At 66.1% G+C, this 112,798-nt stretch carries 106 protein-coding genes, 1 tRNA gene and 3 pseudogenes (2 of these 110 running past the window's edge); 60 read left to right on the top strand and 50 right to left on the bottom strand.

Going from position 1 to position 112,798, the window contains the following annotated elements; all coding sequences use genetic code 11:
• The 3 genes from AC1D2F_RS01065 to AC1D2F_RS01055 form a co-directional block, all read right to left on the bottom strand.
• Positions 1-2,614: the 5' portion of a GH32 C-terminal domain-containing protein gene (locus AC1D2F_RS01065; protein ID WP_476966007.1), read on the bottom strand. The gene continues 11 nt to the left of window position 1, outside the view; the window shows 2,614 of its 2,625 coding nt (coding positions 1-2,614); its start codon is at positions 2,612-2,614; the stop codon falls past the left edge of the window.
• 285 nt (positions 2,615-2,899) lie between these two features.
• Positions 2,900-3,193, bottom strand: a complete 294-nt coding sequence (locus AC1D2F_RS01060; RefSeq protein ID WP_229995461.1) for a putative quinol monooxygenase — start codon at positions 3,191-3,193, stop codon at positions 2,900-2,902.
• Positions 3,194-3,249: 56 nt separating this feature from the next.
• Complete coding sequence (locus AC1D2F_RS01055) at positions 3,250-4,248, bottom strand: LacI family DNA-binding transcriptional regulator (RefSeq protein ID WP_229995453.1); 999 nt, start codon at positions 4,246-4,248, stop codon at positions 3,250-3,252.
• 165 nt (positions 4,249-4,413) lie between these two features.
• Here AC1D2F_RS01055 and AC1D2F_RS01050 point away from each other — a divergent pair, with 165 nt between their 5' ends.
• From AC1D2F_RS01050 to AC1D2F_RS01030, 5 genes and pseudogenes are all read left to right on the top strand, one after another.
• Entirely contained in the window at positions 4,414-5,532 is a 1,119-nt protein-coding gene (locus AC1D2F_RS01050; RefSeq protein WP_229995452.1) for a substrate-binding domain-containing protein, read from the top strand.
• 115 nt (positions 5,533-5,647) lie between these two features.
• Positions 5,648-6,694, top strand: a complete 1,047-nt coding sequence (locus AC1D2F_RS01045; RefSeq protein WP_229995451.1) for an ABC transporter permease — start codon at positions 5,648-5,650, stop codon at positions 6,692-6,694.
• Positions 6,691-7,485 carry an ATP-binding cassette domain-containing protein gene (locus tag AC1D2F_RS01040; RefSeq protein WP_079551845.1) on the top strand — a complete coding sequence of 265 codons (795 nt, stop codon included), beginning with the start codon at positions 6,691-6,693 and terminating at the stop codon, positions 7,483-7,485. The genes AC1D2F_RS01045 and AC1D2F_RS01040 overlap by 4 nt, the downstream gene beginning before the upstream one ends.
• 120 nt (positions 7,486-7,605) lie before the next feature.
• Complete coding sequence (locus AC1D2F_RS01035; RefSeq protein WP_229995450.1) at positions 7,606-8,583, top strand: carbohydrate kinase family protein; 978 nt, start codon at positions 7,606-7,608, stop codon at positions 8,581-8,583.
• Between the two features lie 14 nt (positions 8,584-8,597).
• Positions 8,598-8,786: pseudogene (locus AC1D2F_RS01030) on the top strand (IS30 family transposase); the annotation flags it as partial.
• Positions 8,787-8,852: 66 nt separating this feature from the next.
• Here the strand turns inward: AC1D2F_RS01030 and AC1D2F_RS01025 are convergent.
• Both AC1D2F_RS01025 and AC1D2F_RS01020 read right to left on the bottom strand, forming a co-directional pair.
• Complete coding sequence (locus AC1D2F_RS01025) at positions 8,853-9,737, bottom strand: SDR family oxidoreductase (protein ID WP_364746795.1); 885 nt, start codon at positions 9,735-9,737, stop codon at positions 8,853-8,855.
• Complete coding sequence (locus tag AC1D2F_RS01020) at positions 9,730-10,713, bottom strand: helix-turn-helix transcriptional regulator (protein ID WP_364746793.1); 984 nt, start codon at positions 10,711-10,713, stop codon at positions 9,730-9,732. The genes AC1D2F_RS01025 and AC1D2F_RS01020 overlap by 8 nt, the downstream gene beginning before the upstream one ends.
• Positions 10,714-10,886: 173 nt before the next feature.
• Here AC1D2F_RS01020 and AC1D2F_RS01015 point away from each other — a divergent pair, with 173 nt between their 5' ends.
• The 6 genes from AC1D2F_RS01015 to AC1D2F_RS00990 all read left to right on the top strand — a co-directional run bounded on the left by AC1D2F_RS01015 (position 10,887) and on the right by AC1D2F_RS00990 (position 17,637).
• Complete coding sequence (locus tag AC1D2F_RS01015; protein ID WP_364746791.1) at positions 10,887-11,909, top strand: LacI family DNA-binding transcriptional regulator; 1,023 nt, start codon at positions 10,887-10,889, stop codon at positions 11,907-11,909.
• Positions 11,910-12,069: 160 nt separating this feature from the next.
• Positions 12,070-13,365 carry a sugar ABC transporter substrate-binding protein gene (locus AC1D2F_RS01010; RefSeq protein WP_364746789.1) on the top strand — a complete coding sequence of 432 codons (1,296 nt, stop codon included), beginning with the start codon at positions 12,070-12,072 and terminating at the stop codon, positions 13,363-13,365.
• A gap of 77 nt (positions 13,366-13,442) precedes the next feature.
• Positions 13,443-14,402 (top strand): carbohydrate ABC transporter permease, encoded by a 960-nt coding sequence (locus tag AC1D2F_RS01005; RefSeq protein ID WP_364746787.1) that lies wholly within the window; start codon positions 13,443-13,445, stop codon positions 14,400-14,402.
• Between the two features lie 46 nt (positions 14,403-14,448).
• On the top strand, positions 14,449-15,291 hold the full coding sequence (locus AC1D2F_RS01000; protein WP_364747070.1) for a carbohydrate ABC transporter permease: 843 nt from the start codon (positions 14,449-14,451) through the stop codon (positions 15,289-15,291).
• A gap of 36 nt (positions 15,292-15,327) precedes the next feature.
• Positions 15,328-16,875, top strand: a complete 1,548-nt coding sequence (locus AC1D2F_RS00995) for a glycoside hydrolase family 32 protein (protein ID WP_476966006.1) — start codon at positions 15,328-15,330, stop codon at positions 16,873-16,875.
• 105 nt (positions 16,876-16,980) lie between these two features.
• A complete protein-coding gene (locus tag AC1D2F_RS00990; protein WP_364746784.1) occupies positions 16,981-17,637 on the top strand; it encodes a M15 family metallopeptidase in 657 nt (218 codons plus the stop codon).
• 51 nt (positions 17,638-17,688) lie between these two features.
• On the opposite strand, the gene AC1D2F_RS00985 is transcribed toward AC1D2F_RS00990, so the two are convergent.
• From AC1D2F_RS00985 to AC1D2F_RS00975, 3 genes are all read right to left on the bottom strand, one after another.
• Complete coding sequence (locus AC1D2F_RS00985; RefSeq protein WP_476966005.1) at positions 17,689-19,299, bottom strand: glycoside hydrolase family 32 protein; 1,611 nt, start codon at positions 19,297-19,299, stop codon at positions 17,689-17,691.
• A 115-nt stretch (positions 19,300-19,414) separates the two neighbouring features.
• Positions 19,415-21,013: a glycoside hydrolase family 68 protein gene (locus AC1D2F_RS00980; protein WP_229993587.1), complete on the bottom strand. Its 1,599-nt coding sequence runs from the start codon at positions 21,011-21,013 to the stop codon at positions 19,415-19,417.
• A 475-nt stretch (positions 21,014-21,488) separates the two neighbouring features.
• Positions 21,489-22,967, bottom strand: coding sequence for an MFS transporter (locus AC1D2F_RS00975; RefSeq protein ID WP_364746780.1), 1,479 nt, complete (start codon positions 22,965-22,967; stop codon positions 21,489-21,491).
• 84 nt (positions 22,968-23,051) lie between these two features.
• On the opposite strand from AC1D2F_RS00975, the gene AC1D2F_RS00970 reads away from it, so the two are divergent.
• Complete coding sequence (locus AC1D2F_RS00970; protein ID WP_229993585.1) at positions 23,052-23,429, top strand: MarR family winged helix-turn-helix transcriptional regulator; 378 nt, start codon at positions 23,052-23,054, stop codon at positions 23,427-23,429.
• Between the two features lie 125 nt (positions 23,430-23,554).
• Positions 23,555-24,430 carry a PhzF family phenazine biosynthesis protein gene (locus AC1D2F_RS00965; RefSeq protein ID WP_364746778.1) on the top strand — a complete coding sequence of 292 codons (876 nt, stop codon included), beginning with the start codon at positions 23,555-23,557 and terminating at the stop codon, positions 24,428-24,430.
• 5 nt (positions 24,431-24,435) lie between these two features.
• Here AC1D2F_RS00965 and AC1D2F_RS00960 read toward each other — a convergent pair whose 3' ends face one another.
• Positions 24,436-24,588, bottom strand: a complete 153-nt coding sequence (locus AC1D2F_RS00960; RefSeq protein ID WP_364746776.1) for a hypothetical protein — start codon at positions 24,586-24,588, stop codon at positions 24,436-24,438.
• A gap of 484 nt (positions 24,589-25,072) precedes the next feature.
• Complete coding sequence (locus AC1D2F_RS00955; RefSeq protein ID WP_364746774.1) at positions 25,073-25,330, bottom strand: hypothetical protein; 258 nt, start codon at positions 25,328-25,330, stop codon at positions 25,073-25,075.
• Between the two features lie 273 nt (positions 25,331-25,603).
• Between AC1D2F_RS00955 and AC1D2F_RS00950 the strand changes: the two genes are divergently transcribed.
• Positions 25,604-26,335, top strand: coding sequence for a TetR/AcrR family transcriptional regulator C-terminal domain-containing protein (locus tag AC1D2F_RS00950; protein WP_229993581.1), 732 nt, complete (start codon positions 25,604-25,606; stop codon positions 26,333-26,335).
• Here AC1D2F_RS00950 and AC1D2F_RS00945 read toward each other — a convergent pair.
• Entirely contained in the window at positions 26,322-26,798 is a 477-nt protein-coding gene (locus tag AC1D2F_RS00945; protein WP_229993580.1) for a DUF4188 domain-containing protein, read from the bottom strand. The two genes, AC1D2F_RS00950 and AC1D2F_RS00945, sit on opposite strands and share 14 nt — an antisense overlap.
• Positions 26,799-26,869: 71 nt before the next feature.
• Here AC1D2F_RS00945 and AC1D2F_RS00940 point away from each other — a divergent pair, with 71 nt between their 5' ends.
• Positions 26,870-27,508 carry a MerR family transcriptional regulator gene (locus AC1D2F_RS00940; protein WP_229993579.1) on the top strand — a complete coding sequence of 213 codons (639 nt, stop codon included), beginning with the start codon at positions 26,870-26,872 and terminating at the stop codon, positions 27,506-27,508.
• 72 nt (positions 27,509-27,580) lie between these two features.
• Here AC1D2F_RS00940 and AC1D2F_RS00935 read toward each other — a convergent pair whose 3' ends face one another.
• The 3 genes from AC1D2F_RS00935 to AC1D2F_RS00925 form a co-directional block, all read right to left on the bottom strand.
• On the bottom strand, positions 27,581-28,066 hold the full coding sequence (locus AC1D2F_RS00935) for a GNAT family N-acetyltransferase (protein WP_229993594.1): 486 nt from the start codon (positions 28,064-28,066) through the stop codon (positions 27,581-27,583).
• A 35-nt stretch (positions 28,067-28,101) separates the two neighbouring features.
• On the bottom strand, positions 28,102-28,452 hold the full coding sequence (locus AC1D2F_RS00930; protein WP_229993578.1) for an ArsR/SmtB family transcription factor: 351 nt from the start codon (positions 28,450-28,452) through the stop codon (positions 28,102-28,104).
• A 124-nt stretch (positions 28,453-28,576) separates the two neighbouring features.
• Positions 28,577-29,317: an aquaporin gene (locus tag AC1D2F_RS00925; protein ID WP_229993577.1), complete on the bottom strand. Its 741-nt coding sequence runs from the start codon at positions 29,315-29,317 to the stop codon at positions 28,577-28,579.
• Positions 29,318-29,362: 45 nt separating this feature from the next.
• Here AC1D2F_RS00925 and AC1D2F_RS00920 point away from each other — a divergent pair, with 45 nt between their 5' ends.
• The 7 genes from AC1D2F_RS00920 to AC1D2F_RS00890 all read left to right on the top strand — a co-directional run bounded on the left by AC1D2F_RS00920 (position 29,363) and on the right by AC1D2F_RS00890 (position 35,222).
• Positions 29,363-30,037 (top strand): arsenate reductase/protein-tyrosine-phosphatase family protein, encoded by a 675-nt coding sequence (locus AC1D2F_RS00920; protein WP_364746771.1) that lies wholly within the window; start codon positions 29,363-29,365, stop codon positions 30,035-30,037.
• Between the two features lie 163 nt (positions 30,038-30,200).
• On the top strand, positions 30,201-30,623 hold the full coding sequence (locus AC1D2F_RS00915) for an arsenate reductase ArsC (protein WP_229993575.1): 423 nt from the start codon (positions 30,201-30,203) through the stop codon (positions 30,621-30,623).
• Between the two features lie 194 nt (positions 30,624-30,817).
• Positions 30,818-32,191 carry an FAD-dependent oxidoreductase gene (locus AC1D2F_RS00910; RefSeq protein WP_229993574.1) on the top strand — a complete coding sequence of 458 codons (1,374 nt, stop codon included), beginning with the start codon at positions 30,818-30,820 and terminating at the stop codon, positions 32,189-32,191.
• 42 nt (positions 32,192-32,233) lie between these two features.
• Positions 32,234-32,923 (top strand): arsenate reductase ArsC, encoded by a 690-nt coding sequence (locus tag AC1D2F_RS00905; RefSeq protein ID WP_229993573.1) that lies wholly within the window; start codon positions 32,234-32,236, stop codon positions 32,921-32,923.
• Positions 32,920-33,342 carry an arsenate-mycothiol transferase ArsC gene (locus tag AC1D2F_RS00900; RefSeq protein WP_229993572.1) on the top strand — a complete coding sequence of 141 codons (423 nt, stop codon included), beginning with the start codon at positions 32,920-32,922 and terminating at the stop codon, positions 33,340-33,342. The genes AC1D2F_RS00905 and AC1D2F_RS00900 overlap by 4 nt, the downstream gene beginning before the upstream one ends.
• Before the next feature lie 2 nt (positions 33,343-33,344).
• Complete coding sequence (locus AC1D2F_RS00895; protein WP_476966004.1) at positions 33,345-34,562, top strand: MFS transporter; 1,218 nt, start codon at positions 33,345-33,347, stop codon at positions 34,560-34,562.
• A 117-nt stretch (positions 34,563-34,679) separates the two neighbouring features.
• A complete protein-coding gene (locus tag AC1D2F_RS00890) occupies positions 34,680-35,222 on the top strand; it encodes a DinB family protein (protein ID WP_229993570.1) in 543 nt (180 codons plus the stop codon).
• Between the two features lie 108 nt (positions 35,223-35,330).
• Here the strand turns inward: AC1D2F_RS00890 and AC1D2F_RS00885 are convergent.
• A pseudogene (locus tag AC1D2F_RS00885) lies at positions 35,331-36,513 on the bottom strand (MFS transporter).
• 420 nt (positions 36,514-36,933) lie between these two features.
• Here AC1D2F_RS00885 and AC1D2F_RS00880 point away from each other — a divergent pair.
• The 9 genes from AC1D2F_RS00880 (at position 36,934) to AC1D2F_RS00840 (ending at position 44,990) form a co-directional block, all read left to right on the top strand.
• Positions 36,934-37,617 (top strand): GntR family transcriptional regulator, encoded by a 684-nt coding sequence (locus tag AC1D2F_RS00880; protein WP_290369355.1) that lies wholly within the window; start codon positions 36,934-36,936, stop codon positions 37,615-37,617.
• A 135-nt stretch (positions 37,618-37,752) separates the two neighbouring features.
• On the top strand, positions 37,753-39,099 hold the full coding sequence (locus AC1D2F_RS00875) for an enolase C-terminal domain-like protein (RefSeq protein WP_229993568.1): 1,347 nt from the start codon (positions 37,753-37,755) through the stop codon (positions 39,097-39,099).
• The gene (locus AC1D2F_RS00870) at positions 39,096-40,583 is read left to right on the top strand and encodes an aldehyde dehydrogenase (NADP(+)) (RefSeq protein ID WP_476966003.1); all 1,488 of its coding nucleotides are present in this window, start codon (positions 39,096-39,098) and stop codon (positions 40,581-40,583) included. Before AC1D2F_RS00875 ends, AC1D2F_RS00870 begins: the two co-directional genes overlap by 4 nt.
• Positions 40,580-41,779, top strand: coding sequence for a fumarylacetoacetate hydrolase family protein (locus AC1D2F_RS00865; RefSeq protein WP_476966002.1), 1,200 nt, complete (start codon positions 40,580-40,582; stop codon positions 41,777-41,779). The genes AC1D2F_RS00870 and AC1D2F_RS00865 overlap by 4 nt, the downstream gene beginning before the upstream one ends.
• 121 nt (positions 41,780-41,900) lie before the next feature.
• Complete coding sequence (locus AC1D2F_RS00860; protein WP_229993565.1) at positions 41,901-42,278, top strand: ArsR/SmtB family transcription factor; 378 nt, start codon at positions 41,901-41,903, stop codon at positions 42,276-42,278.
• On the top strand, positions 42,275-43,351 hold the full coding sequence (locus AC1D2F_RS00855) for a cation diffusion facilitator family transporter (protein WP_476966001.1): 1,077 nt from the start codon (positions 42,275-42,277) through the stop codon (positions 43,349-43,351). The genes AC1D2F_RS00860 and AC1D2F_RS00855 overlap by 4 nt, the downstream gene beginning before the upstream one ends.
• Positions 43,352-43,696: 345 nt before the next feature.
• Positions 43,697-44,314 (top strand): PadR family transcriptional regulator, encoded by a 618-nt coding sequence (locus AC1D2F_RS00850; RefSeq protein WP_229993563.1) that lies wholly within the window; start codon positions 43,697-43,699, stop codon positions 44,312-44,314.
• 194 nt (positions 44,315-44,508) lie between these two features.
• Positions 44,509-44,661 carry a hypothetical protein gene (locus AC1D2F_RS00845; protein ID WP_229993562.1) on the top strand — a complete coding sequence of 51 codons (153 nt, stop codon included), beginning with the start codon at positions 44,509-44,511 and terminating at the stop codon, positions 44,659-44,661.
• Between the two features lie 152 nt (positions 44,662-44,813).
• Entirely contained in the window at positions 44,814-44,990 is a 177-nt protein-coding gene (locus AC1D2F_RS00840; protein ID WP_229993561.1) for a CsbD family protein, read from the top strand.
• Positions 44,991-45,072: 82 nt separating this feature from the next.
• On the opposite strand, the gene AC1D2F_RS00835 is transcribed toward AC1D2F_RS00840, so the two are convergent.
• A complete protein-coding gene (locus AC1D2F_RS00835; RefSeq protein WP_229993560.1) occupies positions 45,073-46,011 on the bottom strand; it encodes a 5'-3' exonuclease in 939 nt (312 codons plus the stop codon).
• 29 nt (positions 46,012-46,040) lie between these two features.
• Positions 46,041-46,445 (bottom strand): CHAD domain-containing protein, encoded by a 405-nt coding sequence (locus AC1D2F_RS00830; protein WP_476966000.1) that lies wholly within the window; start codon positions 46,443-46,445, stop codon positions 46,041-46,043.
• Positions 46,446-46,450: 5 nt separating this feature from the next.
• Between AC1D2F_RS00830 and AC1D2F_RS00825 the strand changes: the two are divergent.
• The 3 genes and pseudogenes from AC1D2F_RS00825 to AC1D2F_RS00815 form a co-directional block, all read left to right on the top strand.
• Positions 46,451-46,771 (top strand): annotated as a pseudogene (locus tag AC1D2F_RS00825) (isocitrate/isopropylmalate family dehydrogenase); the annotation flags it as partial.
• Positions 46,772-46,884: 113 nt separating this feature from the next.
• Positions 46,885-48,351, top strand: coding sequence for a C4-dicarboxylate transporter DctA (dctA, locus tag AC1D2F_RS00820; RefSeq protein WP_229993556.1), 1,467 nt, complete (start codon positions 46,885-46,887; stop codon positions 48,349-48,351).
• A gap of 1 nt (position 48,352) precedes the next feature.
• Entirely contained in the window at positions 48,353-49,513 is a 1,161-nt protein-coding gene (locus tag AC1D2F_RS00815) for a glycerate kinase (RefSeq protein ID WP_476965999.1), read from the top strand.
• An 82-nt stretch (positions 49,514-49,595) separates the two neighbouring features.
• Here AC1D2F_RS00815 and AC1D2F_RS00810 read toward each other — a convergent pair whose 3' ends face one another.
• From AC1D2F_RS00810 to AC1D2F_RS00795, 4 genes are all read right to left on the bottom strand, one after another.
• Entirely contained in the window at positions 49,596-51,356 is a 1,761-nt protein-coding gene (locus AC1D2F_RS00810) for an acetyl/propionyl/methylcrotonyl-CoA carboxylase subunit alpha (RefSeq protein WP_476965998.1), read from the bottom strand.
• Positions 51,356-53,077, bottom strand: a complete 1,722-nt coding sequence (locus AC1D2F_RS00805; RefSeq protein ID WP_476966097.1) for a 5-oxoprolinase subunit B/C family protein — start codon at positions 53,075-53,077, stop codon at positions 51,356-51,358. Before AC1D2F_RS00805 ends, AC1D2F_RS00810 begins: the two co-directional genes overlap by 1 nt.
• A 64-nt stretch (positions 53,078-53,141) precedes the next feature.
• On the bottom strand, positions 53,142-54,482 hold the full coding sequence (locus AC1D2F_RS00800; protein WP_229993553.1) for an MFS transporter: 1,341 nt from the start codon (positions 54,480-54,482) through the stop codon (positions 53,142-53,144).
• 94 nt (positions 54,483-54,576) lie between these two features.
• Positions 54,577-55,335 (bottom strand): LamB/YcsF family protein, encoded by a 759-nt coding sequence (locus AC1D2F_RS00795; RefSeq protein ID WP_476965997.1) that lies wholly within the window; start codon positions 55,333-55,335, stop codon positions 54,577-54,579.
• Positions 55,336-55,441: 106 nt separating this feature from the next.
• On the opposite strand from AC1D2F_RS00795, the gene AC1D2F_RS00790 reads away from it, so the two are divergent.
• Positions 55,442-56,134 carry a GntR family transcriptional regulator gene (locus AC1D2F_RS00790; protein WP_229993551.1) on the top strand — a complete coding sequence of 231 codons (693 nt, stop codon included), beginning with the start codon at positions 55,442-55,444 and terminating at the stop codon, positions 56,132-56,134.
• A gap of 203 nt (positions 56,135-56,337) precedes the next feature.
• Here the strand turns inward: AC1D2F_RS00790 and mmsB are convergent, their stop codons facing one another.
• From mmsB to AC1D2F_RS00740, 10 genes are all read right to left on the bottom strand, one after another.
• Complete coding sequence (mmsB, locus tag AC1D2F_RS00785) at positions 56,338-57,627, bottom strand: multiple monosaccharide ABC transporter permease (protein ID WP_229993550.1); 1,290 nt, start codon at positions 57,625-57,627, stop codon at positions 56,338-56,340.
• Positions 57,628-57,632: 5 nt separating this feature from the next.
• Positions 57,633-59,162: a multiple monosaccharide ABC transporter ATP-binding protein gene (mmsA, locus tag AC1D2F_RS00780; RefSeq protein ID WP_364746707.1), complete on the bottom strand. Its 1,530-nt coding sequence runs from the start codon at positions 59,160-59,162 to the stop codon at positions 57,633-57,635.
• Between the two features lie 106 nt (positions 59,163-59,268).
• Positions 59,269-60,393 (bottom strand): multiple monosaccharide ABC transporter substrate-binding protein, encoded by a 1,125-nt coding sequence (chvE, locus tag AC1D2F_RS00775; protein WP_364746705.1) that lies wholly within the window; start codon positions 60,391-60,393, stop codon positions 59,269-59,271.
• Between the two features lie 252 nt (positions 60,394-60,645).
• A complete protein-coding gene (locus tag AC1D2F_RS00770; protein ID WP_476965996.1) occupies positions 60,646-61,548 on the bottom strand; it encodes an aldose 1-epimerase family protein in 903 nt (300 codons plus the stop codon).
• Entirely contained in the window at positions 61,545-63,065 is a 1,521-nt protein-coding gene (gene araA, locus AC1D2F_RS00765; RefSeq protein ID WP_229993546.1) for an L-arabinose isomerase, read from the bottom strand. The genes AC1D2F_RS00770 and araA overlap by 4 nt, the downstream gene beginning before the upstream one ends.
• Before the next feature lie 86 nt (positions 63,066-63,151).
• Positions 63,152-63,868 carry an L-ribulose-5-phosphate 4-epimerase gene (locus AC1D2F_RS00760; RefSeq protein ID WP_229993545.1) on the bottom strand — a complete coding sequence of 239 codons (717 nt, stop codon included), beginning with the start codon at positions 63,866-63,868 and terminating at the stop codon, positions 63,152-63,154.
• Positions 63,865-65,595 (bottom strand): ribulokinase, encoded by a 1,731-nt coding sequence (araB, locus tag AC1D2F_RS00755; protein ID WP_229993544.1) that lies wholly within the window; start codon positions 65,593-65,595, stop codon positions 63,865-63,867. Before araB ends, AC1D2F_RS00760 begins: the two co-directional genes overlap by 4 nt.
• A gap of 111 nt (positions 65,596-65,706) precedes the next feature.
• Positions 65,707-66,729, bottom strand: coding sequence for a LacI family DNA-binding transcriptional regulator (locus AC1D2F_RS00750; protein ID WP_229993543.1), 1,023 nt, complete (start codon positions 66,727-66,729; stop codon positions 65,707-65,709).
• Between the two features lie 174 nt (positions 66,730-66,903).
• Positions 66,904-67,959, bottom strand: coding sequence for a LacI family DNA-binding transcriptional regulator (locus AC1D2F_RS00745; protein ID WP_364746696.1), 1,056 nt, complete (start codon positions 67,957-67,959; stop codon positions 66,904-66,906).
• A gap of 1 nt (position 67,960) precedes the next feature.
• Positions 67,961-69,211: a Gfo/Idh/MocA family protein gene (locus AC1D2F_RS00740; RefSeq protein WP_229994249.1), complete on the bottom strand. Its 1,251-nt coding sequence runs from the start codon at positions 69,209-69,211 to the stop codon at positions 67,961-67,963.
• 170 nt (positions 69,212-69,381) lie between these two features.
• On the opposite strand from AC1D2F_RS00740, the gene AC1D2F_RS00735 reads away from it, so the two are divergent.
• From AC1D2F_RS00735 to galK, 6 genes are all read left to right on the top strand, one after another.
• Positions 69,382-70,338, top strand: coding sequence for a carbohydrate ABC transporter permease (locus AC1D2F_RS00735; protein ID WP_229994250.1), 957 nt, complete (start codon positions 69,382-69,384; stop codon positions 70,336-70,338).
• A 12-nt stretch (positions 70,339-70,350) separates the two neighbouring features.
• Positions 70,351-71,283: a carbohydrate ABC transporter permease gene (locus AC1D2F_RS00730; RefSeq protein ID WP_364746693.1), complete on the top strand. Its 933-nt coding sequence runs from the start codon at positions 70,351-70,353 to the stop codon at positions 71,281-71,283.
• Positions 71,284-71,354: 71 nt separating this feature from the next.
• Positions 71,355-72,695: an ABC transporter substrate-binding protein gene (locus tag AC1D2F_RS00725; RefSeq protein ID WP_364746691.1), complete on the top strand. Its 1,341-nt coding sequence runs from the start codon at positions 71,355-71,357 to the stop codon at positions 72,693-72,695.
• A 106-nt stretch (positions 72,696-72,801) separates the two neighbouring features.
• On the top strand, positions 72,802-74,967 hold the full coding sequence (locus AC1D2F_RS00720) for an alpha-galactosidase (protein ID WP_476965995.1): 2,166 nt from the start codon (positions 72,802-72,804) through the stop codon (positions 74,965-74,967).
• A gap of 30 nt (positions 74,968-74,997) precedes the next feature.
• A complete protein-coding gene (gene galT / locus AC1D2F_RS00715; protein WP_476965994.1) occupies positions 74,998-76,137 on the top strand; it encodes a galactose-1-phosphate uridylyltransferase in 1,140 nt (379 codons plus the stop codon).
• Positions 76,134-77,306, top strand: coding sequence for a galactokinase (gene galK / locus AC1D2F_RS00710; protein ID WP_476965993.1), 1,173 nt, complete (start codon positions 76,134-76,136; stop codon positions 77,304-77,306). Before galT ends, galK begins: the two co-directional genes overlap by 4 nt.
• Before the next feature lie 20 nt (positions 77,307-77,326).
• On the opposite strand, the gene AC1D2F_RS00705 is transcribed toward galK, so the two are convergent.
• The 8 genes from AC1D2F_RS00705 to AC1D2F_RS00670 all read right to left on the bottom strand — a co-directional run bounded on the left by AC1D2F_RS00705 (position 77,327) and on the right by AC1D2F_RS00670 (position 83,683).
• A complete protein-coding gene (locus tag AC1D2F_RS00705; protein ID WP_476966096.1) occupies positions 77,327-78,373 on the bottom strand; it encodes a HoxN/HupN/NixA family nickel/cobalt transporter in 1,047 nt (348 codons plus the stop codon).
• Between the two features lie 17 nt (positions 78,374-78,390).
• A complete protein-coding gene (locus tag AC1D2F_RS00700; RefSeq protein ID WP_476965992.1) occupies positions 78,391-79,050 on the bottom strand; it encodes an urease accessory protein UreD in 660 nt (219 codons plus the stop codon).
• A 344-nt stretch (positions 79,051-79,394) separates the two neighbouring features.
• Positions 79,395-80,012: an urease accessory protein UreG gene (gene ureG / locus AC1D2F_RS00695; protein ID WP_476965991.1), complete on the bottom strand. Its 618-nt coding sequence runs from the start codon at positions 80,010-80,012 to the stop codon at positions 79,395-79,397.
• 46 nt (positions 80,013-80,058) lie between these two features.
• Positions 80,059-80,748: an urease accessory protein UreF gene (locus AC1D2F_RS00690; protein WP_476965990.1), complete on the bottom strand. Its 690-nt coding sequence runs from the start codon at positions 80,746-80,748 to the stop codon at positions 80,059-80,061.
• Positions 80,729-81,211, bottom strand: coding sequence for an urease accessory protein UreE (gene ureE / locus AC1D2F_RS00685; protein ID WP_476965989.1), 483 nt, complete (start codon positions 81,209-81,211; stop codon positions 80,729-80,731). The genes AC1D2F_RS00690 and ureE overlap by 20 nt, the downstream gene beginning before the upstream one ends.
• 19 nt (positions 81,212-81,230) lie before the next feature.
• Entirely contained in the window at positions 81,231-83,009 is a 1,779-nt protein-coding gene (gene ureC / locus AC1D2F_RS00680; RefSeq protein ID WP_476965988.1) for an urease subunit alpha, read from the bottom strand.
• Positions 83,006-83,371 carry an urease subunit beta gene (locus AC1D2F_RS00675; protein ID WP_229994260.1) on the bottom strand — a complete coding sequence of 122 codons (366 nt, stop codon included), beginning with the start codon at positions 83,369-83,371 and terminating at the stop codon, positions 83,006-83,008. The genes ureC and AC1D2F_RS00675 overlap by 4 nt, the downstream gene beginning before the upstream one ends.
• 9 nt (positions 83,372-83,380) lie before the next feature.
• Complete coding sequence (locus AC1D2F_RS00670; protein ID WP_229994261.1) at positions 83,381-83,683, bottom strand: urease subunit gamma; 303 nt, start codon at positions 83,681-83,683, stop codon at positions 83,381-83,383.
• Positions 83,684-83,908: 225 nt separating this feature from the next.
• Here AC1D2F_RS00670 and AC1D2F_RS00665 point away from each other — a divergent pair, with 225 nt between their 5' ends.
• From AC1D2F_RS00665 to AC1D2F_RS00640, 6 genes are all read left to right on the top strand, one after another.
• Positions 83,909-84,550 (top strand): GntR family transcriptional regulator, encoded by a 642-nt coding sequence (locus tag AC1D2F_RS00665; RefSeq protein ID WP_476965987.1) that lies wholly within the window; start codon positions 83,909-83,911, stop codon positions 84,548-84,550.
• 132 nt (positions 84,551-84,682) lie between these two features.
• A complete protein-coding gene (locus AC1D2F_RS00660; RefSeq protein WP_476965986.1) occupies positions 84,683-85,555 on the top strand; it encodes a fumarylacetoacetate hydrolase family protein in 873 nt (290 codons plus the stop codon).
• The gene (locus AC1D2F_RS00655; protein WP_476965985.1) at positions 85,552-86,460 is read left to right on the top strand and encodes an alpha/beta fold hydrolase; all 909 of its coding nucleotides are present in this window, start codon (positions 85,552-85,554) and stop codon (positions 86,458-86,460) included. Before AC1D2F_RS00660 ends, AC1D2F_RS00655 begins: the two co-directional genes overlap by 4 nt.
• A 44-nt stretch (positions 86,461-86,504) precedes the next feature.
• On the top strand, positions 86,505-87,776 hold the full coding sequence (locus AC1D2F_RS00650) for a metal-dependent hydrolase family protein (RefSeq protein ID WP_476965984.1): 1,272 nt from the start codon (positions 86,505-86,507) through the stop codon (positions 87,774-87,776).
• Between the two features lie 90 nt (positions 87,777-87,866).
• Entirely contained in the window at positions 87,867-88,358 is a 492-nt protein-coding gene (locus tag AC1D2F_RS00645; protein ID WP_229994266.1) for a DUF1097 domain-containing protein, read from the top strand.
• 159 nt (positions 88,359-88,517) lie between these two features.
• Positions 88,518-89,027 carry a flavin reductase family protein gene (locus tag AC1D2F_RS00640; RefSeq protein WP_476965983.1) on the top strand — a complete coding sequence of 170 codons (510 nt, stop codon included), beginning with the start codon at positions 88,518-88,520 and terminating at the stop codon, positions 89,025-89,027.
• Positions 89,028-89,128: 101 nt separating this feature from the next.
• Here the strand turns inward: AC1D2F_RS00640 and AC1D2F_RS00635 are convergent, their stop codons facing one another.
• Positions 89,129-89,449 (bottom strand): DUF6221 family protein, encoded by a 321-nt coding sequence (locus tag AC1D2F_RS00635; protein ID WP_229994268.1) that lies wholly within the window; start codon positions 89,447-89,449, stop codon positions 89,129-89,131.
• A gap of 97 nt (positions 89,450-89,546) precedes the next feature.
• Between AC1D2F_RS00635 and AC1D2F_RS00630 the strand changes: the two genes are divergently transcribed.
• The gene (locus AC1D2F_RS00630; RefSeq protein ID WP_476965982.1) at positions 89,547-89,882 is read left to right on the top strand and encodes a hypothetical protein; all 336 of its coding nucleotides are present in this window, start codon (positions 89,547-89,549) and stop codon (positions 89,880-89,882) included.
• A 24-nt stretch (positions 89,883-89,906) separates the two neighbouring features.
• Here the strand turns inward: AC1D2F_RS00630 and AC1D2F_RS00625 are convergent, their stop codons facing one another.
• Positions 89,907-90,662: a LysR family substrate-binding domain-containing protein gene (locus tag AC1D2F_RS00625; RefSeq protein ID WP_229994270.1), complete on the bottom strand. Its 756-nt coding sequence runs from the start codon at positions 90,660-90,662 to the stop codon at positions 89,907-89,909.
• Positions 90,663-90,786: 124 nt separating this feature from the next.
• On the opposite strand from AC1D2F_RS00625, the gene AC1D2F_RS00620 reads away from it, so the two are divergent.
• Positions 90,787-91,191, top strand: coding sequence for a DUF5997 family protein (locus AC1D2F_RS00620; protein WP_229994271.1), 405 nt, complete (start codon positions 90,787-90,789; stop codon positions 91,189-91,191).
• 141 nt (positions 91,192-91,332) lie between these two features.
• Complete coding sequence (locus tag AC1D2F_RS00615; RefSeq protein ID WP_229994272.1) at positions 91,333-91,941, top strand: NADPH-dependent FMN reductase; 609 nt, start codon at positions 91,333-91,335, stop codon at positions 91,939-91,941.
• 40 nt (positions 91,942-91,981) lie between these two features.
• Here the strand turns inward: AC1D2F_RS00615 and AC1D2F_RS00610 are convergent, their stop codons facing one another.
• On the bottom strand, positions 91,982-92,359 hold the full coding sequence (locus tag AC1D2F_RS00610) for a VOC family protein (RefSeq protein WP_229994273.1): 378 nt from the start codon (positions 92,357-92,359) through the stop codon (positions 91,982-91,984).
• Positions 92,360-92,545: 186 nt separating this feature from the next.
• On the opposite strand from AC1D2F_RS00610, the gene AC1D2F_RS00605 reads away from it, so the two are divergent.
• Both AC1D2F_RS00605 and AC1D2F_RS00600 read left to right on the top strand, forming a co-directional pair.
• Positions 92,546-93,178, top strand: a complete 633-nt coding sequence (locus tag AC1D2F_RS00605; protein ID WP_229994274.1) for a hypothetical protein — start codon at positions 92,546-92,548, stop codon at positions 93,176-93,178.
• 52 nt (positions 93,179-93,230) lie between these two features.
• Positions 93,231-93,869 carry an NADPH-dependent F420 reductase gene (locus tag AC1D2F_RS00600; protein ID WP_229994275.1) on the top strand — a complete coding sequence of 213 codons (639 nt, stop codon included), beginning with the start codon at positions 93,231-93,233 and terminating at the stop codon, positions 93,867-93,869.
• 58 nt (positions 93,870-93,927) lie between these two features.
• On the opposite strand, the gene AC1D2F_RS00595 is transcribed toward AC1D2F_RS00600, so the two are convergent.
• From AC1D2F_RS00595 to AC1D2F_RS00575, 5 genes are all read right to left on the bottom strand, one after another.
• Positions 93,928-95,073, bottom strand: coding sequence for a hypothetical protein (locus AC1D2F_RS00595; RefSeq protein ID WP_229994276.1), 1,146 nt, complete (start codon positions 95,071-95,073; stop codon positions 93,928-93,930).
• Complete coding sequence (locus AC1D2F_RS00590; RefSeq protein WP_229994277.1) at positions 95,070-97,268, bottom strand: multicopper oxidase family protein; 2,199 nt, start codon at positions 97,266-97,268, stop codon at positions 95,070-95,072. The genes AC1D2F_RS00595 and AC1D2F_RS00590 overlap by 4 nt, the downstream gene beginning before the upstream one ends.
• Positions 97,269-97,614: 346 nt before the next feature.
• Positions 97,615-99,147: an APC family permease gene (locus tag AC1D2F_RS00585; protein WP_229994286.1), complete on the bottom strand. Its 1,533-nt coding sequence runs from the start codon at positions 99,145-99,147 to the stop codon at positions 97,615-97,617.
• 14 nt (positions 99,148-99,161) lie between these two features.
• The gene (locus AC1D2F_RS00580; protein WP_476965981.1) at positions 99,162-100,076 is read right to left on the bottom strand and encodes a universal stress protein; all 915 of its coding nucleotides are present in this window, start codon (positions 100,074-100,076) and stop codon (positions 99,162-99,164) included.
• 43 nt (positions 100,077-100,119) lie between these two features.
• Positions 100,120-101,508 (bottom strand): flavin monoamine oxidase family protein, encoded by a 1,389-nt coding sequence (locus tag AC1D2F_RS00575; RefSeq protein WP_229994279.1) that lies wholly within the window; start codon positions 101,506-101,508, stop codon positions 100,120-100,122.
• Between the two features lie 181 nt (positions 101,509-101,689).
• On the opposite strand from AC1D2F_RS00575, the gene AC1D2F_RS00570 reads away from it, so the two are divergent.
• On the top strand, positions 101,690-102,400 hold the full coding sequence (locus AC1D2F_RS00570) for a TetR/AcrR family transcriptional regulator (RefSeq protein WP_229994280.1): 711 nt from the start codon (positions 101,690-101,692) through the stop codon (positions 102,398-102,400).
• A 267-nt stretch (positions 102,401-102,667) separates the two neighbouring features.
• On the opposite strand, the gene AC1D2F_RS00565 is transcribed toward AC1D2F_RS00570, so the two are convergent.
• Positions 102,668-104,551 (bottom strand): hypothetical protein, encoded by a 1,884-nt coding sequence (locus tag AC1D2F_RS00565; RefSeq protein WP_476965980.1) that lies wholly within the window; start codon positions 104,549-104,551, stop codon positions 102,668-102,670.
• 114 nt (positions 104,552-104,665) lie between these two features.
• Here AC1D2F_RS00565 and AC1D2F_RS00560 point away from each other — a divergent pair, with 114 nt between their 5' ends.
• Positions 104,666-105,154 carry a hypothetical protein gene (locus AC1D2F_RS00560; protein ID WP_476965979.1) on the top strand — a complete coding sequence of 163 codons (489 nt, stop codon included), beginning with the start codon at positions 104,666-104,668 and terminating at the stop codon, positions 105,152-105,154.
• A 308-nt stretch (positions 105,155-105,462) separates the two neighbouring features.
• Here the strand turns inward: AC1D2F_RS00560 and AC1D2F_RS00555 are convergent.
• Positions 105,463-105,545 (bottom strand) — tRNA-Leu (locus AC1D2F_RS00555).
• Between the two features lie 139 nt (positions 105,546-105,684).
• Positions 105,685-105,819: a hypothetical protein gene (locus AC1D2F_RS00550; protein ID WP_290369371.1), complete on the bottom strand. Its 135-nt coding sequence runs from the start codon at positions 105,817-105,819 to the stop codon at positions 105,685-105,687.
• Between the two features lie 110 nt (positions 105,820-105,929).
• Here AC1D2F_RS00550 and AC1D2F_RS00545 point away from each other — a divergent pair, with 110 nt between their 5' ends.
• The 6 genes in view from AC1D2F_RS00545 to AC1D2F_RS00520 are tightly spaced (at most 2 nt apart) and all read left to right on the top strand, a layout consistent with a single transcriptional unit that may run on beyond the window.
• The gene (locus tag AC1D2F_RS00545; protein WP_229994283.1) at positions 105,930-106,679 is read left to right on the top strand and encodes an FhaA domain-containing protein; all 750 of its coding nucleotides are present in this window, start codon (positions 105,930-105,932) and stop codon (positions 106,677-106,679) included.
• On the top strand, positions 106,676-107,158 hold the full coding sequence (locus AC1D2F_RS00540) for an FHA domain-containing protein FhaB/FipA (RefSeq protein ID WP_091560792.1): 483 nt from the start codon (positions 106,676-106,678) through the stop codon (positions 107,156-107,158). Before AC1D2F_RS00545 ends, AC1D2F_RS00540 begins: the two co-directional genes overlap by 4 nt.
• Positions 107,159-107,160: 2 nt before the next feature.
• The gene (locus AC1D2F_RS00535; protein ID WP_229996074.1) at positions 107,161-108,936 is read left to right on the top strand and encodes a PP2C family protein-serine/threonine phosphatase; all 1,776 of its coding nucleotides are present in this window, start codon (positions 107,161-107,163) and stop codon (positions 108,934-108,936) included.
• On the top strand, positions 108,933-110,381 hold the full coding sequence (locus AC1D2F_RS00530) for an FtsW/RodA/SpoVE family cell cycle protein (RefSeq protein ID WP_229996075.1): 1,449 nt from the start codon (positions 108,933-108,935) through the stop codon (positions 110,379-110,381). The genes AC1D2F_RS00535 and AC1D2F_RS00530 overlap by 4 nt, the downstream gene beginning before the upstream one ends.
• Entirely contained in the window at positions 110,378-111,835 is a 1,458-nt protein-coding gene (locus AC1D2F_RS00525) for a peptidoglycan D,D-transpeptidase FtsI family protein (RefSeq protein ID WP_229996076.1), read from the top strand. The genes AC1D2F_RS00530 and AC1D2F_RS00525 overlap by 4 nt, the downstream gene beginning before the upstream one ends.
• A protein-coding gene (locus AC1D2F_RS00520; protein WP_476965978.1) for a protein kinase domain-containing protein crosses the window boundary here: on the top strand, positions 111,832-112,798 show its 5' portion. The gene runs 872 nt beyond the window's last position; the window shows 967 of its 1,839 coding nt (coding positions 1-967); it begins with the start codon at positions 111,832-111,834; its stop codon lies off the right edge, out of view. Before AC1D2F_RS00525 ends, AC1D2F_RS00520 begins: the two co-directional genes overlap by 4 nt.

The raw sequence follows: 112,798 nt of genomic DNA, 5'->3' as shown, positions 1-112,798 counted from the left end.
CCGGGAGGAACATTGCCTTTTCCAGCGGTGTCACGGTGAGTGATTTGAGCTGGGCAATCCCGCCTTCTGCGAAGAGGGCCATCTTGTCGGCTCCGGCGTTGGGGAACACTTGGTCGGTGATGGTCCGCAGACCGTTCTGGGCGAACACTTCCACCGATGAGCGGTCGAGGTAGATCCGCATGGTGATGTTGCCGTCCTTGTCCAGGGTGACGGGGGCGTCCTCGACGGAAGCGAATGCCGGGTGGAACGCGGTGTTGCCGGAGTTGGTGCGGTCAACGAACATCTTTCCGGTCGTGGCGTCGTAGCCGATAACGGTGGAAGTGTTTGCGTCGCCCAGTACGGTGATGCCGGATTTTTTCGCCGTGCCGGGTGCGAAGGTGATGTCCACCCGCTGGACCTGGCCCGATGCGGAAGCCGGGAGCTGGTGTGTCCCGGCGGGAATCGGTCCGCCCTTCTTATCCTGATAGGAGACTCTCCCGCCCAGTTGTTCCACTTGCTTGACAGCGCTTTGGGTGAGGCGGGGGCCGTCAGGAGTCGTGGTCAGGTTGACCTTGCGGGGAAGTGCCATGGCGCTGCGCCAGGGGCTGGTGGGGATGTCGTTGGCGTAGTCCCAGTTGTTCATCCAGCCGAGCATGACCCGCTTGCTATCGGGCATGTTGGCGAAGGACACGGAGGCGTAGTAGTCGCGTCCGTAGTCCAGCCAGTCATAGGTCTCCAGGGCCGACTGTGCCGGTTTCGAGGAGAGCATGAACTCGTCCGCGAGAATGTGGCCCCAACCGAATCGGTTATTGTCGACCACTTTGATATGTGCTTGTTGGCCAACGAATTCTTTGACATTCCATGATGCCCAGTCGAGCTTTTCACTGTCGTTTCCGGTGGCCGTGCGGACAACTTGTCCGTTGACCACGAGGTTTACCGATTCCTCGTCAGACCGGGGAACGGCCGGGCCGTCAGTCAGCATGACGTGGTCAAGGGTCAGGTGTCCCCACCCGCCGGTGGCCTGGTCAACTACACGCAACTGTGCATTCTGTCCCGCGAACTCGGAGACGTCCCAGCCTTTCCAGTTCAGGATTCCGGAATTGTCTCCTGCGAGGGAGCGGACCACCTTGCCGTTGACGAGCAACTGGGCGGCCAGGATCTGTCCGGAGTCCGCGGAGCGGTTGCCGCCGCCGACCAGCATGCTCATGAAATTCTTGGTGATGGGGAATTCCGGTGATGTCAGGGTGCCCTGTCGGTCATCGCCCGGCGTGTTGCCGGTTTCGAAGGTGTTAATCCGTTTGGCCCCGAGGTAGAAGTCCCCGCCGCTGGTGGAGGGCTGGAAGTTGGGGGTGAGGTCGCCGGTCCCGGTCCAGCCGGTGTCGGCCAGCGATGTCCCGGCGGGAACCTCGAAGCCGTCAAACTTGAGCTCTCCTGCGGGCGGGGTGTTGTCCAGTTTGTCGGAGACGCGGGGGTGCTTGCCGCCGCCCACGAGGAAGTTCAGGTAGTCGTCGGTCACGGTGAAGTTAGGTGACTGCATGGACCCGAGCGGCCAGTCGCCGTCGTTGAACGAATTGATCAGGCCACTGCCGTCAAAGCCGGTCACGGGGCTCTGGCCGGGAAGGGCTCCGTTTGCCGGAGTGCTGCCGAATGGGCCGTTCTTCCAGTTTCCTGGCTCGTTGTTGACGGTCCAGCCGTTGTAAGTTCCGTCGTTGAATCCGGCCAGGACCGTGCCGGGAGGGGGCGTGGCCACGGGTTTGGTGGTTTCGGAGGTGAAGGTGGTGCCGTCGAAGTTCCCCACGAAGTACTGGCCGGCGGAGCCGCCGGCCACGCCGCCGGGATTGATGTTGACCACCATGACCCACTTGACGTTCTTCGGGTCGCCGTCCACGGCGAGGGGAAACAGGTCGGGGCACTCCCACTGCCCGCCGGTGGCATTGGCTGGTCCGAATTCACTCAGTGGGGACCAGTCCTTGAGGTTGGCGGACTTGTAGAGGACGACCTTGTGGTCCGTGGCTTCGACCGCGGTCATGAGCCAGTAGCCTCCGCCGCCGGGCGTGTCGTACCAGGACACCTTCGGGTCACGGAAGTTGGCGGAGTTCCGGTTCAGCACAGGATTGCCGGAGTACTTGGTCCAGGTCTGGCCATCATCGAGGCTGTAAGCCAGTGACTGCGCCTGCAGGCCGCGGTGCGGCGAGGCGTCCTTGTAGGCGCTGGTGTAGATGGCCACGAGCGGAGGGTTCTCTTTCGTACCGAAACCGCTCGTGTTGTCCTTGTCGACAACGACACTGCCCGAGAAGACGTCTTCTTGGGCATCGGTGGAGATCGCCAGCGGCTGCTCCTTCCAGTGGACAAGGTCCTTCGACGTGGCGTGGCCCCAGGACATGTTCCCCCAGGTGTTACCGGAGGGGTTGTGCTGGTAGTACATGTGGTAGACGCCCTTGTAGAAGACGAGCCCGTTGGGGTCGTTCATCCAGTTTTTTGCGGGCGTGTAGTGAATGGCCGGCCGGTAAGGTTCGTCCCCGGGGCCTGTCGCGGCCGATGCCGGCAGGGAACCTGCGAGTGCCGCGGCCAGCGTCAGTCCCGCGAGTGTCAGTGCAGAAACGGCGTGCGTCCTGCGGGTGTTCGTGTTCTTCATTCGCTTGATTCGCCCTTCGTTGCGCGCGTCGTCGATAGACAACGTTGTCAGCTCGAAGGACACTAAGTGATGTCCATCAGACAAGTCAACGGTTTTGGCGGCTCAGGCATGAGGCCGGCCGCGCGCGGCTGAGCCGGGCGAAGCGATGGGCGGGCAGCAGAAAATTCCCTCCCAGCGGTAGGGCTGGAAGGGTTATTTCCGGTAGGCGGCTCCGTTCAGCCCTCTCCGTGGGTCCTGGACGCAGCAGCTCCCGCCGACCGCGGATCGGCTGGATTTGGCTGAGGGCTATTCCAGCGGCAGGAGCCAGGTCAGCTCCGAGGCGTCGCCTTCGATGTGGCGGGCCAGTTCCTCGTTGAATCTGGCGCCGTAATCGGCGCCGATGTGTTCCTGGAACGCGGCTTCGTCGCGGTAGACCTCGAAGACAAAGTACTCCCGGGGGTTGTCTTCCCGGGTGCAGGGGAGGAACAGCTCGTTGCCCGGTTCACGACGGACATGCCGGGTCAGTTCGAGCATCATTTCAGCAACGCGGGCTTCGCTGCCGGGCTTGACGGTGAACTCGGCGTAGAGGGTTTTGGTCATCATGATCCCATTCAGGTTTTTGTGTTTGGCAGATTGTTCAGGAAGGTCCCCCGGCGTCAGGCCGGAGGGCGGAGTTCCCCGGAGCCTCTTTGTACCAGCTCAGACGGGACAACATAGGTATGCGGGGGCTGCTGGTCGCCATCGATCCTGGCCAGGAGCCGCTCTGCTGCCAGCTTCCCGATTCGCTCGGGGTGCTGGGCGATAACTGTCACGCCGGGATCCATCAAGTCGGCAAGCGTGAAGTCATCGAACCCTATCAAGGCCACGCGTTTGCTCAGCCCTAGCTCCCTCAGAGCGCGCATGGCACCGAAAGTGATGAGGTTCTGGCTGGAGAAGATCGCCGTCGGTGGTTCCGCAGCAGTGAGAAGCTCCAACGCGGCCAACCTGGCCGATTCCTCATCGTGCAGGTTTTCACGGACGGGAATCGTGGAGGTGGGAATTCCCTGCCGGCCAATCTCCTCAATGAACCCCCGCCGGCGTTCCCGGGCGGTCTGGATGTCCGTGCGGTCACCCAGATAGGCAAGCCTGGTGTGGCCGCGGCTCATCAGGTGAGCAGCCGCCCTCGCGGAGCCTGCGGCGTTGTCGGTCACGACGGCATCTGCTTCCACTCCTACCGGTTCACGGTCGATGAAGACCAAAGGCAGGTCACGGGAATGCTCCGGGATCACATACGCCTGGCTCCTGGCGATGGGCGTGAGGATGAGCCCGTCGACACGCCGCCCAAGAAATGCCGCCACGATGTCCTGCTCCCGCTGGGGGTCATCATCCAGGCTCGCCGCAAAGACCGCGATTCCCCTGGCCCCAAGAGCATCTTCTATTGCCCGGTTGATCTCGCCGCTGAACGGGTTGGAAACACTCGGCAGCAACAGCCCGACCGAGAGCGTCCTTCTGCCCGCGCGGCGCAGGCTGCCGGCCGCCATGTCCAGGTGGTAGTTGAGTTGTCGTGAAGCGCTGAGCACCTTTTCCCGGGTGGCGTCCGACACGCCAGGTTCGTCGTTGATCACCCGGGACACGGTCTTAATTCCGACGCCGGCAAGGGCGGCCACGTGGCGCATTGTCGGACGACTGGCGGAAAGGGCCGGCTGGCTACGATCGGACATCGTTGTCAAATAAATCGCTCCTTCTAAGTTGCATCTATTGACTCTCCGGTGTGATGCTGCTTACATCGTACATGACATCGTTGTCGAGGCCAGTGAGGGCCTCAAACACCAGGAGATTCAATGTTGAGTTCCAAAGCACCCCGTTCAACGGCCACCCGCCTGTTCGCTGCGGGAGCAGTGCTGACCCTGGGAGCGCTCAGTCTTTCAGCCTGTGGTGGAAGTTCCCCGTCCGCCTCATCAACGGGAAGCTCGTCAGGGGACAAGGTCGGCGTCTCGCTGATCGTTAAGACCACGACCAACCCGTTCTTCGTCTCCATGCAGGACGGGGCAAAGAAGGCGGCCGAGGCCGGCGGCGTGGACCTGAAGCTCGCAGCCGGCAAGGCTGACGGCGACGAGGACACCCAGATCCAGGCCATCGAGAACGCCATCTCCAAGGGCGACAAGGGCATCCTGATCACCCCCAACGGTCCGTCCGTAGTGGACGCCCTGAAGAAGGCCAAGGACGCCGGGCTCTTCGTCATCGCCCTGGACACCCCGCCGGACCCGGCCGACGCCGCCGACATCACGTTCGCCACCGACAACTTTGCCGCCGGCGAGCTGATCGGCAAATGGACCGCAGCCCAGCTGGATGGGAAAAAAGCGACCATTGCCCTCGTCGATCTCTTTGACGACAAGGTTGTCTCGGTTGATTACAACAGGGACCAGGGCTTCCTGACCGGCCTCGGTATCGACACCGCGGACAAGAAGAAGAACGGCGACGAAGCCAAGACCGGCAAATACACCGGCGGCAAGGGCGGCGACTACGAGATCGTCGGCAGCCAGGCCTCCCAGGGCGCCGAGGACGGCGGACGCACCGCCATGGAAACCCTCCTCGCCAAGAACCCGAACATCAACGTCGTCTACACCATCAACGAACCTGCCGCGGCGGGTGCTTTCGAGGCCCTGAAGGCCGCCGGCAAGGAAAAGGACGTCCTGGTGGTTTCGGTGGACGGCGGCTGCACCGGCGTGAACAATGTCAAGGCCGGCGTCATCGGCGCCACGGCGCAGCAGTACCCGGTCAAGATGGCCGAACTGGGCGTGAAGGCCATCGTTGACCTCGCCAAGACCGGCCAGAAGCCGGCCAACTCACCGGGGCTGGACTTCTACAACACAGGTGTCGAGCTCGTCACAGACAAGCCGGCCGACGGCGTCAAGAGCATCACCACCACCGAGGCCTCCGACATCTGCTGGGGAAAGTAATCCACCCAGCTTCACTGCGGGGCGGGGAGTCCGGAGCCCGCTACTCGGCCTCCCCGCCCCGCATCTACCGAGCTAGGGCCGCCCTAGCAACCATCACGGAAGATCAGGACCAATCGTGACCCAGCAACAGACCGCCGGCCCGCCCAGCGCCGGGCATGCCGACCTGGCGGAGGAATTCCTTGACCGCCAGACACCGCTCAGCCGGATACGCAATATCCTTCACCGCTACCCCGCCGTCAGCCCCGCTCTCGTACTTCTCATCGCGGTGGTGGTGTTCGGCCTCCTCAATGACAGGTTCCTGCGGGTTGAAAACCTCTCCCTGATAACCCAGCAGGTCTCCGTCGTCGGCACCCTGGCCATCGCCCAGACCCTCATCATCCTCACCGCCGGCATCGACCTCTCCGTCGGTGCCGTCATGATCCTCTCCTCCATGGTCATGGCCCAGCTTGCCGTCAACAACGGACTGCCCGCACCTGTTGCCCTGCTCGCAGGCCTCGTCGTCGGACTCGCCGCCGGAGCACTCAACGGATTCCTGGTCACCCGGTTCCGGCTCCCGCCGTTCATCGTCACCCTCGGCACGCTGAACATCTTCATCGCCCTGACACTGCTCTATTCCAACGGAGCGACAGTGCGCGGCTCGGCCATGCCGCCTCTGCTGACCTGGACCGGCACCACATTCCCGCTCGGCCCTGTGCGGATCTCCACCGGCGTCGTCATGATGCTCCTGCTCTACATCGCTGTTGCCTTCATCCTGGGCAAGACGGCCTGGGGCCGGCACGTCTACGCCGTGGGCGATGACAAGGAAGCCGCCCGCCTGGCCGGCATCCCCGTCAGCCGGGTGCTCATGAGCGTCTACCTCGCTGCCGGCGCTGTCCTGGCCGCCGGCGCCTGGATCCAGATCGGGCGGACCAACGCCGCCAGCCCCAACGCCGGCGTCGACCTGAACCTGGACTCCATCACGGCCGTCGTTATCGGCGGAACCAGCCTCTTCGGCGGCCGCGGCTCCATCTGGGGATCACTCCTCGGGGCCCTGATCGTCGGCGTCTTCCGCAACGGTCTCTCCCTTGCCGGGCTCGACGTTTTGTACCAGACCCTCGCAGTGGGCGTCCTGATCATCCTCGCTGTGTCCATCGACCAGTGGATCCGAAAGGTCAAGTCATGACCATGACAGAATTTACAGCCCCGCACGTCACCACCCGCGAACCCATCCTGCGGGCCCGAAACCTCGTCAAGACCTTCGGCCGCGTCGTGGGCCTGGATGGCGTCAGCCTCGACCTCTACCCCGGCGAAGTCCTCGCGATCATCGGCGACAACGGTGCAGGCAAATCAACCCTGATCAAATGCCTCACCGGCGCCGAAGTCCCGGACACAGGCGAACTCTTCGTCTCAGGACAGCAGGTGCACTTCAAACGCCCCCAGGACGCCCGTGTCCACGGCATCGAAACCGTGTACCAGAACCTCGCCGTCTCACCGGCCCTCGACGTCGCCTCCAACCTATTCCTCGGCCGGGAGGAACGGCGTGCGGGACTCCTCGGGAGCGTGTTCCGGATGCTTGACACCAAAGGTATGCGCCGGAAGGCCAAGGAAGAGCTGACCCGGTTGGGCATCTCCACCCTGCAGGACGTGACAGTGCCGGTGGAGAACCTCTCGGGCGGCCAGCGCCAGGCTGTCGCCGTGGCCCGCGCCGCGGCGTTCGGTTCAAAGGTCGTTGTGCTGGATGAACCGACGGCGGCACTTGGCGTCCGGGAATCGAACCAGGTGCTCCAGCTGGTCCGGGACCTTCGCGACCGCGGCCTGCCGGTCATCTTGATCAGCCACAACATGCCCCACGTCTTTGACGTGGCGGACAGGATCCACATCCAGCGCCTGGGCAAGTGCGCTGCCACCATCACTCCGCAATCACACACCATGACCGACGCAGTGGCGATCATGACCGGCGCAGCCACCGCCTGAGGTCCGGCTAGTACCCTCCCGCTCTACCGGAGCCCCTTCTCCGTCCGCGGACCTCCCCGAGGTCCGCGGACGGATCCATACCGGGAGTTCCCATCATCACCATCCCACGAGAGACAGACCATGGATTACCTCACAACAGCCCGGAACGACGCTCACCAGACGCTCGACGTCATGGTCATAGGCGAAGCGCTGATCGACGTGGTCACCACGTCACACGACAAAGTGGAACACCCCGGCGGCTCACCGGCCAACGTCGCCTACGGACTCGGCCGCCTCGGCGTAACAACAGGTCTGCTCACGGCAATTGCCCCGGACGCGCGGGGGATTTCCATCGAAAACCACCTCAGCAGCGCAGGCGTCATACTTCTGCCCGGATCAAAATCCCTCACCCGGACAGCATCGGCAACAGCAACCCTTGAACCGGACGGCTCCGCCAAGTACGACTTCGACATCATCTGGGACCTTGCCCCAGCAGTCCCCGCCTGCGTCCCCAAAATACTGCACACCGGTTCCATCGCCACTTTCCTCAAACCCGGCGCCGGCGCCGTGAGGTCACTGCTCGAACAGGCACACAGACACTGCATGATCACCTACGATCCCAACATCAGGCCAGCCCTGCTCGGCAGCCATGCAGAAGCGAAGGCCACCTTCGAAGAGCTCGTGCCACTAACCGACGTCGTCAAACTCAGCGACGAAGACGCCCACTGGCTGTACCCGCAAAACAGCCTGGACGAAACCGCAGCCCACATCCTCGGTCTGGGCACCGGGCTTACCGTCATCACCAAAGGCGCCGACGGCTCACAATTCACCACAACCGCCGCTACCATCAACATTCCCGCCGTGAAGTCAAAAGTTGCCGACACCATCGGCGCCGGGGACTCCTACATGTCCGCCCTGATCCTGGGCTTTCTCACCCGAGGAACCGAAGGCTTCGCCCCAGCTGTCCTGGAGCAGCTTGGACACACCGCAGCTGCAGCCGCGGCCATCACCGTGCAGCGCCCGGGAGCAAACCCCCCGACCCTGGAAGAACTCAACATCGCAATCGAAGCCCATCCCCTAGCCCAATACGCCGACTCCCGAAGCACGTCGTCAAAATGACCGGTTGCCATATGCGTGGAATCAACCCGAATCAGATCGGCCAGTTCCGCACGGGTCAGTACTTCCCCAAAGGAACCGACTTGTCCGTCTACGGCCCCGAAGACCTTGAACACGTGGCCCAGGAACTCAACGCCCGACCACGCAAAACGCTCGGCTGGGATACCCCGGCCGAGCGCGTGCGTGATCTACTAATGACCGCCTAGCCACCAGCAGTGTTGCAACGACCGCTAGAAACCGCCGACCTTCCGCCGTCGTCCGTTTGCGTTTTATCAGGCGGCGTCGTGGGCGAGGTTGCTGGAGAGCTCGCGGTGGGCGCCGGCCTGGTCCTGGAGCGCCTTGGCCCGGGTCTCGAATACGCCGACGGCGTCTGCGCCGGCGGCAAAGCGCAGCGGCGGCTCGTCCAGTTCGGCGAGCTGGATCAGGGCGTCGGCGAGCTTGGCGGGATCCCCGCCCTGCTGTCCGTCCATGCTTTGCCAGGCGGCGACGGTCTGGCGGGTGCGCTCGGCGTAGTCGTTGATGGTGGATTCGGCGTAGCTCGTGGATTCCGGGGTGAGCAGTTCGGTGCGGAAGAACCCCGGCTCCACGATCATGGTGCGGATCCCGAATGGGGCGACTTCGGGGGCCAGGGACTCGGCCCAGCCCTCGACGCCGAACTTCGATGCGGCGTAGGCGGTAAGGAATTCCCCGCCGGCGATGCCGGCTGTTGAGGAGATTGTGACCACCAGCCCCGAGCGCTGGGCCCTCAGGACCGGCAGGGCCGCGCGGGTGACGTTCATGGGGCCGAACATGGTGGTTTCGATCTGCGCCCGGAAGTCCTCCGGGGTGATTTCCTCGAAGAAGCCTGCGTAGAAGTTGCCGGCGTTGTTGACGAGCACGTCGATCCGGCCGAACCGGTCGACGGCGGCCTGCACGGCCGCTTCCGCCGCGGCGGGGTCGGTGACGTCGAGCTGCACGGCCATCAGGTTCTCGCTCTGGCCCACGGCCTGGGCGACCTTTTCCGGGTCGCGTCCGGTGGCGACCACCGCGTGCCCGGCGGCCAGGGCTGCCTTCGCGATGTCGGTGCCCATGCCGCGGCCGGCGCCGGTGATGAACCAGACTTTCTTCCCGGGCATGTTTTCCTTCTGGCCTGTCATGTTGTCGTTGTGTTCACTCATGTGACGGTTCTGTCTTTCCTGGGTTGTGTGGCCCCGGCTGCGCGTGGGCGCGCATCTCGGGGACGGTCGATCCACCGGCGGGACCGCCGGTGGTGGTTGTTTCGGGAGGCGTTGCCGCCCAGCTGGCGAGGAACGCCAGCGCGTTTTCGGACCCGGAGCCGGGCTCCGCGGTGAAGGTGAACAGGGTCTGTCCCTCATCTCCGGGAAGGGCCAGCGTCTCGAACTGCAGGGCCAGGTCCCCCGCGACGGGGTGGTGGAAGCGCTTGGTCCCTGTGGTGTGGATCCGCACGTCGTGTCCGGCCCATAGTGCGGCGAACAGCCCGCTGCGTGTGGTCAGCTCCCCGACCAGCTCGTTCAGTGCCCGATCGTGCGGGTTCCTGCCCGCTTCCAGGCGCAGCATCGCCACCGTGGTGGCGGCGATCGCGTGCCAATCGGGGTAGAGGTCACCTGCGTGCGGATCGAGGAAGAGGTAGCGTGCCTGGTTCGGCAGCCGCCCCGGCGTGGCCGGCCCCGACTGTACGGCAGAGTTGAACACCTCCGCGTACAGCGCACGGCCCAGCAAGTTGGCGGCCAGCACGTCCGAACGCCCGTTCTGCACCAGGGCGACCACTCCGGTCATGCCGTCCAGGAGTCGCAACACCCCGGGGCGGACCCGCTGCTGCGTGGGCCGGAGCGGCGCCCGGCGCGACGGTGTGCTGGCCGTCCGCACCAGATCCATCAGGTGCGCCCGCTCGGCGTCGTCCAGCCGAAGGGCAGAGCCGACCGCCTCGAGCACCGCGTCCGAGACGCCGCGCAGGCTGCCGCGCTCAAGCCGCGTGTAGTAGTCCGTGCTCACCCCGGCGAGCTGCGCCACTTCCTCACGGCGCAGGCCTGGCACGCGGCGCAGCTCCCCGTAGCTGGGGATGCCGGCCTGTTCCGGGCTGATCTTCGCGCGCCGCGAGATCAGGAACTCACGGATTTCCTCTTTTCTTTCCACATCCACCACGCTACGCAGGCCGGGCGGCCGGTGGCAGTGTCTATCAGACACCCCCAATCCGGCCAACGTAGCCGAGGGCGCAAGCGATGTCGCCACCCCTCTGTTGACAAATGCAAAACGTTTTGTGTAGCGTAGCTCACACCAGATACAAAACGTTTTGCAAAGGGAAGTCAATGACGACAAAAGTGGGAATACGCGACGTGGCCAAGGCCGCCGGGGTTTCAGTCACCACGGTGTCGCATGCCCTCAACGACGCCACGAGTTTCCGGGTGAAGGCAGCGACGCAGCAACTCGTCCGGGACGTGGCCAGGGATCTTGGGTACGCCCCGAACAAGATGGCCAGCGGACTGCGCAACCAGCGCTCCCAGATCCTTGGGCTGGTGAGCGACGAAATCACCACCACCCCCTTTGCAGGCGCAATGATCCGCGGGGCGCAGGACGCCGCCTATGACCGCGGCTATGTGGTGATGGTGGTCAATTCCGGCCTGGACAGCGAGCTGGAAAAGCGTGAAATCAACATGCTGCGGCAGCACCAGGTGGACGGGGTGGTTTATGCCCGGATGTACCACCAGAGCGTGCGGGTCCCCGCGGAACTGGAGGGCCTTCCCACCGTGCTGTTGGATTCCGTCACTGACAACAGGTCCATTTCCTCGGTTATCCCCGATGAAGTGGCCGCTGCCGAGACGGCCGTTGAAGCAATCATCCAGGCGGGCCACACCCGGATCGGGATGATCAACAACGTGGACGACATCCCCGCCACGCACGGCCGCAGGGAGGGTTTCCTTAACGCTCTCCGGCGGCACGGCCTGGAGCACGACCCCCGCCACTTCGTGATCGGCCAGCCCGAAACCGCGGGGGGCCGCGAGGCCGCGCTGGGGCTTCTCGGTCAGCCCGACCGGCCCACGGCCCTGTTCTGCTTCAGTGACAGGGTTGCCATGGGCGCCTACCAAGCGGCCACGGCATTGGGGCTGCGCATTCCCCAGGACGTGTCCATTGTGGGGATCGACAATCTCGAAATCATCGCAGACGCCCTGTGGCCGGGGCTCACTACCGTCGCCCTTCCCCACTACGAGATGGGCCGTTGGGCGGTCAACCGAGTCCTGGACGACATTGAAAATCCCGGCGCACCGGCAGCCCAGACGCAACTGGAGTGCCCCCTCATTGAGCGGGGGTCCCTCGGCCCGCCGCCAAGTTAGCTGATTGCCGGCAAGAGGCGCCCTCACCGAACCGTTCCACCGCTCCACTGTTCCACTGCCCGGGGACCGCACGAAAAGGGACGCAGCCGTTGCACCGGCCGCGTCCCGCCGGACCCGGGACAATCCCCCACGCCCAAATTCAGCAGAAAGATTGACCATCATGAACAAGCGATTCACCCGGATCCTCGCCACCAGTGTAGCTGCGGCGGCCCTTGTCGGCTCCCTGGGCGCCTGCGGAAAGGGCAGCGCCTCGGCCCCGTCCGCAGGCTCCAACGAGATCACCATGTGGACCCACAACGCGGGCAACCCCGAAGAACTCACGGCGATTGAAAACATCGTGGACTCGTACAACAAGAGCGCCGGCGCCAAGGCCAAGATCAAGGTCCAGGCGTTCCCGCAGGACTCCTACAACGACTCCGTGGTCTCGGCCGCGGCCTCCGGGAAGCTTCCCTGCATTGTTGACATTGATGGCCCCAATGTTCCCAACTGGGCCTGGGCGAAGTATCTGACACCGCTGCAGCTCGACGCGGATGTGTCCAAGAATCTGCCGAGCACGGTGGCCAAATGGGAGGGCGAGACCTACGCCGTGGGCACCTATGACGTCGCGCTGGCGATGCTTGCACGCGCCTCCGACCTCAAGGCAGCCGGTGTCCGCGTCGCCACTGTCGAGAAGCCGTGGACCAAGGACGAGTTCCAGGACGCGCTGAGCAAACTCAAGGCCCTGGGCAAGTGGGAATACCCGCTGGACATGGGTACCGCCGGAACCGGCGAGTGGCTGCCCTACGCCTACTCGCCGTTCCTGCAGTCCTTCGGTGGGGATCTGATCAACCGCGACGGGTTCCAGTCGGCAGACGGCACCCTCAATGGCGACAAGGCCGTCGAATGGGCCCAGTGGTTCCGCGGCCTTGCCGACCAGGGATTCATGGCCAAGAAGAGCGGCAAGGACTCCACCCAGGACTTCCTCAACAACAAGAGCGGCATTCTCTACACCGGCTCCTGGGCCGCGGACAAGGCACGCGCAGCGGTGGGTAAGGACCTCGTGGTCATGCCGTCAGTGGACCTCGGGAACGGCCCCAAGATCGGCGGCGCCTCCTGGCAGTGGGGTGTGACCAGCGGCTGCACCAACTCCGCGGCAGCCATGGACTACCTCTCCTACTCACTGAAGCCGGAAAACCTGGCCGCGGTGGCGAAGGCAACGGGCACCATCCCGGCCACCGACGAGGCCGCCGCACTGATCCCCGCGTACGCCAAGGGCGGCACAAACCGGATCTTCATGGAACTCTCCCGCAACTACGCGGTGATGCGCCCTGAAACCCCGGCCTATCCCTTCATCGCCACCGAATACGGCAAGGCTGTCCAGGACATCCTCGCCGGCGCCGACCCCAAGACGGCGCTGGACAAGTCGGTCAAGGCCATTGACGCCAACATCAAGTCCAACGGCGGCTACAAGAACTAGCCGGCTGCCCGCGGTACGACGGCGGTGCGCAACCGCCGCCGTCGTACCTCCGGCCCTGACTGTCGACGGAGAAAACCATGACAACAACCCAGCTCCCCTCCCCCGGCCGCGGCCTGGCGGATCCGGCCCCGGCCGCACCGCCCAGCAAACCGCGCCGCCGCCCACGCCGCCTGCGCGAACAGATCAGCGGCTGGGGAATGATCGCCCCGGCCGCGGTCCTCCTGCTCGCCTTCGTCTTCCTCCCGGCGATCATGGGCTTCGGCCTGGCATTTACCAACGCCCGGCTTGTTTCCCCGCGGCCCGTTGAGTTCGTCGGCACGGACAACTTCGCGCGGCTCTTCGCGGATCCCACGTTTTGGCGGTCGCTGCTGAACGTCAGCTATTTCGCCGTCGTGGTGGTGCCGGTCCAGTCGGGCCTCGCCCTGGCGATGGCCCTCCTGATCAACAAGAAGTTCCGCGGCGTAAACTTCTTCCGCACCATCTACTTCCTTCCCGTGGTGACGTCCATGGTGGTGGTGTCCCTGCTGTGGATGTTCATGTACCGCAAGGACGGCCTGATCAATGAGTTGCTGTCGACGGCCAGTTTCGGCCTGATCAACGGCCCGGACTGGCTCAACGATCCCGCCACCGCCATGCCGGCCATCATCGCCCTGTCCATCTGGCAGGCCGCGGGTTTCCACATGATCATCTGGCTCGCAGGTCTGCAGAGCATCTCCGGGGAACTGTACGAGGCCGCCCAACTCGACGGGGCCAGCCGCTGGCACCAGTTCCGCTACGTGACCTGGCCCGGCCTCAAACACACGCGCACCCTGGTCCTGGTGACCATCACCATCCAGGCGCTCGGGCTCTTCGACCAGGTCAGCGTCATGACCCAGGGCGGGCCCCTCGATTCCACCACCACCATCATCTACGAGGCGGTGCGCTCCGGCTTCAAGCAGCAGGAGACCTCCTACGCCTCGGCCATCTCGCTCGTGTTCTTCGTGCTCGTGCTGCTGATCTCCGCAGTGCAGCGCTACCTGACCCGAGAGAAGGACTGACGTGAAACAGACACTCAATTCCAAGGGTCTCGGCAGTGCAACGACCATGGCGGTCCGCCTCCTGTTCGCTGCCGTCGCCGCCTTCCCCATCGTGTTCATGATGGTGTCCTCCCTCAAGCCGGACCAGCAGATCTTCGGCGACATGTCCTCGGTGGCAGCGTTCCTGCCGATCGGCAACATTTCGCTGGACAACTACGCAGCCGTGTTCGACCGGGTCCCGGCCGCCCGCTTCCTGGTCAACTCCATCGGCATCTCCGCGGTCACGGTGGTGCTCGGCATCTTCATCAATAGCCTCTGCGCGTTTGCCTTGTCCCGCATGGAGGTCCGCGGCAAGCGGGTGGTGTTCACCGCGATCCTCGCCACCCTCATCGTGCCCTTCCAGACGCTGGCGCTGCCGCTGGTGTGGTGGGTCAACCAGCTGCCGTACTTTGAGCTCAACGGGTTCAGCCTCGAAATCTCAAAGGGCTGGCTGGACACCTACCAGGTCCAGATCATCCCTTTCATCGCCAACGCGTTCTCCATCTACCTGTTCCACCAGTACTTCGAGTCCATCCCGAAGGAACTGGACGAGGCAGCCCGGATCGACGGCGCCGGCTGGTTCACCATCTACCGCAAGGTGGTCATGCCCCTCGCGGGACCGGCCACCGCCACCGTGGCCATCCTGACCTTCCTGCCCGCCTGGAACTCCTACCTGTGGCCGCTCATGGTGGTCCAGTCCGAGGAGCTCCGCCCGGTGATGATCGGCATCCAGTACTTCTTCCAGCTCAACGTCTCCTGGGGCGAGGTGATGGCTTACGCGTCCCTCATCACCATTCCCGTGGTGGTCCTGTTCGTCGCGTTCCAGCGATCCTTCATCAACAGCATCGCCTCCAGCGGCGTCAAGGGCTGACCAGCCTCCTCACGCGAAAGCCTGCAAAGAACCCTCATGAAAACACTCACCGAACTCGACTGCCAGTACCGGCCACAGTGGCACTACTCAGCGGAGCGCAACTGGCTCAACGACCCCAACGGCCTGGTCTACTCCAACGGCACCTACCACCTCTTCTACCAGCACAACCCGCACGGCGCTGAATGGGGCAACATGTCCTGGGGCCACGCCACATCCACGGACCTGCAGCACTGGGACGAGCAACCCGTGGCCATCTGGTGCGATGACCAGGAGGCCATCTTTTCCGGCTCCGCCGTTCTCGATGTCCATAACACCAGCGGTTTCGGCGTCGGCGGAGTGCCTCCGCTGGTGGCCATCTACACCAGCGCGTATTCGCCCGCGTCGCCGCTCGCCGGACGGCAGGCACAGTCCCTCGCCTACAGCACGGACGAGGGCGCCACCTGGACCAAGTACGCCGGGAACCCAGTGCTTGACCGGGCGTCCCCGGACTTCCGTGACCCCAAGGTCTTTTGGCACGACTGTGACGCCGGCAGCTATTGGGTGATGGTCGCCGTCGAGGCTCTCAACCACGAGGTGGTTCTCTACAAGTCGGCGGACCTGTTGTCCTGGGAGTACCTGAGCACCTTTGGCCCCGCGAACGCCACGGGAGGGGTGTGGGAGTGCCCGGACCTGTTTGAACTGCCGGTGGACGGCGATGCCTCAAACACCCGGTGGGTCATGGTGGTAAACCTGAGCCCCGGCGGCATCGCCGGCGGCTCCGGCGGCCAGTACTTCATCGGAACGTTCGACGGCGTGAGGTTCCGTTCCGAAACCACAGTCACCGAAGGCGTGCAGGCCGACGACCGCCGGATGGCCGACTACGGATGGCTCGACTGGGGGCGGGACTACTACGCGGCCGTGTCCTTCAGCAACGTCCCGGACGGCCGGCGGCTCATGATCGGCTGGATGAACAACTGGCAGTACGCCGCCTCAACACCCTCAGACGGCTGGCGCAGCGCGATGTCACTTGTCCGTGAAGTCAGGCTGGTGTCCCGCGGCGGGCGCCCCGTGCTGGTGCAGGAGGCGGTGGACCCGTTCGACAGCGACTGTGCAGAGCCGTTTGCCATGGATCGGCAGCCGTTGGCGGAAGGGGTGACGTGGCTTCCAGCCGAGGCCTGCGGTGATGTGCTGCGAATCGATGCGGAATTCGAGCCGGGCACTGCCAGCAGGGTAGGTCTCGTGCTCCGGGCCGGCAGCGAAACGGACGGTGCATCCGGCTCCAGGTCCGGGCCCGGGGCCGGGGCCGGGGCGCGCATTGTCCTGGCCTACAACTGCCTCACGGCGGAGCTCAGCCTGGACCGGACCGGATCCGGCAACGTGGGGTTCCACGAGGCATTCCCGTCGGTGGAGCGCGTTGCCGTGCCATTGGAGGACGGCCGGCTACGGCTCCGGGTCTTCCTGGACCGCTGTTCCGTCGAAGTCTTCGCGCAGGACGGCCTGGCGACCATCACTGATCTGGTCTTTCCTGCACACGCCGGCAACGCCGTCGGACTGCTGGCCGAAGGCGACGGCGGCACCCTGGCGAGTCTGGCCGTCCTCCGTTGACCATCTAAAGCGTTCAACCTCGACCACGGCCCCGCACACCGGTAGAGTTCCCGCATCTGTTCCGGACACTTCTTGGGGGCCATCGTGCTTAAAGGAATCAGCAGGATGACAGGTGCTGTGGCGGGGCTGGTGCTTTCGCTCGGCATGATCGCACCATCGGTGACGGCAGTGGCCGCGGTGGGCTACGACTTCGATTCTGCCGCCAGCCTGCAGGTGGCGGTCAACAAGCACCGGCAGCTGAACCCGGCTGCTTATGTGCCGGGGCAGCTGGTCAGGGTCCAGGGCGAACGCTTGCGGACGCAGGCCGCGGACGCCTACAAGCAGTTTGCCAGAGCCGCCAAAGCGGCCGGCGTGAACGTCATGCCGATCAGCGGCTACCGTTCGTTCAGCGAGCAGGCCAGCCTCTACGACAGCTACGTGCGCCAGTACGGACAGGCGACGGCAGATACCCTTGCAGCCCGGCCCGGCTACAGCGAACACCAGACCGGCCTGGCGATGGACATCGGCAATGCCAGCGGAACCTGCGCCCTGCAAGCCTGCTTCGCAACTACCCCGGCAGGCCAGTGGGCTGCTCAGCACGGCTGGGAGCACGGATTCATCATCCGATATCCGGCCGGGGCCGGGGCCACTACCGGCTACACCTACGAGCCATGGCATCTGCGCTATGTGGGACGGGCGATCGCCGAGGATATGCATTGGACCGGGATTAGCACCCTTGAGGAGTACTTCGGTCTGGGCGCGGCCCCGGATTATCTCCCGTAATGGACTCGCTCTTCGCCGTCGTGCGGTGCGCTGTGGGCCGCACGTCACCGGTCAGTGTGTGGAGGCCAACCGCCTGTAGCTGAAGGACTTCAGCGTCAGCGCGCCCCCCGCCGTGGCGGCTTTGATGCTCGGCGTCCCCGCGGAGGGGAAAACGAGTGAGGTCATGGTCTTTTCCCCGCCGTTGATGAAAACCTCCACCGAGCTATAGTCGACGAATATCGATAGCTCCACTTTGCCGTCTCGCGCTGGGCTGACTGCGCGCCGCGATGCCCGATAGTCCGGACTGAGTCCGGCCTTGCCGGTGGCGGCAGCATCAGCCTCGCGGGAGATGAATGCCGATTGGTCGGCAAAGTCATATCCGACAGTCGCGAACGTTTCCCCGTCGCTTCCGAGTTCGATCCTCGCAACGGAACCGTCGTCGTCCGCCGTCCGTTCAAGAGTCACATCGAGCCGGTACGCTCCGCCCTCCGGAGCCGGCAACTGTCCTGCGCCGTCCTGTGTTAGCCGGCGTTCCCCGGTCGTTGCCACCGGGCCCTCAATGGACTGCATGGCGGCGGAGGGGCTCGACACAAGGGTCGGCGTCCCCGCGATTGTCTTCAGCCGGATGTCGCGCACCATGGAGTCGGCGCCGCCGTGCCAGTCCTCGGTGGGCAACTGCCGGGCGTACGCCCAGTTGTTCATCCACCCGATAGCGTGCCTGGAGGACATCCGCTGGCTTTCGGTGAGCCTCGGATCGTCCCACGTCACGGCTGCGTAGAAGTCGGAGCCGGCGTCGAGCCACTGATGCGGCCCGCCGGACGGGGTGAAGCGGGTTCCGTCCCACTCGCCAGTCCAGTAGGCAACGCCAGTGGTGAATCCCTCTTCTTTTCCATTCGCGCTGGCGGCAAGGACCCAGGTCCGTTTGGATGGATCACCGTCGAGATCCAGTTGGAAGAGGTCCGGGCATTCGAGGGCGCCAAGACCGGTGCGTTCGACGCCCGAGGCGTAGCGCCAGTCCTTCAGGTCGGGCGAGGTATACATGCCGATTTTGTCGCCTTCGGCCAGGGCCATCACCCATTGGCCGTGGGCTTCATCGCGGATGATCTTAGGATCCCGCCAGTGCGGTTCGCCGGGGTTATCCATGACCGGATTCTGCCTGTACGCGGTGAAGGAGTATCCGTGGTCGGTGGAATAGAACAGGGATTGCCGCTGGATTCCCTGGTCCTGCTGCGTCATGACAGCGATCACGGCTCCTTTGCCAAAGCCGGCCGAGTTGTCATGGTCCACCACGGCGCTTCCGGTCTCGATATCGCCCAGCCCGTTTTTGTACTTGGCGATCGCCACCCCCTCGTCCTTCCAGTGCACCAGGTCTGTGCTGGTCAGGTGGTACCACTCGGTGCCGTTCTCTTTCGGGTAGCCCGCGTTGTAGAGGTAGTAGTAGTGCCACACGCCGTCCAGCAGGATCGGACGCTGCGGATCATTCATCCAGTTCTTCGCGGGCGTGATGTGATAGCTCGGCCGGAACTCGGATGCCCCCTCAGGCCGATCGAAAGCTGAATGCGCCTGCTCGGCCTGGCTCTGGGCGCCCGGACGGGATCCCGTCGCAGGGACCAGCGCCAGCGCGACAAGAACGGCCGCGGCCGCTGCTGCGAGCACAATCCAGATCGTCCGAAGGTTTTTCATGACTCAACATTCCTGTTTCTGGCGGAAGCCATCCCGCCCCATCTATGGCCTGTATATGCGGAGGACGGAAGCGCCCGGAATTCCGGGCGCTTCCGCCTCATGACTGCCTATTGCACTACTTGTAAAGGCCGGCTCCGCCGACGTTGAGGTTCGTGGGCAGGTACCCGAACGGGCCAAGGCCGTTCTGGCCGAAGGTGCGGTCAACTGCCGAAACTCCGTTGCGGAAGTTGATCTTCACGGTGGGCGAGAGTGAACCGCCGCGGACACCGTTCACGTTGTCGATGAAGGACTGCACCAGACCGCCCGGCTGCACGTAGTGCGAGTAAGCCTGGAACTGGCGGCCGTTCTGGAGGGGATTCGGTCCTTCGGGCGCGTTGGCCGGCATGTTCAGGTCCGTGGGGGAAGCCAGAGCCAGGCCGCTGTTGTTCATCGGCTGGTAGTCGGAACGGACACCGTTGCCCACGAAGCCGTAGACGCCGTCGGGGCCACGCATTCCGTCAGCGTAGGTGAACTGGTGGCTGATGGTGAACAGGTAGTACTTGTTCTTGCCGTCCTCGTTCTGGATGAAGATCTGCGGGCGCTCGGTCTGGTCGTTGACGCAGTTGGCGGACAGGATCGGCGGCAGGAAGTGCCACTTGGTCAGGTCCTTGTTGTCCGCGACGGCCAGGCCGACATTGGCGGTCTGGAACCAGGAACCGGTCGTGGTGTTCACAGTGTTCGTGGATTCGGCATTCGGATCGCCGGGCTGGTAGCCCAGGTCTTCGTCCTTGCACTTGTAGTCGCCGCGCTTGCCGCCGGTGTTGCCTTCGAAGACCATGAAGGTCTTGCCGGGCTGAGCCGGGTCCGCAAACGTGTACGGGTCCCGGAAGGCAAAGCCCGGGTTCTGCGCCTTGTTCTGGTACATGACACCGTCGGGCTCGAGGAGCTTAGTGTGCTCGAAGCCGTCGAAGCTCACGCCGTTCTGGTCCGCGTGGATGTTGCCCAGCGCCTTGGCAATCACGGCATCAGGGGCGATTCCGCCGCCGCCGGCGTTGCGCTCGGCAACGTCGTAGAACGTGGTTGCCGTGTAGAAGACGTTGACGTTGTCGCCCTGCATGAGACGGGTGGAACCGGACCATTCGGTGTTGCCGATGGAGGTGTTGTCCAGGAACAGGTGTCCACCGTAGTTCCACTTATCCTTGGCCGGGTCGGCGTTGGTCTTGCGGAAGAAATAGCCGATCCGTGCGTTCCAGTGCCGCTGGTCGAAGCCGTATCCGGCGTGGCGATCAGCAACGAGTGAGAAGATGACGTCCCAGCCCTTGTAGCTGATCTGGTTTGCGTTCTCGTCGGTCAGGGACCAGGTGTCCCAAACCCACACGTCGTCGTTCATGGCCGGGAAGTTCTCGGGGATTTCCGGCATGGTGACGTTCGGGCTCATGGAGTTCTGGCCCGGGGACACGGCGGTGCTGCTTTGGGCCATGATCTGCTTGGCATCCGCACGCGTCCACTTGGAGGTGAAGGCTGCGGCGGGATCGAACGACTGCTGGGTGTGCTTCGTGGGCAGGGGGAAGCCGGGCGTCGGAGCCGGCATCTGCCCGCCGCTCGGCGGATCCGAGGGCGTGTTTGCCTGCGCTGACGGAACGGAAAGGAAGACGGAGGCCGCCACGGCCGCCGCCAGTGCCGCGGCGACAGAACGCCACCGCAGCTTCCGGGGTGTATTGGGATGCTCGTGCATTTTTGCTCTTCTCGCGGAGTGAGACCATTCGTGGAAGGCGGGCGTGTGCCCTCATTCCCCGAAACTCCGGCAGCCCCGATGACACCGCAGGCGTCATCGAGGACGCCATTGTGTCGAGGGGCGGGACCTCGGTAGGGCCCCGCCTGATGGCCCGGGAGGGTGCTGACTTCCCGGACGTTCATCACCGTAGACAGTGCTGGCGAGGATTCAAAACCACATTTCAGGCACGAAAGAGGGCCAGAACGTGAGGCATGTAAGCGCTTGCACAACATTTGCGCGCGCGTGCCACGACTCAAATTTTGTGTCAAATGTTTCACAAAAAATATGCTTTATTTTCTAAGTTGCCCGCTGTTCACCCGTTTGTTCCTCCGTAGTCGTGCGCCATTGCGCCCAACAGGGCCGTCTCAGGCCCAACGCAAACCAGAGCCCCCGGCCTAGGCCGGGGGCTCTGGTTGGACGTCACGTCCAGGCCGACTCAGTGATCTACTGCCACCCGCTTCCGGCTCCGGGAGGGCGCCGCTGCGATGAGCAAGGCTGCAAGCGCCACGGCCGCGCTCAGGATCAGGCCCGGGCGATACTGTTCCAGCATGGCCGCCGCACCCAGGCCGGCGCCGCCGGCGGACGCATTGCCGTGACCGCTGACCATGGCGGTGGTGACGGCGAGAACCAGTGCAGCCCCCACCTGGGTGCTGGTCTGGATCAGGCCGGCCGCCAGACCCTGCTCAGAGTTCCGGATGCCCGCGGTGGCCTGGACGTTGATTGACGGGAAGGCCAGGGCGAAGCCGACACCCAGCAGCAGAACTGAGGGCAGAATGTCCGTCACGTAGTTGGGCGACGTGCCCACCCGCAGAAACAGCAGATAGCCGAGCGCCAGCGAGGACAAGCCGGTCAGGATCAGCCGCGGTGCGCCAAACTTGTCGATGAGCCGGTCAGCGAAAGGTGCGCTCGAGGCCACCAGCAGGCCCGTGGGAAGAAGCGCCAGGGCCATGCCGAGGGGGCTCCATCCCAGCACGGACTGCAGGTAGAGCGTGAGGATGAACTGGAAGCTCAAATATGAGCCGAACAACCCCACGGCGCTGAGGTTCGCCCGCGCCACCCAACCTTCCCTGAGGATGCTGAACCTGATCAAGGGGTGCCTGACGCGGTTCTCGATCACCGCGAAGGCTGCCAGCACCGCTGCCGAGGCCACGAATCCGGCGATAGTTGCCACAGATCCCCAACCGTTCCCGGGTGCCGCGACGAGTGTGTACACGAGCCCCAGCATGCCGGCGGCGAGTGTGACGGCACCCCAGAGGTCGTGCCCGCTGTCATGATTACTGCCCTCGGCCTTGCTGGCGGCGTTGTCCCGCGGGATGTATTTCAGGCCAAGAATCACGACGGCGACCGCCACCGGTACCGAAACCAGGAAGGTCCAGCGCCAGCTCATCGCAGTCATCAGGCCCCCGACGACCAGACCGAGTGAGAAGCCGCTGGCGCCGAAAGTAGTGAAGATGGACACGGCCCGGTTGCGTTCCCGACCTTCCGCGAAGTTGGTGGTGATGATCGAGAACGCGGCAGGAGCGGTGAACGCGGCAGCTAGGCCCTTGAGGAAGCGGGTGCCGATCAGCAGGGCGGGGTCATCCACCAGGCCGCCGAGCAGGGAAGCTGCGGCGAAGACGCTGAGCGCGATCAAAAAGATGCGCCGCCGCCCGAGCAGATCGGCCATCCGGCCGCCCAGCAGAAGAAGGCTTCCGTAACCGAGCACGTAGGCGGAGACGATCCACTGGAGCGACTCGGTTCCCAGGTGAAGTTCAGTGCCGATTGAAGGCAGTGCCACACCGACCATGGACACGTCCAGCGCATCGAGCGCCAAAACGGTGCACAGGACCAGGAGCAGCATCCACTGCGCACGGCTCCAGCGGACGGGAGCAAGCCGGTCTCCGGCAGGTCTTTGAAGAGTGGAAGTTGAGGTCATGGCACTAATTTATATGACACGTCATTGAATGACAAGGAATATTATGACGTGGACTTTTATTTCGCCATGAACTAGAATTTCGGCATGGCAACACCGCAGGACCGCCAGCTGGTTGAGCAATGGCGCAGCATCCAGACCACGTACTTCCGCACCGCGGCGGCGATCGACCGCGCCCTTGAGTCGCGGTTCAACATCGGCCTGACTGAGTTTGAAATCCTGGATCTCGTGGCCGAAAGCGAAGACGCAGCGTGCCGGATGAAGCAGCTGGGTGAGCGCACCCCCATGACTCAGAGCGCCATGTCCAAGGTGGTGGATCGGCTCGACAAGGCCGGACTCATTTCCCGCCGCTCCTGCCAAGATGACCGGCGCTCACTCTTTCTGGAACTCACCGACGCCGGCCGTGCGCTCCACCGGGAAGCCGCGATCGAACACCGTGCTCTGCTCAAGGAAAACCTCGCCTGAGCCGGCAGAGCCAGGATTTGCCGCGACGCGACCTCGCTTATCACCTCTCCGTGATGCACACCCATAGCCTGCCCGCATGGGTGGATCACCGCTGCCCCGGTGGCTGGACATGCGAGGATCGGGGTATGGAAAACACCCCCGAGGTCCTCCGCTATGCGGCCTTTTCCACGACGCCAAACGGCGGCAACCCCGCCGGACTGGTGCTGGATGCCAGCCATTTGGACGATGCCGGGATGCTGGCGGTGGCGGCCGCCGTCGGGTATGCCGAAACGGCCTTCGTGACGGAGCCGGGCGTCGGCGGGGACCCGCGCCGGAGCCGGGTTCGGTACTTTTCGCCGATCGCGGAGGTGCCATTCTGTGGCCATGCGACGATTGCGCTGGCCGTTGCGCTGAGCGCCCGCGACGGGGCAGGATCCTTCACCTTTGACACTCCTGTCGGCCCCGTCGTCATCGAAACTGCGGGCGACGGCGCCGACATCACCGCCTCGTTCACCGGGGTTGAGCCACAGCTGGCCGCATTCGATGACGACGTGCTGGCTGACCTCCTGGGCCTGCTCGGCGTCGGGCTGGCCGATCTCGATCCCGCCTACCCGCCGCGGATCGCGTATTCGGGGAACTGGCATCCGGTGCTGGTCTTCGCCGACAGCAACCTTTTCGACTCCTTTGGCTTCGATCCTGAGGGGGTGCGCCAGCTCATGGATGCCCAGGGCTGGGCCGCCACGGTAGCCGTCCTGCACCCGGTGGCAGATGGCGAATTCGAAGCCCGGAATCTGTTCCCTGTGGGAGCCATCACGGAGGACCCGGCAACAGGGGCCGCCGCGGCGGCAGTCGGCGCCTACCTGCGCATCCTGGGCCTGGTGGAGCCCCCGTCGAGGGTCCTGATCCACCAGGGACGGCACGTCGGCCGGCCAAGCGTACTCACAGTGGACATTCCCGCTGCCGGCGGAATAGTGGTCAGCGGCAGGGCCGTCCGGATCCCCGCCGCTACCGGCAGCAGCTGACTTGTTTAGCTGTTGCCGGTGTAGACGAGACTGTCGGGGTCGATTTCGTGAGCCGGGGCATCCGCAAGTCCCTGCGGGGACAGATCCATGTCCATAAGCCCGGGTAGTTGATTGTGGGCCGCGGAATGCCCGGTGGTGGATGTGCTGTGGCTGGTCACGGTGTGCCCCTAATACTTTGTTGGATACAGACCCGGGATGATGCTGCCTGTCATGGGCGGGGTATTTCCATCTGGAACCCGCACCGGCACCGCAGAACACGCGTCCGGAGATAGTCGCCCAGAATATCCGGAGTCCCGGCATGAGTGGAAACCGGCCGGTGCGCGCTGCGCCGCTCGGGGTCCACCGCTGACATCGGCTCCTGGCAGTGGCGGTAGGTCTCGTCCCTATGGACGGCGCCGCTGCTGTTCCGATTCGGCCCCGGGATGGCTGCGAGAAAGGCCGCAGTCGTAGCCACCACGTGCGAGCTGCCGCAGTTCGTGCAGCTAATGGCGGCTGCGAGGATTTCCCGCTGCGGATTCATGGTGGTGACGGAGTCCAGGAGGAGGTGCCGGTCGGTGTCGCATGTCGCACACCATGGCCGGCGGCCTCGGGGCTGGTGGGCATCCCGGGGCAGGTACGTGCTTGACGTGATTGTCATCCGGGTCAGACCAGACCCGGGTAGCTGGCCAGGATGTAGTCCGCTGCGGCCGGTCCTTTCATGCGGAGGCCGTTGCGCTTGGGATGGATCTGCTTCTCCTTCATGGCCGCCCAGAAGGAATCTTCCGGGCGGGGTGTGGCCTGGCTCAGGAAGCACCAGCTGGTGTAGAGGCCGTAGAGGCAGTCCCTGCCCAGGGAGTGGTCGGATGCAGGGTCTTGGGTAGTGGCTTCCTGCAGGAATTGGTCGTATTGAGAAGTTGCCATGAGTGGCTCGTTTCCTCGCGGTGCATTTTGTGCCGCCGTGTGGCTACAGCAGCTAAGCGTCAAGGCCGTGCACGGGGCGCTGAAGCGTGATCCCGGACTCTACGTCACCGCAGATCCGGGGCAAAGCGTTGCTGGGATGGCAATCCGCGTGGCCGCGGAAACCAGACAAAACAACTTCTCTACAATGTAGACTGTAGGCGTAGACTACACATTAAGCAACCTGCTTATTGTCTTGGAAATGCGACTTCTCCGCACCGACCCGAACGGAACACCATGTCGCCCGAAGAGCATCCGGCACCCCCAGCGACTCCTGGCAAGAAGGCGCGGCTCAGCCGGGAGCTTGTTCTGTCCGCAGCGCTGGCACTGGTGGACGCCGAAGGACTCGACGCCCTCACCATGCGCAGGCTGGGGCACGAACTCGGGCGGGATCCCATGAGCCTGTACCGCTACGCCGCCAACCGCGCGGCATTGCTGGACGGAGTCTCAGAACTCGTCCTGAATGAACTGGCCATCATTCCCGATGACCCCAACTGGCAGGCCCAACTCCGGCGCATTGCCCACGATCTGCGGCTCCTGGCGCTCCGGCACCCCAACGTAGTGCCCCTCCTCGTGACCCGCCCCCTGTCAACACCGCTGGGCCTCCGGCCGCTGGGGACGCTGCGGCCGCTGGAGCAGATCCTGTCCCTGCTGATCGATGCCGGGTTCGCACCCGACGACGCCCTGCACGTCTACCGCGCCTACTACGGATACCTCTACGGGCACATCCTCAACGAACTGCAGGAATTCGTCGTCGACCCGGACGAAAACGAGGCCCTCCTCCGCCTGGGCCTGCACCGTTTGCCGCCGAAGGACTTCCCCCGCCTCCGCGCCCTCGCCCCCGTCCTCGCCGACTACGACGGGATGGCCGAACTGGACGAAGGAATCACCATCCTGCTCTCGGGCCTCGCAGCCCGCCTTTCACTGCCGGGGGCACCGGCCGGCCCCAGCGATCTCAGCGGGGCTTAGACAGCCGCTCCTTCGCGTGATGGCTTCCTGGCCCGACAGGCACAAGCTCGGTGGCCTGCGCGAGGCCTTCGGTAGGCATCGAGACATACATGCTCTCGGCCCGGCTCACCTGGAATGTCTCATGCCAGATGCCGACGGCGTTGGGGGCCTTTCTTGCCTGGCGGTTGAAAGCAGTCCAGGCTGGCCTGTGCTCGGACTCGGGCGCACTAGCGTAGGCATACAGCTTGTCCAGCGAGTCCCAGTACTGCACGATGACCGGCCCGCCGGCTCCGAGGGCAAATCGAAAACCACGGAGGCCGGACCCCGGCTCCCTGAAGAGTTCTGTCAGCATCCGGGGCATCGCAAGGAAGACCGGCAGCCACAGATCCGGACGCCAGGGACGGTTGATGCGCATGCCGATGAGGAAGACCACCAAATCACCGGAATGGCGGTGCGTGAAACGTCCAGCATTGATGCGTGCCATACTTTTCTCCTAACTAGATACCATCACTCCCCAATATTGGGGAGTACCACTATCTAAGTCAAGGAGAATCTTTGCGCATCTCAGAGCTGGCCGCGGCCACGGAGGTTCCGGTGGCCACCATCAAGTACTACCTTCGGGAGAATTTGCTGCATGACGGCGTGCTGACGTCCGCGACCCAGGCGCGCTACGACGACTCGCATGTCCGGCGGCTGAAGCTCATCCGGGCGCTGATTGGCACCGCCGGGCTCAGCGTCAGCGCCACCCGCGAGGTACTGCTTGGCCTGGAGAATCCGCCAGAGTCCGGCCACGATCTGCTCGGAATCGCGCACCACGCGGTCACCCGGACCGCGCCGGACGACGTCGACCTCTCCTCGGCACAAAAGCTCCTGGACCATTGGGGCTGGGGCGCAGAGACATGCGACCGCGACACCCAGGCTGCCTTGGTGGCGGCCCTGCACGGGCTTTCAGATGCAGGATTCGACGCGCCGGCGGCGCTCTTGGACCGCTACGCCGCGGCAATGCAGGACATCGCGGAGGCCGACGTCGAAAGTGTTCCCACGGATTCGGCCGAGGCCGCGATGCGGCACGTGGTCCTCGGGACACTCCTGATGGAACCCGTACTCCTGGCCATGCGCCGGCTGGCGCAGCAAAGCGCATCCTTCCAGCGGCTTGGCCGGGCGGGGTCCCCCGTGCCGCCCGGCGCGGAATAGCTTGCCGGGGCGAACCCCACTGGCAGGCAGGCTGGAGACGCCTAACTGCTCTGCGGGCGCATCACCGGCGTTCTAGATGATCGGGGAGCGCCGCTCGATCAGCACAGTATCCCGCCATTGACCCGCGCTGGGCCCGTAGCTCATGCGGGCGATGCGGCTACGTCTTCCGACGACGGCGAATCCGTTCGCGAGGTGGAGCTTAAGGCTTGCTGCGTTTTCGGGGAAGATGCTGGCCTGGATAGTCCAGATTCCGCACTGTTCGGTCGACGCTGCCAAGGCCTGAAGCAGTGCGGATCCGACTCCCCTGCCGCGGGCCTCCGCGGCGACGTAGACAGAGTGTTCGACCACGCCGGCATACACGGGCCGCGCGGACACGGCAGAGACAGCCGCCCAGCCAAGAATCTCACCCTCGGGCGCCTCGGCGACCAGACGGTGGCCGGGCAGCCGGGAGTTGGTGAAGCGTTCCCAGTCCGGCACGTCTGCTTCAAAGGTGGCGTGTCCCGTGGCGATTCCTTCGCGGTAGATCCCCAGGACGGCCGGCCAGTCGTCCTCGCGCATGATGCGGACCGTGACCGCAGGCTGTTCTGGCGCGGTCACAGGGTTGCCAGGAGCCCGGCCGTCTCCTCGAGCGCCCCGGGCACCAGGGAGTAGTAGGCCCACGTGCCGCGCTTTTCACGGTGCAACAGCCCGGCTTCGACCAGGATCTTCAGGTGATGGGAGATCGTAGGCTGGCCCAGGTCCAGGGGCCCGGTGAGGTCACAGACGCATGCCTCCCCTGACTCGCCGGCTTTGACGATGGAGAGCAGCCGGAGCCGGTTCGGGTCGGCCAGCGCCTTGAAGACCAGCGCTTTCTGCTTGGCCTCCTCTGCGCCCAGGGCAGGCGTTCCTGACGGCGAGCAGCAGGTTCCGTCCATGGTCGGTTCGAGGATAGGCAGGGCGTTCATGTGTCTATTATGCCCTGATATTGATAATCATCAATATATGAGCCGCAGGCCTCGGGTCGGGAGCGTCCCCGGCGCAGACTCGGTTACGGCGGGCACTGGTCGGCCCGTCGCGTGCCGGCGCAGCTTATGAGCTGGCCGGTTCGGCACTGCGCGGGAGAACGACGTCGTCCGCGATGCGGGCCGCGGCCGGGAACAGCAGGAGGAGCAGGCCAAGTCCCACTGCGGCGCCGAACAGCTGAGCAATAATGAATGGTGGAACGGATCCCGGGGCGATGCCGGCGAAGGTGTCGCTGAAGATCCGCCCCACCGTCACTGCCGGGTTCGCGAACGACGTCGAGGACGTGAACCAGTACGCCGCGCCGATATACGCGCCCACCGCAGGTGCAGCGAGGGCGCCGCGGGACGTGGCCGCAAGGGCGAAGATCAACAGGATGAGCCCAGCAGTGGCGACGACCTCACCGAGCAGATGCCCTGCGGTTGCGCGCTCCTTGGTGGAGACGGACGTGCCCATGTCAAACATGGCGTTCGCGAGAACGCTGCCACCGATAGCGCCGAGCGTCTGCGCCGCCGTGTAGACGCCCAGCTCCGGCAGGGTCAGGCCGGAGCCGCTGCGGCGGCCCAGGAGCCAGTCAACCAGGGACACCGCAGGGTTGAAGTGCGCGCCGCTTACCGGTCCGAACATCAGGATCAGCACCGTCAAACCCAGCACCGTGGCCGTGCTGTTCTGGAGCAGCTGCAGGCCGACGTCACCGGGGGAAAGCTGCTGGGCGGCGATTCCGGAGCCGACGACGATGGATACGAGCAGGCAGGTGCCGAGCAGTTCGGCCACGGCGCGGCGCCACAGCGGCGGCTGGTTTGAAGTCATGGCAACAGCTTGATCCAAAGAACTAACTCAGTCAAAATTGAATCAATGAATATTGAAGGAGTTGACTCGTTCCGAAGACGGGTAGCCAGGCACGCGGCCCTCGCTGATGCCGCGCGGCTGCGCATCGTCGACCTGCTCACCCTCGGGGATTTTTCCCCGACGGAACTGCAAGCAGAGCTGGGCATGCCGTCCAACCTCCTCTCCCACCACCTGCGGACGCTCGAAGATGCCGGCCTGGCAACGCGCAGCCGCTCCGAAGCTGACCGGCGCCGCAGCTACATCCGCCTCGCCGCCGGCGCCCTGGACGGCCTCGTTCCCGGGGCGGAGCACGGTGCCCACCGCGTCCTGTTCGTCTGCACGCACAACAGCGCCCGGTCCCAACTGGCGGCCGCCCTCTGGCAGCAGGTCAGCAACATCCCGTCAACCTCTGCCGGAACCCACCCCGCGGACCGAATCGCCCGGGGAGCCATCGAGGTCGCCCGCCGTCATGGCCTGGACCTTGCGGACCTTCCCCCGCGCACCCTGAACCAGGTGGCAGGCGAGGGCGACTTCATCGTGACCGTCTGCGACAAGGCCCACGAGGAACTGCCCGGACTGGGTGGAATCCACTGGTCGGTGCCGGACCCGCTGCGCCCGGGCACCAAAGAAGCCTTCGACAAGGCGTTCAACGACATCTCCCGCCGCATCAATGACCTTGCACCCCGCATAACCGCCGCCTAGGTCCGTCGCAGAAACCCGCCGAAAGCAAATATTGACATTCATCAATCTATAGCCCGATACTCTCTATATCGATCATCATCAATGTTCGGTTGAGAGCTTCAAACCGGGCGCAAGACTCCAGACTGTATCGCCCACTCACCTCATTGATTCCAGGAGAAACCCCGTGAGCACCGAAACCGCCAAGAAGCCGTCCGTCCTGTTCGTTTGCGTCCACAACGCCGGCCGTTCCCAGATGGCCGCAGCCTTCCTGACCACCCTCGGTGAGGGACGGATCGAGGTCCGTTCCGCCGGTTCGCAGCCCGCCGACAAGGTCAACCCGGCCGCGGTCGAGGCCATGGCCGAGCTCGGCATCGACATGTCCGCCGAGATCCCCAAGATCCTCACCACCGAGGCCGTGCAGGAATCCGACGTCGTGATCACGATGGGTTGCGGCGACGAGTGCCCCTACTTCCCGGGCAAGCGCTACGAGGACTGGGTCCTGGAGGATCCGGCAGGCCAGGGCGTGGAAGCCGTCCGCCCGATCCGCGACGAGATCAAGGGCCGCATCGAGGACCTGATCGAGTCCCTGGCCCCTGCCGCCAAGTAAGGGGCAGCACCACACGTCTGACAGATGACGGAAAGGGGGTGAGCTGAATGAACACCGGATGCTGCGGCGACGGATGCTGCGACGACGAGGATCAGGACTGCTGCTAACCCAACCCCGGCACCTGCCGGCCCACCCCGGCCGGCAGGGCCAACCGAAAACAACCGCAACACCACTACGGATGAAAGAGGACACCAATGGATTCAGCGAAGAACCTTCCCGTTGCCGTGATCGGCGCCGGTCCCGTGGGCCTGGCCGCCGCGGCCCACCTGATCGAACGCGGATTGGAGCCGCTGATCTTCGAAGCCGGCCCCTCCGCGGGTGCCGCCATCGAACAGTGGCGCCACATCCGGCTGTTTTCCCCGTGGCGGTTCAACATCGATGCCGCCGCCGTCCGCCTGCTCGAAGCCGCCGGCTGGGCGCCGCCGCGGCCCACGGCCCTGCCCTACGGCGGGGAACTCATCGACAACTACCTCGGCCCGCTGGCCGCGCTCCCGGCCATCAGCTCGCGGCTGCAGACCGGCGCCAGGGTCATCGCCGTGACCCGCGCCGGCATGGACAAGACCCACACCCGAAACCGCGAGGCCACCCCGTTCGTCGTCCGGGTCGAGCACGAGGACGGAGAAACCCGCGACCACACCGTGGCCGGGGTCATAGACGCTTCTGGCACCTGGTCCACCCGCAACCCGCTGGGTACCTCCGGGCTCCCCGCCGTCGGCGAAGACACCGCCGCGGACCGGATTTCCTCTTCATTGCCGGACGTCACCGGCCGGGACCGCGCCTCGTTCGCCGGCCGCCGTGTCCTGGTCGTCGGTGCCGGCCACTCCGCCGCCAACACGCTGATCAGCCTCGCCGACCTGGCCAAGGACGAACCGAACACCCGGATCCTGTGGGCGGTCCGCGGCGCGTCCGCCGAGAAGGTCTACGGCGGTGGCGACGCCGACGGGCTGCCCGCCCGCGGCCAGCTCGGCGCCCGCCTGCGCCGCCTCGTCGAGGCAGGAACCATCGAACTGCACACCGGATTTGGCATTGGCTCGCTGAAATCCCTCGCCTCGGGAGTAAGCGTCGATTCCGTTGACGGCCGGACCCTGGAGGCCGACGTCGTGGTGCCCTGCACCGGCTTCCGCCCGGACCTGAACATCCTGCGCGAACTCCGGTTGAACCTTGACCCGGCCGTCGAAGCACCCGTGGAGCTCGGCCCGCTGATCGACCCGGAATTCCACTCCTGTGGCACTGTCCCCCCGCACGGCGCAGCACTGCTGGCACACCCGGACAAGGACTTCTACATCGTCGGCATGAAGTCCTACGGCCGGGCGCCGACCTTCCTGCTCGCCACCGGCTACGAACAGGTCCGCTCAGTCGTCGCCGCCCTGGCCGGTGACCGCGAGGCGGCCGACACAGTCCAGCTCGAACTCCCCGAAACCGGTGTCTGCTCCTCTGACGCCGGCACCAGCTGCGACGTCCCAGCACCCGCCACTGCGTCCGAATCCTCATGCTGCGCCGCTCCCGAGCCGGTGCTCGTGGGCTTCCCCACCGGGCTGTCCCACGGACGCTCCGGCGACAGCAACTGATCCGGATTTCCTTTCCGTGAATCACATCCTTGGAGCGCCGAGATGACTGAACCCCACGAAAACCGGTATAAAACCCGCCAGAGGCTGCAGGAGAACACCGAGCTGCTGCAGCGCATCAGCAACCGTCTGGCCGACAAGTTCGCGGGCATCTTCGCCGCCGAAACCGTCGAACGCTACGTCTTCGAGACGTACACGGCCATGGCCCGGACCGCGAAGATCACCACCCACCTTCCTGCCACCACCGAGCACTTCGCCAACGACCGGCTCACTGCGCTGGCCAAATCCAAGGGAGCCGTCGCCTCGGAGGTCCCCGAAGTCTTGTTTGTCTGCGTGCAGAACGCCGGCCGCTCCCAGATGGCCTCCGCGCTGTTGAACGTCGAGGCCAAGGGCCGGATCCGCGTCCGCTCCGCGGGCTCGATGCCGGCGGCGGAACTGGACCCCGGCGTCGTCGCGGCGATGTCCGAAATGGGCCTGGACCTGACCCGGGACTACCCCAAACCCCTCACCGATGATGTGGTCCGTGCCTCGGACGTCGTGATCACGATGGGCTGCGGCGACTCCTGCCCGATCTACCCCGGCAAACGCTACGAGGACTGGGAACTGGCAGACCCGGCCGGACTACCCGTTGCGGCAGTCCGGATCATCCGCGACGAAATTCACGAGCGGGTCAAGGCACTGGCCGCATCACTGCTCAGCAGCCCCAGCTCAGATAAGGAAGAATCCAACGCATGATCGATACCACGAAAACCCCCAGCGTCCTGTTCGTCTGCAGCAAGAACGGCGGAAAATCCCAGCTCGCCGCCGGACTCATGAACCAGCTTGCAGACGGGACCGTCACAGTGCACTCAGCCGGGACCAAGCCCGCCGAATCGCTGAACCCCCAGTCCGTGGAATCCCTGGCAGAACTCGGCATCGACATCACCGGCGAACACCCCAAACCCGTCACCGACGAAGTCCTGGACGGGGCCGACGTCGTTATCGTCCTGGGCAACGAAGCTAAGCTAGAGCCCCGCGAGGGCAAGCGGCTCGAGTTCTGGGATACGGACGAGCCCTCCGAACGCGGCATCGAAGGCATGGAACGCATGAACCTGGTCCGGGACGACATTAGGGCCCGCGTGCAGAAGCTGTATGCGGAGCTCACCGGGGACTAGGCATGCCCGCCCCGGCGTTATCCCGGACACTGGTCGCCGAGGGTGCACCGCGCGGCGGCCTTGCCGCGCTGTGCATCACCCAGACCACCGGATGGGGCGTGCTCTACTACGCGTTGATCGCGGCGGTCCGGCCCATCAGCCAGGACACCGGCTGGGACCCGGTCCAGGTGACGGGAGCCTTTTCCGCCGGCCTGCTGGTCTCCGCGGCGGCGGGGATCGCCGTCGGCAGGATCCTCGATCGGACCGGCCCGCGCATGCTGATGATCGGCGGATCCCTGCTCGGCATGCTTGCCCTGGTCGTGGCGGCGATGGCACCGAACCTGGCAGTGTTCATTGCGGCCTGGCTGCTGGCCGGTACCGCGCAGGCCGCCGTCCTGTACCAGCCAGCCTTCACAGTCATTAGCCGCTGGTACGGCCCGGCGAGGGTGCGGCCGTTGACGATCCTGACCCTTGTCGCCGGGTTCGCGTCCACCATCTTTGCCCCCGCCACCGCAGCCCTGACGTCCGCGTTCGGCTGGCGGGGCGCCTTCATCATCCTCGCCGGGATCATGGGACTCATCGCCGTGCCGCTGCACGCCCGCTACCTGAACCGGAACTGGGCCCCGGCCGCCCCCGGCACCCTTGCGACAGTCCACCGGGCCATGCCGCGTATCGTCCGGCGAAGCCCGGAATTCCTCGGGCTGCAGGCGCTGATGGTCCTGCTCTGCCTGGGGCTTTACACGGTGACGCTGAACATCATGCCGCTGCTCGCGGAGAAAGGCGCCGACTACGCCACGGCCGCGCTCGGTCTCGGTCTCGTGGGCGCCGGTCAGGTCGGTGGCCGGCTACTGTTCGCGGCCATCCCGGCCGGCGCCCGGCTGCAGGTCATCACCGGAACGGCGGCCTGCGCCGCCTTCCTGCTCGCTGCACTGCCCGGCCCGGTGCCGGCGCTGATCGCGGCGGGAATGCTCGCCGGCGCGGTCCGCGGTTGCCAGACCCTGCTGCAGGCCACCATCGTGGCTGACCGCTGGGGAACACAGAATCTTGGCACTTTGCAGGGGCTGTTCGCGGCACCGCTCACAGCCGTTACGGCCGTCGCCCCGGCCGCGGGTCCGCTGCTGGCGGCCTGGCTCGGCACCTACACGGGCATGGCCTACGCCATGGCCGCTGCAGCGGCCACGGCCGCCGTTCTCGCCGCCGCCGGAAGCGTTCGGAAGCTCAGGCCCTCCACGATCGGCTGAGAGATCCTCCGCCCCTGCGGCTGATCTACGCGGGACATAATGAAGGCACGTCGCCATGGATGCGGACCATTTGAGGGCCGCGGCCGGCTGAAGACCGAAGACTACGAAAGGCACATCGTGGACCCGACAAGGGAAGAGATCCTGGCCGGGTACAGCCGCGCCCGCCGCGACCTCGCCGCCTTGCTGCAGAGCGCAGCGCCCGCAGATCTCGACCGCAGGAGCGACGGCACACGCTGGACCAACGAGGAGCTGCTCTTCCACATGGTATTCGGCTACATGGTGGTCCGCGCCCTGCTTCCCCTGGTCCACGTTGTCAGCCGGCTCCCCCGCCCGGTCGGCAGGGCTTTTGCTGGCGTCCTCAACTCGGCCACCGGCCCCTTTGATGTGGTGAATTACTGGGGTTCCCGGGCCGCCGCCCGCGTCTACAACCGGCGAAGGATGAGCCGGAAACTGGACAAGACCATCGCTGCGCTCTCCCGCCGTCTCGGTCGCGAGAGTTCCCGGTCCCTCGCCAGGTCGATGCCGTTCCCCGACAGGTGGGACCCTTTCTTCACTCCGCTAATGACACGCAACGATGTGTACGCCTACCCGACACTTCATTTCGACTTCCACGCCAAGCAGTTGAGTCTTCGGCACCCGGACGCACCGGTCGAGTCCTAACATTCAAGCCGAAATAGCATGGGGTTCAGCAGCGGCCGCCCTGTGCCAGCCAACTGCCCGACGTCGGACGGGCCGCCACCCGAAACACAGAGTGGCGGCCCCAGTTCCCTACACCGAGGCTGCCGCCGGGACCTTCAGGGGCTCGATCTTGCCAAGGATGAACAGATAGTTTGCGGCGCCGATCAGTGAAACGATTCCAATGACCGCGAGCGGCGCCACGAAGGACCCCGTCTGATCCACCAGGACGCCGATCAGGATCGGCGTGAAGATGCCGGCCAGGTTGGAGGCAAAGTTCTGGAGTCCGCCAATGGATCCCACGTGCCGGGAGCTCGGGGCAACATCGGCCGGCAGGGACCAGATGCCGGTGGCGGCGACGGTGAGGCTCGAATACGCCACTGAAAGAAGCGCCAGGGCCATCCACGCCTCCGGCACCACGGCAGCGAACATGATGACCGAACCGCCGATCAGGCCACCGGCGATGGCGGTCTTGCGGACCCGGGTCACCGAGACGCCGCGCTGTACCGCACGGTCGGCGACATAGCCGGCCAACCAGCCGAAAGCGACTGCACAGATGCCCGGAATGGCACCAAAGAACCCGAGCTTGAGCAGGTCGAACCCGCGCTCCTTCACGAGGTAGCTCGGAAAGAACGTGATGAAGAAGTAGATAGCGGCGTAGGCAAAAGAAGCCGAACATCATGCTGAGTATGGTGCGGTACTTGAAGAGTGACCGCCACGGCAGCTTCGCTGCGCCGGCGTCGTCGCTCGCCTCGCTTCGGGCACCACCCTCCTGGATGTAGGACACCTCGGCGGCGTTGGCAGCCGGGTGTTCCTCGGGGCTGCGGTACGTCTTCCACCACACGGCGGCCCAGACCAGACCGGCAATGCCGATGATGATGAAGACCGCGTGCCACGAGGTGAACGCCACGATCAAGGTAACGATGGGCAGGGCGATGACCGCACCCACACGGGAGCCCGAATCCCAGATGCTGGTAGCAAAGGCCCGCTCCCGGACCGGGAACCAAGTGGCCACAACTTTGGCCGCGGTGCTCGGCGCCGGGCTTTCACCCACACCCAACAGGAACCGGGCGGCGAAAAGCGACCAAAAGCTCGTCGACATGGCCGTGATCATGGTGAAGATGGACCACCAAACCGCCGCAAGCGAGAACGATTTCCGCGGCCCCACCTTGTCGACGTACCACCCGGCTGCCAGTTGGCAGAAGTCGTAGGCCCAGAAGAAGGCGGCGAAGATGAGTCCCTGCTGGGTTGCGGAGAGTTCGAAGTCCTTGCCCATGAACGGCAAGGCCACGCTGAGGCTGGACCGGTCCAGATAATTGATGCTCAGCCCAATGAACGCGAGCCAAATAATCATCCAGCGTTTGCGGGTCATGGTGCGGGGCATATTGGGGGATGACTTGGGGGCGAGCTTACTGCCGAGCGCAGTCATGCGGTCTCCTTTGACATAAACATGGCTTCGGGTGCCTGGGCACCGGGATGGTCAGGCGCCAAGAGTGCCAGCACCAGAATCATATAGGAATCGGGTTAATCATATAGAGAATGTGATCCACGACAAGTCCCTTTCCGGAAAATCTTTCAGACCGCCCCCCGGCGCCCTGTGGCTTATGATTCCCACAGCGACTCCCACCACTCCACACAAAGAGGTAAACGCGTGCCCCCACGTCAATCGTCCGATGCATCCAGAGGCAAGGCGGCCGTGAGTGATGTCTACTCGGCCATGCGCGCCTCCATCCTCACGGGCGAAATTGAACCCGGCACGCGGATCAACATCGATGCCGTCGCCCGCAGCATGGGCGTCTCCCAGACTCCGGTCCGCGAAGTGCTTCAGCGACTGGAGGGCGACAACCTGGTGGTCTACACCCCAGGACGCGGCTACAGCACCACTCCCCTGCTGGACCTGGCCGAGTTGCGCTCCCTTTTTGAATTCCGACTCCTGGTCGAGCCATGGGCGGCGCGCTCTGCCGCCGTGGACCGCCTGGCCAACCCGGCCGGAGCCCTGGAAAAGGAGCTGTCGGCCTTCCGGGACCGGATGCAGAACAGCGGGGACCTTCGGCAGGACCTCGTGGCCCATGACACCCGCTTCCATGACACCATCCTCGCGGCGGCGGGGAACCCGGTTGTGCGGCACGCCTTCGCGCAAACCCACTGCCACCTGCACACGTTCCGCCTCTACCCCGCAGACGTCGACGGCGCCATTACGGTAGCCGAGCACTCGGCCGTGCGGGAGGCCATCCGGACATGCCAGCCGGAACGTGCCGAGGAGGCCATGGCCGAGCACATCAGAAACTCCTTCACCCGGTTTGCCCAGGCTTTCAAGGACAACGCGGCCCTCTCTCCACTGGAGGACAGCGGACCCCCACGGCCGCACATCGTCGGCTGAAAAGAAGCCCCGGCCTGCTGGCCGGGGCTTCTTTACTCTCCGGAACACTTGATCTGGATCACCTTTCCTATATGATTATTGGAATTCATATAGGAATCGTGTCCACTCATTGAACTGATCTGAGAGAAGATATCCATGCCTTCCATCATCTCCATCCACACCCAGGACGTGCGCTTCCCCACGTCGCTGGAACTCGATGGCTCCGACGCGGTCAATGTTGACCCCGACTACTCCGCCGCCTATGTCGTCATCCGCACCGATGCGGGAGACGAAGGCCACGGTTTTGTGTTCAGCTGCGGACGCGGCAACGAAATCCTCACGCATGCCATCGACGCCTACGCCCGCCTGCTCGTCGGCCGGGACATCGACGAACTCATCTACGACCTCGGCGGCGCCTCAAAGCGGCTCATCCACGATTCCCAGCTGCGCTGGCTCGGCCCGGAAAAGGGCGTCACGCAGATGGCCTGCGGTGCGCTCGTGAGTGCCCTCTGGGACATCCGCGCCCGGCGTGAAAACAAGCCGCTGTGGCTCCTCCTCAGCGAGATGCCTGCCGAGGAAATTGTCGACGTCGTCGATTTCACCCATATTCGCGACGCCCTGAGCCCGGAGCAGGCGCTGGACATCCTGCGGGCCGGCGAAGCCGGCAAGGCTGCCAGGATCGCGGCCCTCAAAGTGGAGGGATATCCCGCGTACACCACTTCGCCCGGATGGCTCGGCTACAGCGACGAGAAACTGGTCAGGCTGAGCAAGAAGGCAGCCGCCGACGGCTTCTCCATGATCAAGCTGAAGGTGGGCGGTGACCTCAACGATGACCGCCGCCGCATGGCCCTGGCCCGGGCGGCCGTCGGCGACCTCCCGATCGCGATCGACGCCAACCAGCGGTGGGAAGTTTCCGAGGCCATCGAATGGGTCAACCAGCTGGCAGAGTTCAGCCCCTACTGGATCGAGGAGCCCACGAGCACGGACGACATTTTGGGCCATGCCGAGATCCGGAAGGGTGTTGCACCCGTGCGGGTCGCCACCGGCGAGGCGGTAGCGAGCCGCATCGTCTTCAAGCAGCTGCTGCAGGCCGGGGCCATCGACGTTCTCCAGCTGGATTCCACGCGGGTGGGTGGCGTGAACGAGAACATCGCCAACCTCCTGCTCGCCGCCCGCTTCGACGTGCCGGTCTGCCCGCACGCCGGCGGTGTCGGGCTGTGCGAACTTGTCCAGCACTTCTCGTTCTTCGACTACGCGGCCATCAGCGGTACCCAGGACGGACGGATGATCGAGTACGTGGACCATCTTCACGAGCACTTCGCCGAGCCGGTCCGCATCATCAACGGCCGGTACGCCGCCCCGGAACTGCCGGGGACCGGCGCCGAAATGTTCAGCGCCTCCCGCTCCCGCTGGGAGTTCCCCGCCGGGGCAGGATGGGTGGAAGTGGGAAGCCGCGCCGCCGTCACGGGCGCGTCCCTGACCGAAGCCGGGGCGGTCCGATGACAACCGCTCTTGAGGACCTCAACGCGCGTATCGATGCCGCCCAGGCCGCGTTCGAAAAGGGCCGCGCGGCCGATCCCCACACCCGGGCGTCTTGGCTGGAGGCAGCGGCCGCCGGCCTGGAGACTGACGCGGATTCGCTCGTGGAAATCGCCCACCAGGAAACGCATCTGGGCGACGCCCGGCTCCGGGGCGAATTGAAGCGCACCGTCTTCCAGCTCAGGCTCTTCGCGGCGGAAATCCGTCAGGGCGAGCACCTCGACGCCACCATCGACCACGCAGACCCGGACTGGGGCATGGGGCCGCGGCCGGACCTGCGCCGGCTTAACGTGCCGATCGGCGTCGTCGGGGTTTTCGGGGCGTCCAACTTCCCCTTCGCCTTCAGCGTCATGGGCGGTGATAGCGCCTCGGCCCTGGCCGCCGGCTGCGCCGTCGTGCACAAGGCACACGACGGACACCTGAACCTTGCGGTTCGCACGGCCGAAACCGTTATCGCCGCACTTGACGCCGCCGGGGCACCCTCCGGCCTGTTCTCGCTCGTCACCGGCCGGCCCGCGGCGGAGGCCCTGGTGGACCACCCCGCAGTCAAGGCCATCGGGTTTACGGGTTCGACGGCGGGCGGACGGGCCCTGTTTGACCGTGCCGCGGCCCGGCCCGAACCGATTCCGTTCTTCGGCGAACTGGGCGGCATCAATGCTGTTTTCGTGACCGAGGGCGCCTGGGCGGCCCGGCGCGAGGAAATCCTCTGCGGCTACGCCAGCTCCTTCACCATGGGAATGGGCCAGTTCTGCACCAAGCCGGGGCTGCTGTTTGTTCCCCGCGGACAGACCGACCTCGTCCGGCGGGTGCTCAGCGGCGCCCTGGCGGACTTCGCCGCAACTCAGTTGCTGAGCTCGCGGCTGCACGACGGCTACAGGCTGTCTGTGGCCCGCCTGCAGAGCAACGCTGGTGTCGAGGTCCTGGTGGAAGGAGACTTCGCCGAGACGCCGGCGCCGACCGTGCTTCACACGACTGCAGCTGCGGTGCGCAGCGATCCGTCGATCCTCCGGCAGGAAATGTTCGGACCGGCCAGCCTGGTGGTGGAGTACGGCGACGAGTCGGAACTCCCCGCCCTCGCGGAACTTCTTGAGGGACAGCTGACCACCACTGTCCAGGCGGAGCCCGGCGACGACGTCTCCGACCTCGCCGCGCGGTTGACGGACATCAGTGGCCGCGTGCTCTGGAACGGCTGGCCCACGGGGGTCACGGTCAGCTACGCCCAGCACCACGGCGGACCCTACCCCGCCACGACGTCCGCCACCACATCGGTGGGAACGGCCGCCATCCGCCGATTCCTCCGGCCCGTGGCTTACCAGTCGTTCCCGGAAGCGCGGCTGCCCGAACCGCTGCAGGACGCCAACGGCTGGAACGTGCCGCAGCGGGTGGATGGAGTGTGGCGGCGGCCCGTCATCGCAGAGGGACTTCCCGGGAGCGAGGCTCAGCGATGAACGCACCCCTGAACATCGGCGGAGCATCTGTGCTCCCGGACGATGCAGCGCAGGCATTGCTGATCGGCCGTGTCTGGGACGTTGAAACCTCGGGACCGCGGGTGGTCGCGGTCCAGGAGGAGGGGGTGTTCGACCTTCACCAGCTGGCCGGGACGGTCTCTGAGCTCCTCGAACGTCCCGATCTTGTGGCGGACGTGCGTGCTGCGATGGATGCGGCGCGCTGGAAGACCGCCGACGTCGTCGAAGCATCCCTGGCGCAGGACCCAACGCGTCCGCACTTCCTGGCGCCAGTGGACCTGCAAGTCGTTAAGGCCTGCGGCGTCACCTTCGTGGACAGCATGATCGAGCGCGTGATCGAGGAGCGTTGCGGCGGAGACGCCAGCAGGGCCACAGAGATGCGGGAACTGGTGGCCACCGCCCTCGGCGGCAGCATCGGCGCAATCCGCCCGGGCTCCCCGGCGGCGGCCGAGGCCAAAAAAGTCCTGATCGCGGAGGGCCTCTGGTCGCAGTACCTGGAGGTGGGCATCGGACCGGACCCCGAGGTCTTCACGAAGGCCCCGGTCCTGTCCTCGGTGGGGCTCGGCGCGGGAGTCGGGATTCCGTCCTTTTCCGCATGGAACAACCCCGAGCCGGAACTGGTGCTCATCGTCACCTCGGCCGGTCAGGTTGTGGGCGCGACGCTTGGCAACGACGTGAACCTCCGGGATGTGGAGGGCAGGAGCGCCCTGTTGCTGGGAAAGGCGAAGGACAACAATGCCTCCAGCGCTTTGGGCCCACTGATCCGGCTGTTCGATGACGGGTTCAGCCTGGAAACGCTGCGCCAGGAAGAGATCCTGCTGCGTGTCGAGGGCCAGGACGGCTATTCGCTGGAGGGCCGCAACTCCGTGGCCAGGATCAGCCGGCCGTTCGAAGAACTCGTGGCGGCGACTTTCGGGAAGCACCATCAGTACCCGGACGGGTTCGCGTTGTTCACAGGCACGCTGTTCGCCCCGACCCAGGACCGGGATGAGCCGGGGCAGCGGTTCACCCACCACATGGGAGACGTTGTGACGATCCGCAGCAGCCATCTCGGGGCCCTGATCAACCTCGTGGGCGCTGCGGAAGAGTTGCCGGAATGGTCCTTCGGGCTGCGGCAACTGTTCGGCTATCTGCAGTCCCAACAGCATGTTCAAGCCGTATCCCTCGGCGGCCGGTAGCACGTCCCGCCCGTCCGAAAGCCCAGGCTTGACCTGCTAGGAGGGGCCAGCGACGGCGGCCGCGCACCCGGCGCGCGGCCGCCGTCTTGAGAGAGGCGCAGTTATATGTAAGTATCTGCGTATGAATGCAGATAACAAAGCTTGCACCCTCACGGCGGACAGCCAGTACGTTGAACTGGCGGTGGAGGTTTTCGCCATGCTGGCCGACGCCACCCGGGTCAGGCTGATCCTGGCCCTGCGCCACGGCGAGCTGCCCGTCAACGTGCTCGCCGAAAAGGCGGGGAAATCGGCGGCTGCGGTTTCCCAGCATCTGGCCAAGATGCGGCTGGCGCGCATGGTCGCCACCCGGCAGGAAGGCACCAAGGTCTACTACCGCCTGCAGGACGGGCACGCCTGGCAGCTTGTGGCCGACGCGATTCACCAGGCCGAACACACCCTCGGCACAGCTCCGCATCACACCATCGCTCCGCACAGCCTCAAGAGGGAGGCCGGCGCATGAGCCAGCCGATGCATCCCGGCCACGACGTCCACCGGCACACGCACGCTTACTCTGAACACGGCGTTGGCAAGGGCGACCTTCAAGCTCACGACGGCGACCACCACCACGGCCCGCACGGGCATGTTCACGCGACCGGGTTCAAGGGGTGGCTGCAGGAGCTCTTCGTGCCGCACTCCCATGACTCGGCCGACTCGATCGACTCAGCCCTGGAGACCAGCTCCCAGGGCATTCGCGCCGTCAAGGTATCCCTGCTCGGGCTGGGGGCCACGTCGCTGTTCCAGCTGGTCATCGTGCTCGTCAGCGGCTCCGTGGCATTGCTGGCGGACACGGTCCACAATTTTTCCGATGCCCTGACCGCCGTGCCGCTGTGGATCGCTTTTCTGCTCGGACGCCGCCGCGCGACCCGGACGTTTACCTACGGGTTCGGTCGTGCCGAGGACCTCGCAGGGCTGTTCATCGTGGCGATGATCGCACTCTCGGCCGTCGTGGCCGCCGTCGAATCCCTCCGCCGCTTCTTTGAACCCCAGCCGGTCCAGAACCTGGGCTGGGTGCTCGCCGCCGGGCTGGTGGGCTTTGCCGGCAACGAACTCGTCGCGATCTACAGGATCCGCGTGGGACGACGGATCGGCTCCGCCGCGCTCGTGGCCGATGGCATTCACGCCCGCACCGACGGGTTCACCTCACTGGCCGTCGTCGCCGGAGTCATCGGCATATGGCTCGGGTTCCCCCTCGCGGACCCGATCGTGGGCCTGCTCATCTCCGCAGCAATCGCCGTGCTGCTGTGGGGAACCATTCGCGACATCGGGCGCCGGCTCATGGACGGCGTCGACCCGAACCTGACGGACCGCCTGGCAGCAGTTGTCACCGCCCACGCCCCCGAGGGCGCAACGTCCCGGCTGCGCTGGTCCGGCCACCGGCTCCACGTCGAGGTCTCCATCCCCATGACCGCGATCACCGCTTTAGGGGAACTTGCCACTCTCCACGACGAAATCGACCACGCCACCCGCCACGCACTCCCGAACGTGGGATCCGTGACAATGGTGCCCACGTTCACCCAGGCAGGGCCGGTCTAAAGCCTGCACGTCCGGCCCTGCACCCCGGCCGCTCCGAATCACTTTCAGAGACCACGAACAGAAGTGACCGCGGCTTCCCGCGGCTTCGGCCCGTGATCGGGTGCTGATTGATCTGTCCGGCTGGGCGAATCCGCGAAGGGTGCCCGGCTGGATCATTTCAGCGTCGAGGCGATGGCACGGACTGTCGGCCCTGGGTCCGGCGGCGGCCGGCAACCTCCCCACTGTCAGCGAAATACCAGTCGGATGGACCATTGACCGGCGACACTCACCGATATATCGTTAATTATCGCCGAAGGATCGGCGACCATCAGTGAGATTCAAGTGAAGTGGAAGGACGATGTTGTTATGAAAGGCAATCACGACGACAAATTAACGGACGGCGGACCCGCACTGGGACGCTTCGGGCGCGGCAGGAGCTGTCGCGGACCCCACGGACACGGCGGATTCGGGCCGGGCCGCGGGTTTGGGCCGGGTTTCGGGCCAGGATTCGGACCGGGTTTCGGACCGGGATTCGGTCCCGGCGGTTCGCGGCGGGCCAACAGGGGCGATGTTCGCTCCGCGATTCTCTCCCTCTTGGCCGAATCACCGTCCAACGGCTACGGCCTGATCAAGACAATTGCCGACAAGACGTCGGGAGCCTGGCGTCCGAGCCCGGGCTCCGTCTACCCGACGCTCCAGCAGCTCGTTGATGAGGAGCTGATCGCGCCCGTGGGTGACGGACGGCGCACCGAGTTCACCCTCACCGACGCGGGCAAGGCTTACGTGGCCGATCACGCCGAGGAGCTGGGGAACGCGTGGAACACCGATCCCCAAGGATCCGGGCCGGCGTTTCACCAGAGCGTGGGAAAGCTCATGGGAGTCATCCACCAGTTCCGCTTCTCGGCGACCGAGGAACAACGCACTGCCGCCATGGAAGTAATCGATGACACCCGCCGCGCGCTCTACCGCATCCTCGCCGACTAACACCCCCGTTTACGGCCCCGAGTTCCATGCGTTGGCTTCGGGCGCGGCCCCCTGCCAATGGTGCCAATGGCCCCTCCCGCAAATGACCCGGCAACAATATAGTTAGAGCCACACCCCGCAGCGGGAAAAGAGCGATGATGCGCGGAATAGGCAGGCGCCAATCTGGCGGGCGCGGAATAGGTCTGATCGGGACCGTGTATCTGGCCATCGGCGTCGTGGTCGCCGCCACCCACGGCTATCTAGTGGCCTGGAACATTCCCGGCAACATTGTGGAAGGCCTGGCGGCAATTATCCTCTGGCCCCTTGTAGCCATCTTCGGAGTGGATCTGCATACCCTGATCGCTTGATCCTGACAGGTTTCCCAGGGCCGCACGGTGGCCCCGGACCGCCGCAAATGGTGTCGGGTCATCGCCCCCACTTTCGGCACATCTGTCCCTACAATTAACTGTGGCCTCCATGGCATTCACGTCGCGGGGGCGACCAAATAAGGAGGATCATCATGGGCCTGGGTGACAAGATCCACAATGCCGCCGAGAAACTCCACGGCAAAGGCAAAGAGACGGCCGGCAAAGCCACCGGCGACGACAAGATGAAGGCAGAGGGCAAAAGCCATCACGTCAAAGCAGACCTGAAGCAGGCCGGCGAAAAAGTCAAGGACGCCTTCAAGAAACACTGAAAACAGGCCTCCGGAGGGCGGAGGTGCGATCCGTATCGCACCTCCGCCCCGGCCTTTTGACCACACAATCCAAGGACTTTCCCTAACGGAGCAGGTCGAGTGCCTCAAGGAGCCGCCCGACCGAGCCGCCGAGGTTCCACTCTTTGGCGAGACGCTCAAGATCGGCCCGGGAACCGCCGAGGACTGGGTGCAGTTGCGCGCCGGCCTCCTCGAGCGTCGGCAGTTCCAGGTCCCGCACGATCTTCACGACGGCGGGCGCGACCGCGAGGTAGTCCGCCGCCGCGGCGAGCTTCGACCGTACGGATGCGGAGAGCCCGCTTTCTGCGTCAGCGGCAGCCGCGAGCAGCCCGTCAAGCGTGCCGTACTCCCCGAGCAGCGACGCGGCGGTTTTCTCGCCGATGCCGGCGACGCCCGGCAACCCGTCGGAGCTGTCGCCGCGCAGGGTCGCGTAGTCGGCATACTGCCCGGGCAGCACGCGGTACTTGCCGACGACGACGGCGTCGGTCAGGACTTCGAGGTTCTTCATGCCGCGCGCGGTGTAGATCACCTGCACGTGGCGGGCGTCGTCGACGACCTGGAAGAGGTCGCGGTCGCCCGTCACCACGTCGACCGGAAGCTCGGCGTGGCTGGCGTAGGTGCCGATGACATCGTCGGCCTCATGCTCGACAGCCCCGACGACGGCGATGCCGGCGAGCCCGAGCACCCGGCGGATCATCGGAATCTGCGCCTCGAGCGCGTCCGGCACGATCTCCACATCGGGGGCGTCGGCCACCACCTCGGCAACTCGATGCGATTTGTAGCTCGGGATGAGGTCCACCCGCCACTGCGGACGCCAGTCGTCATCCCAGCACGCAATGAGGTGCGTCGCGCCGTAGTCGGTGGTCAGCCGCGCGATCATGTCGAGCAGCCCGCGGACGGCGTTCACCGGGGTGCCGTCGGCACGGCGGATGGTGTCGGGTACCCCGTAGAACGCGCGAAAGTACAGCGACGCGGTGTCGAGCAGCATCAGACGGTCGGTCATAACTGATCCTGACACGGAAACGTCGCGAATCAGGAACGGAGGCGCAGGCCGCGAAGCTTCTTCCCTGCCTTGCGGGCTTTCTTCTCCGTTTTCCGGGCAATGCGTTCTTCCATCTCCAGCAAACCCTGGAAGCCGAGGTCAGTGTCGGCGGTCAGGTCCGGGGTGGCCGCCAGTCTCCCCAGCAGGGCTGTTGCCATGACGCTGTCCTGATGGTCGCCGAGGACTGTCTGGAGCCGTCCAGCGGACTTCGTGAGTTTGACGGCGCGTTTGCCGTGGATTTCCGTGACCGATTCGCCCGCGTGGCGCAGGCGCTTGGCATCCTTTCGCACCTCGTGCAGCGCCGTGTCGCGGGAGGTCCGGCCGGCGGAGCGTTTGACGGCCCTCCGGGAACGCTCCACCCGCTCTGCTGCCCTGTTGACCAGCTTGGCCGTCACTTTGCGCCCTGGCCGGGAGCCTCGGCCTGGCGGCCAGCGCTAACCTGAACCCGGAACGCCGCTTCCCGTCCATGTTCGAACCGGTCCACGGCTCCGCGCCGGATATCGCCGGCAAGGGTATCAGTAACCCGATCGGCGCGATCGCCAGCGCCGCCCTGATGCTGGACCACTTCGGCCTGCACGAGGAAGCCCGCCGCATCGAGGCCGCCATCGAACAGACCACGGCCGCCGGCCACCTGACACGCGACGTCGGCGGCGAAGCCAACACCGATGACGTCACCGACGCCATCATCAAGGCCCTCGCCCACACCCTGGCCGCCGTCTAGCCAGACCACGTTCGGGCGGGCGGCGCCGCGCACCGTCGCCGCCGCCCGCCCGGCCCAGCTCTTTCATTCTTCAAACACCACCGGCAATCACATTCCACAATGAGGTAGGAATCATGGGACCCATCACCACCCCGGGCGCGGCAACGCCGGCCCCCAAGACACGCTGGTACAGGCAGCTGTACTTCTGGGTATTGACCGGAATCGTCCTCGGCATTCTCGTGGGCTGGCTCGCGCCCGCCGCCGGCATCGCCCTGGAACCGATCGGCACCACGTTCGTCAACGCCATGAGGATGCTGATCGGTCCCATCGTGTTCCTGACCATCGTCGGCGGCATCGCCAGCGTCGCGGACCTGAAAAAGGTCGGCATGACCGGCCTGAAGGCCCTGACGTACTTTCAGATCGGCACCATCTTCGCCCTGCTCTTCGGCCTGGTCGCCATCAACATCTTCCGCCTCGGCGAGGGCGTCAACGCCGACGCCAGCGCCATCAAGACCACGGACTCCGCGGCCAAGCTCATCGAAACCGGCGCCCACCAGGAATGGTGGCAGTTCCTGACCCACATCATCCCGACCAGCATCGCCGCGCCCTTCGTGGAGGGCGACATCCTCCAGATCATCTTCATCGCCGTGATCTTCGGCATCGCCCTGAACGCCACGGGCAAAGTCGGGGCGCCCGTCCTGGACGGGGTCCAGCGCCTCACCGGGGTCATGTTCAAGATCCTGGGCTTCATCATGAAAGCCGCCCCGCTGGGCGCGTTCGGCGCGATGGCCTTCGCCGTCGGCAAGTACGGCGTCTCGTCCCTCTCCAGCATGGGCGGGCTGATCGCCCTGTTCTACGCCACGTCGATCCTGTTCGTCGTCGTGGTCCTCGGATCCGTCATGGCCTTCCTGAAGCTGAACATCTTCAAGATGATCCGCCACCTCAAGGAGGAGTACCTGCTCATCCTTGGCACCTCCACCGCCGAACCGGCGCTGCCGGGCCTGATGCGCAAGCTTGAGCACGCAGGGGTCAAGAAGGAAACCGTCGGGCTCGTCGTTCCCACCGGCTACAGCTTCAACCTCGACGGCGCCGCCATCTACCTTTCGCTGGCCGCCGTCTACATCGCCCAGGCCACCAACACCGAGCTGACCATCGGCCAGCAGCTGGGCCTGATCGCGGTCATGCTGCTCACCTCCAAGGGCGCGGCCGGCGTCGCCGGCGGCGGCTTCATCGCCCTGACCGCCACCCTGGCCACCATCGGCACCATCCCGGCCGCCGGCATCATGCTCATCTTCGGCATCGACAAGTTCATGTCCGAATGCCGGGCCCTGGTGAACTTCACCGGCAACGCCGTCGCCACACTGTTCATCGCCTGGTGGGACCGGACGCTGGACGCGGACCGTGTCCGCCGAGTCTTCAACGGCGAAGTGGTTGAGCCCCTGCCCAGCGAGGATCCGACACCCCTCGACGAGTTCACGGACATCGCTGCTGACCTGACCGCCCACGATCCCCGCACGGCCAGTCCCCAGCACGCAGAACCGGCCGATGACGCCCCCGCCTCCAGTGATGACCGGCGCCCTGCCTACTCGAAAAGCATCTGACATGTTCACCACAACCGCCCCGAAACGCGTGCGAGCCCTGATCGCACCCGACAAGTTCAAGGGCAGCCTCACGGCCGGTGAGGTGGCCGATGCCCTGGCAGCAGGACTCCGTTCCGCCTCTGGTTTCACCGGCGCGGCCGGGACGATCCACTGCGAACTGCTTCCACTGGCGGACGGAGGTGACGGCAGCGTCGACGCCGCCGTCGCCTCCGGCTTCACCCGGCGCAGCTACACCGTCTCAGGACCCACCGGCCAGCCCGTCCAGGCCAGCATCGCGTTCGACGGCGCCACCGCCGTCGTCGAGGTGGCCAACACCTGCGGCCTGGGACTCCTGCCCGGCGGAACACTGGATCCGCTGGGTGCCTCCAGCCGCGGCTTCGGCGAAGCTGTCCTGTTCGCCCTCAGCCTGAAACCGGCCAGGATCGTTCTGGCCCTGGGCGGCAGCGCCAGCACGGACGGCGGCATGGGAATGCTCACCGCCCTCGGGTACAGCTTCCGGGACGCCGACGGCCGCCAGCTCTACGGCAGCGGCGGGGCGCTGGCACAGATCCACAGCATCCAGCGGACCGCCCTCCCCGAACTTGCCGACACCGAGCTCGTCGTCGCCAGCGACGTCCACAACCCGCTGCTCGGCGCCCACGGCGCACCGGCGGTCTTCGGCCCCCAAAAAGGCGCCGGACCCGAGGAGATCGCCTCTCTCGACAAGGGCCTCGAACATTTCGTCACCGGGCTCACAGCGGCGGGAATCACCGAGGCGGACCGGCTCGCCCAGCACGACGGCGCCGGCAGCGCCGGAGGAATCGGCTACGCGTGCCTGCTGCTCGGGGCAAAGCAGGTCTCCGGCGCCGACTACTTCCTGGACCTGCTGGACTTCAATGCCCGCAAGGACACCTGTGACGTCGTCGTCACCGGCGAAGGCAGCCTCGACGAGCAGACCCTTGCCGGGAAGCTGCCGGCGGCCGTCGCCCGGCGGTCCGGATCCCGTCCGGTCATCGCCGTCGCCGGCCGCTCCCTCCTGCCCCAGGAACGGTGGTCCGAAATGGACCTGACCCGGGTCTACACTCTGGCCGACTACACGGACCAGGATTCCGCCAATGACCCCGGCCTTTCCGCCGCGCTGCTCCGCCGGATCGGAAAGGACATCGGCTCCAGCCTGCTCTAGGCCTGACACACTGCACCACGCAGAAACGCCCGCCCGGGGCTATCCCGGGCGGGCGTTTCTGGACTCTCCGAAGGGGCGGCAGCTAGCCGATCAGCGCCAGCACGGCCCCGGCCGCAACCACTCCGCCGGCTTCGGTGCGGACGTCAGTGACAGTGCCGTCCCGGTGCGCGGAGACCTGGGTTTCCATCTTCATCGCTTCAAGGACCACAACCGGGTCCCCGGCCGATACCTCGGCGCCCGGCTCGACGAGCCACTTCACCACGGTCCCGGCCATGTCGGCGCGCAGCTCGCCCGGGTCGGCAGCGGAAGCACCGCCGTCGGACGCCGCTTCCACGGACACACCTGCGGGCAGCGGACTGCCAGAGCGTGCCCAGCCGTCCAGCAAGTCGGCCGGAAGGCCGACGGCGAGGCGCCGTCCGTCCACGTCGACGGTGATAGTGCGGCGTTCGCCGTCGGGCGCTGTGGTGCTGTAGTCGGGATCGGCGGGGATGGAGGCACTGTCCGCGAAGTCGGTTTCGATCCAGCGGGTGTGGATGCCCAGCCCGTCCTCGGACGTGAAGTCCGGGGACTCCAGCACTGCCCGGTGGAACGGCAGCACGGTGGCCACCCCGGTGATGCGCATTTCGGCGAGGGCCCGGCGGGCCCGACGCAGGGCCTGCTGGCGGTCCGCGCCGGTGACAATCAGCTTCGCGAGCAGGGAATCGAACTGCGGCGGGACGAAGGAGCCGGAGCGGACGCCGGTGTCGAGCCGGATGCCAGGGCCGGTGGGGCCGGCGAACTCGCCGATGGTCCCGGGCGAGGGCAGGAAGCCGCGGCCCACGTCCTCGGCGTTGAGCCGGAATTCGAAGGCGTGCCCGCGCGGCGCCGGGTCCTCGGCCAGGCGCAGCGGCTCCCCCGCGGCGATCCGAAACTGTTCCTGGACGAGGTCGATCCCCGTGGTTTCCTCGGTGATGGGGTGCTCCACCTGGAGCCGGGTGTTGACCTCGAGGAATGCCACCGTGCCATCCGCCGCGACCAGGAATTCCACCGTGCCGGCGCCGGAGTAGCCGGCCTCCCGGCAGACGGCCTTGGCGGCGTCGTAAATCAGCTTGGTCTGCTCGTCGCTGAGGAACGGCGCGGGAGCCTCCTCCAGGAGCTTCTGGTGCCGGCGCTGCAGTGAGCAGTCGCGGGTTCCGACGACCACGACGTTGCCGTGTGTGTCCGCCAGGACCTGCGCCTCCACGTGGCGCGGACGGTCCAGGTAGCGCTCCACGAAGCACTCGCCCCGGCCGAAGGCGGCCACTGCTTCACGGACGGCGGAGTCGAAGGCTTCCTCGACCTCGTCGATGACCCTGACCACCTTCATGCCGCGGCCGCCACCGCCGAAAGCGGCCTTGATGGCGATCGGCAGGCCGTGCTGTTCGGCGAAGGCCCGGGCTTCGGCAGCCGTGTCGACAGGACCGTCGCTGCCGGCCACCAAGGGGGCGCCGGCCCGGACGGCCGCGTCGCGGGCCGTGATCTTGTTGCCGAGCAGCCGGATTGCGTCCGGCGTCGGACCGATCCAGGTCAGTCCGGCGTCGAGGACGGCCTGGGCAAAGTCGGCGTTCTCGGAGAGGAAGCCGTAGCCGGGGTGGACGGCGTCCGCTCCGGACTCGGCCGCCACGGCGAGGAGCTTGGGGATGTTCAGGTACGTGTCCGCGGGCGAGTTGCCGTCCAGGCTGAAGGCTTCATCGGCGGCGGAGACGTGCAGGGCGTCGGCGTCGATGTCGGCGTAGACGGCGACGGACGCCAACTGCGCGTCGTCGCAGGCCCGGGCTATGCGGACCGCGATTTCTCCACGGTTTGCGATCAGGACCTTGCGCATCAGTTACTCGCTTCTTCTTCGGTGGTGACGTGTTCAGTGGTGCCGTGTTCGGCGCTGCGCTCAGTGGCGCTGTGTTCGGCCCAGCGGAAGCGGATCTTGCCGCCGATGGGGACCTGCGCGGCGAGGTCCAGCTGGGAGTCGACCACCACGGCGATCACGGGGTAGCCGCCGGTGATGGGATGATCGGCCAGGAAGAGCACGGGCAGCCCCTCCGGCGGGACCTGCAGGGCGCCCGCCACGGTGCCTTCGCTGGGCAGTTCGCCCTGGCGGCTGCGCTGCAGCGGGGTCCCATCAAGGCGCATGCCGACCCGGTTGGACTGCGGCAGCACGGACCAGTCCTGGGCGGTGAACGAGTCCAGCGCCGCCTGATCGAACCAGTCGGCGCGGGGACCGGGGACGACGTCGAGGACGGTCACCCCAGTGCCCGGGTAGTCCGGCTGCAGTTCGGGAGCCCCGACGACGCCGGATTCGGCTTCCCCACCGGCGGCCAGCACCTGCCCGGCGGCCAGGGGCGCCGGACCGATCCCGGACATCGTGTCGGTCGAGCGGCTGCCCAGCACCAGGGCTGTGTCCACCCCACCGCGGACCGCGAGATAGCTGCGGAAGCCGCTCTGCGGCGCGCCAAGGCTGAGCGTTTCACCGTCGAGCAGCGCGAACGGGGCGGCCATCGGCACCGCGCGGTGCCACGTTTCACCATCGCTGTCCGGCGCCGACTCGATACTCAGTGCCGACGGTGCGCCAGTGACGGCGAGGACCTGGTCGGCCACGGCCTGGACCTTGAGCCCCCCGGCGACGGTCTCGATGCCGGCCGCGGCGGGGGCGTTGCCGACGAGGCGGTTGGCCCGGCGCAGCGAGGCCCGGTCCAGTGCACCGGCGGCGGAGACGCCCAGGGCAGAGTGGCCATGGCGGCCCAGATCCTGGATCAGGCTCTGCAGACCGGGCGAAACGATCCGGAGTCCGCGGGCGACGTCCCCGGCACCCGGTTCCGGCACGGTGCCGGCATGCTCAGCCGCAGGCGCCGCGGCTGACTCCGCGACTGGCTCCGCGACGAGCACCGCATCCCGGACCGGCCGGAACTGCACCCGGTGACCGGGGGCGGCCAGGGCGGGCTGGTCCCGGTCCAGGTCCCACATCCGGGCGTTGGTGCGCCCGATCAGCTGCCAGCCGCCCGGGGAACGGCGCGGGTACACGGCCGAATAGTTGCCGGCCAGCGCCACGGAACCTGCGGGCACGGCGGTGCGCGGCGAGCTGCGCCGGGGCACCTCCAGCTGCTGGTTCTCCCCCACCATGTATCCGAATCCGGGCGCAAAGCCGGCGAAGGCCACGGTCCAGATCTGGCCGGAGTGGGCGGCGATCACACCCTCCGTTCCGAGGCCGGTGAGCCGCCCGACCTCGGCGAGGTCCTCGCCGTCGTACACGGTGTCGATAACCACCAGTTCGCCGTCGAGCTGCACCGGTGCGGTGAGGTCGAGCTGCAGCAGCCGGGCGGCGATGCGCCGGGCCGAGGCCGGGGAATCGGCCCTGACCAGGACGGTCTCGGCCGCGGCCAGGACGTCCTGCTGGCCCGGCAACGGCTTCTCCAGCAGCAGCGCCTGCAGGGCAAGCACATCCTGCGTGCCGGAGAGCTCGGCCAGGACCGCGCGCGTTCCCACGGCCCGCACGGAGCGGACTCTGTGAACTGTTGCGTTCTCTACCTTCGGGGGTTCCCCTGCTGTCTCAATCACGAGTGCCTCACTCATTGTGCCGGTGCCGGTGGACAGATCCGCTGCATAGGATCCAAAGTGCTCAGGCGTGGGCATCCTGCAGGAGCCGCTCTTCTTCGTCGGTATGCGGGTTGCGCCCGATGGCCAGCCCGATCACCGTCACGATCGAGGCGACCGCGAGGTAGCCAGCGATCAGGAACCAGTTGCCGCTAGCGGCGAAGAGGGCGGTGAAGACCAACGGTGCGATGGCGCCGCCGACCACGCCGGCCAGGGTGTAAGCCAGCGAGCTGCCGGCGTAGCGCAGCCGGGCCGGGAACTGCTCGGTGATGTATGCGGCCTGCGGGCCGTACATGAAGGCGTGGAAGGCCAGCCCGATCACGATGCCGACGGTCAGCGTGACGACCGACTTGTCCTGGATCATGACGAAGAACAGCGGGATGTAAATGGCGGTTCCGACGGCGGCGATGCCGTATACGAGGCGGCGGTTGATGCGGTCCGTGAGGGCGCCCGCCGCGGGGATCAGGACCAGCTGGAAGGCGGAGCCGATCAGGATGGCGGTCAGTACGTTGCTGGTGCTCATGCCCAGTTGCTTGGTGGCGTAGACGGCCATGAAGACGGTAAGCAGGGAGTACAGCACGTCCGGGCTGATGCGGGACAGGGCGGCGGACACGAGGGCGCGCGGCTCCTTGGTGAAGACCTCCTTGATGGGGGCCTTGGGCTGTTCGCCGTGGGCCTGGATGGCCTTGAAGACGGGGGTTTCCTCAAGCTTCAGCCGGATCAGCAGGCCGAAGCCCACCAACAAGGCCGAGGCGAGGAAGGCCACACGCCAGCCCCAGGAGAGGAAGTCTTCGTTGCTGAGGGTCGCGGCGAGCACGGCCAGGACGCCGTTGGCCATCAGGTTGCCGGCGGGCGGGCCGATCTGCGCGGCGGAAGACCAGAAGCCGCGCCGCTTGGCGTCGCCGAATTCGCTCGAGAGCAGGACGGCACCGCCCCATTCGCCGCCGACGCCGATGCCCTGTGCCAGGCGCAGCAACACGAGGATGATGGGAGCGGCTATACCGATGGTGGCGTAGCCCGGGAGCACGCCGATCACCACCGTTGCGATGCCGATCAGCAGCAGGGTGGTCACGAGGACGTGCTTGCGGCCGATCTTGTCACCGAGCCGGCCGAAGATCACGCCGCCGATGGGACGGGCGAGGTAGCCTACCGCAAAGGTCGAGAAGGACAGCAGCAGCCCGACGTATTCGTCGTTGCCCGGGAAGAAGACCTTGGGGAACACCAAGGCCGAGGCCACGGAGTAGATCGCGAAGTCGTAGTACTCCAGCGAAGTGCCGGTGAGGCTCGCGACGTAGGCCTTGAGGGCGCCTGGCGGGATCCTCCTCTTGCCGGCGGCCGGGGTGGCCTGATGCGGTGCTGCAGTCATGGTTTTCCTCCAGGTGTGCGGGTGCTGCCTGTTGCTTGGGTGTGAGTGCGGGTGATCCCGGCGGAACCGGGGATGAAGCAGGTGTTGCTTCGGCTTAGACGAAGGCGGCGGTGGTGATGTCCGCGGCGTTGAGCGCTTCGCGGACAGCGGCGGCCATGGTGACGGCTCCCGGGGAGTCGCCGTGCACGCAGATGCTTTCGGCGCGGATTTTCAGGATGGAGCCGTCGATAGTGCGGACGGCGGAATCGGTGGCCATTCGGAGGACATGCTCAGTGACGAGAGCGGGGTCCTCCAGCACGGCTCCGGGGAGCGTACGGGATACCAGGGTGCCGTCCGGGTTGTAAGCGCGGTCGGCAAAGGCTTCGGTGACCGCGCGGAGGCCGGCGGCCTCGGCGAGGCGCAGCACTTCCGAGCCCGGCAGGCCCAGGATCGGCAGGTTAGGGTCAACGGACTTCACGGCGTCGACGACGGCCTGCGCCTGGGCGGTGTGCGAGACGATGGCGTTGTAGAGGCCGCCGTGCGGCTTCACGTACCTGACCGTGCCGCCCTCGACGGCGGCCAGCGCCTGCAGCGCACCGATCTGGTAGACGACGTCGTCCGCCAGTTCGATCGGGTCGATGTCGAGGAAACGGCGGCCAAACCCGGCGAGATCGCGGTAGCCGACGTGGGCGCCGATCACGACACCCGCAGCCACGGCCTCGCGGCAGGTCCGGCGGATGACGCTGGGATCCCCCGCGTGGAATCCGCAAGCCACGTTGGCGCTGGAGACCGAGCGGAACATCGCCGTGTCGTCGCCTAGGGTCCAGCGTCCGAAAGACTCGCCAACGTCGCTGTTCAGGTCGATGGTTGCCATTTGTGATCCTCGTCTCATGATAGCCCCCTACTAGGATGCATCAATTTCTCCGATTGTTCAACAATCCGACGATTTAAAGTAGGAACAATCGTGTAGATTCGGCACTATGACGACTTCCGAAGCAGCTGCCGGTCCCGCCCTGGCCGCGGCTGCGGCGCGGCTGCGGGTGGCCGTTCCTTCCGTGGCGGACCGGGTGGCAGCCGAACTGCGCCTGCAACTGGCGGAGGGCCTGCTCCTGCCGGGAGCCCGGCTCACGGAATCGACCATCGCCGAAGACCTGGGCGTTTCGCGCAACACGGTCCGCGAGGCGTTCGCCGAACTTGCGGCCGAGCGCCTGGTGGTCCGGCACCCGAACCGGGGTGTCTTTGTGGCCAGTCTGGAGGCGGGCGACATCCACGACGTCTACACGGTGCGCCGCGCTATTGAAGTCAGCGCGATCAGCGGCGGCGGCAGTCCGGAGCGGGTGGCCGCGGTCCGCGCGGCTGTGGAAGAGGGCAAAGCCGCGGCGGCCGCCAACGACGAGGAGGGCCTGGGCAACGCCAACCAGCATTTCCATGGCGCGATCGTTGCCCTGGCCGGAAGCCGGCGGCTGGACACGATCATGTCCCAGGTCCTGGCCGAGATGCGGCTGTTCTTCCACAAGGCCACCGTGGATGCGCATTTCTACCGGGGCTATCTGCCGGACAACGAGGAAATCTGCAGCGCCCTGGAGGCCGGGGACCTGGACCGCGCCGGGGAGCTGCTGCTGGCCTATTTGAACCGGTCAGAGGAGCGCCAGGCCGCCGTCCACGGCGAGTGAGCGCGCCGGACTTGGACGCTCGGCGACGCGCGTTCAGCCTGGCGACGCGCTAATTTCCTCGCGACGCCGGGATTCCCGTGTCGGGAGGAAATTTGCGCGTCGCAGGACATTCTGCGCGTCGAAAGATACCCGCGCAAAAACGAGCGACCCGGGTTGGCCTCCTGAAGGCCAACCCGGGTCGCAGCAGTCTGCGGTATCCCGCGCTAGTTTCCGGCCGGTACCGGGACCGGACGCTCCTCCGCCGGCCTCCCGGCGTCGGCATCCGCCGCGGGCGGGGTTTTCAGCTTGAGGCGCTGAATGATCGAGGCCCCGCCGCCCTTGCCGCTGCGGTTCTTGTTGAAGATGTCGAAGCCGACGGCGAGGAGCAGCACCAGGCCCTTGATGAGCTGCTGGTAGTCGGTGCCGAGGCCCAGGATCGACATGCCGTTGTTGAGGACACCCATGATGAGGCCACCGATCATGGCCCCTGCAACGGTTCCGATGCCGCCTGTGACTGCGGCGCCGCCGATGAACGCCGCCGCGATGGCGTCCAGTTCGAAGCCTGTGCCGCCGGCCGGCTGGGCGGAGTTGAGCCGGGCCGTGAACACGAGGCCGGCCAGTGCGGCAAGGACGCCCATGTTCACGAACAGCCGGAAGGTGACGGCCTTGGTCTTGATGCCGGACAGCTCAGCAGCGTGGAGATTGCCGCCGAGCGCGTAGGTGTGCCGGCCGAAGACGCTGTTGTTCATCAGGGCCGTGTAGACGATCACCAGGACCGCCAGCACGATCAGGACGATCGGGGTGCCCCGGTAGCTGGCGAGCAGGAAGGTGATGGTCAGCATGAGCAGGGCAATGAACGCGGTCTTGGTGGCGAACCAGGCCATTGGCTCGTTCTCGAGTTCGAACTTCTTGCGGATCCGGCGTTCCTTGACGGCCTGGATCACGAGCGCCAAGGTGGCGCCGACGCCAAGGATGACCGTCAGCCACTCCAGAACCGACGTGCCGCCGGAAATGTCCGGCAGGAAGCCGCCGCCCAGCGCCCGCAGTTCGCCCGGGAACGGCGTGATCTGCTGGTTCTTGAGAACGATCAGTGTCAGGCCGCGGAAAATCAGCATCCCGGCGAGGGTGACGATGAAGGCGGGAATGCCGACGTACGCGATCCAGTAGCCCTGCCAGGCACCCACCAGCGCGCCGACCAGCAGGCAGGCCGGGATGGCGAGCCACCAGTCCCATCCCCAGTGCACGATCATGACACCGGCGCAGGCGCCGATGAAGCCGGCGACCGAACCCACGGACAGGTCGATGTGGCCGGCGATGATCACCATCACCATGCCGATGGCCAGGATCAGGATGTAGCTGTTCTGGACCACCAGGTTGGTGACGTTCTGCGGCTGCAGCAGGATCCCGTCCGTCAGGATCTGGAACAGCAGGACGATCAGGATCAGGGCGACAAAGATGCCGACCTGGCGGAGGCGGCTTGCCAGGAAGCCCAGGGATTCTCGGAGGGCGGACATGTTCGCTATTCCTTCTCTTTGGTCATGTAGTGCATGAGGGTTTCCTGCGATGCTTCGGCGATCGGGACCTCGCCGGTGATGTGCCCGGCGGACAGGGCGTAGATCCTGTCGCAGATGCCCAGCAGTTCGGGAAGTTCGGAGGAGATCACAATGACCGCCTTTCCTTCCGCGGCCAGCTTCGCGATGATCGTGTAGATCTCAAACTTCGCGCCGACGTCGATCCCCCGGGTCGGTTCGTCGAGGATCAGCACGTCCGGGTCGGAGAACATCCACTTGCTCAACACGACCTTCTGCTGGTTGCCGCCGGACAACTTGCCCGTGATGGCGGCAACCGACGGAGCCTTGATATTCATGCTCTTCCGGTAGTCGTTGGCCACCACAGTTTCCTGGTTCTTGTCCACCCAGCCGCCCTTGACCAGCTTGCGCAGCGCGGCCATGGAAACGTTGCGTTTGATGTCCTCGATGAGGTTCAGGCCGTAGAGCTTGCGGTCCTCGGTGGCGTAGGCGATGCCGTGCTTGATTGCCTCCGAGACGGTGGAAGTGTTGATTTCCGTGCCGTGCTTGAACACTTTCCCCGACGTTGCGGTGCCGTAGCTGCGCCCGAAGACGCTCATGGCCAGCTCCGTCCTGCCGGCACCCATTAGTCCGGCAAGCCCCACGACTTCCCCCTTGCGGACGTTGAGGCTGGCGTTGTTGACCACCATCCGGCTGTAGTCCTGCGGGTGCCGGACGGACCAGTCCTCGATCCGCAGGACTTCCTCGCCAATCCGTGGTTCCCGGTCCGGATACAGGCTTTCCAGGTCCCGGCCCACCATTGCGCGGATAATGCGTTCCTGGGTGATCTCGCCGTCGCCCAGGCGGAGGGTTTCGATCGTCTTGCCGTCGCGGATGACTGTGACGGCGTCCGCAACTTTGCGGATTTCGTTGAGCTTGTGGCTGATGATGATGCTGGTGACACCCTGGCCCTTCAGGTGCAGGATCAGGTCCAGCAGGTGGCTCGAGTCCTCGTCGTTGAGGGCCGCCGTCGGTTCGTCGAGAATAAGGAGTTTGACCTCCTTCGAGAGTGCCTTTGCGATTTCCACGAGCTGCTGCTTGCCCACGCTGATGTGCTGGACGGGGGTGACCGGGTTTTCACTCAGGCCCACCCGGGCCAGGAGTTTCGCGGCTTCCAGGTTGGTCTTGCGCCAGTCCACCCAGCCGCGCTTGGCCTGTTCGTTGCCGAGGTAGATGTTCTCGGCGATCGACAGGTAAGGGCTCAGGGCCAGCTCCTGGTGAATGATCACGATTCCGCGCTTCTCGCTGTCGCTGATGCTGGAGAAGTTGCAGGGTTCGTTTTCGAAGAGAATGTCGCCGTCGAAGGAGCTGTGCGGGTAGACGCCGGACAGCACCTTCATCAGGGTGGATTTGCCGGCGCCGTTTTCACCGCAGATGGCATGGACTTCGCCGCGGTTCACCTGCAGGGTGACGTCCTGGAGGGCCTTCACGCCCGGGAAGGTCTTGGTGATTCCTCGCATTTGAAGAATGGGTGTGTTCATCGCCAATTCTCACTGACTGGTAGTACTTGGGACGTCCTGCGGCTGCAGGGGTCTACGGGAAGGGTGGCGGCCCGGACTCGACGCGGCCCGCCACCCTTCGAGGTGGCTACTTGACGTCGGCCGCGGTGTAGTAACCGGAGTCGATGAGTTCCTTCTTGTAGTTCTCATTCGTGATGATCACGGACTTGAGCAGGTACGCAGGGACTACCTTGACCTTGTTGTCATAGGTCTTGGTGTCGTTGACCTCGGGTTCCTGTCCCTTCAGGAGGGCGTCGACCATCTTCACGGCCTGGGCTCCGAGCTGGCGGGTGTCCTTGAAGATCGTGGAGTACTGCTCGCCGGCGGTGATGGACTTCACCGAACCCTTTTCGGCGTCCTGGCCGGTGACGATCGGCAGGCTTCCCTTGGCGTAGCCGCCGGTGCTGGTCAGGGCCGAGATGATGCCGATGGAGAGGCCGTCATACGGGGAGAGGACGCCGTCGAGCTTGGTGCCGGAGCTGTAGGCGGCCGTGAGGATGTCCTCCATGCGCTTCTGGGCCACGGGGGCCTGCCAGCGCAGGATGGCAGCCTGCTCAAACTTGGTCTGGCCGCTGGGCACCTTCAGGGTTCCGGCGTCCAGGTACGGCTTGAGGGTGTCCATGGCGCCGGTCCAGAAGAAGTTGGCGTTGTTGTCATCCGGGCTGCCGGCGAAGAGCTCCACATTGAACGGGCCCTTGCCTTCGACCTTGTTGCCGCTGGCGTCAACAAGGCCCAGGCCGGTCAGCAGCGAAGTGGCCTGCTGCACGCCCACCGTGTAGTTGTCGAAGGTGGTGTAGAAGTCGACGTTCGGAGTGCCGTTGATGAGCCGGTCGTAGGCGATGACCTTGACGTTCTGTTCTTTCGCCTTGGCGAGGACGTCGGTCAGCGTGGTGCCGTCGATGGCCGCGACGATCAGGGCTTTGGCGCCCTTGGTGAGCATGTTCTCGATCTGGGACACCTGCGTGGGGATGTCGTCATTGGCGTACTGCAGGTCAGCCTTGTACCCTAGCTTCGTCAAGGAGTCCGAGACGTTCTTGCCGTCGGCGATCCACCGTTCCGAAGTCTGCGTCGGCATCGAGATCCCGACGAGGGAACCGGCAGCATCGGCACTGGCGGCCGGGGCGGCCGTGCCGGGCCGGCTGCCGCACCCTGTGGCCCCTACGGTCACAGCGAGGACAACCGCAACGGCGCCCAGGAGTTTCCTGATCTTCACAATTTTCTCCTTCCGCGGACCCATAGTCCGCGAAGTTGCTCCTGATCGCAGTCCTGCACGTCATTGTGCCCCTGCGGGGCTTTAACATCGGGAGGATTGCGGAGGTCTGAATAGAACGGGGATTCAGCCGGTAAGGGAACCGCGGCCGATTGTTATCGCTAACAATATGATCAAAGATAGCTTCTCGAAACATGTGAGTCAACGCACATCCGACGATTTACCCCCTTCGACTGACGGCGTGAGATCTGGCCGTCAGTCGGCAAAGATGCGCCAGGTCGCGTCGTGTGAGGCTCCGGGTTCGAGCCGCACGAGGTCCGTGCCGGTGTTGAAGGCGTCCGGCGGGCAGGTCATGGGTTCCACGGCGAGCCCCAGCCGGTCGGGTATCGGCGGCTGCTTGTCGGCGGTGTGGACCTGCAGCCAGGCGCAGCTGCGATCCCAGGCCAGGCCGACGCCGGCCCCGCCCGGGTCCCGGAGCACAACGTGTGCCTGCCCACCGCCGTCGAACACAATGTCGGTGAAAGCGTGGTCGATCTGGGTCGCACCGATGACGCGGGCGGTGCGGAAGTCGTACTCGTGACCGTCAACGGGCCGGGTGGTGACCGGCAGCAACCGGTCGGGCGTCACCTCAAGGAACGTCCGCGCCGGGACCTCGAGGGTCCATTCGTCCAGCGGAGCCGGTCCTGCCAGCAGGTAGGGGTGCGGACAGACCCCGTAGGGCGCCGCGCGCTCCCCCACATTGGAAGCCGTGATTCTCGTGTGCAGGCCGCCGCCGTCAAGCCGGTAGCGCGCTGTGATCGACAGCGCGAAGGGGTAGCCGGGCACCGGCTCGATGGCGCAGGAGAGCTCCACGGCGGATTCCGTCCGGAACTCCATCTTCCAGTCAAGCTCCGGGGTAAAGCCGTGCAGGGCGCACTGCCGGCCGGGCTCATTGACGGGCACCAGGTAGTCCACGCCGTCGAAGGTGTACCTGCCGTCAGGAATCCGGTTCGGCCACGGCGCAACGACGACGCCGCGGAAGTCCGGGTTGGGCCCGCCCGCCGGGAACGGGACGATCAGGTCCCGTTCCCTGTGCCGCAGTTCCCGCACCGCCGCACCGCGGGCGGTGATGAGCGCGGAGTATTCCCCGTGCCGGAGCCCGAATTCGTCCCCGGTCACAGACCGCCGGCCAGTTTGTAGTAGGCGGCGTTCCAGGCCAGTTCCTTCTTGAATCCCCGGATGGTTGTGCCGTCGTCGATGGTCAGCAGTTCGGTTTGGGCGATCTCGGCGAAGTCCTCGAAGACGTCCATGCCGACGGCGGTGGAGAGGACGGTGTGGTGGGCGGCCCCGGCGGTCAGCCAGGCGGCCGCGGAGGTGGCGAAGTCCGGCTTGGGCGACCAGAGGGCGCGGGCCACCGGCAGGTTGGGCAGCGGCTCCTCGAGGTCCACGACGTCGACGGCGTTGGCCACGAGGCGGAAGCGGTCGCGCATATCGGACAGCGCCACCACGACGCCGGGGCCGGCGTCGGTGTCGAAGACCATGCGGACCGGGTCTTCCTTGCCGCCGATGCCGAGCGGGTGGATTTCCACGCGGGGCGTGGTGGCGGTCAGGGACGGGCAGACCTCGAGCATGTGGGCGCCCAGGATTTTCTCCTGGCCCGGGACCAGATGGTAGGTGTAGTCCTCCATGAGCGAGGCGCCGCCGGGGAGCCCGGCGCCCATGACCTTGGCGGCGCGGACCAGGATGGCGGTTTTCCAGTCGCCCTCGGCGCCGAAGCCGTAGCCGTCGGCCATGAGCCGCTGCACGGCCATGCCCGGCAGCTGGCGGAGTGCGCCGAGGTCTTCGAAAGAGGTGGTGAAGGCCGCGGAGCCGTTGGCCTCGAGGAAGCTGCGCAGGCCCAGTTCGATCCGGGCGCTGTAGCGCAGCGACTCGTGCCGGGCTCCGCCGGCCCGAAGTTCGGGGGCCACGTCGTAGAGCCGCTCGTATTCGGCGACGAGGGTGTCGACGTCGGATTCTTCCGCGCCGTGCACGGCGTCGGCGAGTTCGTTGACGGACCAGGTGTTGACCGAGACGCCGAAGCGCAGCTCGGCCTCGGTCTTGTCCCCTTCGGTGACGGCAACATTGCGCATGTTGTCGCCGAAGCGGGTCAGTTTGAGGGTCCGGACGGCGGCCCAGCCCGCCGAGGCGCGCTGCCAGGATCCGACCTGGCGGGAGACCTCGGGGTTGGACACGTGCCCCACCACGGTCTTGCGGGGAATGCCGAGGCGGGACTGGATGTAGCCGAACTCGCGGTCGCCGTGCGCGGCCTGGTTCAGGTTCATGAAGTCGAAGTCGATGTCCGCCCAGGGCAGTTCGGCGTTGGCCTGGGTGTGCAGGTGCAGCAGCGGTTTGCGGAGCAGGTCCAGGCCCTGGATCCACATCTTGGCCGGGCTGAAGGTGTGCATCCAGGCGGTCACGCCGATCACGGCGTCGTCGGAATTCGCTTCCAGGGCGGTGCGGCGGATGGCATCCGAGTCGGTGAGCACGGGCTTCCAGACGATTTTCACCGGGACATCGGCGGCGGCGTTCAGCGCGTCGGCGATCTCCTGCGACTGGGCGGCGACCTGCTTGAGGACGTCCTCGCCGTAGAGGTGCTGGCTGCCGGTGAGGAACCAGACCTCGTACTGCTCAAGGGACGTGTTGTTGGCGTTGGACATGTTTTCTCCTGACGAAGGCGAAGGGCGACCGCGGTTTCGCGGCCTGGCGGCTTGGGTTTTGGGCCTGGCGGCCTGGTTTATTGGGCCTAGCGGCCGTAGACGTTCTGGTAGCGGGCGTAGAGCGAGTCGATCTGGGCCGGATCGATCGGCAGGGGCTCGCCGAGCTGGCGGGACACGTGGACCGTCTTGGCCACCTCCTCGCACATCACTGCGGCTTTCACGGCGGAGCGGGCATCCTTGCCCACCGTGAAGGGCCCGTGGTTCTGCATCAGCACGGCGGGAGAGGTGGACTGGACCAGAGTGTCCACGATGCCCTGCCCGATCGAGTCGTCCCCGATCAGCGCGAACGGGCCCACCGGGATCGTCCCGCCGAACTCATCCCCCATCATGGTCAGCACGCAGGGGATCGGCTCTCCCCGGGCAGCCCAGGCCGTGGCGTAGGTCGAATGGGTGTGCACCACTCCCCCGACCTCGGGCATATGCCGGTAAACGTAGGCGTGTGCCGCGGTGTCCGAGGACGGCGACAGGGCCGGGTTGCGCCATTCGACGGTCCCGCCGGCGGCGCCGTCTCCGGCGGGAACTGAGCTGACCGGGGTGCCGTGCAGGTCGGTAACCACCATGAGCTCAGGCGTCAGCTCGTCGTAGGAGACGCCCGAAGGCTTGATGACCATGAGCTCGTAACCGGGGATGCGGGCCGAGACATTGCCGGCCGTCCACACCACCAGCCCGTAGCGGGTCAGCTCCGAGTGCAGTGTGCAGACTTCCTGCCGGATGCGGGCAATGGTCTCCAGCAGCGCGCTCATGCCGGCACTCCTTCGGTGAGGAGGGTCTTGGTGACGAGGGGCCGGACAGCATTGCGCTGGATCGCCTTGAGCCGGTGCATGACCTCGTTCGCTCCCCTGCCAAAGTAGTCGTGCAGGGTCCGGTACTCCCGGAAGAGTTCCTCGTAGGCCGCGACGTTCTCCGGGATCGGCGTGTAGACGGCGCCCGGCGCCGAGCCCATCGCGGCCGCAGCCACCCTGATGTTCGGGTACTTTCCGGCAGCGACGGCGGCGTGGATGGCCGAACCCAGGGCCGGCCCCTGCGCCGATCCGATGGTGGAGAGCTGCAGACCTGTGACATCGGCATAGATCTGCATGAGCAGCTCGTTCTTCAAGAGCCCGCCGGCGACGATGAACTCCTTCACCGGCACCCCTGAGTCACGGAAGGCGTCCACGATGGTCCGGGTGCCGAAAGCCGTGGCCTCCAGAAGCGCCCGGTAAACGTCCTCCGGGCGGGTGGCCAGCGTCTGGCCGACAACCAGGGCGGAGAGTTCGTGGTCCACCAGCACGGAACGGTTTCCCGAGTGCCAGTCGAGCGCGATCAGGCCGTGCTGCCCGATCGCCTGGCCGGACGCGAGTTCGGTGAGATATTCGTGGATACCCAGTCCGGCAGCTTTGGCGCCCTGGTGGTATTCCGGCGGAACGCCGTTCCTGGTGAACCAGCCGAAGATGTCCCCCACCCCGCTCTGCCCGGCCTCGTAGCCCCAGAGGCCGTCCACGATCCCGCCGTCGACGACGCCGCACATGCCGGGCACTTCCCGCAGTTCATCGCCGTTCAGAACGTGGCAGGTGGAGGTTCCCATGATGGCCACCAGCTGGCCCGGCTCCACCGCTTTGGCGGCCGGGGCGGTGACGTGCGCGTCCACATTGCCCACCGCGACGGCGATCCCCTCGGGCAGTCCGGTCCAGGCGGCGGCTTCGGCGGTCAGGCGGCCCGCCGCGTCGCCAAGGCGGCCGATGGTGTGCTGGAGTTTAGCGCTAACAAAATCCTTGAATTCCGGGTTCAGGGCGGCCAGGAACTCTTCGGACGGGTAGCGCCCGTCCTGGTAGATCCCCTTGTACCCGGCCGTGCAGGCGTTGCGGACGTAGTCGCCGCAGAGCTGCCAGACGATCCAGTCCGCGGCTTCCACCCAGCGGTCCATCGCGGCGTAGCTCTCCGGGTCTTCCTCGAGCAGCTGCAGTCCTTTGGCGAATTCCCATTCGGAGGAGATCAGCCCGCCGTAGCGCGGCAGCCAGCTTTCGCCCCGTTCGGCGGCGAGGGCGTTGATGCGGTCCGCCTGCGGCTGCGCGGCGTGGTGCCGCCAGAGCTTCACATAGGAGTGCGGCCTGTCCGCAAAGCCCGGCAGTTCACTGAGCGGGGTGCCGTCGGCCTTGACCGGAACCATGGTGCAGGCCGTGAAGTCCGTCGCGATCCCCACGACGGCGGCCGGATCGATGCCGGCGTCGGCGATCGCCGCTGGCACAGCGTGTCGCAGGACCTCCCGGTAGTCATCGGGCACCTGGAGTGCCCATTCGCCCGGAAGCCGGATGCCGGCGACGCCCGCTGTGTCCTCCGGAAGCTCGCCGGTGACCACGGCATGCGGGTAGTCGAAAACTCCGCTGCCCAGTTCCTTGCCGTCCCGGACCCGGACGACGACGGCCCGCCCGGAAAGCGTGCCGTAGTCCACGCCAATGACAAATTTTTCGGTTCCGTCCACTGAGACGTCCATCAAATCCTCCAATAGGTTCCGCAACGTTGCGACCTCCCTTATTGTTAGCGCTAACAAAGATACTGTCAAGAAGTGCTGGCAGGCATAGCCGGAAACGGAGGGCTTCGGCCCTTAGGAGGGCAGGGGCCGCGGCGCGGTGCTGGCGCGCACCACGAGCTCAGGTTTGACCACCAGGGCGCCGCTGGTGGCATCGTCCTCGATCTGGGCGCGTATCAGGTCCATGCAGCGCTTTCCGAGTTCCTCGAAGTCCTGCCGCACGGTAGTCAGCGGCGGCATGAAGTAGGCGGATTCGGGCTGGTCGTCGAAGCCGACCAGGGAGACGTCTTCCGGCACGCGGATGCCCTTTTCGCCGAACGCCCGCAGCAGTCCGAGCGCCATCTGGTCGTTGCTGACAAACACCGCGGTGGCGCTGCGCTGCTCTGCCAGCTGCTGCCCGATCCGGTACCCGCTGCCCGCACTCCAGTCCCCCTCGACCAGAAGTTCGTCGGAGAGGCCGGCTTCCGCCAGCTCCTCGCGCCACCCGTCAACCCGGGCTTTGCCGTCCACCCAGTCCAGCGGTCCGGAGACATGCCCGATCTGCTGGTGGCCCAGGCTGATCAGATGGGCGACGGCCAGCCGCGCCCCCAGCTTCTGGTCGACCATTGCGCCGCTCAGCCGCCCTTCCCCGGTTCCGCCGACGACAATCACCGGAAGATCCAGGTTCAGGTCCTCGAGCACCTGAAGTGTCCCGTCGTGCGGCACGATCACGATCATTCCGTCCGCGCCCTGGTCCGTCAGATGGCGCACAGCATCGGAAATGGCCTTCGCCCCGGCCCCCTTGATCGCGGCAATGCTCACGAAATACCCTGCTTCCCGGGCGGCTTGCTGGACCCCTAGCAGGGTATTCGCAGGGCCGTACTGCCCGAGCTCGGAGGCGAGGACGCCGATGGTCTGGGTGCGCCGGGTCACCAGACTCCGAGCGGCCGTGTTGCGCCGGTAGCCGAGTTCGGCGATCGCTGCCTCGACCCGCGACCTTGTTGCCGTGCTGACGTTCGGGTGGTTGTTGATCACCCGCGACACAGTCTGATGGGAAACCTTGGCCAGCGCTGCGACGTCTTCGAGCCGCGGCTGCCGCCGGTCGTTGCTGTTCCCCATGCGAGGCCCCTTCCGCTCCGATGCGTCCACCGGCTTGAAATCAAACTATAGGAGGGCATTGGACGCCCGCTGGTGGCCCGCCCCCGGATCCTGTTAGCGCTAACGATAGACCATTTGGCCCCTGCCGGCCGCAGGGAAGGACGCCGGGAACAAGTATCGGCGCGGGGCGGAACCTTACCGGGCGGGCGCGGCGGGCACGGGCCCTGGCACGCAGCCGCACGACGCCCGGAGGACCAGGTCCACAGGGAACGTCCTGTTCCGGGTGGGAGACACGCCGTCCGAGTCGATGAGCGCCTCGACGGCGGCCTCGGCCATCGCCTGCACGGGCTGTGCCACGGTGCTCAGCGGTGGCCAGCTGTACTCCGCCTCGGCCGAGCCGTCGAAGGAGAAGACGGCCAGGTCCTCGGGAATCCGCAGGCCGGCCTCCTGCACTGCGCGCAGCAGGCCGACAGCCTGCAGGTCGGAGCTGACAAACACCGCGGTGGGCCGGTCCGCGGCGGCGAGCAGCCGCTGCCCGGCCCGGTAGCCGCCTTGGCGGTCGAAGTCGCAACGCACAATCGGCCCTTCCGGGAGCCCCGCCTCCGCGAGCCCCTGCTGCCAGCCGATCTCGCGCCCGTCCAGATCATTGCCGACGTTCATGCCCATGACCAGCGCGATCTTGCGGTGCCCGTGGCCCACAAGGTGTTCAACGGCGCGCCGGGAGCCTTCCTGCAGTTCCACGCCGACAGAGTTGAAGCCGGGCACCTCGCTGCTGTGGTTCAGCAGCACGGCAGGGATCTCCGAATGCTCAAGCTCTGTCAGGTCGGGTTCGAACAGCACGCTGGAGAGGAAGACGCCGTCCACGCGGCGGCTCGCGAGGTTCCGGACCTGGCGGCGTTCGTTGGCCGCTGATCCGCCCGAGTTGGCCAGCAGCAGCGCGTAGCCGCGCGCCGCTGCGGCTTCCTCCACGGCGTGGGCCAGGGCGGCGAAGAAGGGGTTGGTGGTATCCGCGACCACCATGCCGAGCATTTCACTCGAGCCCAGTTTCAGTGCCCTCGCCGCGGCGTTCGGCCGGTACCCGAGGGCGCTGATGGCCTCACGCACTTTCGCGGCCGTCGCCGGGGAGACCCGTTTGGGGCCATCGTTCACCACATAACTGACGACGGCGGTGCTGACACCTGCCAGCCGGGCCACGTCTTTGCGGGTGATCGTGGGCCTGGCGGGGGCTGGCGAATGTGGCACAGTGACCATGCTACCGCCGGAGTTCCCCGGCAAAGCCTTCCTCGTTGGGTCCCTGTGCGGGCAGCTTGGCCGGGGCGTCGCCGTGGTCCGGCACGGGCAACCGCTCACCGCCGCGGAGGGCGGATTCATGCGCCACGATGCCCGGGAGGGTGTAGCGGGCGGCTTCCCAGGCGTTGACGGGCGGGAGCGTTCCGGTGGCGACGGCTGTGGCGAAGTCGTCCACCAGGAAGTGGTGGCTTCCCTCGTGCCCGTTGTGAAGTCCGCGGAACTCGGCGGGGAGCCTGCCGGCGTCGTGCACGGGTGCCATGCCGGAGGTGAAGGCGTCCCGCAGGGCCGGGGCGACGCCGGCCAGCGAAGGATCGTCGGCAGCGAGCGTGGCCCCGGTGGCCAGTTCCGCGCTGACGTCGGTCACGGACTCCTTGTCCTGCCACACACTGACCGTGGCCAGCTGCTCGAAGCTGGCGTCCGTGCCGAAGTACCGGAAGCGGCTTTCGCGCAGGTGGGAGGGGTAGCCGACGCGGCGCATCTCGTTGATGCGCATGGACCCGCCGGTTGAGAGTTCGAACAGCGCGGTGGCATTGGAGAAGTCGTTGCCGAACATGCTGACGTCCTTGTCGAACACGCCGTCGCCGCGCTCGTCGGAGACGCCAATGCAGCTGACGCTGACGGCATGGCCGCCGATTGCGCCCAGTACGCCGCCGGTGGAGTGGGTCGGATACAGCATGGGCGGGTAGCTGGCGGTGCGCTTCCAGTCCTCCCCGCCGCTGTACTGGTAGGCCTCGTAGAAGCCAAGGTCCATGTCATGGACGTAGTCGCCCTCGGCATAGAAAATGCGACCAAATGCGCCTTCGGCCCTGCGCTTGCGGGCATACACCGTGGCGGGGTTGTAGTAGCTCGTCTCGCCCATCATGTAGGTCAGGCCCGTGTCGCGGACGGCGTCGATGATCTGGGCGATCTCGTCCTCACTGATGGCCATCGGTACTGCCGAGTAGACGTGCTTGCCCGCGCGGAGCGCCTGCAGCACCAGGGGCCCGTGCGTCCAGCGCTGGGTGAAGATCGCCACGGCGTCCAGGCCGCTGTCGAGCATGGCCTCGAAGCTGGGATAGGTCCCGGCCAGGCCCAGCCGCTCCCGGAGGGCCTCGGCCCGTTCCGGCAGGACGTCGGTGACATGGACTTCGGAAATGGCGGGGTGGGCGTCGAAGAGTTTGGCGAAGGCGCCTGCGAATTGTCCGGCGCCAACGATGCCTAGTGAGAACGTCATGCACGCAAGTTTCACACCAGCTTCTACTCGAGTCAATAGCTGATGATGAGCGGAAGTTTCCAGCCCGGAAACATGGAAGAAACTGTTGCGCATTGGAAAGTTACTCGTGTAGATTCATCCCCAGTTGTAATCCACGTCACAGCATCCACGTAACTGCGGAGGAACCACCAATGACCACCACAACTGCCCGCGGAGCCGCCCCGGCCCGCAAGGCGACCGGCACGGGAACGGGCAACGCTGCCCCCCGCCGCCGGCGCCGACCCCGGAGCGACCTGAAGGTTGCCCTTCTCTTCATCGCCCCGGCCCTGCTCGGCTTCGTGGCGTTCTACCTTGTGCCGAGCATCCGCGGCGTCTACCTCAGCTTCACCGAGTACAGCGTCTTGGGGGATCCCACCTGGATCGGGATCAAGAACTACACCGCGATCTTCGCGGACGATCTGTTCTGGAACGCCATGGCCGTCACGGTCCAGTACGTGGCATTGAACATCGGCTTCCAGACGGTGATCGCGCTCGGACTGGCCCTGCTGATGCACAACGTCGCCAAGTCCACGCTTATCCGCGGCGCCCTGCTGCTGCCCTTCCTCGTGGCCAACGTGATCGTCGCGCTGCTGTGGTTCTGGATGCTCGACTACCAGCTGGGAATCGTCAACGAGGTCATCAACTGGCTGGGCCTGCCGCGCATCGCCTTCTTCGGCAGCGAGCAATGGGCCATCCCCACCATCGCCGGCGTCAACGTCTGGCGCCACATGGGATACACGGCCCTGCTGATCTTCGCCGGCCTGCAGTCCATCCCCAACCACGTATACGAGGTCGCCTCGCTCGACGGCGCCTCCCCGACCCGGACCTTCTGGAGCATCACGATGCCGCTCCTGCGCCCCGTGCTGGTGCTGGTCCTGGTGGTCACCGTGATCGGCTCCTTCCAGGTCTTCGACACCGTGGCAGTGACCACGGGTGGCGGCCCGATCAATGCCTCCCGCGTCATCCAGATGTACATCTACCAGAAGGCCTTCGGTGAATCCGACTTCGGCTACGCCTCGGCCCTGTCCGTCATTCTCTTCGTCATTCTCGCTCTTGTGGCCTTCGTCCAGATGAAGTTCCTCAAGGGCAACGAATCGGATCTGGACTAAGGAACCCCAGCCATGACTACCTCCGCCCCTTCCCGCAAGAAACCCGCCGCCACCGTTCCCGCTCCCAGGAAGCCGGTTAACTGGCGCCGCGTCGGCGCCTGGACCCTCGTCGCCATCGCCGTCGTCGTGACGATCGCGCCGTTCCTCTGGATGCTCCGCACCGCACTGTCCAGCAACGCCTCCCTGGCCTCGAACGCCAGCAACCTGCTGCCGGCCGACTTCAGCCTCGGCGCCTTCAAGCGGGTCCTGGGGCTGCAGAGCCCCGAGGAAGCCATCGCCGAGGGCGGCTCCGGCGCCGCCATCAACTTCTGGCTGTACCTGCGGAACTCCGTCATCTTCGCCACCGTCACCACCGCCGGGCAGGTCTTCTTCAGCGCGATGGCCGCCTACGCCTTCTCCCGGCTCCGCTGGCCGGGCCGGAACGTGGTGTTCGGCCTGTTCCTGGCCACCATGATGGTCCCGCCGATCTTCACAGCCCTGCCCAACTTCCTGATGATCAAGAACCTCGGCCTGCTCAACACGTTCGCCGGTCTGGCCCTGCCGTTCCTGTTCATGACCCCCTTCGCCATCTTCTTCCTGCGCCAGTTCTTCCTCTCCATGTCCCGCGAAGTGGAAGAGGCCGCCATGCTCGACGGCGCCAAGCACGTGCGGATCTTCTTCCAGATCGTGCTCCCGAACGCCGCGGCCCCGCTGGCCACCCTGGCGCTGCTAACCTTCATCGGCCAGTGGAACGAGTACTTCTGGCCGCTGCTGGTGGGCCAGGACGAAAGTGTCCGCGTCCTCACCGTGGGTCTGGGCGTCTTCAAGTCCCAGTCCCCGCAGGGCGCCCCCGACTGGTCCGGCCTGATGGCCGCAACACTGATCGCGGCCCTGCCCGTCCTCCTGCTCTTCATCGCCTTCGGCAAGCGGGTGGTCAACTCCATCGGCTTCTCCGGCATCAAGTAACCCCGACCCAACACGCACTGCCCCGTCAACAAGCGTTCCCCTCAAAGAAGCACTTCCATGAAAGGTCCACCATGAAGAAGACCCTCGGCGCCGTCGCTGCCGCCGCAGCCATCGCAATCTCCCTCTCCGCCTGCGGCGGGTCCGCCCCGGCCTCCACCGAGGCCAAGGGCGAAATCAACTACTGGCTGTGGGACGCCAACCAGCTCCCGGCCTACCAGCAGTGCGCGGACGATTTCACCAAGGCCAACCCGGACATCAAGGTCAAGATCACCCAGCGCGGCTGGGACGACTACTGGACCACGCTGACCAACGGCTTCGTCGCCGGCACTGCCCCCGACGTCTTCACCAACCACCTCTCGAAGTACCCCGAGTACGCCGCGAAGAAGCAGCTGCTCTCCCTTGACGACGCAGTGGCCAAGGACGGCATCAAGCTGGAGAGCTACACCAAGGGACTCCCCGAGCTCTGGGTGGGCCAGGACGGCAAGCGCTACGGACTGCCCAAGGACTGGGACACCGTGGGCCTCTTCTACAACACGGCCATGACGGACTCCGCGGGCCTGACCGCCGAGCAGATGGCCAACCTGGACTGGAACCCGCAGGACGGCGGCAGCTACGAGAAGGCAATCGCGCACCTGACCGTGGACAAGAACGGCGTGCGCGGCGACGCGGCAGGTTTCGACAAGAACAAAGTGGCCGTCTACGGCCTCGGTCTCGCCGGCAGCGGCTCCGGGCAGGGCCAGACCGAGTGGAGCTTCCTCAGCGCCACCACCGGCTGGAGCGCCACGGACAAGAACCCCTGGGGCACCAAGTTCAACTACGACGACCCCAAGTTCCAGGAAACCATCGCCTGGTGGGCCGGACTCGTAGAAAAGGGCTACATGCCCAAGCTCGAAACCACCGTCGGCGCCAGCCTGGCGGACAACTTCGGCGCCGGCAAGGCTGCCATCAACACCACCGGTGACTGGCTGATCGGCCAGTACAAGAGCTACAAGGGCGTGAAGACCGCGTTCGCCCCCACCCCGAAGGGCCCCGAGGGCAAGCGCGCCAGCATGTTCAACGGCCTGGCCGACTCCGTCTGGGCCGGCAGCAAGAACCCGGCCGCCTCAGTCAAGTGGGTCGAATACCTCGCCTCCACCGCCTGCCAGGACGTCGTAGCCTCCAAGGGCGTCGTGTTCCCGGCTCTCACCAGCTCCTCCGAGAAGGCAGCCGAAGCATTCAAGGCCAAGGGCACCGACGTCTCCGCCTTCACCACCCACGTCAAGGAAGGAACCACGTTCCTGTTCCCGATCGCGGATAAGGCAGCCAAGGTGGACGGCATCATGAAGCCGGCCATGGACGCCGTCCTCTCCGGCAAGAAGCCTGCCAGCTCCCTCACCGAGGCCAACAACCAGGTCAACGCCCTCTTCAAGTAAGCCTCTGAAGCCATAGCCGCCAGTAACGGCGGCGCCCGGTGCGCGGGATCCCGAGCCGGATCCCGCGCACCAGCACCTGACTTCCGCACAACTGAAAGCGAATCCCATGCACCCCGTGCACCTGCGTTCTGCCGGCACCAGCCTCCTGCTGGCCTTCGATTCCGGCGAGGCCGAGATCGTCCACTGGGGCGCCGACCTCGGCGAACACCTCCCCGACCTGGCGGTCCTCCGCGGGCCCGTCCCCCACTCCGCCCTCGACATCCCCGTCACCGCCGGGCTGCTCCCGCAGGCCTCCTCCGGCTGGGCCGGACGGCCGGGCCTGCGCGGGCACCGGAACGCCGACGGCGGACCCGGCCAGGACTTCTCGCCGGCCCTGCGGGTGGTGTCCGCCCAGATGCAGGAGGGCGGGCACGGGGTACTGATCATCCACCGGGATTCCGAGGCCGGACTGGAAATCAGTTCCGAGCTCACCCTTCACCCCGGCGGCCTCCTGGAGCTGGCGCACACGCTGACCAACAGCGGCACGGCCGAGTACCAGCTCGAGGAACTGGCCGCGGTGCTGCCGGTGCCGCGGGACGCCACGGAACTGCTCGACCTCACCGGCCGCTGGTGCCGCGAAAACCACCCGCAGCGGCACGCCGTCCAGCAGGGAACCTGGGTCCGTACCGGCCGGCACGGCCGGACCGGCCACGATTCCTCGCTGCTGGTGGCTGCCGGGTCCGCCGGCTTCTCCAACCGCCGGGGCCAGGTCTGGGCCACGCATTTCGGCTGGAGCGGCAACCACGAGCAGTACCTCGACAGCCTCACCGACGGCCGGCGCATGCTCGGCGCCGCGGAGCTGCTCGGCTCCGGCGAAGTGGTGCTCCCCCCCGGCGGCAGCTACCGGACGCCGTCGCTCTTTGCCGCCTACTCCGGCCATGGCCTGGACGGCATCACCGAGGCCTTCTATGACTGGTTCCGTGCCCGGCCGCAGCACGTGGACACCACGTCCGGGCGGGTCCGCCCCGTGGTGCTCAACACGTGGGAGGCCGTGTACTTTGACCATCGCCTCGAACCCCTGCTGGAACTCGCCGAATCGGCCGCCGGGCTCGGCGTGGAACGCTTCGTCCTCGACGACGGCTGGTTCCGCGGCCGCCGCGACGACCACGCGGGCCTCGGCGACTGGTACGTAGACGAGGGCCTGTGGCCCAACGGCCTCACCCCGCTGATCGACGCCGTCACCGGCCACGGCATGGAATTCGGCCTGTGGGTGGAGCCGGAGATGGTCAACCTGGACTCCGACGTCGCCCGCGAACACCCGGACTGGATCGTGGGCCCGTCGGCGCTTTCGTACAAGGACGGCGGCCGGCTCGCGCACACCTGGCGCCACCAGCACGTCCTGGACCTCGCCAATCCGGAGGCCTGGCAGTACATCTACGACCGCCTCGACGCCCTGCTGCGCGAAAACACCATCGCCTACCTCAAGTGGGACCAGAACCGCGACCTCACCGAGCACGGCCGCGGCGGCCGCCCGTCCGTCCACGAACAGACGCTGGCCGCCTACCGCCTCTTCGACGCGCTCAAGGCAGCGCACCCGGACGTGGAGATCGAAAGCTGCTCCTCCGGCGGGGCCCGCGTGGACCTCGGCATCCTGCAGCGCACCGACCGCGTGTGGGCCTCGGACTGCAACGACGCCCTGGAACGCCAAACCATCCAGCGCTGGACCCAGGCGATTCTGCCCCCGGAACTCGTCGGAGCGCATATCGGCCCGACCACCTCGCACACCACGGCCCGCACCCACGACATCTCCTTCCGCGCCATCACCGCACTCTTTGGCCACTTCGGCATGGAGTGGGACATCCGCGCGGCCACGAGCGAGGAGCGCGCCACTCTGCGCCGCGTGATTGCGCTGTACAAGCGCCACCGCGCCCTGATCCACTCCGGCAAGCGGGTAAACGCGGACACCGCCGAGCCCACCCTGAGTGTCCACGGTGTGGTTGCCCACGACGCCGGCGAGGCCCTGTTCGCTGCCGTGTCCCTCGCATCCTCTCCGGCTGAGGTCCCCGGGCAGGCCTCGCTGCCGGGCCTTGACCCGAAGCGGACCTACCGTGTCCGGGCCGAACTGCCGACACCCCTCGACGGCGACTACGCGCACACCTTCTCTCAGATCCAGCCGCCGGCCTGGCTCGAAGACGGCGCCGTCGCGTCCGGCGCCTTCCTCCAGCACGTCGGCCTGCCCCTTCCGGTCCTGAACCCGGAGCACGCCCTGCTCCTGCACGTCCAGGCCCTCTGACCGCCCGGTCCCCACCCCTGAAGGAACCCCATGACCAGCATCATCAGCCGCAGCGACGCCCCGGCGTCGTTGTCCGCGGTCACCAGCACACGCCTCGCCGACGGGCGCGAGCTCCTGTATTTCGACGACACCACCCATCCCCGGCAGCGCCCCTCCAGGGACCGCCGCGAACTTCCCGAACGCGGCCCGTCCGGGGAAATCCGGTACGACGCGCTGACCGGGGACTGGGTGGCGGTCGCCGCGCACCGGCAACACCGGACGCACCTGCCGCCGGCGGACGAATGCCCGCTGTGCCCGAGCACGGACGCGCGGCCGTCGGAGATCCCGGCCGCGGATTACGACGTCGCCGTTTTTGAAAACCGCTTCCCGTCGCTCGGCCCGGATTTCGCCGCGGCCCCGGCAGCGCCGGGCTGGGGAAGCCGCGGGCTCGCCGGCGGCCGGTGCGAGGTCGTGGCCTTCACGCCCGAGCACACGGGAACGTTCGCCGCCCTCAGCACCCGGCGCGTGCGCACGGTGATCGACGCCTGGGCCCACCGGACCGAGGCACTGAGCGCCCTGCCCGGCGTGGCGCAGGTGTTCTGCTTCGAGAACCGCGGCCAGGACATCGGCGTGACACTGCACCACCCGCACGGCCAGATCTACGCCTACCCCTATGTCACGCCCCGGGCCGCCGTGATGGCCGCGGCCGCCGGCCGGTTCCATGAGGAAGCGGGAGGGACGGCCACCCTGACCGGAAGCATTGTGGCCAGCGAACGGACCGACGGCGCCCGGATGGTGGTGGAGGGCGAGTTCTTCAGCGCCTACGTGCCGTTCGCGGCGCGCTGGCCGCTGGAAATCCATCTCGTCCCGCACCGCCAGGTTCCTGACCTGGCGGCCTTGAACGGCGCCGAACGCGACGAGCTCGCCGTCCTCTATCCGGACCTGCTGGGCCGGCTGGACGCCCTGTACGGCAGCCCGACGCCGTATATCAGCGCCTGGCACCAGGCCCCCCTTGACCCGGTGCTGCGCCGGTCCGGCTACCTGCACCTGCAGCTCACCTCGCCCCGGCGCGCCGCGGACAAACTCAAGTTCCTCGCCGGCTCCGAGGCCGCCATGGGCGCCTTCATCAACGACACCACGCCCGAAGAGGTCGCCGCCCGGCTCCGGGACGCCAGGACGGGAGCGCGATGACCACCACCGACACCACAAGAACGGGCCCGGCGGACGCGCTGGCCGGCGCCTTCGCCGGCCTCTTCGGCCGGCACCCCGACGGCGTATGGCAGGCACCGGGACGGGTCAACCTGATCGGCGAGCACACGGACTACAACGAGGGACTCGTCCTGCCTTTCGCCATCAACCGCAGCACCACCGTGGCCGTGGCAGCCCGGGACGACCGCACCGTGCGCCTGGCTTCCGGGTTCCCGGGCGCTGAACCCGCAGAATTCGATCTCGACACGTTCACCCCGGACCAGGCTGCGGGCTGGTCCGCTTATCCGGCCGGCGTGGCCTGGGAGCTGGAACGCGCCGGGGTCACGGTGCCGGGCTTTGACCTGTTTGTGTCCTCCGATGTACCAGTAGGGGCCGGGCTGTCCTCCTCCGCAGCCCTGGAGTGCGCCGTCGCCCTGGCCCTGTCCGATCTCACCGGAGCCGGCCTGGGCCGCGCCGAATTGGCGGATATAGGGCGGCGTGCCGAGAACAACGTCGTCGGCGCACCCACCGGCATCATGGACCAGTCTGCCTCGATGCTCGGCACCAAGGATTGCGCCGTCTACCTGGACTGCCGTGACCTCAGCTCCCGCCCGGTACCGCTCGGTCTGGAGGAAGCCGGGCTTCTCTGCCTGGTCATCGACACCAAGGTCTCGCACGCCCACGCCAGCGGCGGGTATGCCGAGCGCCGGGCCTCCTGCGTCCGGGGCGCCCGGGCCATGGGCGTGGGCGCCCTTCGCGACCTCGGCGCCGCCGATCTGCCCAGTGCCGAGCGGATCCTCGACGAGGAGACGTTCCGCCGGGTCCGGCACATCGTCACCGAGAACGCACGGGTCGCCCGGACCGCGGAACTGCTCGGGACCCTTGGGCCGCTGGCCATCGGGGAACTCCTGGACGCCAGCCACCGCTCCATGCGGGACGACTTCGAGATCTCCTGCCCGGAACTGAACCTGGCCGTTGACGCCGCCCGCACCAACGGGGCCATCGGGGCCCGGATGACCGGCGGCGGGTTCGGCGGCTCGGCCATCGCCCTGGTTCCGGTCAACGACGCCGATCGGGCCCGGTCCGCGGTCCTTGCCGGCTTCGCCGCCCGTGGGCTGCCGGCACCGGACGTCTTCGCCGTCCTGCCGGCAGAGGGGGCGCGGCGGCTGTGATCAGCCCGGCGGCCGGGTGGTCAACGTCCGTAGCCGGCGCGTGAGGATGTCCGCCCGTGCAGCGCGGCCGCGGCCCAGGCGGACATCAGCAGTGCCACCAACAGCAGCCCGGCGTCGCCCAGGTCCACGGACCCGAGCCAACTGGTCAGCGGGTCGCCAAGCCCGAACACCTGGTGAAGGGCACCGGCCAGGGTGATGACCGCAATGAAGAGGGCGGAAACAGCAGAAATGCCCGTAATAACGGCATTGAAGCCAAGTTTGCGCCGCGGATCCGTCAGGGCCGAACGGTACATCCGCATCATGGCCACGCCGTTGATGGTGTCGCACAGCGTCATGGCGGCCGCGAAGGCCAGCGGAAGGGCCAGCAGCGCGAGCGGGGAAACGCCGGCCAGGGAGGCCGCCGTCGCCATGACCAGCAGCCCGATGGTTGTGGCGGTATCGAAACCCAGCCCGAAGAGGAATCCGATCACGTAGATGTTCCGGGGATGTTGGACCCGGGCCAGCGGACGCGCGAACAGCCGGGTCACGAAGCCCCTCGCGGCAAGGTCCTCGTGGGAGATCGCGGCACCATTGCGCGCACCGCGGTACACCTTGAGTGTCCGGAGGAAGGCGGAGCCGTTGAAGGCGCCCATGGCCAGCAGGAACAGCCCCGATACGCCGCTGCCGACCAGCCCCAGCAGCAGGTTCCCGGCAGTCCCCTCCACCATGAAGTTCTCCACCAGCGAGGCTCCCGCCACCACGAGCACCCCGGCCAGGATCACCACGGAACTGTGGCCCAGGCTGAAGGCGAAGCCCACGCTGACTGGATCGCGGTGCTCGGCCGCGAACTTCCGGGTGGAGTTATCGATCGCGGCGAGGTGGTCCCAGTCGTAGCTGTGTTTCACCCCCGCCAGGTAGGCCGTCAGGACCAGTCCGATCCCCAGCGGCGGTCCGCCCCCGGCCGCACCGGCCACCAGGAGCACGACGGCGGCGGCGTGCAGTGCGGCCACCGCGCCGAAGGTCACCAGCAGCCGAGTCCTCAGCGGCAGGTGCGCCCGCCGGCGGTAGAGCCGGTACAGCGCCGTCATCTGCCCGATCGCGGCCATCAGTACTTCCTCAGATCCAGCGGATCCTGGCCGTACCAGCGTTTGCGCAGCAGGGCCGTGGCGGCTCCAGCAACGTGCTGGAGTTCCTCCGTGCTGTTGGAGAGCGATCTCAGCACCAGCCCGGCCGTTCCCAGCACGGCGGCCGTGAGCGAAATGCCGGTGTGGGCGCCGAACCCCGCCGTGATCTCGTGGAGTTCGTCGGCGAGGGCCTGGTCCACGCGCGGGTCCACCACGATCAGCGACCCCAGATGGCTGAAGCCCTCCATGAACGCCATACCGGTGACATCGCCCAGGGACGGGCGGAGGAGCACGTTGTCCAGGGCCAGCAGCCCGGCCGCGCCCCCGGACTCGACCCGTATCTCGGTCCGCAACCGCAGCTCCTCGTACCGGAACGAGTCGCCGTCCGGCGACCACCCCGGGGTGATAATTTCGGCCATGATCAGGCTCGACGACGGCCGCACCGTCACGCGGGTATTCTGCCGGTAGCTGGCCTCCCGGTAGGCGATCACCTGGTCCGGGGCGAACTCCAACCGCGCCCCCTCCCCAAGCCGCAGCCTCATCCGCTGCTCGGCGAAGGATCCAGGAGTCCGGTAGATCTTGGTGGCCGACTGCGTCGCGAGCAGCAACTTTGCCCCGTCCGCCACCTCCACATCAATCACATAAAGATCAGCCCCCAAATAGGCCCCACCCGGATTCACAATGACATAACAAACCTGCCCGGAGTCATCCAAGTAGTGCGGCCGCAAAACCCTCAAGGCCCCCCGATGGTACTGACGCGACGCCACAGACTTTCCCGCACGTTCAGTGACGACGAGTTCGAGCTCCCCCATCGGCGACTTAACCACTGAGGCGGCGAGGCCGGATTTTGGGGCCGCGGCGTGGCGGGCACCGCGGGGGGCCCACTGCCGCGAGGGCTCCGACTCGAGCTTGCGAGAGTTGGGAGCGGCTGGGGACGGGCACGGCCCCAAATCCGGCGAAGCCGCCGGACTCCGCACAATCGCCGTCATGACGCCAGGTCGAGCATCAGGACGTCGCGCCGCACCCATTCGATGACGCGCTCCAGCCCTTCGTCGGTCTTTAGGTTCGTGAAGCAGAACGGCTTCTCGCCCCTGAATTCGCGCGAGTCCCGTTCCATGACGGAGAGGTCCGCGCCCACGTGCGGCGCGAGGTCGGTTTTGTTGATGATGAAGAGGTCGGACTTGATCATGCCCTGGCCGGCCTTGCGCGGGATTTTCTCGCCCTGGGCCACGTCGATGATGTAGATGGAGAAGTCCACCAGTTCGGGGCTGAAGGTGGCGGAGAGGTTGTCGCCGCCGGATTCCACAAAGATCACCTGCAGATCCGGGTGCCGCTTCTTCAGCTCCTCGATGGCCGCCGTGTTCATGGAGGTGTCCTCGCGGATGGCGGTGTGCGGGCAGCCGCCGGTTTCGACGCCGATGATCCGGTCCAGCGGGAGGATCCCGTTGGCGGCGAGGATCTTGGCGTCCTCGATCGTGTAGATGTCGTTGGTGATGGCCGCCATGGAGATGTCCCGGCTCATGTGGCGGGTGAGGCGCTCCACCAACTGGGTCTTGCCAGCACCCACCGGGCCGCCGATGCCGATCTTGATGGGCTCAGACATATTCTTCTCCAGACATATTTCTTGAAGCATTTTTCGTACAGGTCAGTTAGCTCATGAACATGCGGGCGCGCTGGCGTTCGTGCCGCATCTGCGAAATTTCGAGTCCGGGGCTGACGGCCCCAAAGTCGTCAGGCGTGAGGTGGCCCGCGCGCTCGGCCGCGGCCGCGACGTCGTCGGCCGCCTTCCGCAGGAGCCGCTGGCCGGCGTTCTGCCCCAGCGGAATTGCCCGCACCGCGTTCTGAGTCAACGACGTGACCGTGGCGAACAAGTACGCGCCCAAGGCCTCGCCCAGCGGGACAGCCAGGGATCGGGCGATCACAGCAAACGCCAACGGCTGGTGCCCGGCGGCACGGCCGGAGGTCACCAGTTCCCGGTACCCGGCCAGTGCAGGGGACGGAAAAATCTCGGCCCCGATCTCCAGCAACCGGTTCCCCATCTTGATGCTGGCCTCGCGCAGCTGCCGCGGCAGCAACTGGGCGGTCAGCAACGCATCCAGTTCACCAACAGCAACACCCTCATACAGGAACCGGATGGCCAGGGCGTCCGAGTAGGTGAGCTGCTGGGAAATGAACGCCGCTAGCCACACCCCAAAGCTCGCCTCACCCCGCACCAGCCCGCGCTCAATATAAGTCTCAAACCCGAGCGAGTGAGCAAACGCCCCGGTAGGCAGCGCCGAATCCGTCAGCTGCTGCAATGCCAACTGGTAGGACGCGGAGCTAGTGGCTGTGTTCGGCATGGCGGAAGGGGACGGGCATCACGCGCTCCTGGCGGTCGTAGGGCGCTCCGACGTGTTTGAGATAGTCCTCCACGGTGTGGTCGTACTGGCAGACCATCACCTCTGCCCCATAGTCCGAGGACGCGTCGAAGAACTGGGCCTGCAAGTGGCGGTTGCCCAGGGAATGCGCCACCACGCCCATCTCATGGATGGAGCGCGGGGCGATAACCAGGACATCTGTAGGCAGCACCGACACCACGATCATGTTGGTTCCGGCCACGTGCAGGATGTCGCCGTCGCGCAGGTCCCCGGAACCGGTGGGGAGGCGGATGCCGAGTTCCTTCCCGTGGTCGGTGGTGACGCGCTGGATGCGCTTGACCAGCTGGGCGCTGGGCAGCACCACTTTTTCCCGGTGAAGCCCTATATACGGGTCCGGGCCGGGAGGGAGGTCGTGGGTGTTGCCGAGGACCTTTTCAATGATCATGGTCGTCTCCTCTGGAAGCCTAGAAAAGGAAGTAGCGCTGCGCCATGGGCAGGACGTCCGACGGTTCGCACGTGACGTCCTCGCCGTCGACCGTCACCTGATACGTTTCCGGGTCCACCTCGATATCCGGGGTGGCGCCGTTGAACTTGAGGTCCGCCTTGGTGAGGCTGCGGATGCCGGACACCGGCCGGATGACTTTCTCCAGTCCGAGCTCCGCCGGAACCCCGGCGTCGATGGCGGCCTGGGAGAGGAAGGTGATAGAGGACTGCTGCAGCGCCTTGCCGTAGGCGGCGAACATCGGGCGCATGGTCCGCGGCTGCGGGGTGGGAATCGAGGCGTTGGCGTCCCCCATGAGGGCGTAGGCAATCTGGCCGCCCTTGAGCACCAGCTCCGGCTTCACCCCGAAGAATGCCGGGTCCCAGAGCACCAGGTCGGCAAACTTTCCGACCTCCACCGAACCGATCGAGTCGGCCATGCCCTGCGCGATGGCCGGGTTGATGGTGTACTTCGCCACGTAGCGCTTGATCCTGAAGTTGTCGCTCTCCGCCCCCAGACCCGCAGCGGCGCCGTGCACACCGGCTGCGGTGTCGCCTGAGCCGTCGGGGTCCTTGAGCACGCCGCGCTGTTTCTTCATCTTGTCGGCCACCTGCCAGGTGCGGATGATCACTTCGCCCACCCGGCCCATGGCCTGGGAGTCCGAGGACGTGATCGCGAAGATGCCCAGGTCCTGCAGGACGTCCTCGGCGGCGATAGTCTCGGCGCGGATGCGGGAGTCCGCGAACGCCACGTCCTCCGGGATGTCCGGGTTCAGGTGGTGGCAGACCAGGAGCATGTCCAGGTGCTCTTCGATCGTGTTCCGCGTGTACGGCAGGGTGGGATTGGTGGATGCCGGCAGGACGTTGGGCAGCCCCGCGATCTTGATGAGGTCCGGGGCGTGCCCGCCGCCGGCGCCCTCGGTGTGGAAGGTGTGGATCACGCGGCCGCCGATGGCCCGGATGGTGTCCTCCACGAAGCCGCACTCGTTCAGGGTGTCGGTGTGGAGGGCCACCTGGACGTCGTATTGATCTGCGACCTGTAGCGCGGTGTCGATGGAGGACGTGGTCGAACCCCAGTCCTCGTGGACTTTCAGCCCGATCGCGCCGGCGCGGATCTGCTCGGCCAGAGGCTCGACGGCGGACGCGTGCCCCTTGCCGAACAGGCCGATGTTGATCGGGAGCCCTTCGGCAGCCTGCAGCATCCGCTGGATGTGCCATTTTCCGGGCGTGACGGTGGTGGCCTTGGTGCCTTCGGCGGGACCGGTGCCACCGCCCACCATGGTGGTCACCCCGCTGCACAGGGCCGCGGGAACCTGGTCCGGGGAGATGAAATGGATGTGGGAGTCCACCCCGCCGGCCGTCAGGATTTTCCGCTCGCCGGCAATGATCTCGGTGCTCGCGCCAATCACGATGTCCACGCCGTCGGTGATCTGCGAGTTGCCGGCCTTGCCGATCCGGAAGATGTGGCCGTCCCGGATCGCGACGTCGGCCTTGTAGATGCCGGTGTAGTCCAGCACCACCACGTTGGTGATCACGGTGTCCGGGATGGTTCCCCCCTGGACGTCACCGTCCCGGGTCAACTGGCCGTTCTGGCCCATGCCGTCGCGGATCACCTTGCCGCCGCCGAACACCACTTCCTCGCCGTAGACGGTGAGGTCTTTCTCGATCTCAAGGAACAGATCGGTGTCGGCCAGGCGGATCGCGTCGCCGGTCGTCGGGCCGTAGAGGTCCGCGTATTGCCTGCGGGACAACTCGAAAGTCACGGTGCGTCACCTATCCGTTCGGAAACGTGGAGTTCGGAAACATGGAGTCCGGTCTTGTGGAGGGCGCCGTTGACAGCGTTGCTGAGGCCGTGCACTTCACGGCTGCCCGCGAGTTCAATCAGCCGGACAGTCCTGCTGTCCCCCGGTTCGAACCGTGCGGCGGTGCCGGCGGGAATGTCCAGGCGCCGGCCGTAGGCGGCTTGCCGGTCAAAATGCAGCGCCGGATTCGCTTCGGCAAAGTGATAGTGCGAGCCCACCTGGACGGGGCGGTCACCGGTGTTGGTCACGGCGACGGTCACCGCCTCGCGGCCGGCGTTGATCACCAGCGCCGTGGCGCTGAGAACGTATTCTCCCGGAATCATGAAAGCCCCCTAGCGGATGGGATCGTGGACGGTGACGAGCTTGGTGCCGTCCGGGAAGGTGGCCTCGACTTGGACGTCGTGGATCATTTCCGGTACGCCCTCCATCACGTCGTCGCGGCTAAGGAGGGTGGTTCCGTAACTCATGAGCTCCGCCACGGTCCGGCCGTCCCGGGCGCCCTCCATCAGTTCGTAGCTGATGACGGCGACGGCCTCGGGGAAGTTCAGTTTCAGTCCGCGGCCCTGGCGGCGGCGGGCGAGGTCCGCGGCGACCACGATCATGAGCTTTTCCTGTTCACGGGGCAAGAGGTGCATGACGGAATCCCTTCAAGAACCGGCCGGCTGGCGGACCGCAGATGCCGCGGTGTGACCAGACTAGGCCGGTGAGATTTCCTGCAGGTTTCCGGGGCTGCCGGCGCTCGAGCCCGCGCGCCCGCCTTCAGGGACCCGGAGCCTGCACTGCAAGGCCTATAACATGAACAAGCTTGGAGCGACTCTGAAGCAGCAGGTGCGAAGGACGCACTGTGAAAGACTTATGTCATGGCGGTGTCAGCAGCATTCGATAACGAGAGCCTCTCGGAAAAGGTCAGAAGGACCATCGTGGACCGCGTCGTCGACGGCACCTACCCTCCCGGCATGCGCCTCGTGGAACTCCAGCTCGCCAAGGAGTTCGGCGTCAGCCAGGCTCCAGTGCGCGAAGCCCTCCGGGAACTGTCCTCCACCAGGCTGGTCGAAAACATCCCCCGCCGCGGAACCTTCGTCAGGTCTGCTTCCCAGGATGACCTTGCGGAGGTTTATTTTGTCCGCCTGGCCTTGGAGGGAACGGCCGCCGCAGCTGCTTATCCGGCCCTGCACGCCGACCCGTCACCACTACGCCAAGCGCTGGCAGGCATGCGCGAAGCCGCTGCAGCGAACGATGCCCATGGCATCGCCAAATACAGCACAGCTTTTCACCGCGCCGTTGTTGTCGCCACCGGGAACCGGCTCATGGCGGAAATCTGGGATTCCCTGTACGTCGAGGCCCGGACCATGGCCACCGTCGTCCGTGGCCACGTGGACCTGCACGCCGCTGCCGAAGCCCATGTCCCGATCCTGGAAGCGTTCGAAAACGGTACGCCGGAACTCTGCACCAGGCTCGTCATCGAGCACCAGCACGAATACTCCGTCCTCCCCCAGGAGTAGACCCTCCCTAAGGGCTAACCCGGATCCAAAGACTGCCGGCGATGGATTCTTGAGCCTTCCCCTTGTGCTGCCGATCACCCTCATGTATCGTCTTATTCATCAATTATCGATAATCGATCAAAGGAGATCACTTTGAAACTCGTAACTTTCCGCCACCAGGGCACCGAGCAGACCGGCGTCCTCAGCGACGACGCCTCGACCGTGACCGCCGTTCCCGGCTCGCAGGATCTGCTCGCACTCATCGACAACTGGGACGACGCCGCAGCGCAGATCGCCGCCGGCACCGGCCCGGCCGTCAACATCACCGACGTGGAACTGCTGGCCCCGATCCCGCTCCCCCGCCGCAACATCTTCTGCGTCGGACGCAACTACGTCGAACACGCCAAGGAATTCGCGAACTCCGGTTACGACGCCACGGCCAGCGCCAGCCACCAGCCGGAATACCCGGTCGTGTTCACCAAGGCCCCCTCCACCGTGATTGGCACCGGCGCCGACATCGACCCCCACACCGGTGTCACCTCCGAACTCGACTACGAAGCCGAGCTCGGGGTCATCATCTGCAAGGGCGGCCGCGGCATCGGCCAGGCCGATGCGCTGGACCACGTCTGGGGCTACACGATCATCAATGACGTCACCGCCCGCGACCTGCAGAAAGACCACAAGCAGTGGTTCCTCGGCAAAAGCCTGGATACCCACGCACCGATGGGCCCCTGGGCCGTCACCCGCGACGAGGTCGGCGACGGCCCGCTGGACCTGCTCTGCACCGTCAACGGCGAAACCCGGCAGAAGGCAACCACGGCCGACCTGATCTTCGACATCCCCACGATCATCGAAACCATCAGCGCCGGCATCACGCTCCAGCCCGGCGACATCATCGCCACCGGCACCCCGGTCGGCGTCGGCATCGGCTTCACCCCGCCGCGGTTCCTGACCACCGGAGACGTCGTCGAGATCAGCATCAGCAAGCTCGGCACCCTGAGCAACCGGGTCGGAGAAGGACGATGAGCACCGCAACCGTCGCCGCCGGCCTGACGGCCGTCGGCACGAAACAGCTCTTCGTCGAAACCACGGGCTCCGGCCCGGACATCGTCCTGGTCCACGGGCTCGGCGGCACCACCAGCTTCTACGAACCCCTTGTCGCCTCGCTGGCCGAACGGTTCCGGGTCACCCGCTATGACTTCAGCGGACACGGACGCTCACCCCGGGCCGGGGGACTCAACCTCGAATCCCTGACCGCCGAACTGGCCCTGGTCATCGAGTCCCAGACTGCCTCCGGACGGGCGCACCTCGTCGGGCACTCGATGGGGACCCTCATCGTCCAGCAGTTGGCATCGACGCGCCCGGACCTGGTCCGGGAAGTCGTCCTGCTCGGCCCGGTCCGCGAACAGGCCCAGGCCGCGAAGGACGCCACCCGTGCACGCGCCGTCCTCGTAAGGGAGAAGGGCATGGCTGCCGTAGCCGACACTGTCGCCAACGCCGCCACCGCCGACCACGCAGCGATCGGGAACCCGCTGGTCCGGCCCTTCGTCCGCGAGCTGCTCCTCGGCCAGGACCCGGAAGCGTACGCCCAGGCCTGCGAGGCCCTCGCCGCCGCGAGAAACCCGGACCTGACCACGATCCTGTCCAAGGTCCTGCTCCTCACCGGCAGCGAGGACAAAGTCAGCACCCCGGCCTCCAACGAGGCCATGGCAGCAGAGCTGGGCAGCGCCGAACTTCTGGTCGCCCCGGGAACCGGCCACTGGACAGTACCCGAGGCGCCGGACTTCGTCACCGCCGCCGTCCTCGACTTCCTCACCAGCACAACGCTCACGCCGTCGACAAAGAATACCTGCGCGTGCAGCAACGCCAGCCCCGGCTGCCAGTCCCGCCGCCAGCAGAACATCACCATGCAGATCCGCAAGGCCCCCTAACAACCGCGCCACCGCCTCCATCTCAAGATAAGGACAACGAAGTCATGTCGAAAACTCTCTTCACCAACGTCAACATCCTCGACAGCACCGGAGCCCAGCCCTTCCTGGGCGAAGTGCTGATCGTCGATGAGCGCATCACCGACGTCCGCGCCGGTTCAGGGAACCTGCCCCGCGAGGGCGTCAAGGTCATTGACGGCCGCGGCCAGACCCTGATGTCGGGCCTGTGCGACGCACACACCCACTTCACCTGGAACGACGGGGACCTCAACGGTCTGGAAACCATGCAGGTCGAAGAACACCTGCTCCACACCGTACAGTCCGCCAAAACCTACATCGACTACGGCTACACCATGTGCTTCGGCGCCGCCAGCGCCAAGAAGCGCCTCGACGTTGTCGTCCGCAACGCCATCAACGCCGGCGACATTCCCGGCCCCCGCTACCTGGCGAACGGCCAGGAAATCGCCACCACTGCCGGCGACCTCGTCCCCGGCATCACCCAGATCGCCGACGGCGTCGAGGAAATGCGCAAGGTCGTCCGCGAAACTATCGGCCTGGGCGTGGATCAGATCAAGCTCAGCATCTCCGGTGAGGAAATCACCGGCTCCAAGGCAGCCACTGACACCTACATCACCGAAGAGGAACTCCAGGTCGCGGTGGACGAGGCCCACCGCCGTCACGTCCGCGTCTGCACCCACGCCCGCAGCCGCGACTCGGTCATCATCTCCCTGAAGACCGGAGTGGACATGATCTACCATGCCTCATACATCGACGACGAAGGCATGGACATGCTCGAAGCCGCCAAGGACCGAGTCTTCGTCGCCCCGGCCATCAACTGGATCGTCGCCACCCTCAACGACGCCGCCGCGTTCGGCTACTCCCACGAAGCCGCCGAAAAAGCCGGCTACGCCCGCGAACTCGAAATCGCCTGCAAAGCCATCCAGGAAATGCGCCGCCGCGGCATCCGCGTCCTTCCCGGCGGAGACTACGGCTTCGCCTGGACACCCCGCGGCACCTACGCCCGCGACCTGGACCACTTCGTCAAGCTCTTCGGCTACACCGAAATGGAGGCCATCATCGCCGCCACCGCCCTCGGCGGGGAACTCTTCGAAAAGCCCAACGAGCTCGGCAAGGTCCTGCCCGGCTTCTACGCCGACCTCATCCTGGTCGACGGCAACCCGCTCGAGGACATCACGATTCTGCAGGACATCACCAAGATCACCGCCGTCATGAAAAACGGCGAATTCCACCGCGCACCGGCCGAACACAGCCCGGCAACCCCGGAAGCAGCACCAGACCTCGCACTGACCCACCTCTAACCCGCCACGGCCCCGGCTTCTGGCCGGGGCCGTGCTCAGTTCATTCCTTTCAAAAGACAATGACGCCATTTTGACCTGAAGGAACACCAAATGAAGCCCCTCGTCACCATCGGAATCACCGCCGGCATCCTCGCCGGACTCTGGACCCAGTTCAGCACCCTCTTCGGCCTCATCACCTGGGTCGGGTTCCTCTCCTGGGCATGCTTCTTCGCCGCCGGAGGCAAACCCGCCGGGCTCCTCAAGACCATCCCCGCCAACCTCTCCGGCATCCTGTGGGGCGCAGCCATCGTCTGGGGAGCGGCGAACCTCCCCATCCCGGGCGCGCTCGGCATCTCCGTCGCCATCGCCGCCTTCGGGATGTGCGTGCAGGCACGCTGGACCGTTCTGGGCTTCATCCCCGGAGCTTTCGCCGGATGTGCCGCGTACTTCGGCACAACCTTCGATGCGGCCGGGACCTGCATGGCCCTGATCGCCGGCGCCGGCCTCGGCTGGCTCTCCGAATACACCGCAAGCCTCCTCACCAACGCCGGCAAGAAGGCCCAGGCACCCGCGCCGCATACAGAAACCCAACCTGTCGGCTAAACGTCAAGAGCGGCCCTTCCATGGCATCCCTACATGTCAGGTGCCACCGGCCAGATTTACGACGCTGGTGGCACCCTGAGCCATCCATCAACTCCCGTAGGCCTCCACGAAAGAGGAACCGCGCCGTCCACAGCAGCACCGGTAGCCAAAGGAGGCACCATGACCATCGTCACCGAACAGCTCAGCACCATCGATCCCACTCATGTCCGGGACGTGATGTCCAAGGTGCCCACCAGCGTCACCGTCGTCGCCGGGCAGCCCGAACTCACCGGTGAACGAGCCGCCATGATCGTCGGATCATTCGTCTTCATTTCCCTGCACCCCTGTCTTGTCGGCTTCTTCGTCAGCCACGAATCCACGAGCTGGCCACAACTCAACAAAGCCACAGTGCTCGGCATCAGCATCCTGGCCTCAACCCAAAAACAGTTCTGCCGCAAACTCGGCAAAAAGGACGCAGACCGCTTCGACGACGAATTCTGGACCCGGGGCAATTTCGGCGCCCCGCTGGCCACAGGCGCTTTGGCATCCATGGAATGCCAGCTCGAGAACGTCACGCCCATGGGTGACCACGCCTTCGTCCTGGCACCCGTCCTCGGCCTCAGCGCGAGTAGCACGACAGACCCCCTTGTCTTCCAAAACCACGAATTCTCAGGCCTCCTCCCCCGCTGACGCCATCTGTGTGCGTATTGGTGTGGAGAACACGATGTCGCGCACGTGCCCCCTGATCTACGGGGCGGCACCGGCACCCGTCAACGGCTCCCGGTTGACCCCTACCCGGGCATCCGCCAGTGGGCCTGGAATTCCGGGTGGTCGGCGTACGGCAGGGCCAACGTATTCAGCGACAGTGTGGTCCATTCAATGACATCCGGAACCCATCCGGCGTCGGCGGAATCCTGGCTGACCAGCGCGGCCAGCACGGACTGGCGGGCGGATTCGATAATGCCGATGAGCAGGCGCTTGGCCTCGCACTCGCGGAGCAGGCGGCGTTCGTACCACTCGCCGGACACGGCCAGCGTGGGGTCGCCGAGCAGCTTCAGGGCGGCAGCTTCGTCTTCCTTTATCCGTGCGGTCAAAAACTCGACGATGTCCACTAACCGAGCCTATGCGCGGCGGCGCTCACGCGGCTACGCCTAGCGTTTCCCCTTTTTCCGGGATCGCGGCACCGGGCGCGCTTGTTAGGGTGGATGAATGAAACGACGTCTCGCCGCCCTTGCCGCTGCCGCCTCGCTGGTCGCCCTGAGCGGCTGTGGCCAAGTGCAGGGCGCTGCCGAAAAAGCCGTCAACGACGGGGCATCCCAGGTTGCCGCGGCGGCCGGCACTGAAGTGAAGAAGCAGGCCTGCGCCCTGGTGGAGGACGGCCTGGTCAGCGTCAAGGACAAAGAACTGCTGGGCGGCCTTGTCGCCGGTGCGGAAACCGCGGGTGCGCCCGCTGAGATCACCACCCCGCTGCGCCAGATCGCTGACTCCGGCGACCAGGTTCCGGCCGAACCCGTCAAGGCCCTTCAGGACGCCTGCGCCAAGTAACCCACGCTGGGAGCGGGCAGCGCCCTAGCGTTTCCCCTTTTTCCGGGATCCCTTGCCTCGGCCCTTGTCCGGGTTTGGTGCGTAACGCTGCGCCACCTTGGGCTTTTTGGCGGCTCCGGTGCCGCGCCGGTCCGGCTTGGGCTCCCGTTTGGGTTTCTCCTGCTGCGCCGAGGGCTGGCGGGAGCTCGCCGCGGTGCGTCCGCGGACAATCCCGATGAATTCCTCGATGACCTCGTCCGTGGTGTCGCTGGGCCAGGCCAGGGCGATCTCCGTTCCGGGCGCACCTGTGAGCTTCCGCGCCACGGTGTCCTTGACGTTGAAATGCCGGGCCACGGACATCGGCAGGATCACCAGCCCGGCACCGGATGCCACCACCTGCAGGGCCATCGCGGCGCCGCCGAGTTCCTGCGCGTCGAGGAAGGTCTCGGCAGACAAGTCCGCCAGGTCCACTTCTTCAAACAAAGAGATCTCATGCCCCTTGGGTGCCACCACCACTGGCTGTTCCTCGTAGAGCGGGATCACGCTGAGGCCCTCGCGTTCCACCGGGAGCCGGACAAAGCTCAGATCCGCGGAACCGTCGCGGAGCACGGATAGCTGCGCGCCGTCGTCGGACATAAAGGAGTGCAGCGGCACGTCCGGCATCCGCTCCTCCCAGCGCCGGATCCATTTTCCCGGTGTCACACCGGCGACGTACGCGAAGCGCAGCTCGCGCCCAACTGCAACGGCTGGGACGACGGCGGTTTCGTCGGGGGTCTGGGGTGCTTCTTCTGCTGCGGACACATGTTCACAGTACCGCCACCGCTGGCGCCGGGGTCCGCCCCGGTGTCGGCACGGTGCCGGAGTTGGTACTGGGTTTCGTGCTGAGCTGGTGCCCTGCGGGCATCCCGCCGGATACCCTTGAACTATGACCTCTGCAAACTCCCAGTCCATGAAGCCGGCCACCGTTGCCAAGAAGCTTGGCATCTACCTGCCGGCGACACCCCAGGAGTTCCAGGATTCGGCCATCACCCGCGCTGATTTCGCCGAGCTCCAGGCCAACCCGCCGGAGTGGCTGGCGGAACTGCGCCGTAACGGCCCGCACCCGCGGCCCGTGGTGGCGCAGAAGCTCAACGTCTCCATCAGCGGCCTGTCCCGCGGTGGTGTTGAGGAAGCGCTGACGACGGCGGAAATCACCGCACTGCTCCAGGCTCCCCCGGCATGGCTTGTCGCCGAACGCGCCACCCATGCCGCCGTCCGTGCCGAGGCCCAGCGGGTCAAGGACGAGTCCGCCAAGAAGGACGCCAAGAAAGCCCGCGCCAGGGCCGAATAGCCGCACGCACTTTCTTCCGGCCCCTATTTTCATCCCGCGGACCCAGGACTATGCTCGCGGAATGAGTCGGGACCGCCGGCCCGATCCCCCTCCGAGTCCCCATCCACCAGCCACCGGCGGATCATCGGGAAGGAAAAGGCCATGGCCTTCAAGATCGGATATTTTGTCGGGAGTCTCTCGAGCAGTTCCATCAACCGCACCTTGTCCAAGGCCCTGATCCGGCTTGCACCCGCGGAACTGGAGTTCACGGAGATCCCCATCAAAGACCTGCCGTTGTACAGCCCCGATTTTGATGCCGCTTTTCCGCCTGAGGGGCAGGCCCTCAAGGATGCCGTCGCAGCTTCCGACGGCATCCTGTTCGTCTCCCCTGAATACAACCGGTCCATCCCCGGAGCGCTAAAGAACGCCATCGACTGGGGATCCCGGCCCTGGGGCACCAACTCCTTCGCCCGCAAGCCCACCGGGATCATCGGCGCCTCCCCGGGCGGCATCGGGACCGCAGTGATGCAGTCCTCGTTCCGCAGCGTGCTGAGCTTCCTCGACGCGCCGCAGCTGAATGCGCCGGAGGCGTACATCCGCTTTGTTCCGGAGGTTTACGGCGAGGACGGCGAGGTCAAGGACGAAGCCACGGCCGGGCTGCTGCGGCACTACATGGAGGAATACGGCTCCTTTGTGGCGCGGGTCCTGGCCGCCAACGCGCCAGGCCATATCGGCGACGAGCACCCGGACAAGGACAAAGTGAGCCGTTAGGCCCCGCGCCTAACCCACGCGGACGTGGCTGGTCCGGTAACTAGTCCTGGTGCAGCTGCACGAAGTTCCCGCACCCGTCATCCATCACCACGCTGGTCCCGGCGGGGCCCTCGGATGGCTCCGCCTGGAACATCACGCCCTTGGCCGCCAGCCGGTCATATTCGGCGCGCACGTCCGGCACGCCAAAGACGATCGCTGGAATTCCGGCATCGTGCAGGCCGTTCATGTAGGCCGCGCCGATCGGGTTGTCACTGGGCTCCAGCAGCAGTCCGGCACCCCCGGCACCGTCCGGATCCTTGACGATGAACAGGTTGTGTTCCGGCATGGCCATCAGGGTCTCGAAGCCCAGCGTGCCGGTGTAGAACTCATGGGCCGAGGCTGGATCCTTGACGTGGATACTGCACATTTTCAGTCGCATGGCCCCTAGGCTACGCCGGGAGGATCCGTGACGGAACCGTGGCTGGGCCTTCGCGCCAGCCTTGGCGGCCTGTGCCGGCGGGCGGCATAGCCCCGGCCGGGCAGGGCATTGACGGCCCCGCCGCCAGGGATTCCAATGGAACTAGCGGAACAGCGCCCGCCCGGGACCGTTCCGGGGAGGTGTGCAATGACGCTTTCACTATCCGGTGCCCTCGCGGCCGGGCAGTTCCTCGCCCTCGCCATCCTGGTTGCCGGGGCGGCGTTCGCCGCGGTCTACTTCGCCCGCAAGCATCTGGCAGCCAAAGACGGACCCTCAGAGGGCGCAGACGGCGCGTTTTGGGACGTTTTCGCCGGACTCGCCGTCGTTGTGCCCGTCATAGTCCTTGCCTCCTCAACCTGGCCCTGGGCCGGTCTGGCGCTCGGGATGCTGGCCGCAGGGGCGGCCTGGGCGGCGCTGGCAGCGGCACCCCGGCTGCTGGCCCGGCAGGATGCCCGCCGGGCCAGCCGGGAGACCCAGCTCAAGAACGAGGCGGCGGCCGCACGGCACCGGAGCGCCCTCGCCCGGTGGCAGCGGTACGAACTGGATCCGGGGTTCTCGATTGACTACCCTGCGATGAGCGATCCCCGGCAGCCGGAAACGGCGGCCCTTATCCGGGCGATCAAGGCCGCCGAGCGCCTCGGCGGCCGCACGGATCGTGCATGCACGGATGCCGCCTACGCCCCGGCTGTGGAGCGCCTGGAAGATGCCCTGGCCGCCGCCGAACGCGCGGCCGGCGTGGGCACCGCCGGGTTCTCTGGTCCGGACCACGCGCACAGCTGATTCCCGGAATTGCCGATCCGGCAGTTCCCGGCAACCTCGGAAAGGTTCCATCATGACTGACATCACGATCATCGGCAGCGGCAACATGGCACGGGCAATCGGCACCCGGGCTGTCGCCGCCGGTCGTTCCGTCCAGGTTCTGGACCGGACTCCGGAGAATGCCGCCAAGCTCGCTGCTGAACTTGGCGGCAACACTAGCCCCGGCGCCCTGAGCGAGGTTCCCGAGGGCGACATCGTCATCCTGGCACTGTACTTCGGCCCGGCCAAGGAAGTTGCCACACACTTCGGCGATACGCTCAGCGGCAAGACCGTGGTGGACATCAGCAATCCCATCGACACCGAGACTTTCGATTCGCTCGTTGTCGCCCCGGGGACGTCGGCGGCCGAGGAAATCGCCGCACTGCTGCCGGGCGCACGGGTGGTGAAAGCCTTCAACACCACCTTCGCCGGCCCACTCGGCTCCGGTACGGCCGGAGGCCCACCGATGGATGTGTTCATCGCCTCGGACTCCGAACAGGCCCGCAACGAGGTCGCGGCCTTCGCCGAAGCCGCCGGGCTGCGTCCGCTCCAAGTGGGCGGACTACGCCACGCCCGTGAACTGGAGGGCTTCATGCTGCTGGTGATGGCGCTGCAGGCCAACCCCGCGTATCCAACCTTCAACTGGGGCACCGGCCTGAAAATCATCGACTAGCGGAAACTCAGCCGTTATGGAGTAGTCCGTTATGCCCGGTCAGGGGAACCCGTGCACCTCAGTGGTGGGGGAACTCTACAGACTCGTTCCCGGAGCTACCCGGGTTGCCGAACCAGGCTGGGGCGGTTCCGGCGAGACCCAGGACGCCAATAGCGATCGCCGCCACAACCGGGAGCGAGCGGATGTGGGCTGACACTAAGGGGCGTCGGGGGAGCCGGTCCCTGTCACGGAGCAGGGCGACGGCAACCAGCAGTGTGCCCAACTCCAGGACGCCGGCAGCAATGTCCGGCATACCGGCCGATTCAGGGGAGCCGGCGGCGGGTCCGAAAGGCAGTCCGACGGTCCGGGAGCACAACCACAGCGCCAGCGGAACAATCGAGACGGCCGCGACAGCCTTGAGCAGGGCACGGTGCCGCCTGCCTAGCGACAACAGGCCAAGGGCAAGCTGGGCTGCAGCGAGAATTGCGAAGAAGACACCGGCTGCGGCCCACTCGCCAAAATGCTCCGGTACGACTGCAGCGTGGATGGCGGCGCTGCCGACCAGCGCTGCAGCTAGAAACAGCCGTCGGTGGTCAATTCCCCTGCCGCGAGCAGTTCGCCGCCGGGTCCTGCTGACGTCCAATCGGCCGCCCCGAATCGCCACAACCCAGCCGACCAGGACGAGGTTGGTGACCAGGAGTATCCCGCTGCCGTAGCCCACAGCGCGCATCTGAAGCCCGAAAGACGCCTGCTGTTGCAGCGCGAGGCAGCTCCCCTCGGCGCAGGTATGGCTCATCGAATCAATCAGCTGCAGCTGATTTGACTGCAGCTGATAATCGTAGGCCGAGTTGAGCGTGATGAATGCGATGCCGGCGGCGGTTCCGGCCGCAACGATCAGCAGTGCCGTCAGAACCGTGCTCGACTTGCGCAGTTCCGGCCCGAATAGATGGAGCGCCAGCGTCATGGCGCCCAGCACTGCGAAGACGAAAACCGGCAGGACCAGGGTGGACTCACGCAGCCAGCTCGCGAATGGCTCCTCCGTGCGTTCAATGGCCCCTACGGCACCGCGCAGCGACATCATCCAGAAGCCGTCAGCGTAGGCCATCACAACAGACAGGGATACAACCGTCAGCCACGGAACAGCTGGCCGGCCCGGGATCGAGCCGCTGCGTTCGATCCCGGCGTTGGCGAGCTTCGTGTTCTCGATCATCTCCCGCAGCGTCATGGTCTGATCTCCCAGCCGAACATCATGGCGTGGTCCTCGTGCGCAAGGTTGTGGCAGTGCGCCACGTACGGCCCCACGAAGTCCCGGAATCCCCGGTAAAGGATCACCGACTCGTTCGGGTCGAGCGCCGCCAGGTCTTCTTTCGAGACGTCGTCGGGATGCCCGGTATCCGGCGTAACAGTCACGTCCTTGCCGTTGCGCATGACGGTTCGGTGTTCCTCCATGTGCAGGTGGAATGGATGCACCCAGCCGCCGCCGCCGTTGCGGACCTCCCAGAGGTTGAAGCTGTTCTTCTTTGGCGCGGCCAGCGGCGTCGCGCCGGCCTTGTTTCTCAGGCTCGTCGCCACCGTCGTCGGGTCGAAGGGTTTGCCGTTGATGAGCCACTCGGTCTCGCCGCCCAGGGCGCCCCGCTTCACCTCGAAGATCAGGCGGTTGTCCAACAGGTTCCGCCAGTTGCTCGGCAGCGGCGGAAGCGGACGCAGAGGAGTCAGAGCCGCCGGGATCCGGCTGTCGTCCGGCGCGCTGTCGCCGATCACGAACTTCAGCAGCGGCACTTTGTAGGCCGGATCGGGGAAGAAGCGGGAGGAGTTGGACCACATCCGCCCGTTGGGCATCTTCATGACGTTGGTGAGGTAGACGACGTCGCCCTTAGTGGTCGGCGTGCCGTCCTGGTACCTGGTGAAATCGACGATGACCTCGCGCCGCTTGGCCGGCCACAGTTCGAACGAGTCCCGCTTGATCGCGAACGGCAGGAGCCCACCGTCCGAGGCGATCTGGGTGAACTTCATGCACTGCTGGGCGTCGGGGATGCGGTACTGGCCCTGGAGCTCGTCGTCGACGTAGCCGAGCGACGCCGACGACTTGGGACCCTGCGTCGAGCTCATCAGCTTGAATTCGTAGATCCTCGAGACCGAGGCGTCCAGGAAGCGGAAGCGGTACTTGCGCCGCTTCACCTCCAGTACCGGGAAGGCCGTTCCGTTGACTGTGCAGATGTCGCCCACAAAACCGTGGTTGGGGAAGTGCTTGTAGAACGTCTTGCCCCACCACTCGGGGTGCTTGGCCGGGTTCTTGGCGTCCGGGAACTCACCCTGCACGTCATGGATGTCCTTGTGCACCGTGTCGCCGTCGTCAAGGCGGAAGTCGGAGAAGGCCAGCGGGATGTCGTACTTGACGTCGAAGGAACCGTCCGAGTTGTTTGTGCGGACGCCGGGAAGCCGGAGGCCCCGCCGCTCGTCCCCCATGTCCAGACCGTTCTTCGGGTCGTAGATGGGGTACAGGCCGACCAGGCCCTTGTAGACGTTCGAGCCGGTGTGATCCATCGTGTGATCGTGGAACCAGAAGAAGCTCTGCTTCTCCCGGTCGTCTCCACCGGCCGGCCAGTTCAGGTACAGGTTGTCGACGAACATCTGCGGCCTGAAGCCAGGGTGCTTCGGCCCGGACACCATCGAGTAGTGCGGGTTGCCGTCGCTCTCGGGCGCGGTGTGACCGTTGTGCAGGTGGGTCAGGAAGGACCAGTCCGGGGCGCCAAAATCCTGGCGGTCGAGGTTGAGCGGGTTCTCGTCCAGGTGGTTCTCGAAGCGGACGAGCGCCGGCCTGCCGTACTCGGCGTTGATCATCGGGCCGGGGAAGGTGCCGTTGAAGCCGTAGATCGTGCTCGGCGGCAATGTGCGTTTCGTGCCGGCCGCGTACGTCCTGCCGGATGAGTCGAACGACTCCGTCGGCTCTCCGTCCGAGTCGATCGGCAGCACTTGCGACGTGGTGAAGGAGTGGGTCCGAAGCTGCACGTCGATCTTGTAGACGATCGGGTCCGGATAGCCGATCTGGCTCGGCCAGATCTGATGCCGTTCGTTGCGCAGCGAGTTCTGCTGGCCCGGTCCGGGCCCCGGCGGCTTCGGCCAGGCGCTGTACACCGACTTCGGCACCGGGGCGAGCGCCTTCGGGATGGGCAGCCGGTCGCTGAACGGCGAGAGGATCAGCGGGCTCGTCGGGAACTTCTCAATGTAGAACAGGGTGTCACCGAGCGCTGCGGACGTGGCGGCGAACGCGCCGTCGGCCGTGAGCAGACCCCTCTGCGCGAGAAACGGCACCCCCAGGCCCTGCGCGGCAACCAGCGCGGCACCGGCACCCCCTGCCGCACCCAGCCTCAAAACGGTTCGACGGGACACCCGGCCTGCGTCGGCAGATTCCTCGCCCATCAGTCCGCGCCCCCTTCGCATGGGGCCGAAAGGCCGCCCTGCGCCCCGGGGCCGCCATCCCAGGCACGTCGTTCCCTAAGTTGAAGAGTGATCACGAGGAAACTCCCTACCCTGTGGGCTCAGCTTCGCTAGGCCCTCCGCCGCTGACCACATCACTATGCGTGGCAGACCTTTGGAAACACTGGGCTTTCCGGAGCGGGACTCCTCCCTTCAGCGGGCCTAAAGCTCGCTCCTTGCGCTTTCGCGGTTCCAACGCAGAAAGGTCCCCCTCCGGACAGCCCATCGGTAAGCGTGGTTGCTTTCCAATGGCTGCCGGACGGAGACCCTCCTGAAACCGTCGGCAGACTCAATGCCCGCGGGTCAGGACCTTACCCCTGAAGAACTCGGGGCGGATCTTGGCCATGACCAGCATGAGCACCACGCCCAGCAGGATGACGCCCATGCCGAGGATGAAGACCAGCCCCAGGCCGCCGATTGACGAACCTGATCCGTACGCGGGATCCATGGAGTCGTAGGCGGTCTTGAAGAACATGACCAGCAAGATGACGCCGCCCAGGAGAGGTGCGAGGAACTTGAAGAAGAACGCCCTCGCTCCGCTGAACGCCTCGGCGCGGAAGAACCAGACACAGGCCAACGCGGTGATGCCGTAGTAGAAGCAGATCATCATGCCCAGTGCCGTGATCGTGTCCCACAGCGCATTCTCCGACGTCGTCCGGGTAATGACATAGAACGCGGCGGCAGCCACTGCCGAGGCGATTGTGGCATAGCTCGGGGACTTGTACGTGGGGCTGATGTTGCCGAATTTCTGCGGCAGGGCCTTGTAGTGACCCATGGACAACAGTGTGCGCGCCGGGGAAACGAACGTGGACTGCAGGGACGCGGCGGAGCTGCTCAGGATGGCCAGGGACATCAGGATGGCGAAGGGGCCCATCACCGGCCCCGCAAGGACCGCGAAAATGCTGCCCTGGTTCTCCGGGTTGCCGGCACCGAGGCCGGTCTCGCCGACGCCGGCGAAGGACAGCGTGGCCAGGGCAACGGTCATGTAAATGATCACGATGACCAGCACCGTGAGTGTGGCGGCACGGCCCGGGGTCTTCTCCGGGTTCTTGGTCTCCTCGTTCATGGTCAGCGTGACGTCCCAGCCCCAGTAAATGAAGATGGACAGCGACACGCCGGCGGCGAAGGCGGAGAAGGATCCCACCGCGAAGGGGTTGAACCACTCCGGGGAGATGGCAGTGGCGTCGAAGGCGGTCCCGTTGGCGACGTGGCTGAACGCAGCCACGGAAAACCAACCGAGGACCAGCAACTGGAAGCCCACAAGCACGTACTGGACGGACTTGGTGGTTTCCATGCCGCGGTAGGAAATCCAGCACGCGAGGGCGATGAACACTAACGTGGTGGCGATGTTCAGCGGCAGGTTTGTGGTGAGGTCGGCGAGCTCGGGATTGCCTGTGAGCTGCGCCAGCATGAGGTAGAAGAAGTCCACTGCGACGGCGGCCAGGTTCGAGAGCACGATGATCGTCGCCGCAATGAGCCCCCACCCACCCATCCAGCCAATCCACGGGCCAAACGCCCGCGAGGCCCACGTGAACGAGGTGCCGGCGTCGGGCATGGCGTTGTTCAGTTCTCGGTAGCCGAACGCCACCAGCAGCATGGGGACAAAGCCCACCAGGAAGATCGCCGGCAGTTGCACGCCGACCTCGGCGACGGTGGGGCCCAGGGCCGCCGTGAGGGTGTATGCCGGGGCGATACAGGAAATACCGATGACGACAGCGCCGATGAGCCCCACGGATCCGGCCTTCAGGCCCTTCTCGCTCAGTCCGTGTTGCTGTTCGCTGAGATGTCCTGTTTGCTGTCCTGTGTGCGATGGCTTGGACATCGCATGGTCTGCGCTCATTGTTGTGCCTCTCCTGGGGTGTCATTCGACGCTGAATGGTTGAGGTGCTTCAGTTCATAGTCACTGGGGACCACGATCATCGGCACCGGCAGGGCGCGCAGAATGCGGTTGGCCGTGCTGCCGAGGAAGATGGACCGGCCCTTGGCAAGCCGGCTGGATCCGATCAGCAGGACCTCGCCGTCTTCCCAGCCCAGGCGGTCCACCGCTTCTTCGATGCTGCGGCCCTGTGCGACGACGACTTCCGACTTCGCCTCTTCCCGGACCTCCTGCCCGCCGCCGGGCAGGGCGGCGGCCAGGTGCTTCGCCGCGTACTCCCGCGCCGCCTCCGCGGCGCCGGCCGCATCGCCGCCGTCGAGCGCCAGGAGCGACACCACCCGCAGCGGAACCTGCCGGTTCACGGCCATGCCGAGGGCAAAATCGAGCAGCTTCTCGGCGCCGGCCCGGGTTCCGAGCCCGCAGCTGATCCGGGTCAGGGCCTCCTGGCGGTGGTAGCCGTGCGGTGCCAGAGCCACCGGAACGGTCGAGGCGTGGAGCAGGGCGCTGGCCACCGACCCGATCGTGAACCGTTTGAAGATCCCGGTGCTGGTTGCGCCGATGATGAGCATGTCCGCGCCCAGTTCCCCGGCCGCCTCGATCAGCGCGTGCGCGTCCGAGTCGCCGGTGCGGATGTGGGCCTGCGCGGGGACACCGGATGGAACCAGCGCCAGGGCCTGGTCGAGCCACTCCTGGGCCTGCTCATTGAGCAGATTTTCGAAGCCAGCCTTCGGCGCGACGGCGTGCCCGGACTGCTGCACTTCGGGCACCACCAGCACAAGGTCCAGGCTCGCTCCACGCCCGAGCGCCAGGGAGACGGCCAGATTGACCGCATCATGGCCTCTGGCATTGGCTGAGTACCCCACTACGTAACGCATCTGGCCGCTCTCCTAACTAGATTGAACTGACTGTTGGGGTTTTCTACGATGCGACGGACGCGCGGTCCGCTGCTGCGACGATCAGGGCGGCCGTGATCTGCCCCATCCGTACGGCGCCGTCGACATGCTGGTAGCCCTCGGCCGCGAGATCGGAGCAAGACCAGTAGATGGGTCCGACCGGCTTCAGCTGGTCCTTCCCGTACCGGTGCAGCCCGCCGAGGTCGTAGCTGGCGGCGTAGGCTCCGCGGGTCCATTCCTCCGAGCCCCAGTCGGACTCGTAGTAGACCTCGGGATCCAGGGCCTTTTCGCCCAAGAAGGACGCAATCGATTCGAGGATGGCGCGGCGGCGGTCCGCGGCACTGAGCTCGAACATCGCGTCGGCCTTCTCGTCCGAGACGAAGCCCACCAGCGTGCCGCGGGGGTCCTCATGGTTCGTGTTGTCGTAAACCTCCTGCACAATGGCGCCGGCGCCGAAGGCGGTCCCGGAGAGCCCGTCCTCGCGCCAGAACGGCGTGCTGTAGACGGCGTGGACCTTGATGACCAGGCCAAGGGACTGGTGCTGGTGCATCTGGTGCTGGCGGCGGGGCAGCGGCGGGTTGAAGGAAACCCGGGAGTAGAGGTTCGGCGGCACGGCCATGATGACGAAGCGGGCGTTCACGGTGGCGCGTTCGGAGACTGCGGTGACGCGGTATCCCCCGCTCGCGTCCTCGGCCCAGTTGATGGTGCGGACCGGGCTGTCGAGGACCACGTCCCCGCCCAGTTCGGCGGCCTGCAGCAGCGAAACCTGCTGCATTCCGCCGACAACCCGCTTGTCCAGGATGAAGTCCTCATCCGTGAGGTTGCTGAAGGACCCGGCGGAGGCAGCCATCAGGACGGCCTGCAGGGCGGAGAAGGCATGGGCAGGTTTGGTCAGCATGCCGCCGGCGATGAACAGGCCGATGTTGTTGCAGGCTTCCTCATCGGTTGAGTTCTGCCGCAGCCAGTGGTGGAAGGAAATGGTGTCCAGCTCGCGGGCCTTGGGGTGTGCCCACGGCTCCTCGGCGCCGATCTCCGCGGCGAGGGAATCGAGCAGCGCCGTGAGCTTGTCCATTTCGGCGGCGGTGGTTTCGCCGACGGGGAACGTGTCACCGGTGTACAGGGTGCGCTTGCCGTCTCCGCCGATGTAAACGGACTCGCCGTCGCGGTAGCGGGAGTAGGTCTGCAATCCGAGCTCATCCAGGAGCCCCAGAAGTGCCGTCTGGTCCGGCGAGACCCACTGGCCGCCGATTTCGAGCATTGCCCCGTCAATCGTGTCGGTCCAGGTCCGGCCGCCCACGCGGTCCCGTGCCTCGAGCACTGCCACGCTCAGTCCGGCCTTCTTCAGTTCGCGGGCGGCGGTCAGCCCGGAGGGGCCGGCCCCTACGATGACGACGTCGCGGTCAAGATTCAGCATGATGTCCTCCCCGTGGCCGCTAGAGTGATGCGGACCACTAAATGAATGCCGTTCATTTAGAATGATAGACCTTTCCAACGCTTCAGGGAAGACCCACTGCCTGGTGAATTTCGCCCGTAAAGTTGGGGGCAGAATGGGCTAAGTCCCGGAACCGACAGCAGAGCTAGAAGAAAGGCCCGGAATGACGGCAGCAACCAGCGTCCCCGCCGATCCGCACAGCCCGGCAGACCAGCACGGCCCCGCCGCCAAGCCCCGCCGCCGCGTGGGCCGGCCCGCCGCGGCCGTGCTGGACCAGGACGGCATCACTGCGGCGGCCCTGCAGCTGATTGGCAAGAGCGGCTACGAAGGCTTCACTATGGCTGCCCTGGCCAGGACCCTCAACGTGGCGCCCTCGGCGCTGTACAACCACGTCTCCTCCAAGCGGGACGTGCTGGTGCTCGTCCAGGACCACTTGACCTCTTTCGTGGACGTCGCCGCGTTCGAGGCCGGGCCCTGGGAGCAAGCGGTGAGGGACTGGGCCTGGAGCTACCGCGATGTCTTCTCCAAGCACACGCCGCTGATCCCGGTCATCGCCGTACTCCCCGTGACGGATGCACCCAAGACGCTGGCCATGTATGAGGCCGTCAGTGCCGGTTTTAGCCGCGCGGGTTTTCCCCAGGAGCGCATCATCCCGGCCATCGTGGCGTTCGAATCGTTTATCTTTGGCTCCGCCTACGACGTCACGGCACCGGCGGACATCTTCGATTCCGGGACCATGGCCGCCTCGACGCCGCATTTCACCTCTGCCGTCCAGCGTCTGGCCGAGGACAGCCATGACAAGCCGGCCGACGTCGCCTTCAGCCTGGGACTTGAGGCACTTCTCGCCGGACTCGGAGCGCTGCGGGCGGCCTAGCGGTCCGTCGCCGGGCAGGCAGTTCGCCGGCAGGCAGATTTCCGCCGCGGGTTCCCCACCTTCAACGGCACGACGCCGCCACAAGCCTGCGGTTCGGTGCAACACGCCGGCCCGAGCCTGCAAAGATGGGGATAGCCCGACGCCGGACTACAGCTGGACGTTAAACAAGGGAACCCCGGTCCGAAGACCGGGGTTCTCTCAATTGCGTGCGCGGGGGATTTGTACCCCTTCGCGGCGTGCCGTTGCAATGGCCGGGGAGGCCTGCGGTCAGCGGGCGAAGTACGCTCCGCTGGTCCGAGTGACGGTCGTATAGCCGAGCCGGGAGCCTGTGACACGGACGGTAATCCTTTTATCCCGGTCGGCCGTCCGGACCTTGTAGGTCGACTCTGTTGCGCCGTAGATCGGGACGCCGTTGCGCAGCCAGCGGTACTTGAAGGCAGTGCCCCAGGTCCAGGTGCCGGGCTTCGCGGTCACCACTGTCCCGGCCTTGACGGTGCCGGCGATCGTCGGCGTGGCCGAGCTCAGCGCCGCAGCAGCCACCTTCGCCGTAGTATCGGTCGTCTGGGTCTTCAGGATCCTGCCGCCCATCGTGGACGTGACCTTGACGGAGATTTTCTTGCCGAAGTCGCCGCCCACCAGTGTGTAGTCCCGGCCGGTGGCCCCGGCGATCGGGACGCCGTCGCGCACCCACTGGCGGGTCTCTGTCATTCCCGGGGCATAGCCGGACCAGGTGCCGGTGGAGACGGTGAGCTTCTCCCTCACTGTCGCGTTGCCCCGGATGGCCGGGGCTTTGGTCTGGGTCGGGTCCGGCGCGGTCACGGGCTTGGGCGCGGTGACCTTTGCCCAGGCGGTGGTGTATCCGGGAGCGGTGGCGGTCGCTATGAGCGTGACCGTCGTCCCAAGCTGGGTCATGTTGGGGGTGAACGTCGGGCCGGTGGCCGATACCTTCCCGTCCGGGGACTGCCAGTAGTAGATGACAGTCAGATTTTCGGCAGGTTCGGACCAGGTGCCGGCCGTCGCCGTCATCGCCGTGCCAATCACGGCGGTACCGGTCAGGACCGGCTTGGTGACGTTCGTCAGCGGCTTCAGCTCAACCTTCGGGGGCTCCGGGGGCGCCGGGGGCGCCGGGATGACCGTGCCCGCGGCCGGGGGGACGGTCACTGAGTTGGAGCTGGCCTCGAGCCCGCCAGATTCGGTCACCAGCTCCAGGGTGTGGCCCTGGTCCTCGGCGGTGATCGTATAGGTCAGTTCGGTAGCGTCGGGAATCCAGATGCCGTCGCGCGTCCACTGGAAGCGGTGCTCATTCCAATCGCTGGTGTTCCGATCGGTGTGGTCAAACCAGCGAAGGTCGACAGCGGTGAGGACGTCCCCCACCTCGGTGCCGCCGGTGACCACAGCGCCGGGCCTCTCGGGGGTGAAGGTGCCGCGGCTGGCTGCGGAGGTCACGGTGACCGGATCGAGGCCGGCGGCGTAGCCGGTGACCCGGAGGCTGAGCAGCCCCGTCGGACCCCACGTTGTCCTATCAAATCTTGGGGCGGTGGCACCCGGGATGGGCGAGCCGTCACGGAGCCACTGATACTGGAACTGGACGCCACTCGGGCCCCAGTCCCCCAGTTGGGCGACGACGACGGGCCAGTATTCACCCTCTTCTGCGCCCAGGGATTCGAAGCCAACATACCCCGCCTTGACCGTCGGAACGGCGCCGGCGGCGTCCGTGACCGGCGGCGTCTTGGTGGACTGGACGGTGGTTGCCTTGTACTCCGGAGCACGGCCCGTGGTCTTGACCCGGATGCCCTTTCCGAGGTCCGACCTGGTCAGCCGGTACGTGGTACCGGTGGCGCCCAGGATCGGTACGTCGTTGCGCAGCCACTGGTGCGTGAGCGTCGCGTTGGACGGATCCCAGGCGCCGTCATAAACGGTGAGGGTGTTGCCGACCAGCAGGGCGCCCCCGATAATCGGCCGCGGGCCGGCAACCGGGCTGTTGACCATCACCGGCTCCTGGCTCCCGTCCGGCCCCGTGCAGAGCTTGACCGAATCAACGATCGGGCCGCAGGACGGCAGGAAGCCTGCGTGCGCCGGAACGGCGAAACCGGCCAGCGACAGGGCGGTAAGGGCCCCGGCGGCGCCGAGACGGATGGCCTTCTTGTTCAATTGTTCCCCCCAGGGTCAGCGGGCCGGTCCCCCCGGCCCTGTTGCTGATAGTAGTGCCCTGCCTGCTGTTTTCGGCGGTCACCGTGGGGGCGGACGACGTCGGCGGACAGATCAATGTCAGGACAAACCCTCACAGGGCGTCAGCCACACCCAGAGCCACGCCGCAACACAACCAATTCCATCATTACCGCCGCACCCCAGTGGTACCGCAACGGAACTCCGATCAAGGGTGCGACATCCCTGGGGTATCAGCCTGTCCCGGCCGATGCCGTGCTTAGCTTCAAGGCCGGCCCCGGCCTCATCCATCCGGCCGTACAGTCCGCGAAAATCGGCCCCGGCACGTTCCCCCTGGTGGCGACGCCCATCATCAAGGGCACACCCAAGCCCGGATCCACCCTGACCGTGCATGTCGGGGGCTGGCAGCCGACGCCCTCCGCCTTCGCCTACCAGTGGTACCGCTCCGGCGTCAGGATTCCGGGCGCTACTGCGAAGTCTTACAAGCTCACCGCCTCCGACGCAGGCAAGACCATCATGGTTAAGGCGACCGGTTCTAGGACCGGCTTCAAGACCACCGTCTTGGCTTCGGTGCGGCCACTCAGGTAACCGGACCGCGGCACGCAGACATGAAGAAGCCCTCCCGCGCAGGTGACAGCCGGTGCGGGAGGGCTTCGGTAGTGGGCGGCCTGTTCGACCGCGGCGCCGGCCAGGACAACCTCGGGGGCACATCGCGGCCCGTGACGGACTGGACCGGCTCGCCGTCAAGCCAGCGCTTGTGCGCAGTCATCGCACTTCTGGTCTTGAGCCAGCCCCGTAGTCGTGTCGCGTGGGCGAAACCTGACGTCGCGTGGGTTAGTCGCCTGGGGTTAAACGAAAGAACCCCGGTCCGAAGACCGGGGTTCTTTCGATTTGCGTGCGCGAGGGGGGATTTGAACCCCCACGCCCTTTCGGACACTGGCACCTGAAGCCAGCGCGTCTGCCGTTCCGCCACTCGCGCGCAACTTCTTCCACTCGGATAGGGCCGGTTTCCCGGACCGCCAACCTCGTAAAAGCAGCGAGATCAAGCATAACGGACAATTGCGCGAAAACACCAATCGAGCCGGACAGGTCCCGGATTGCGGTGTATTCCCGGCCAGTCATACCCGGTCGCCGGACGTCACGTCGGCGCCCGCCGGGCCAGCCGCGGAGGCGATGTCCGCGCACGTCAGGGCGCAGTCGGCGCATATTTCGACGTCGGCCCGGCGGCGTCCGTTGAGGCCATTCCCAGACACGCCCAGTAGTATCTGATGTAGGAGTGTCTGCTGAGCGCGGGCTCGCAAAAGTTGGAAACCGAGTTCCGGAACGAGCGCTGCTCTGCAGCCAACAGGAAAGGAGAAGGACCATGGGATTGCTGGACAAAGTCGAGCGCGGCATCGAAAAGGCCGTCCGCGGAGTCTTCTCCACCGGTTCTCGCGCCCAGGTTGAGCCTGTCGAGATCGCGAGCCGGCTCCGCACCGAGGTCGACAACAAGGCCATCACAATCGCCGCGGGACGCACCCTGGCCCCCAACGTTTTTGACGTCCTTCTTAGCAGCGACGACTTCCAGCGCGCCCAGGAATGGGGCACACCCCTCGCGGAAGAACTGTGCGACGTCGTCATTAACCATGTCCGCAGCCAGGGCTACACCCTTCAGGGGCCGGTCCGGATCAGTTTCCGCCGCGATGAAGAGCACCGCGCCGGGGATTTCGACATCTCCTCGCGGACCGAGAAATCCAACGCCCCTTCCGCCCCTGCGCAGCCGGGAGTTCACGGCAACTTACCGGCGGCCCCGACACGCCAGCCGGCACAGCTTCAACCCGTCCTGGACATCGACGGCCAGCGCTACTCGCTGAACGCGCCGTCGATCGTCCTCGGCCGGTCCTCGGAAGCAGACATCCTCATTGACGACACCGGTGTTTCGCGCCGCCATCTGGAAATCCGGACCGGGCCTGGTACGGCCCAGGCGATCGATCTCGGCTCCACGAACGGCAGCTACGTCAACGGCCAAAAGATCGTGGGCAGTTCGGAACTTGCTGACGGCGCCACGATCATGATGGGACGGACTAAAATCATCTTCCGCCTACTGCCCGCCAACACAGGCGGCCGCGCATGAGCGAACTGACCATCACGGCCCTGCGTTTCGGGTTCCTTATCCTCCTGTGGGTGCTGATCTTCAGCATTGTCTCTGCCATGCGCCGTGATCTGATGATCGGCCGCAAGGCGGCGGCCGGGGCCCCGACGGCACGCCAGGTACGCAAGAATCCGGCCCTCGCCGAGCCCCCGCCCGCCCCCGTCAAACAGCAGGCCCGCCAGCTGATCGTGACCGAGGGACCACTGAAGGGCACCACCATCCCCCTCGCGGCAAGCCCCATCCTCCTTGGCCGGGCACAGGAGGCCACCCTCGTCCTGGAGGACGACTACGCCTCGGGCCGCCACGCCCGCCTGTTCCCGCAGGGCAGCCGCTGGTTCATCGAGGACCTCGGCTCCACTAATGGCACCTATCTGGCAGACCAGCAGCTGACCCGGGCCCTCCCGGTGGAGCTGGGCGTCCCCGTGAGAATCGGCAAGACGGTCATTGAATTGAGGCCGTAGCCGTGGCTGCCCCGGATCGCCCCGCAGACAGGGCCGAAGGCAAAACAACGGCCCCGAAGCGGCCGCTCATCATGCGCTACGCCGCGCGTTCAGACGTCGGGCGCATACGCGCCAAGAATGACGACTCCGCCTACGTGGGCCGGCACCTCGCCGTCGTTGCCGACGGCATGGGTGGCCATGCCGGCGGCGACGTCGCCTCCGCCGCGACCGTCCTGGACATGATCCACCTGGACCATGATGACTACGACGGCGAGGCCGGCACCGTCCTCGCCGACGAAATCCAGACGGCAAACTCCCTGCTGTCCGAGCTGGTCCACATCAATCCCAAGCTCGCCGGGATGGGCACCACGGTCACAGCCCTGCTCCTGGCCGAAGGCAAGCTCCACTTCGCCCACATTGGCGACTCCCGGGCCTACCGGCTGCGCGACGGCGAGTTCGAACAGGTCAGCATCGACCACACCTTTGTCCAGCGGCTCATCGACGAGGGCCGCCTGCGCCCCGAAGAGGCCGAAACGCATCCACACAAAAACGTCCTCATGCGCGTGCTGGGGGACGTCGATGCCAGCCCGGAGTTGGATCTCGACACCCTGGCTGTCCAGGCCGGGGAACGCTGGTTGCTCTGCTCGGACGGCCTGAACTACGTAGCCGGCCACGTCGTTGAGCGCACGGTTCGGGAGACGAAGGATCTGAACGAATGCGCCGAACTGCTGATTGAACTGACGCTGGAGGCCGGCGCCCCGGACAACGTGACGGTGGTGGTGCTCGACATCGCCGAGCCGACTCGCGACGACGTCCGGACCGCCGCCGTCAACGTCGTACCCGCGTCGGCCGCAGGGACCTCGGCGACCGCCGCGGCAGCCGGACGGCTGACCGGCAGCACGATTGGTGCCACGACGTCCGCCGGTGAGTCCGCGAAGAAGGACCACTCCGGCAACGACGCCGGGGCCGCTGCCCGGGCTGTGGCCGGGGATGCGTCAGGCCCGCGGCCCGCCGACCCTGCCCCTGGAGCCCCGGCCGACGGCACGCCGGCCACTGCCGCGCAGAAGACTGCCGGGAGCAAGGAACCCGAGACCACCACCGACCCGCATCTGGGCGAACACCTCTCGGCCGAAGTCCTGCGTGAAGAACTCTCCATGCGCCCCCACGAACTCGTCGGGGCCGCCGCCGCAGCAGCGGAATCAGGGTCCATTCCGTCTATAGCCGGACGCACCGTGGCCCGGCGCGCGGCCACTGTACTCACGCACAAGTCGGAACAGGACCGCGAGGACACCGAGGACTTCAGGCCCACCGGACGGCCGCGCCGCTGGTTCACGGTGTCCATTGCCGCCGCGATCGTCGCGCTGCTCGCCGTGGGCCTGTGGCTTGGCTACGCCTGGACCCAGACGCGCTACTACATCGGCGAGCACGATCAGCATGTGGCCATCTTCAACGGCGTCTCCCAACGCCTCGGGCCCATCCAGCTTTCCACTCTCGAAGCGGTGACCGATATCAAGATGTCCGACCTTCCCGAATTTTCGCAGCAGCGGGTGCATCAGACCGTGCCCGCCCGCGATCTCTACGACGCGCAGCGGATCGTCAAAAATCTGGAACGCACCGGCACCACCGCCCCGGCCGATGAATGCCTCACCCCGTCCCCCGCAGCGACGGCCGCCGGCGCCACCCCCGGCGCAACGGCCAAGCCAGGCTCCACGGCAACGCCAAATGCCACGGCCTCCCCTGGAACGGCCAAGCCGTCACCATCCGCCACCCCGACTACGAATTGCGAGGGGGCCAAATGACACCCATCGACCCCGTGCCCAGGCCACGACGCAACGTGGAGCTGGTCCTCCTGATCCTTGCCCTCGCCGTCGGGATTGGAGCCCAGGCCCTCGTGGGCGTGGACCGGCAAAAAGCGTTCGATACCGACTTCTGGTTCCAATCCAGCCTCCTGGCAGCCGCCGCCCTCGCCTTTCACGTGGTGTTGCGGATCCGCGCAAAATATGCCGACCCGGTAATACTTCCGCTCGTGGTGGCCCTCAACGGGCTGGGCCTTGCCATGATCCACCGGCTGGACAGGGTGGGCGAGGACACCGGCAACAACCAGCTGCGCTGGACGCTGGTGGCCATGGGGGTCGCGATCGCAGTCATTTGGTTCCTCAAGGACCACCGCATCCTGCGACGCTTCACCTACATTTCGCTGGCCATCAGCGCCGTGCTCCTCATCCTTCCGCTGGTTCCCGGCGTCTCGGCCGGAGAAATCCTGGGCGCGAGCGTCTGGATCAAGATCGGTTCCATGACGTTCCAGCCGGGTGAAATAGCCAAGATCACACTGGCCATCTTCTTCGCTGGATATTTGTCGTCGAACCGGGACCTGATCCTGCTGGCTGGCCGCAAAATCGGCCCGGTGCAGTTCCCGCGGTTCAAGGACATGGGCCCTATGCTCACCGCCTGGCTCGTGAGCATCGGCGTGCTGATCTTCCAGCGCGACCTCGGCTCCTCGATCCTGTTCTTCGGCCTGTTCCTCGTCATGATCTACGTCGCCACGAGCCGCATCAGCTGGGTGATCATCGGCCTCGTGTTGATTATCGTGGGTGGCTTCATCGCAGCCCGCGTGTTCTCACACGTGGCCCTGCGGATTGACGGCTGGGTCAACGCCTTCACCGATGAGGTCTACGGCCGGCAGTTCGGCGGCAGCCTCCAAATTGTCGAGGGCCTGTTCGGCATGGCCAACGGCGGCCTGGTCGGCACCGGCCTCGGCCAGGGCCGACCCAACCTCGTCCCCTTCGCCAACAGCGACATGATCATCGCCTCATTCGGTGAGGAACTCGGGCTGATCGGCGTCTTCGCGATCGTCCTGATGTATCTGCTGCTGTTTACCCGCGGCTTCCGCGCCGCGCTGGGCACCCGCGACGCGTTCGGAAAGCTGCTCGCCACCGGGCTCTCCTTTGCGATCGCGCTGCAGTGCTTTGTGGTGATCGGCGGCGTCACGCGCCTGATCCCGCTGACCGGACTTACGACGCCGTTCCTCGCCGCTGGCGGGTCCTCCCTCCTGGCGAACTGGATCATTGTGGGCTTGCTGCTCATGATTTCCCACTCCGCCCGCGGTCCAGTGGACACGACGCCGCTGCCGCCCGGCCAGGAACCGGGCGTGAGCCGGAAACTGCCCGCAATGCCGTCCAAGCCGGCCCCGGACCACCCCCGAACCAGTCCCGACGCACCCACCGAGGCGGTGAAACAGCTATGAACCAGGCCATCCGCAATTCCTGGCTCGCCGCGATCGCAATGTTCGTGCTGGTCTTCGGTGCGCTCAGCTACGTGCAGGTGGTTGGCGCCGACGAGCTCAAAGCCAACGCCTGGAACAGGCGCGCCATCCTCCAGAACTACTGCAACGACCGCGGCGCGATCATTGTCGGCGGCAGCCCGGTGGCAGAGTCCGTTCCCGCCACCGAGAGCTGCAAGTTCCAGCGGACGTACTCCCAGCCCGAGCTCTACGCCGGCGTCACGGGGTACTTCTCCAAGAACTACGGGCTCACCGGACTGGAGAAGTCCATGAACGATGTGCTGGCCGGCAGCTCGGACCAGCAGTTCCTGGACCGGGTGGGCCAGTTGTTCCTCGGCAACCAGCCCAAGGGGGCGTCCGTGGAACTGACCCTGGACCCCAAGATCCAGAAGCTTGCCTATGACCTGATCCCGGACGGCCAGCGCGGGTCGATCGTGGTCACCAACCCGAAGACCGGCGCGATCCTGGCCATGGTTTCCAAACCGTCCTATGACCCCAACCTGATTGCCACCCAGGACGCGGCCGCCGAACAGGCCAATTACAACGAGCTGAACCAGATCCCCGGGATCAACCTCAACCAAAATGTCAGCGGACCCACGGGCGAGCTGCTGGCACCAGGTTCGGTGTTCAAGCTCATTGACACGGCGGCGGCGCTCAATTCGGGCAAGTACAACAAGGACAGCGTCCTGCCCAACCCGGCGGAAATGCCCTTCCCCGGCATCGACTACACGCTCCCCAACTACGCGGGAGGCAACTGCTATACCCGTAGCACGGCGTCGTTCGCGTTCGCACTGCAGCAGTCCTGCAACACGCCGTTCGCCAGCATCGCGCTGGATTTGAAGCAGCAGGCCATTGCGGACCAGGCGGAGAAGTTCGGCTTCGGACAGGACTTCGGTGACCAGCTAAAGCTGGACAGCGCCCCGAGCTTCTTCCCGACCGAGCCGCTGGACGACGCCGGCCTGGCGCAGTCCTCGATCGGCCAGCGGGACGTCCGGGCAACCCCGCTCCAGATCAACACGATGACAGCCGCGATCGCCAACGACGGGGTGCAGATGCAGCCGAACCTGATCAAGGCCGTGCGCGCCCCTGACCTGCGGGCGATCAACGAACCGAAACCCCAGGCCCTGCGCACCGCCACGACTCCGGAGATCGCACGGCAGATCAACGAGTGGATGGTCAGCGTCGTCGACGACGGCATCGCCAGCCGTGCGGCTGTGCCCGGTGTCCAGGTGGCCGGCAAGACCGGTACCGCCGAACTCGGCAACGGCCTGAACAACTCATGGTTTACCGGGTTTGCCCCGGCAAATGACCCGCAAGTGGCTGTCACCATCGTCATGGAAGGCGTAGACATCACCACAGGCGCAAACCTAACCAGTCCGAACGCGAAGAAGATTTTTGAGGCGGTGTTGAATAAGTGAGGCCTACTTCGGGAATCACCCTCGGCGGCAGATTCCAGCTGACCACGCGCATTGCGATCGGCGGCATGGGAGAAGTCTGGAAAGCCAAAGACCTGATCCTTGGCCGCATTGTCGCCATTAAGGTGCTCAAGGAGGAATACACCGGTGACCCCGGGTTCCTGCAGCGCTTCCGCGCCGAAGCACGCCATACCGCCCTGCTGAACCACGTGGGCATCGCCAACGTCTTCGATTACGGCGAGGAGGAGGGATCGGCCTACCTGGTCATGGAACTGGTTCCGGGCCAGCCGCTGAGCAGCATCATCGAGCACGAACAGGTGCTTTCCCCGGACCGCACCCTTTCGATGATCGCGCAGACAGCGCGTGCCCTGGCTGTTGCCCACGCGCAGGGCCTCGTGCACCGCGACGTCAAGCCGGGGAACCTGCTCATCACCCCGGACGGCCGCGTCAAGGTCACCGACTTCGGCATTGCGCGCCTGGCCGACCAGGTTCCGCTGACCCAGACCGGCCAGGTGATGGGCACGGCCCAGTACCTGGCACCGGAACAGGCCACGGGGCAGACTGCCACCGGGGCCTCGGACATCTACTCCCTTGGCGTGATCGGCTACGAGTGCCTCACGGGCCACCGGCCGTTCTCCGGGGAATCCCAGATCGCCATCGCGCTGGCCCAGGTCAACGACGCGCCGCCGCCGCTGCCTGACACGCTGCCCAGGCCGGTCCGCGCCCTGCTGATGTCCATGCTGGCCAAGGATCCGAAGAACCGCCCGGCGGACGCCATCAAGCTGTCCGAGGCAGCCGAGGCCATCCGCAACGGTGACATCTCCGCCGCACATGCAGCTGTGCCGGGCATGCTGCTTTTCGAGGCAGCCACCGGGCCCATCACGGCGCCCGTCGACGTCCCCACAGCGGCCACCAGCGTCATTGGCTCCAGCGCCGCGGAGGACAAGTCGACGTCCGCAACATCCG

It is taken from the genome of Arthrobacter sp. P1_B3, from assembly GCF_056406615.1.
This window is presented reverse-complemented; position numbering and strand designations above follow the sequence as displayed.

Coding starts and splice junctions, on each gene's coding strand:
- AC1D2F_RS01060 (WP_229995461.1), bottom strand. CDS start 3,193: ATGACCAAAACCCTCTACGCCGAGTTCACCGTCAAGCCCGGCAGCGAA.
- AC1D2F_RS01055 (WP_229995453.1), bottom strand. CDS start 4,248: ATGCGCCACGTGGCCGCCCTTGCCGGCGTCGGAATTAAGACCGTGTCC.
- AC1D2F_RS01050 (WP_229995452.1), top strand. CDS start 4,414: ATGTTGAGTTCCAAAGCACCCCGTTCAACGGCCACCCGCCTGTTCGCT.
- AC1D2F_RS01040 (WP_079551845.1), top strand. CDS start 6,691: ATGACCATGACAGAATTTACAGCCCCGCACGTCACCACCCGCGAACCC.
- AC1D2F_RS01035 (WP_229995450.1), top strand. CDS start 7,606: ATGGATTACCTCACAACAGCCCGGAACGACGCTCACCAGACGCTCGAC.
- AC1D2F_RS01025 (WP_364746795.1), bottom strand. CDS start 9,737: ATGAGTGAACACAACGACAACATGACAGGCCAGAAGGAAAACATGCCC.
- AC1D2F_RS01015 (WP_364746791.1), top strand. CDS start 10,887: ATGACGACAAAAGTGGGAATACGCGACGTGGCCAAGGCCGCCGGGGTT.
- AC1D2F_RS01010 (WP_364746789.1), top strand. CDS start 12,070: ATGAACAAGCGATTCACCCGGATCCTCGCCACCAGTGTAGCTGCGGCG.
- AC1D2F_RS01005 (WP_364746787.1), top strand. CDS start 13,443: ATGACAACAACCCAGCTCCCCTCCCCCGGCCGCGGCCTGGCGGATCCG.
- AC1D2F_RS01000 (WP_364747070.1), top strand. CDS start 14,449: ATGGCGGTCCGCCTCCTGTTCGCTGCCGTCGCCGCCTTCCCCATCGTG.
- AC1D2F_RS00995 (WP_476966006.1), top strand. CDS start 15,328: ATGAAAACACTCACCGAACTCGACTGCCAGTACCGGCCACAGTGGCAC.
- AC1D2F_RS00990 (WP_364746784.1), top strand. CDS start 16,981: ATGACAGGTGCTGTGGCGGGGCTGGTGCTTTCGCTCGGCATGATCGCA.
- AC1D2F_RS00985 (WP_476966005.1), bottom strand. CDS start 19,299: ATGAAAAACCTTCGGACGATCTGGATTGTGCTCGCAGCAGCGGCCGCG.
- AC1D2F_RS00980 (WP_229993587.1), bottom strand. CDS start 21,013: ATGCACGAGCATCCCAATACACCCCGGAAGCTGCGGTGGCGTTCTGTC.
- AC1D2F_RS00975 (WP_364746780.1), bottom strand. CDS start 22,967: ATGACCTCAACTTCCACTCTTCAAAGACCTGCCGGAGACCGGCTTGCT.
- AC1D2F_RS00970 (WP_229993585.1), top strand. CDS start 23,052: ATGGCAACACCGCAGGACCGCCAGCTGGTTGAGCAATGGCGCAGCATC.
- AC1D2F_RS00965 (WP_364746778.1), top strand. CDS start 23,555: ATGGAAAACACCCCCGAGGTCCTCCGCTATGCGGCCTTTTCCACGACG.
- AC1D2F_RS00955 (WP_364746774.1), bottom strand. CDS start 25,330: ATGGCAACTTCTCAATACGACCAATTCCTGCAGGAAGCCACTACCCAA.
- AC1D2F_RS00950 (WP_229993581.1), top strand. CDS start 25,604: ATGTCGCCCGAAGAGCATCCGGCACCCCCAGCGACTCCTGGCAAGAAG.
- AC1D2F_RS00945 (WP_229993580.1), bottom strand. CDS start 26,798: ATGGCACGCATCAATGCTGGACGTTTCACGCACCGCCATTCCGGTGAT.
- AC1D2F_RS00935 (WP_229993594.1), bottom strand. CDS start 28,066: ATGCGCGAGGACGACTGGCCGGCCGTCCTGGGGATCTACCGCGAAGGA.
- AC1D2F_RS00930 (WP_229993578.1), bottom strand. CDS start 28,452: ATGAACGCCCTGCCTATCCTCGAACCGACCATGGACGGAACCTGCTGC.
- AC1D2F_RS00925 (WP_229993577.1), bottom strand. CDS start 29,317: ATGACTTCAAACCAGCCGCCGCTGTGGCGCCGCGCCGTGGCCGAACTG.
- AC1D2F_RS00920 (WP_364746771.1), top strand. CDS start 29,363: ATGAATATTGAAGGAGTTGACTCGTTCCGAAGACGGGTAGCCAGGCAC.
- AC1D2F_RS00910 (WP_229993574.1), top strand. CDS start 30,818: ATGGATTCAGCGAAGAACCTTCCCGTTGCCGTGATCGGCGCCGGTCCC.
- AC1D2F_RS00905 (WP_229993573.1), top strand. CDS start 32,234: ATGACTGAACCCCACGAAAACCGGTATAAAACCCGCCAGAGGCTGCAG.
- AC1D2F_RS00900 (WP_229993572.1), top strand. CDS start 32,920: ATGATCGATACCACGAAAACCCCCAGCGTCCTGTTCGTCTGCAGCAAG.
- AC1D2F_RS00895 (WP_476966004.1), top strand. CDS start 33,345: ATGCCCGCCCCGGCGTTATCCCGGACACTGGTCGCCGAGGGTGCACCG.
- AC1D2F_RS00875 (WP_229993568.1), top strand. CDS start 37,753: ATGCCTTCCATCATCTCCATCCACACCCAGGACGTGCGCTTCCCCACG.
- AC1D2F_RS00870 (WP_476966003.1), top strand. CDS start 39,096: ATGACAACCGCTCTTGAGGACCTCAACGCGCGTATCGATGCCGCCCAG.
- AC1D2F_RS00865 (WP_476966002.1), top strand. CDS start 40,580: ATGAACGCACCCCTGAACATCGGCGGAGCATCTGTGCTCCCGGACGAT.
- AC1D2F_RS00860 (WP_229993565.1), top strand. CDS start 41,901: ATGAATGCAGATAACAAAGCTTGCACCCTCACGGCGGACAGCCAGTAC.
- AC1D2F_RS00855 (WP_476966001.1), top strand. CDS start 42,275: ATGAGCCAGCCGATGCATCCCGGCCACGACGTCCACCGGCACACGCAC.
- AC1D2F_RS00850 (WP_229993563.1), top strand. CDS start 43,697: ATGAAAGGCAATCACGACGACAAATTAACGGACGGCGGACCCGCACTG.
- AC1D2F_RS00840 (WP_229993561.1), top strand. CDS start 44,814: ATGGGCCTGGGTGACAAGATCCACAATGCCGCCGAGAAACTCCACGGC.
- AC1D2F_RS00835 (WP_229993560.1), bottom strand. CDS start 46,011: ATGACCGACCGTCTGATGCTGCTCGACACCGCGTCGCTGTACTTTCGC.
- dctA (WP_229993556.1), top strand. CDS start 46,885: ATGGGACCCATCACCACCCCGGGCGCGGCAACGCCGGCCCCCAAGACA.
- AC1D2F_RS00815 (WP_476965999.1), top strand. CDS start 48,353: ATGTTCACCACAACCGCCCCGAAACGCGTGCGAGCCCTGATCGCACCC.
- AC1D2F_RS00810 (WP_476965998.1), bottom strand. CDS start 51,356: ATGCGCAAGGTCCTGATCGCAAACCGTGGAGAAATCGCGGTCCGCATA.
- AC1D2F_RS00800 (WP_229993553.1), bottom strand. CDS start 54,482: ATGACTGCAGCACCGCATCAGGCCACCCCGGCCGCCGGCAAGAGGAGG.
- AC1D2F_RS00795 (WP_476965997.1), bottom strand. CDS start 55,335: ATGGCAACCATCGACCTGAACAGCGACGTTGGCGAGTCTTTCGGACGC.
- AC1D2F_RS00790 (WP_229993551.1), top strand. CDS start 55,442: ATGACGACTTCCGAAGCAGCTGCCGGTCCCGCCCTGGCCGCGGCTGCG.
- mmsB (WP_229993550.1), bottom strand. CDS start 57,627: ATGTCCGCCCTCCGAGAATCCCTGGGCTTCCTGGCAAGCCGCCTCCGC.
- mmsA (WP_364746707.1), bottom strand. CDS start 59,162: ATGAACACACCCATTCTTCAAATGCGAGGAATCACCAAGACCTTCCCG.
- araA (WP_229993546.1), bottom strand. CDS start 63,065: ATGTCCAACGCCAACAACACGTCCCTTGAGCAGTACGAGGTCTGGTTC.
- AC1D2F_RS00760 (WP_229993545.1), bottom strand. CDS start 63,868: ATGAGCGCGCTGCTGGAGACCATTGCCCGCATCCGGCAGGAAGTCTGC.
- araB (WP_229993544.1), bottom strand. CDS start 65,595: ATGGACGTCTCAGTGGACGGAACCGAAAAATTTGTCATTGGCGTGGAC.
- AC1D2F_RS00750 (WP_229993543.1), bottom strand. CDS start 66,729: ATGGGGAACAGCAACGACCGGCGGCAGCCGCGGCTCGAAGACGTCGCA.
- AC1D2F_RS00745 (WP_364746696.1), bottom strand. CDS start 67,959: ATGGTCACTGTGCCACATTCGCCAGCCCCCGCCAGGCCCACGATCACC.
- AC1D2F_RS00740 (WP_229994249.1), bottom strand. CDS start 69,211: ATGACGTTCTCACTAGGCATCGTTGGCGCCGGACAATTCGCAGGCGCC.
- AC1D2F_RS00735 (WP_229994250.1), top strand. CDS start 69,382: ATGACCACCACAACTGCCCGCGGAGCCGCCCCGGCCCGCAAGGCGACC.
- AC1D2F_RS00730 (WP_364746693.1), top strand. CDS start 70,351: ATGACTACCTCCGCCCCTTCCCGCAAGAAACCCGCCGCCACCGTTCCC.
- AC1D2F_RS00725 (WP_364746691.1), top strand. CDS start 71,355: ATGAAGAAGACCCTCGGCGCCGTCGCTGCCGCCGCAGCCATCGCAATC.
- AC1D2F_RS00720 (WP_476965995.1), top strand. CDS start 72,802: ATGCACCCCGTGCACCTGCGTTCTGCCGGCACCAGCCTCCTGCTGGCC.
- galT (WP_476965994.1), top strand. CDS start 74,998: ATGACCAGCATCATCAGCCGCAGCGACGCCCCGGCGTCGTTGTCCGCG.
- galK (WP_476965993.1), top strand. CDS start 76,134: ATGACCACCACCGACACCACAAGAACGGGCCCGGCGGACGCGCTGGCC.
- AC1D2F_RS00705 (WP_476966096.1), bottom strand. CDS start 78,373: ATGACGGCGCTGTACCGGCTCTACCGCCGGCGGGCGCACCTGCCGCTG.
- ureG (WP_476965991.1), bottom strand. CDS start 80,012: ATGTCTGAGCCCATCAAGATCGGCATCGGCGGCCCGGTGGGTGCTGGC.
- AC1D2F_RS00690 (WP_476965990.1), bottom strand. CDS start 80,748: ATGCCGAACACAGCCACTAGCTCCGCGTCCTACCAGTTGGCATTGCAG.
- ureE (WP_476965989.1), bottom strand. CDS start 81,211: ATGATCATTGAAAAGGTCCTCGGCAACACCCACGACCTCCCTCCCGGC.
- AC1D2F_RS00675 (WP_229994260.1), bottom strand. CDS start 83,371: ATGATTCCGGGAGAATACGTTCTCAGCGCCACGGCGCTGGTGATCAAC.
- AC1D2F_RS00670 (WP_229994261.1), bottom strand. CDS start 83,683: ATGCACCTCTTGCCCCGTGAACAGGAAAAGCTCATGATCGTGGTCGCC.
- AC1D2F_RS00665 (WP_476965987.1), top strand. CDS start 83,909: ATGGCGGTGTCAGCAGCATTCGATAACGAGAGCCTCTCGGAAAAGGTC.
- AC1D2F_RS00655 (WP_476965985.1), top strand. CDS start 85,552: ATGAGCACCGCAACCGTCGCCGCCGGCCTGACGGCCGTCGGCACGAAA.
- AC1D2F_RS00650 (WP_476965984.1), top strand. CDS start 86,505: ATGTCGAAAACTCTCTTCACCAACGTCAACATCCTCGACAGCACCGGA.
- AC1D2F_RS00645 (WP_229994266.1), top strand. CDS start 87,867: ATGAAGCCCCTCGTCACCATCGGAATCACCGCCGGCATCCTCGCCGGA.
- AC1D2F_RS00640 (WP_476965983.1), top strand. CDS start 88,518: ATGACCATCGTCACCGAACAGCTCAGCACCATCGATCCCACTCATGTC.
- AC1D2F_RS00630 (WP_476965982.1), top strand. CDS start 89,547: ATGAAACGACGTCTCGCCGCCCTTGCCGCTGCCGCCTCGCTGGTCGCC.
- AC1D2F_RS00620 (WP_229994271.1), top strand. CDS start 90,787: ATGACCTCTGCAAACTCCCAGTCCATGAAGCCGGCCACCGTTGCCAAG.
- AC1D2F_RS00615 (WP_229994272.1), top strand. CDS start 91,333: ATGGCCTTCAAGATCGGATATTTTGTCGGGAGTCTCTCGAGCAGTTCC.
- AC1D2F_RS00610 (WP_229994273.1), bottom strand. CDS start 92,359: ATGCGACTGAAAATGTGCAGTATCCACGTCAAGGATCCAGCCTCGGCC.
- AC1D2F_RS00605 (WP_229994274.1), top strand. CDS start 92,546: ATGACGCTTTCACTATCCGGTGCCCTCGCGGCCGGGCAGTTCCTCGCC.
- AC1D2F_RS00600 (WP_229994275.1), top strand. CDS start 93,231: ATGACTGACATCACGATCATCGGCAGCGGCAACATGGCACGGGCAATC.
- AC1D2F_RS00595 (WP_229994276.1), bottom strand. CDS start 95,073: ATGACGCTGCGGGAGATGATCGAGAACACGAAGCTCGCCAACGCCGGG.
- AC1D2F_RS00590 (WP_229994277.1), bottom strand. CDS start 97,268: ATGGGCGAGGAATCTGCCGACGCAGGCCGGGTGTCCCGTCGAACCGTT.
- AC1D2F_RS00585 (WP_229994286.1), bottom strand. CDS start 99,147: ATGTCCAAGCCATCGCACACAGGACAGCAAACAGGACATCTCAGCGAA.
- AC1D2F_RS00580 (WP_476965981.1), bottom strand. CDS start 100,076: ATGCGTTACGTAGTGGGGTACTCAGCCAATGCCAGAGGCCATGATGCG.
- AC1D2F_RS00575 (WP_229994279.1), bottom strand. CDS start 101,508: ATGCTGAATCTTGACCGCGACGTCGTCATCGTAGGGGCCGGCCCCTCC.
- AC1D2F_RS00570 (WP_229994280.1), top strand. CDS start 101,690: ATGACGGCAGCAACCAGCGTCCCCGCCGATCCGCACAGCCCGGCAGAC.
- AC1D2F_RS00560 (WP_476965979.1), top strand. CDS start 104,666: ATGTCAGGACAAACCCTCACAGGGCGTCAGCCACACCCAGAGCCACGC.
- AC1D2F_RS00545 (WP_229994283.1), top strand. CDS start 105,930: ATGGGATTGCTGGACAAAGTCGAGCGCGGCATCGAAAAGGCCGTCCGC.
- AC1D2F_RS00540 (WP_091560792.1), top strand. CDS start 106,676: ATGAGCGAACTGACCATCACGGCCCTGCGTTTCGGGTTCCTTATCCTC.
- AC1D2F_RS00530 (WP_229996075.1), top strand. CDS start 108,933: ATGACACCCATCGACCCCGTGCCCAGGCCACGACGCAACGTGGAGCTG.
- AC1D2F_RS00525 (WP_229996076.1), top strand. CDS start 110,378: ATGAACCAGGCCATCCGCAATTCCTGGCTCGCCGCGATCGCAATGTTC.